The 112,676-nt window shown below is 59.1% G+C and carries 104 protein-coding genes, 10 tRNA genes and 9 pseudogenes (2 of these 123 running past the window's edge); 34 read left to right on the top strand and 89 right to left on the bottom strand.

The window, feature by feature from the left end:
- The 3 genes and pseudogenes from ACXX9E_RS15795 to ACXX9E_RS15785 all read right to left on the bottom strand — a co-directional run.
- A protein-coding gene (locus ACXX9E_RS15795) for a hypothetical protein (protein WP_422495897.1) crosses the window boundary here: on the bottom strand, positions 1-346 show its 5' portion. 47 nt of this gene lie to the left of the window's left edge; the window shows 346 of its 393 coding nt (coding positions 1-346); the start codon lies at positions 344-346; its stop codon lies beyond the left edge, outside the window.
- Positions 347-390: 44 nt separating this feature from the next.
- A pseudogene (locus ACXX9E_RS15790) lies at positions 391-465 on the bottom strand (DUF2280 domain-containing protein); the annotation flags it as partial.
- 32 nt (positions 466-497) lie between these two features.
- The gene (locus ACXX9E_RS15785) at positions 498-1,112 is read right to left on the bottom strand and encodes a putative metallopeptidase (protein WP_458555676.1); all 615 of its coding nucleotides are present in this window, start codon (positions 1,110-1,112) and stop codon (positions 498-500) included.
- A 76-nt stretch (positions 1,113-1,188) separates the two neighbouring features.
- Between ACXX9E_RS15785 and ACXX9E_RS15780 the strand changes: the two genes are divergently transcribed.
- Positions 1,189-1,623 (top strand): hypothetical protein, encoded by a 435-nt coding sequence (locus ACXX9E_RS15780; RefSeq protein WP_458555675.1) that lies wholly within the window; start codon positions 1,189-1,191, stop codon positions 1,621-1,623.
- Here the strand turns inward: ACXX9E_RS15780 and ACXX9E_RS15775 are convergent.
- Positions 1,613-1,873, bottom strand: a complete 261-nt coding sequence (locus ACXX9E_RS15775; RefSeq protein WP_259741303.1) for a hypothetical protein — start codon at positions 1,871-1,873, stop codon at positions 1,613-1,615. The genes ACXX9E_RS15780 and ACXX9E_RS15775 overlap by 11 nt on opposite strands.
- A 57-nt stretch (positions 1,874-1,930) precedes the next feature.
- Here ACXX9E_RS15775 and ACXX9E_RS15770 point away from each other — a divergent pair, with 57 nt between their 5' ends.
- Complete coding sequence (locus ACXX9E_RS15770; protein ID WP_123463317.1) at positions 1,931-2,332, top strand: hypothetical protein; 402 nt, start codon at positions 1,931-1,933, stop codon at positions 2,330-2,332.
- Between the two features lie 73 nt (positions 2,333-2,405).
- Here ACXX9E_RS15770 and ACXX9E_RS15765 read toward each other — a convergent pair whose 3' ends face one another.
- The 5 genes and pseudogenes from ACXX9E_RS15765 to ACXX9E_RS15745 form a co-directional block, all read right to left on the bottom strand.
- Positions 2,406-2,756, bottom strand: coding sequence for a hypothetical protein (locus tag ACXX9E_RS15765; protein ID WP_458555674.1), 351 nt, complete (start codon positions 2,754-2,756; stop codon positions 2,406-2,408).
- Entirely contained in the window at positions 2,753-3,091 is a 339-nt protein-coding gene (locus ACXX9E_RS15760; protein ID WP_458555673.1) for an MFS transporter, read from the bottom strand. Before ACXX9E_RS15760 ends, ACXX9E_RS15765 begins: the two co-directional genes overlap by 4 nt.
- A 763-nt stretch (positions 3,092-3,854) precedes the next feature.
- Complete coding sequence (locus ACXX9E_RS15755) at positions 3,855-4,259, bottom strand: hypothetical protein (protein ID WP_458555672.1); 405 nt, start codon at positions 4,257-4,259, stop codon at positions 3,855-3,857.
- Between the two features lie 171 nt (positions 4,260-4,430).
- A pseudogene (locus tag ACXX9E_RS15750) lies at positions 4,431-5,107 on the bottom strand (bacteriophage antitermination protein Q).
- A pseudogene (locus tag ACXX9E_RS15745) lies at positions 5,104-5,475 on the bottom strand (recombination protein NinG); the annotation flags it as partial. The pseudogenes ACXX9E_RS15745 and ACXX9E_RS15750, both read right to left, overlap by 4 nt.
- 225 nt (positions 5,476-5,700) lie before the next feature.
- Between ACXX9E_RS15745 and ACXX9E_RS15740 the strand changes: the two are divergent.
- Both ACXX9E_RS15740 and ACXX9E_RS15735 read left to right on the top strand, forming a co-directional pair.
- Positions 5,701-7,273 (top strand): annotated as a pseudogene (locus ACXX9E_RS15740) (Heme peroxidase).
- 247 nt (positions 7,274-7,520) lie between these two features.
- Positions 7,521-7,781 carry a hypothetical protein gene (locus ACXX9E_RS15735; protein WP_458555671.1) on the top strand — a complete coding sequence of 87 codons (261 nt, stop codon included), beginning with the start codon at positions 7,521-7,523 and terminating at the stop codon, positions 7,779-7,781.
- Here the strand turns inward: ACXX9E_RS15735 and ACXX9E_RS15730 are convergent.
- From ACXX9E_RS15730 to ACXX9E_RS15715, 4 genes are all read right to left on the bottom strand, one after another.
- On the bottom strand, positions 7,747-7,971 hold the full coding sequence (locus tag ACXX9E_RS15730) for a hypothetical protein (RefSeq protein WP_458555670.1): 225 nt from the start codon (positions 7,969-7,971) through the stop codon (positions 7,747-7,749). The genes ACXX9E_RS15735 and ACXX9E_RS15730 overlap by 35 nt on opposite strands.
- Before the next feature lie 108 nt (positions 7,972-8,079).
- On the bottom strand, positions 8,080-8,592 hold the full coding sequence (locus tag ACXX9E_RS15725) for a hypothetical protein (protein ID WP_458555669.1): 513 nt from the start codon (positions 8,590-8,592) through the stop codon (positions 8,080-8,082).
- A gap of 68 nt (positions 8,593-8,660) precedes the next feature.
- A complete protein-coding gene (locus tag ACXX9E_RS15720) occupies positions 8,661-8,849 on the bottom strand; it encodes a hypothetical protein (protein ID WP_458555668.1) in 189 nt (62 codons plus the stop codon).
- Between the two features lie 93 nt (positions 8,850-8,942).
- Positions 8,943-9,659, bottom strand: a complete 717-nt coding sequence (locus ACXX9E_RS15715; RefSeq protein WP_458555667.1) for a DUF4145 domain-containing protein — start codon at positions 9,657-9,659, stop codon at positions 8,943-8,945.
- 117 nt (positions 9,660-9,776) lie between these two features.
- Here ACXX9E_RS15715 and ACXX9E_RS15710 point away from each other — a divergent pair, with 117 nt between their 5' ends.
- The 10 genes and pseudogenes from ACXX9E_RS15710 (at position 9,777) to ACXX9E_RS15665 (ending at position 15,574) form a co-directional block, all read left to right on the top strand.
- A complete protein-coding gene (locus ACXX9E_RS15710; RefSeq protein ID WP_458555666.1) occupies positions 9,777-10,421 on the top strand; it encodes a DUF4406 domain-containing protein in 645 nt (214 codons plus the stop codon).
- A complete protein-coding gene (locus ACXX9E_RS15705) occupies positions 10,418-10,669 on the top strand; it encodes a hypothetical protein (RefSeq protein ID WP_458555665.1) in 252 nt (83 codons plus the stop codon). Before ACXX9E_RS15710 ends, ACXX9E_RS15705 begins: the two co-directional genes overlap by 4 nt.
- Complete coding sequence (locus ACXX9E_RS15700) at positions 10,669-10,809, top strand: hypothetical protein (protein WP_458555664.1); 141 nt, start codon at positions 10,669-10,671, stop codon at positions 10,807-10,809. The genes ACXX9E_RS15705 and ACXX9E_RS15700 overlap by 1 nt, the downstream gene beginning before the upstream one ends.
- A 76-nt stretch (positions 10,810-10,885) precedes the next feature.
- Positions 10,886-11,449, top strand: coding sequence for a hypothetical protein (locus tag ACXX9E_RS15695; RefSeq protein WP_458555663.1), 564 nt, complete (start codon positions 10,886-10,888; stop codon positions 11,447-11,449).
- Between the two features lie 4 nt (positions 11,450-11,453).
- The gene (locus ACXX9E_RS15690; RefSeq protein ID WP_458555662.1) at positions 11,454-11,828 is read left to right on the top strand and encodes a hypothetical protein; all 375 of its coding nucleotides are present in this window, start codon (positions 11,454-11,456) and stop codon (positions 11,826-11,828) included.
- 49 nt (positions 11,829-11,877) lie between these two features.
- The gene (locus ACXX9E_RS15685) at positions 11,878-12,993 is read left to right on the top strand and encodes a DNA-methyltransferase (protein WP_458555661.1); all 1,116 of its coding nucleotides are present in this window, start codon (positions 11,878-11,880) and stop codon (positions 12,991-12,993) included.
- Positions 12,994-13,043: 50 nt separating this feature from the next.
- Positions 13,044-13,424 carry a hypothetical protein gene (locus ACXX9E_RS15680; protein WP_458555660.1) on the top strand — a complete coding sequence of 127 codons (381 nt, stop codon included), beginning with the start codon at positions 13,044-13,046 and terminating at the stop codon, positions 13,422-13,424.
- A gap of 43 nt (positions 13,425-13,467) precedes the next feature.
- On the top strand, positions 13,468-14,058 hold the full coding sequence (locus ACXX9E_RS15675; RefSeq protein ID WP_458555659.1) for a hypothetical protein: 591 nt from the start codon (positions 13,468-13,470) through the stop codon (positions 14,056-14,058).
- Between the two features lie 78 nt (positions 14,059-14,136).
- Entirely contained in the window at positions 14,137-14,523 is a 387-nt protein-coding gene (locus tag ACXX9E_RS15670; RefSeq protein ID WP_224788391.1) for a hypothetical protein, read from the top strand.
- Positions 14,409-15,574 (top strand): annotated as a pseudogene (locus tag ACXX9E_RS15665) (tyrosine-type recombinase/integrase). The gene ACXX9E_RS15670 and the pseudogene ACXX9E_RS15665 overlap by 115 nt, the downstream one beginning before the upstream one ends.
- Before the next feature lie 79 nt (positions 15,575-15,653).
- On the opposite strand, the gene ACXX9E_RS15660 reads toward ACXX9E_RS15665, so the two are convergent.
- From ACXX9E_RS15660 to thrS, 9 genes are all read right to left on the bottom strand, one after another.
- Positions 15,654-15,730 (bottom strand) — tRNA-Pro (locus ACXX9E_RS15660).
- 88 nt (positions 15,731-15,818) lie between these two features.
- Positions 15,819-16,175 carry a MerR family transcriptional regulator gene (locus ACXX9E_RS15655; protein WP_003179985.1) on the bottom strand — a complete coding sequence of 119 codons (357 nt, stop codon included), beginning with the start codon at positions 16,173-16,175 and terminating at the stop codon, positions 15,819-15,821.
- The gene (gene ihfA / locus ACXX9E_RS15650) at positions 16,156-16,458 is read right to left on the bottom strand and encodes an integration host factor subunit alpha (protein WP_002553164.1); all 303 of its coding nucleotides are present in this window, start codon (positions 16,456-16,458) and stop codon (positions 16,156-16,158) included. The genes ACXX9E_RS15655 and ihfA overlap by 20 nt, the downstream gene beginning before the upstream one ends.
- A gap of 3 nt (positions 16,459-16,461) precedes the next feature.
- On the bottom strand, positions 16,462-18,840 hold the full coding sequence (gene pheT / locus ACXX9E_RS15645) for a phenylalanine--tRNA ligase subunit beta (RefSeq protein ID WP_123463344.1): 2,379 nt from the start codon (positions 18,838-18,840) through the stop codon (positions 16,462-16,464).
- Between the two features lie 26 nt (positions 18,841-18,866).
- Positions 18,867-19,883 (bottom strand): phenylalanine--tRNA ligase subunit alpha, encoded by a 1,017-nt coding sequence (gene pheS / locus ACXX9E_RS15640; RefSeq protein ID WP_003226365.1) that lies wholly within the window; start codon positions 19,881-19,883, stop codon positions 18,867-18,869.
- A gap of 109 nt (positions 19,884-19,992) precedes the next feature.
- Positions 19,993-20,349 carry a 50S ribosomal protein L20 gene (gene rplT, locus ACXX9E_RS15635; RefSeq protein WP_002553161.1) on the bottom strand — a complete coding sequence of 119 codons (357 nt, stop codon included), beginning with the start codon at positions 20,347-20,349 and terminating at the stop codon, positions 19,993-19,995.
- 28 nt (positions 20,350-20,377) lie between these two features.
- Positions 20,378-20,572, bottom strand: a complete 195-nt coding sequence (gene rpmI / locus ACXX9E_RS15630) for a 50S ribosomal protein L35 (RefSeq protein ID WP_002553160.1) — start codon at positions 20,570-20,572, stop codon at positions 20,378-20,380.
- A gap of 60 nt (positions 20,573-20,632) precedes the next feature.
- Positions 20,633-21,184: a translation initiation factor IF-3 gene (gene infC / locus ACXX9E_RS15625; protein ID WP_123463346.1), complete on the bottom strand. Its 552-nt coding sequence runs from the start codon at positions 21,182-21,184 to the stop codon at positions 20,633-20,635.
- Positions 21,184-23,106 carry a threonine--tRNA ligase gene (thrS, locus tag ACXX9E_RS15620; protein ID WP_128614034.1) on the bottom strand — a complete coding sequence of 641 codons (1,923 nt, stop codon included), beginning with the start codon at positions 23,104-23,106 and terminating at the stop codon, positions 21,184-21,186. The genes infC and thrS overlap by 1 nt, the downstream gene beginning before the upstream one ends.
- A 380-nt stretch (positions 23,107-23,486) precedes the next feature.
- Here thrS and ACXX9E_RS15615 point away from each other — a divergent pair, with 380 nt between their 5' ends.
- Positions 23,487-23,786: a hypothetical protein gene (locus ACXX9E_RS15615; protein WP_128614033.1), complete on the top strand. Its 300-nt coding sequence runs from the start codon at positions 23,487-23,489 to the stop codon at positions 23,784-23,786.
- Between the two features lie 292 nt (positions 23,787-24,078).
- A complete protein-coding gene (locus ACXX9E_RS15610) occupies positions 24,079-24,291 on the top strand; it encodes a cold-shock protein (RefSeq protein WP_003179963.1) in 213 nt (70 codons plus the stop codon).
- 72 nt (positions 24,292-24,363) lie between these two features.
- On the opposite strand, the gene ACXX9E_RS15605 is transcribed toward ACXX9E_RS15610, so the two are convergent.
- Together ACXX9E_RS15605 and ACXX9E_RS15600 are read right to left on the bottom strand one after the other, a co-directional pair.
- Positions 24,364-24,681, bottom strand: coding sequence for an I78 family peptidase inhibitor (locus ACXX9E_RS15605; RefSeq protein WP_123463352.1), 318 nt, complete (start codon positions 24,679-24,681; stop codon positions 24,364-24,366).
- A 166-nt stretch (positions 24,682-24,847) separates the two neighbouring features.
- Positions 24,848-25,153, bottom strand: coding sequence for a hypothetical protein (locus ACXX9E_RS15600; protein ID WP_128614032.1), 306 nt, complete (start codon positions 25,151-25,153; stop codon positions 24,848-24,850).
- A 131-nt stretch (positions 25,154-25,284) separates the two neighbouring features.
- On the opposite strand from ACXX9E_RS15600, the gene ACXX9E_RS15595 reads away from it, so the two are divergent.
- Positions 25,285-25,497 (top strand): hypothetical protein, encoded by a 213-nt coding sequence (locus ACXX9E_RS15595; RefSeq protein WP_123463356.1) that lies wholly within the window; start codon positions 25,285-25,287, stop codon positions 25,495-25,497.
- Positions 25,498-25,530: 33 nt separating this feature from the next.
- On the opposite strand, the gene ACXX9E_RS15590 is transcribed toward ACXX9E_RS15595, so the two are convergent.
- From ACXX9E_RS15590 to ACXX9E_RS15555, 8 genes are all read right to left on the bottom strand, one after another.
- Positions 25,531-26,559, bottom strand: coding sequence for a nucleoside hydrolase (locus ACXX9E_RS15590; RefSeq protein WP_123463358.1), 1,029 nt, complete (start codon positions 26,557-26,559; stop codon positions 25,531-25,533).
- 31 nt (positions 26,560-26,590) lie between these two features.
- A complete protein-coding gene (gene rbsD, locus ACXX9E_RS15585; protein WP_123463360.1) occupies positions 26,591-26,995 on the bottom strand; it encodes a D-ribose pyranase in 405 nt (134 codons plus the stop codon).
- Positions 26,992-27,909, bottom strand: a complete 918-nt coding sequence (gene rbsK, locus ACXX9E_RS15580) for a ribokinase (protein ID WP_422495819.1) — start codon at positions 27,907-27,909, stop codon at positions 26,992-26,994. Before rbsK ends, rbsD begins: the two co-directional genes overlap by 4 nt.
- Before the next feature lie 25 nt (positions 27,910-27,934).
- Positions 27,935-28,954, bottom strand: a complete 1,020-nt coding sequence (locus ACXX9E_RS15575; RefSeq protein WP_123463364.1) for a LacI family DNA-binding transcriptional regulator — start codon at positions 28,952-28,954, stop codon at positions 27,935-27,937.
- A 3-nt stretch (positions 28,955-28,957) separates the two neighbouring features.
- A complete protein-coding gene (locus ACXX9E_RS15570; protein WP_123463366.1) occupies positions 28,958-29,935 on the bottom strand; it encodes an ABC transporter permease in 978 nt (325 codons plus the stop codon).
- Positions 29,932-31,485 (bottom strand): sugar ABC transporter ATP-binding protein, encoded by a 1,554-nt coding sequence (locus tag ACXX9E_RS15565; RefSeq protein ID WP_123463368.1) that lies wholly within the window; start codon positions 31,483-31,485, stop codon positions 29,932-29,934. The genes ACXX9E_RS15570 and ACXX9E_RS15565 overlap by 4 nt, the downstream gene beginning before the upstream one ends.
- 56 nt (positions 31,486-31,541) lie before the next feature.
- Positions 31,542-32,498 (bottom strand): sugar ABC transporter substrate-binding protein, encoded by a 957-nt coding sequence (locus ACXX9E_RS15560; RefSeq protein WP_123463370.1) that lies wholly within the window; start codon positions 32,496-32,498, stop codon positions 31,542-31,544.
- Positions 32,499-32,695: 197 nt separating this feature from the next.
- A complete protein-coding gene (locus ACXX9E_RS15555; RefSeq protein ID WP_458555658.1) occupies positions 32,696-33,142 on the bottom strand; it encodes a hypothetical protein in 447 nt (148 codons plus the stop codon).
- 348 nt (positions 33,143-33,490) lie between these two features.
- On the opposite strand from ACXX9E_RS15555, the gene ACXX9E_RS15550 reads away from it, so the two are divergent.
- From ACXX9E_RS15550 to ACXX9E_RS15540, 3 genes are all read left to right on the top strand, one after another.
- The gene (locus tag ACXX9E_RS15550) at positions 33,491-34,579 is read left to right on the top strand and encodes an asparaginase (protein ID WP_123463374.1); all 1,089 of its coding nucleotides are present in this window, start codon (positions 33,491-33,493) and stop codon (positions 34,577-34,579) included.
- Between the two features lie 200 nt (positions 34,580-34,779).
- Complete coding sequence (locus tag ACXX9E_RS15545) at positions 34,780-35,049, top strand: DUF1654 domain-containing protein (protein ID WP_123463376.1); 270 nt, start codon at positions 34,780-34,782, stop codon at positions 35,047-35,049.
- 4 nt (positions 35,050-35,053) lie between these two features.
- Positions 35,054-35,746 (top strand): endonuclease, encoded by a 693-nt coding sequence (locus ACXX9E_RS15540; RefSeq protein WP_123463378.1) that lies wholly within the window; start codon positions 35,054-35,056, stop codon positions 35,744-35,746.
- A gap of 59 nt (positions 35,747-35,805) precedes the next feature.
- Here ACXX9E_RS15540 and ACXX9E_RS15535 read toward each other — a convergent pair whose 3' ends face one another.
- On the bottom strand, positions 35,806-36,174 hold the full coding sequence (locus ACXX9E_RS15535; protein WP_123463380.1) for an SPOR domain-containing protein: 369 nt from the start codon (positions 36,172-36,174) through the stop codon (positions 35,806-35,808).
- Positions 36,175-36,424: 250 nt separating this feature from the next.
- Here ACXX9E_RS15535 and csrA point away from each other — a divergent pair, with 250 nt between their 5' ends.
- The gene (csrA, locus tag ACXX9E_RS15530; protein WP_003179932.1) at positions 36,425-36,619 is read left to right on the top strand and encodes a carbon storage regulator CsrA; all 195 of its coding nucleotides are present in this window, start codon (positions 36,425-36,427) and stop codon (positions 36,617-36,619) included.
- A gap of 236 nt (positions 36,620-36,855) precedes the next feature.
- Here csrA and ACXX9E_RS15525 read toward each other — a convergent pair whose 3' ends face one another.
- The 3 genes and pseudogenes from ACXX9E_RS15525 to ACXX9E_RS15515 form a co-directional block, all read right to left on the bottom strand.
- On the bottom strand, positions 36,856-37,311 hold the full coding sequence (locus tag ACXX9E_RS15525) for a DUF2214 family protein (protein ID WP_422495815.1): 456 nt from the start codon (positions 37,309-37,311) through the stop codon (positions 36,856-36,858).
- Between the two features lie 701 nt (positions 37,312-38,012).
- Positions 38,013-38,459: pseudogene (locus ACXX9E_RS15520) on the bottom strand (lysis protein).
- Positions 38,456-38,979 (bottom strand): annotated as a pseudogene (locus ACXX9E_RS15515) (glycoside hydrolase family 19 protein). Before ACXX9E_RS15515 ends, ACXX9E_RS15520 begins: the two co-directional pseudogenes overlap by 4 nt.
- 79 nt (positions 38,980-39,058) lie before the next feature.
- Between ACXX9E_RS15515 and ACXX9E_RS15510 the strand changes: the two are divergent.
- Positions 39,059-40,207, top strand: a complete 1,149-nt coding sequence (locus ACXX9E_RS15510; RefSeq protein WP_458555657.1) for an acyltransferase family protein — start codon at positions 39,059-39,061, stop codon at positions 40,205-40,207.
- A gap of 245 nt (positions 40,208-40,452) precedes the next feature.
- On the opposite strand, the gene ACXX9E_RS15505 is transcribed toward ACXX9E_RS15510, so the two are convergent.
- Positions 40,453-40,665, bottom strand: a complete 213-nt coding sequence (locus tag ACXX9E_RS15505) for a hypothetical protein (RefSeq protein WP_422495811.1) — start codon at positions 40,663-40,665, stop codon at positions 40,453-40,455.
- A 653-nt stretch (positions 40,666-41,318) separates the two neighbouring features.
- On the opposite strand from ACXX9E_RS15505, the gene ACXX9E_RS15500 reads away from it, so the two are divergent.
- The gene (locus ACXX9E_RS15500) at positions 41,319-41,651 is read left to right on the top strand and encodes a tyrosine-type recombinase/integrase (protein WP_458555656.1); all 333 of its coding nucleotides are present in this window, start codon (positions 41,319-41,321) and stop codon (positions 41,649-41,651) included.
- Between the two features lie 100 nt (positions 41,652-41,751).
- On the opposite strand, the gene ACXX9E_RS15495 is transcribed toward ACXX9E_RS15500, so the two are convergent.
- A tRNA-Val gene (locus ACXX9E_RS15495) sits at positions 41,752-41,828 on the bottom strand.
- Positions 41,829-42,012: 184 nt separating this feature from the next.
- Here ACXX9E_RS15495 and ACXX9E_RS15490 point away from each other — a divergent pair.
- Positions 42,013-43,296, top strand: a complete 1,284-nt coding sequence (locus tag ACXX9E_RS15490; RefSeq protein WP_123463391.1) for an NAD(P)/FAD-dependent oxidoreductase — start codon at positions 42,013-42,015, stop codon at positions 43,294-43,296.
- 149 nt (positions 43,297-43,445) lie between these two features.
- Here ACXX9E_RS15490 and ACXX9E_RS15485 read toward each other — a convergent pair whose 3' ends face one another.
- The 23 genes and pseudogenes from ACXX9E_RS15485 to leuC form a co-directional block, all read right to left on the bottom strand.
- Positions 43,446-44,417 (bottom strand): XdhC family protein, encoded by a 972-nt coding sequence (locus ACXX9E_RS15485; RefSeq protein WP_322374167.1) that lies wholly within the window; start codon positions 44,415-44,417, stop codon positions 43,446-43,448.
- A gap of 1 nt (position 44,418) precedes the next feature.
- A complete protein-coding gene (locus ACXX9E_RS15480; protein WP_458555655.1) occupies positions 44,419-45,654 on the bottom strand; it encodes a c-type cytochrome in 1,236 nt (411 codons plus the stop codon).
- A gap of 2 nt (positions 45,655-45,656) precedes the next feature.
- Positions 45,657-46,196 carry a (2Fe-2S)-binding protein gene (locus ACXX9E_RS15475; RefSeq protein ID WP_458555654.1) on the bottom strand — a complete coding sequence of 180 codons (540 nt, stop codon included), beginning with the start codon at positions 46,194-46,196 and terminating at the stop codon, positions 45,657-45,659.
- Positions 46,189-49,020, bottom strand: coding sequence for a xanthine dehydrogenase family protein molybdopterin-binding subunit (locus ACXX9E_RS15470; RefSeq protein WP_458555653.1), 2,832 nt, complete (start codon positions 49,018-49,020; stop codon positions 46,189-46,191). The genes ACXX9E_RS15475 and ACXX9E_RS15470 overlap by 8 nt, the downstream gene beginning before the upstream one ends.
- A 486-nt stretch (positions 49,021-49,506) precedes the next feature.
- A tRNA-Asp gene (locus tag ACXX9E_RS15465) sits at positions 49,507-49,583 on the bottom strand.
- 94 nt (positions 49,584-49,677) lie between these two features.
- Positions 49,678-49,754: transfer RNA gene (locus tag ACXX9E_RS15460), tRNA-Asp, on the bottom strand.
- 55 nt (positions 49,755-49,809) lie between these two features.
- A tRNA-Val gene (locus tag ACXX9E_RS15455) sits at positions 49,810-49,885 on the bottom strand.
- Between the two features lie 169 nt (positions 49,886-50,054).
- Entirely contained in the window at positions 50,055-50,831 is a 777-nt protein-coding gene (locus tag ACXX9E_RS15450) for an SDR family oxidoreductase (RefSeq protein ID WP_123463399.1), read from the bottom strand.
- Positions 50,828-52,039: an O-succinylhomoserine sulfhydrylase gene (locus tag ACXX9E_RS15445; RefSeq protein WP_128614838.1), complete on the bottom strand. Its 1,212-nt coding sequence runs from the start codon at positions 52,037-52,039 to the stop codon at positions 50,828-50,830. The genes ACXX9E_RS15450 and ACXX9E_RS15445 overlap by 4 nt, the downstream gene beginning before the upstream one ends.
- A 73-nt stretch (positions 52,040-52,112) precedes the next feature.
- Entirely contained in the window at positions 52,113-53,618 is a 1,506-nt protein-coding gene (gene purF, locus ACXX9E_RS15440) for an amidophosphoribosyltransferase (RefSeq protein WP_016773943.1), read from the bottom strand.
- Between the two features lie 41 nt (positions 53,619-53,659).
- Positions 53,660-54,220, bottom strand: a complete 561-nt coding sequence (locus ACXX9E_RS15435) for a CvpA family protein (protein WP_007913461.1) — start codon at positions 54,218-54,220, stop codon at positions 53,660-53,662.
- A 98-nt stretch (positions 54,221-54,318) separates the two neighbouring features.
- Positions 54,319-54,978, bottom strand: a complete 660-nt coding sequence (locus ACXX9E_RS15430) for an SPOR domain-containing protein (RefSeq protein WP_123463403.1) — start codon at positions 54,976-54,978, stop codon at positions 54,319-54,321.
- The gene (gene folC / locus ACXX9E_RS15425; RefSeq protein ID WP_458555652.1) at positions 54,962-56,269 is read right to left on the bottom strand and encodes a bifunctional tetrahydrofolate synthase/dihydrofolate synthase; all 1,308 of its coding nucleotides are present in this window, start codon (positions 56,267-56,269) and stop codon (positions 54,962-54,964) included. The genes ACXX9E_RS15430 and folC overlap by 17 nt, the downstream gene beginning before the upstream one ends.
- Entirely contained in the window at positions 56,266-57,186 is a 921-nt protein-coding gene (accD, locus tag ACXX9E_RS15420; protein ID WP_458555651.1) for an acetyl-CoA carboxylase, carboxyltransferase subunit beta, read from the bottom strand. The genes folC and accD overlap by 4 nt, the downstream gene beginning before the upstream one ends.
- A 204-nt stretch (positions 57,187-57,390) precedes the next feature.
- Positions 57,391-58,017: a phosphoribosylanthranilate isomerase gene (locus tag ACXX9E_RS15415; protein WP_128614842.1), complete on the bottom strand. Its 627-nt coding sequence runs from the start codon at positions 58,015-58,017 to the stop codon at positions 57,391-57,393.
- A 65-nt stretch (positions 58,018-58,082) separates the two neighbouring features.
- Positions 58,083-58,907 carry a tRNA pseudouridine(38-40) synthase TruA gene (gene truA / locus ACXX9E_RS15410; RefSeq protein ID WP_177490526.1) on the bottom strand — a complete coding sequence of 275 codons (825 nt, stop codon included), beginning with the start codon at positions 58,905-58,907 and terminating at the stop codon, positions 58,083-58,085.
- A 276-nt stretch (positions 58,908-59,183) separates the two neighbouring features.
- Positions 59,184-61,817 (bottom strand): motility hub landmark protein FimV, encoded by a 2,634-nt coding sequence (locus ACXX9E_RS15405; RefSeq protein WP_458555650.1) that lies wholly within the window; start codon positions 61,815-61,817, stop codon positions 59,184-59,186.
- A gap of 209 nt (positions 61,818-62,026) precedes the next feature.
- Positions 62,027-63,038 (bottom strand): annotated as a pseudogene (locus ACXX9E_RS15400) (aspartate-semialdehyde dehydrogenase).
- 246 nt (positions 63,039-63,284) lie between these two features.
- Entirely contained in the window at positions 63,285-64,397 is a 1,113-nt protein-coding gene (asd, locus tag ACXX9E_RS15395; RefSeq protein WP_064363920.1) for an aspartate-semialdehyde dehydrogenase, read from the bottom strand.
- 66 nt (positions 64,398-64,463) lie between these two features.
- Positions 64,464-65,546 (bottom strand): 3-isopropylmalate dehydrogenase, encoded by a 1,083-nt coding sequence (gene leuB, locus ACXX9E_RS15390; protein ID WP_429541223.1) that lies wholly within the window; start codon positions 65,544-65,546, stop codon positions 64,464-64,466.
- 55 nt (positions 65,547-65,601) lie between these two features.
- Entirely contained in the window at positions 65,602-66,369 is a 768-nt protein-coding gene (locus tag ACXX9E_RS15385; protein WP_458555649.1) for a class I SAM-dependent methyltransferase, read from the bottom strand.
- Positions 66,370-66,516: 147 nt separating this feature from the next.
- A complete protein-coding gene (leuD, locus tag ACXX9E_RS15380) occupies positions 66,517-67,161 on the bottom strand; it encodes a 3-isopropylmalate dehydratase small subunit (RefSeq protein ID WP_123463419.1) in 645 nt (214 codons plus the stop codon).
- A gap of 13 nt (positions 67,162-67,174) precedes the next feature.
- On the bottom strand, positions 67,175-68,593 hold the full coding sequence (leuC, locus tag ACXX9E_RS15375; RefSeq protein WP_123463421.1) for a 3-isopropylmalate dehydratase large subunit: 1,419 nt from the start codon (positions 68,591-68,593) through the stop codon (positions 67,175-67,177).
- 141 nt (positions 68,594-68,734) lie between these two features.
- Between leuC and ACXX9E_RS15370 the strand changes: the two genes are divergently transcribed.
- The 3 genes from ACXX9E_RS15370 (at position 68,735) to ACXX9E_RS15360 (ending at position 74,759) form a co-directional block, all read left to right on the top strand.
- Positions 68,735-69,619, top strand: coding sequence for a LysR family transcriptional regulator (locus ACXX9E_RS15370; RefSeq protein ID WP_123463423.1), 885 nt, complete (start codon positions 68,735-68,737; stop codon positions 69,617-69,619).
- Between the two features lie 74 nt (positions 69,620-69,693).
- Complete coding sequence (locus ACXX9E_RS15365; RefSeq protein ID WP_267803734.1) at positions 69,694-72,972, top strand: sensor domain-containing protein; 3,279 nt, start codon at positions 69,694-69,696, stop codon at positions 72,970-72,972.
- Positions 72,973-73,067: 95 nt separating this feature from the next.
- Positions 73,068-74,759 (top strand): Hsp70 family protein, encoded by a 1,692-nt coding sequence (locus ACXX9E_RS15360; RefSeq protein WP_340133572.1) that lies wholly within the window; start codon positions 73,068-73,070, stop codon positions 74,757-74,759.
- Here ACXX9E_RS15360 and ACXX9E_RS15355 read toward each other — a convergent pair.
- From ACXX9E_RS15355 to gltX, 12 genes and pseudogenes are all read right to left on the bottom strand, one after another.
- Entirely contained in the window at positions 74,756-77,449 is a 2,694-nt protein-coding gene (locus ACXX9E_RS15355) for a DUF805 domain-containing protein (RefSeq protein ID WP_458555648.1), read from the bottom strand. The two genes, ACXX9E_RS15360 and ACXX9E_RS15355, sit on opposite strands and share 4 nt — an antisense overlap.
- Positions 77,446-78,141 (bottom strand): DUF1266 domain-containing protein, encoded by a 696-nt coding sequence (locus ACXX9E_RS15350; protein WP_123463431.1) that lies wholly within the window; start codon positions 78,139-78,141, stop codon positions 77,446-77,448. Before ACXX9E_RS15350 ends, ACXX9E_RS15355 begins: the two co-directional genes overlap by 4 nt.
- A gap of 185 nt (positions 78,142-78,326) precedes the next feature.
- Positions 78,327-78,773, bottom strand: a complete 447-nt coding sequence (locus ACXX9E_RS15345; protein WP_123463433.1) for an Hsp20 family protein — start codon at positions 78,771-78,773, stop codon at positions 78,327-78,329.
- A gap of 121 nt (positions 78,774-78,894) precedes the next feature.
- Positions 78,895-79,855, bottom strand: a pseudogene (locus ACXX9E_RS15340) (tRNA dihydrouridine synthase).
- A gap of 87 nt (positions 79,856-79,942) precedes the next feature.
- A complete protein-coding gene (locus ACXX9E_RS15335) occupies positions 79,943-80,392 on the bottom strand; it encodes an acyl-CoA thioesterase (RefSeq protein WP_016985250.1) in 450 nt (149 codons plus the stop codon).
- 46 nt (positions 80,393-80,438) lie between these two features.
- Positions 80,439-81,272 (bottom strand): alpha/beta fold hydrolase, encoded by an 834-nt coding sequence (locus tag ACXX9E_RS15330; RefSeq protein ID WP_123463437.1) that lies wholly within the window; start codon positions 81,270-81,272, stop codon positions 80,439-80,441.
- Positions 81,273-81,302: 30 nt separating this feature from the next.
- Positions 81,303-81,842 carry a TetR/AcrR family transcriptional regulator gene (locus ACXX9E_RS15325; protein WP_123463439.1) on the bottom strand — a complete coding sequence of 180 codons (540 nt, stop codon included), beginning with the start codon at positions 81,840-81,842 and terminating at the stop codon, positions 81,303-81,305.
- A gap of 181 nt (positions 81,843-82,023) precedes the next feature.
- Positions 82,024-82,099, bottom strand: a tRNA-Glu gene (locus tag ACXX9E_RS15320).
- Positions 82,100-82,177: 78 nt separating this feature from the next.
- Positions 82,178-82,253: transfer RNA gene (locus ACXX9E_RS15315), tRNA-Ala, on the bottom strand.
- A 53-nt stretch (positions 82,254-82,306) separates the two neighbouring features.
- Positions 82,307-82,382 (bottom strand) — tRNA-Glu (locus tag ACXX9E_RS15310).
- 79 nt (positions 82,383-82,461) lie between these two features.
- Positions 82,462-82,537, bottom strand: a tRNA-Ala gene (locus ACXX9E_RS15305).
- Positions 82,538-82,740: 203 nt separating this feature from the next.
- Entirely contained in the window at positions 82,741-84,222 is a 1,482-nt protein-coding gene (gene gltX, locus ACXX9E_RS15300; protein ID WP_123463440.1) for a glutamate--tRNA ligase, read from the bottom strand.
- Between the two features lie 228 nt (positions 84,223-84,450).
- On the opposite strand from gltX, the gene ACXX9E_RS15295 reads away from it, so the two are divergent.
- Positions 84,451-85,500 (top strand): HlyD family secretion protein, encoded by a 1,050-nt coding sequence (locus tag ACXX9E_RS15295; protein WP_458555647.1) that lies wholly within the window; start codon positions 84,451-84,453, stop codon positions 85,498-85,500.
- Positions 85,490-87,040, top strand: coding sequence for an MDR family MFS transporter (locus ACXX9E_RS15290; RefSeq protein WP_505357992.1), 1,551 nt, complete (start codon positions 85,490-85,492; stop codon positions 87,038-87,040). Before ACXX9E_RS15295 ends, ACXX9E_RS15290 begins: the two co-directional genes overlap by 11 nt.
- Positions 87,041-87,600: 560 nt before the next feature.
- Here ACXX9E_RS15290 and uvrB read toward each other — a convergent pair.
- Positions 87,601-89,616, bottom strand: a complete 2,016-nt coding sequence (gene uvrB / locus ACXX9E_RS15285) for an excinuclease ABC subunit UvrB (protein ID WP_123463446.1) — start codon at positions 89,614-89,616, stop codon at positions 87,601-87,603.
- A 337-nt stretch (positions 89,617-89,953) separates the two neighbouring features.
- On the opposite strand from uvrB, the gene ACXX9E_RS15280 reads away from it, so the two are divergent.
- Together ACXX9E_RS15280 and ACXX9E_RS15275 are read left to right on the top strand one after the other, a co-directional pair.
- Positions 89,954-91,150, top strand: coding sequence for an amino acid aminotransferase (locus ACXX9E_RS15280; RefSeq protein WP_458555646.1), 1,197 nt, complete (start codon positions 89,954-89,956; stop codon positions 91,148-91,150).
- Positions 91,151-91,374: 224 nt separating this feature from the next.
- Entirely contained in the window at positions 91,375-91,575 is a 201-nt protein-coding gene (locus ACXX9E_RS15275; RefSeq protein WP_340133569.1) for a hypothetical protein, read from the top strand.
- Here ACXX9E_RS15275 and ACXX9E_RS15270 read toward each other — a convergent pair.
- The gene (locus ACXX9E_RS15270) at positions 91,572-91,802 is read right to left on the bottom strand and encodes a hypothetical protein (protein WP_123463450.1); all 231 of its coding nucleotides are present in this window, start codon (positions 91,800-91,802) and stop codon (positions 91,572-91,574) included. The two genes, ACXX9E_RS15275 and ACXX9E_RS15270, sit on opposite strands and share 4 nt — an antisense overlap.
- Positions 91,803-92,022: 220 nt before the next feature.
- On the opposite strand from ACXX9E_RS15270, the gene ACXX9E_RS15265 reads away from it, so the two are divergent.
- Positions 92,023-92,098, top strand: a tRNA-Asn gene (locus tag ACXX9E_RS15265).
- A gap of 119 nt (positions 92,099-92,217) precedes the next feature.
- Here the strand turns inward: ACXX9E_RS15265 and ACXX9E_RS15260 are convergent.
- From ACXX9E_RS15260 to xth, 3 genes are all read right to left on the bottom strand, one after another.
- On the bottom strand, positions 92,218-93,741 hold the full coding sequence (locus tag ACXX9E_RS15260) for a nucleobase:cation symporter-2 family protein (protein ID WP_458555645.1): 1,524 nt from the start codon (positions 93,739-93,741) through the stop codon (positions 92,218-92,220).
- Positions 93,742-93,951: 210 nt separating this feature from the next.
- The gene (locus ACXX9E_RS15255; protein WP_458555644.1) at positions 93,952-94,779 is read right to left on the bottom strand and encodes an arylamine N-acetyltransferase family protein; all 828 of its coding nucleotides are present in this window, start codon (positions 94,777-94,779) and stop codon (positions 93,952-93,954) included.
- A gap of 100 nt (positions 94,780-94,879) precedes the next feature.
- The gene (gene xth, locus ACXX9E_RS15250) at positions 94,880-95,674 is read right to left on the bottom strand and encodes an exodeoxyribonuclease III (RefSeq protein ID WP_458555643.1); all 795 of its coding nucleotides are present in this window, start codon (positions 95,672-95,674) and stop codon (positions 94,880-94,882) included.
- Positions 95,675-95,802: 128 nt separating this feature from the next.
- On the opposite strand from xth, the gene ACXX9E_RS15245 reads away from it, so the two are divergent.
- Positions 95,803-96,384 (top strand): GNAT family N-acetyltransferase, encoded by a 582-nt coding sequence (locus ACXX9E_RS15245; protein WP_123463457.1) that lies wholly within the window; start codon positions 95,803-95,805, stop codon positions 96,382-96,384.
- A gap of 10 nt (positions 96,385-96,394) precedes the next feature.
- Here the strand turns inward: ACXX9E_RS15245 and ACXX9E_RS15240 are convergent, their stop codons facing one another.
- Together ACXX9E_RS15240 and ACXX9E_RS15235 are read right to left on the bottom strand one after the other, a co-directional pair.
- A complete protein-coding gene (locus ACXX9E_RS15240; RefSeq protein WP_186744702.1) occupies positions 96,395-97,837 on the bottom strand; it encodes a mechanosensitive ion channel domain-containing protein in 1,443 nt (480 codons plus the stop codon).
- Between the two features lie 134 nt (positions 97,838-97,971).
- On the bottom strand, positions 97,972-98,838 hold the full coding sequence (locus ACXX9E_RS15235) for a pirin family protein (protein ID WP_458555642.1): 867 nt from the start codon (positions 98,836-98,838) through the stop codon (positions 97,972-97,974).
- Positions 98,839-99,101: 263 nt separating this feature from the next.
- Here ACXX9E_RS15235 and dkgB point away from each other — a divergent pair, with 263 nt between their 5' ends.
- Complete coding sequence (dkgB, locus tag ACXX9E_RS15230) at positions 99,102-99,905, top strand: 2,5-didehydrogluconate reductase DkgB (RefSeq protein WP_458555641.1); 804 nt, start codon at positions 99,102-99,104, stop codon at positions 99,903-99,905.
- A gap of 4 nt (positions 99,906-99,909) precedes the next feature.
- On the opposite strand, the gene ACXX9E_RS15225 is transcribed toward dkgB, so the two are convergent.
- The 9 genes from ACXX9E_RS15225 to ACXX9E_RS15185 all read right to left on the bottom strand — a co-directional run.
- Positions 99,910-103,128 carry an ATP-binding protein gene (locus ACXX9E_RS15225; RefSeq protein WP_458555640.1) on the bottom strand — a complete coding sequence of 1,073 codons (3,219 nt, stop codon included), beginning with the start codon at positions 103,126-103,128 and terminating at the stop codon, positions 99,910-99,912.
- Positions 103,129-103,137: 9 nt separating this feature from the next.
- The gene (locus ACXX9E_RS15220; protein ID WP_128614571.1) at positions 103,138-103,764 is read right to left on the bottom strand and encodes a response regulator transcription factor; all 627 of its coding nucleotides are present in this window, start codon (positions 103,762-103,764) and stop codon (positions 103,138-103,140) included.
- A 135-nt stretch (positions 103,765-103,899) separates the two neighbouring features.
- A complete protein-coding gene (locus ACXX9E_RS15215; RefSeq protein WP_458555639.1) occupies positions 103,900-104,343 on the bottom strand; it encodes a chemotaxis protein CheY in 444 nt (147 codons plus the stop codon).
- Positions 104,344-104,433: 90 nt separating this feature from the next.
- On the bottom strand, positions 104,434-105,654 hold the full coding sequence (locus ACXX9E_RS15210; RefSeq protein WP_186744709.1) for an EAL domain-containing response regulator: 1,221 nt from the start codon (positions 105,652-105,654) through the stop codon (positions 104,434-104,436).
- Positions 105,647-106,036: a hypothetical protein gene (locus tag ACXX9E_RS15205; protein ID WP_123463473.1), complete on the bottom strand. Its 390-nt coding sequence runs from the start codon at positions 106,034-106,036 to the stop codon at positions 105,647-105,649. The genes ACXX9E_RS15210 and ACXX9E_RS15205 overlap by 8 nt, the downstream gene beginning before the upstream one ends.
- A gap of 171 nt (positions 106,037-106,207) precedes the next feature.
- Positions 106,208-108,385, bottom strand: coding sequence for an autotransporter outer membrane beta-barrel domain-containing protein (locus ACXX9E_RS15200; protein ID WP_458555638.1), 2,178 nt, complete (start codon positions 108,383-108,385; stop codon positions 106,208-106,210).
- 230 nt (positions 108,386-108,615) lie between these two features.
- Complete coding sequence (locus ACXX9E_RS15195; RefSeq protein ID WP_123463477.1) at positions 108,616-109,389, bottom strand: OmpA family protein; 774 nt, start codon at positions 109,387-109,389, stop codon at positions 108,616-108,618.
- A 10-nt stretch (positions 109,390-109,399) separates the two neighbouring features.
- Positions 109,400-109,813, bottom strand: coding sequence for a DUF4398 domain-containing protein (locus ACXX9E_RS15190; protein ID WP_186744713.1), 414 nt, complete (start codon positions 109,811-109,813; stop codon positions 109,400-109,402).
- A gap of 129 nt (positions 109,814-109,942) precedes the next feature.
- On the bottom strand, positions 109,943-112,676 hold the 3' portion of the coding sequence (locus ACXX9E_RS15185; RefSeq protein ID WP_458555637.1) for a transporter substrate-binding domain-containing protein. Its footprint extends 902 nt past the window's final position; 2,734 of the gene's 3,636 nt are visible here — the last part of the coding sequence; its start codon lies off the right edge, out of view; it ends in the stop codon at positions 109,943-109,945.

Here is a 112,676-nt window from a genome sequence, read left to right as displayed (position 1 = left end):
TCCAGTCAGAGGCTCTTTTTTCGTAGATTGATGGTTCTGGCTTTGGAGTTTCGTAACAGAAGGCTAAAAAATAGATAGCCAGTGACAACGCCGCAACGCCTGCACGCCCAAGGGGATCCGCGTCTTTGGAGAGACGTCCGCCAGGTGCAACGTGGATCGTCGTCCCCCGAATGTATGCAAACACTGCCTGACCGAAAAACACCTGCAAAATAAGCACTGTCCAAAAACTCTTCCAGTCTCCTGCGAATCGAGCAAATGCGTTTATAAGCGAGGCCGTCGACATCAACAGCAGTAACAAAAGCTGATAGCGCCTCAAAAACTTCATAGTTCCGTTTTGCGAATTCAAAACGCTTTCTCCAATCAATGAACTTTTAACTTGGAGTAGACAGGTACCTGAGTCGGCGTATCAAAGCAGGCCAACGCCTGCACAATGAAGCGCTTCACCTCATCTTTCAGGGCTGCCATATGGGTTCATTCCGTCAAGGTCCTGTCAAGGATCAGGCCGACTTGAGCAGACAGGTTCCGCAGGCCCTCGATATGTTCAATTTCCCCACCTCAGCAGGATTGTTTGCAGCGTCCACCAGCTCGTGAACCGCCGGGCTTGGACCGTAGCGACGCACCACACCGACGAACTCTTCAACGTCGTGTCCGCGCATCTCAAGCTTGGGCAAACCGTCTTGGGTGAAAGCTGGCTGACCGTACTTATCCGTCGCCTGGGTGATGTGATACAGCTCGTGTTCAACCAAGGCGCAGAAGTCAGCGTCGGAACAGTCGGCGCAGTAGTCGGCAGCCAGAGTGATGATGAAGGCCAGCATGTCGCCGAACCAATCCATCATCTGCTGCTCCATTCGGGCCTTCTGCCAGCCGCCGGCGCGGAAGGCTACCTGCTCGGCCTGTCCGACGACTGTGCGCCCCTTTTTCGTGAAGGCAGCAGATGCCCACATCACCCGAATGTCCGCATCGTTCAGATGGGCGTGCTCTTCGTTGTGGATGCTGCCGGTGTCGGCGAGGATTTCGGCTTGGAGCCAGTCCCACACTTCCGGAGCAGGAATCAGCCGCATCCTGAAATCGGCCTGTTCAACTATTGAAGGTGGAGGATATGGCCTATCCATCATTCACCCTTACGCTTGAAATAGTGGCCCATAGCCGGTATTTGTGTGCGCCTCGAAAAGTAAGGACGCCCAACTAATGCGAATTCAACAAATCTCCCTCGCCGCCGCCGCTCTCGCCGCAGTCACCCTTTCTGGCTGCGTAACCGCTCCAACATGGACTAACAGAGGGCCGTCGACGATTGTCACAGCCAAAGGGATGATCTCTTGCTACGAAGACGCAAACATCATCGACGGAGAGCGGATGCAAGGCACCATCTGCGCCACTCCTGAATCCGGCTTCTTCGGCGGCGGCGAACCAGAGATCTACTTTGGGCCATGGAATCGGAAATTCATGAAGGAACCAGCAAGCACAACAACGGCAGGTGTGACACGAGACTATCAAGGGAAGAAGGTGTTTCTGCAGTGTGACCCGGTTCTTGCGCCTGGCACTAAGACTGAAACCGGGCGGGCGTGCAAAGTCACCGTCAACGGCCAGCTCCTAGTCACCGCCAATGTTGAATTCAAAAAATAGAACGTTCTGTGCCGCACTCACATGCGGCACACCTGCCTTCCCCGCCATCGAGCAGCACATCAATCAGCTTCTGCTCACCCAGGCGCATTGCACCCAAGCATTGAAGGTCGTCGCACTTGGTGCCGAGCCCGAACACCGTAACTTCGCCTTTCAGCCCCATGAGGGTCAGCGCGCCTACAGTGCATTCCGGATGCACACCGGCATAGAAATCATCATGGCCTGCCCATAGTCCCCTTTGGGCTTGAAACAATGGCTTGTTGCCGGTATTAAGTCCGCGCAAATAACGGTGCAGAACTAAAGGTACGAAATGGAAAACCTGACAAAATTGCGAGTCGCGCTGACAATCGGAGCGCTTGTCGGGCTTCTGCCAATCACCCTCCTCTTCGCAGCTGGCATCGTGGCTTTGTTCATTCCACTCTTTTTCGTCATCCCAGAGCCCCCTCTAGTCCTACTGGGAGGTTTAGGCGCATTTATCATCTCGCTGCTTGGGATATGGTCAGCCTGGAAAATTTATGCCCTTGCGATGGCAGCCTCACCAAACGTGCGCAACCCTCGATCACTTGCATTGGCTGCTGTGGTAGCCATGATCTGGGGCATGTTTCTCGCCTACTACCTGCGCGGGCTTCCCGAACTCACGTGCATATTCCTAATGCCTGGAATAGTCTCAACAGCCATGCTCGCCGTTACGCTGAAAAGGCAAAGAGCCTGACGCAGGTGGCACACCGGCTAACGTCTTTCATTTGACGCGACACAATTTGCACTCTCGCGAAACGTGTCGCGACTTACTTGGATCGTCGCTCGATCCCACCCGGCGCCTTGTCACAGCGCAGGCAGTGCTCACAATTCAGCGTCCGGCAGAGCCAGGCCTTCACCCGCTGCCACCAGATGACCATGAAGATGTGGCGCATGCCGGCAAGTGCCAATGAGACGTGCAGCGTGATCCCGGCGATGGTCGTCGGGCCCATCATGAAAATGTTCTGCTCCCGGCTCATCACGACGAACCCACTGATGGCGACCGCCGAATAGATCAGCTTGCCGATGACACCGTCCCGCACTCGACCGCTCAGAACACACCAGGTCGCCCACAAGGCAATCAAGCCGCAGGCGATGGAGTTGATCAGCTCAAGACTCATCGTGGATTGCCTCCCCCGAACCGCTGACGAATGAGCGCCCAGAGGTCAGCGGATTTGATGACTCGGTTAATGGCTGCGAGCAGCGATCCGCCGAATGTGCCCTTTAGCAAACCGATAACCGCGACGATCTTCGGCTCGGTCACGCCTAAGTAGGTGCTGACCATGCTCGTCAGATACAGCGAGTAGGCAATGCCGGTGACCAGGAAGATCATCCAAGCACGCCAGTCGGCCAGATCGTCTTTGTGCCACCAGCTCGCGACGACAGCGCCGACCAGTCCTGCGATCAGCAATTCAAACCTGTCGATCTTGTCGAGCAGGCGCTGCAATAACTCCATGCGCTCGACTCCGTGGATGCATGATTGAAGAAAATGGCCAGCTTAAGCTTGGGCAGAAACCAATAAGAACAGCTCTGCTAAACACCGAAGCTGCAGACCATGAGAAAAATAATAAAGCTGCGCACATTTGCAGCACTATGAACCCACTTCTAAAGTAGGTTTGGCAGCCGTTGGCAAGCTGCGCCCAAATCCAGAAGGCAGGGAATGCTATGAAAGCGACTGAACTGATCAAGGCACTTAACGAATCAATCCAAAAGCAGGGCGACCACGATGTATGCACTTGGTCACCCACAGAGTCATGCGACTTGCGGCCAATCTCTCATCTCAGCCGCATGCTGATAAGAGGCACGGATGTAACGGTGATTGATTGCCATCGCAATTGGCCAAGCAAAACTGGCGAACCGTCAGGCGACCTTCGAGATAACAACCGCTGACCCAGTACTGCCCAGAAACACTCTTGACTTGAGTCTGCCTCTGCGAAAAGCGGAAGCTGCCCTGAATAGATGCGCTCGTCTTTCCGAGCTGTATGCCAAAGGCCTTCTCAACGTCGACGTCCCCATGCACCGATCTCGCTGATCCAGTCGCGCGCCACCCCAAAGCAAGTTTGAGGTCAGGGTGCGCGGGCTGCCGGTGTTGATTCCGTACGTCGCGCTACCGGCTATCGACGTTCAGGCCTTTCCGAAGGCTGTCCTGGCTACAGGTAAATTCCGGGTACAAAAAACCCCGATCGAGGTCGGGGCTTTTATTAAATAGAGCTGGTGTTTCAGCTCGTTTGTGAAACTTCGGTCTCTGTGATCATAGGGCTTTCTAGCGCCAATCGCTGCTGTCGCTTTACCTCAATCAGTTCAACAATTGAAGCTCTGTGCTTTTCTGTATGGGCAAGGAACGCGGATCGAGGAAGTAACAACCGAATAGGCGCGGGTAGAAGCTCAAAGGCCTTTTCCGCCACAAGGAGAAACACCTCATCATCCTTAATCCGGTCGTGCGTCACGGTAAGGAGGCCGTCGACTAGCACGCGCTCAATCTGAGGCCAGTTTTTGTCGAGATAGTCATTAGCGGCATTAGCACCCTCCCCGATAGAGTCGAGAACCGCATCCTTTGCCGATATAACGGTCTCGCTAACGGATTCTGATAACGCCTTAGCCTTGTCAGCAAGATAACCAAACATACTCATCCACTCCTTGAATGCACCAAAAAGCTATGTCGGCATTCTGCGAGTGATCTTTAGGACCAGCTAACAAAAACCCGGCTTGATGGCCGGGTTCTGAATTCGTGTGCGTTTCGCGCTACTTGTGCACTATGGGCAAACTACGCTCAAAACGCCGTCAAGTTAACATGATTATGCCGCTTCTTGATCTTTTTCCCCGTGAATCACCTGCCATATTGGTTGCTGCGCCTGAATGTCCACTTCCTTAATGACTTCTTTCAGGGATTCCCACAATCCCAACCAGTCACGCGTCCAATTTTTCGGGTCGATTGTCACACCGAAGAAGGCATCCATCTCAGCCGCCACCCGCACCGCCCCCCACTCCCCGCGCCCTGCACCTCCCCCTTGTACGACTGCAGGGCCAGAGTGGCCAAGTACTGCGCCTTGATGCGCTTGGCCGAAGTCAGGTCGGGCAATGCCGCCTTGGCGGTGATCAGCAACACCGCATTCAGCAAATGCCGCATGTTCATCGCCGGGTGATACAGGTAGTGCCCAAATTGCTGAACCTGGAACGGCAGCGTGTCGATCGCGCGCAGCACTTTGCCCATCATCGCCAGGTGCGCGGCGCGGGCGGTAGAGCGGCCAACTGGCGTGCGACGCGTCTCGCTGATACTGATCCTCTCGCGCACGACCTGGATGCGCTCTTCCCTGTCATCGCCCAGTGCGGCGAACACGGCTTCATGCCGGCGCATACGGGCGCCCTTCTTCACCGGCGCCGACTCTGCCCGGTCAATGGCCGCAGCGCTGATCGAAGCGTTCGACTCATGCTGAGCCTCAGTCCATACCGTCTCTGCGTTGATCAGTTTCATGCGGCTTCCTTTTTCAGTTCTCTGGTCTTTACCCGATATTCGGCCTTGATGGTTTTGATCTCTACTATGGTGTACTTGCGGGGCTCATGAGGCCCTTCGAGCCATTCGACTTTTTCGGCGCCGATTCCCTCTAGGAGTGAGATTCGGTAATTCACCAAATTGCCTGACAGGTGCGTGTTGCATGGGGCGCGCTGCTTCCAGACATTGAGCGGCTCGAATCGCAACTCAAGGTTCGCTCCTACCGATCGGTAGTGCCCTGCGTGGTATTGGCCTTCGTGGTGCCGACCGCAACTGATACAAGGGCGCTCGGCGTCACGCAGGTGAACCCACTCGTTGAATGCCGCCTGGGCTTCGCGCAGGTGAACCGCACCAACCATTCGCGACGTATCACCGGCGCGTGGCGCAGCACCAGCTGAACTTCCGCCCTATCCCGACGAGAAGCTCGCGGAAAACCTGCCTAAATGGCAAATCGCTGTCGACGCGGGCCGCTCCGCCCCTGATCACCTGATCGCAACTGTCAGCAGCAAATTCACCTTGAGCGAAGAGCAGATCGCCAAGATCAAAGCGCTCGCGCCAATTGAAGGAGACCACGAATGAAAATCCACAATGCCGCTCAGGGTTCAGAAGCCTGGCATGCGCGCGTCGAAACAGATGAAGCGCACTGAACTGCTGCACGCAAAAAAGACAGGCCTCGATCGAGACGTGTCGTGGTGGGTGCAGAAAAACCTCTTCGACAAAGGGCACGAAGCGGAGGCACTTGCTCGGCCGATTCTCGAAGGAAGAATTGGAGAGGATCTGTTTCCCGTCGTCGGCACCGAGGGTGATCTGCTCGCATCCCTCGATGGCTGCACGATCCTCGGCGACGTGCTGTTCGAACACAAAATGTGGAACGAGCAACTGGCCGCCGACGTTCGCGCCGGCACGCTGGATCCGCACTATTACTGGCAGCTCGAACAGCAGCTACTGGTGAGCGGCGCCGAGAAGGTGATTTTCGTCTGCTCAGACGGCACTGAAGAAAATTTCGTTTCGATGGAATACACGCCCGCGCCGCAACGCTCGTCGCAGGTTGGAAACAGTTCCAAGCTGACCTGCTGGACTTCACTCCGGCCGAGGTGGTGCCGGAAGCCGTCGGCAAAACGCCGGAGTCATTGCCAGCGCTGCGCATCGAAGTGACCGGCATGGTCACCGCCAGCAACCTGGAGCAGTTCAAAGCCCACTCGCTGACTGTCTTCAGCTCGATCAACACCGAGCTGGAAACCGATCAGGATTTCGCCGACGCTGAGAAAGCGGTCAAATGGTGCGGTGATGTCGAGGAGCGGCTGGAAGCTGCCAAGCAGCACGCCCTGAGCCAAACCGAAAGCATCGACGTACTTTTCCGCACCATCGACGAGATCAGCGCCGAGGCGCGCGCCAAACGCCTGATGCTCGACAAGTTGGTGAAAGCCCGCAAGCTCAGCATCCGTGAAGACATCGTCATGGATGCAGCCAAGGCGCTGCAGGTCCACATCGACCAGATCAATGCTTCACTGGGCGGAAAAGCGCGCATGCCGGCGGTGCCTGCAGATTTCGCCGGAGCCATCAAAGGCAAAAAGACGATCAGCAGCCTGCGCGACTCTGCCGATTCCGAGCTGGCCCGGGCAAAGATTGCTGCCAGCCAGGTCGGCGACAGCATTCGGAGCAACTTGGCCACCCTGGACGAGTTCGCAACCGACTACATGTTCCTGTTCAACGACGTTCAGCAGTTGGTGATGAAAGCGAACGATCGACCTGGTCGCACTGATCAAGGTGCGGATCTCGGAACATCAGAAGGCGGAGGAGCAGAAAGCCGAAGCGCAGCGTGAACAGATCCGTCAGGAGGAGCTGAAGCGAATCGCGGACGAGGCGAAAGCCAACGCACCGGTTGAGCCTGCACCAGTCACCAGCCCGGCACCGGTGAAAACCGCTGCGCCGGTTCAGTCTGCGTCGAAGCCAGCGACCACAACCGCGGTGCCGGTGAGCCTTCAAGCTGAGGTATTCGATCTGGAAGCGCTGATCCATGCCGTCGCAGGCGGTCATGCTCCAATCTCGGTTCTGGCCGTGGACTGGGAGAAGCTCGACGCAATGGTCGCGGCCCAAGGCGACAAGTTCAGAATGGCCGGCGTGAGGCTGGTGAAGGTAGCAGCGTGAAACGAACCACCAACCGGGCGGCCACGCGCCGCCGACAGACTTGGCTGGACTTGCCGGCCAGCGGAATTGAAGAGATAGGCCATGGCCGAAGAACAGGAACTTGCGCCGGAAGAGCCGAAGCTGACAGCGGAAGCCATCAAACAGCGCAAGAAGCGCGAGAAGGCAGCAGCGAAGGACGCTGCATTGGGCGTCGGGAAGTTTACGGTTGAGGTAGCTGGGGTGTTCAAGCCGGATACTGAAGAAGGTGATGAAGGATCATGGCTTCAACAACCAGCAGGAGGTGTATCAGAACCTGCTGCGCAACCTGATCGCCGCCGACTTCGAAACGCAGGCACAGATGCTCAAGTGTGTCACGACACCTTTTGTTGTTACTGAAAAGGTGTCGCGCATCATTCAGGCGGCCGGCATGAAGTCGCTGGCCGACGATCCGCCAGAGCCTGGCGACGAAATCGTTAACCCGTCTCAGAGCTCAATTAGCCATGCTCAAGGTCAATTGGCCCCGTCTTGATTACCCAGTCATTTCCTAATCGAAGCGGCTTCGGCAGAGCATTTGCCCAAAAATTTTGATGCGGGAACAAAAGATATCCTTGTCCTTCCGCCATTGGATCAATTTGAACAATGAACTGGGCGACGTCCTCTGCTTTCCAGCCGATCTCGGCAGCAATCTTGGCGTGATTTTCAGCGTTACGAATGACCATCTCGAAATCCTTTCGTGAAGTTTGATCCTGAAGAATAGCCCTTCCCAATGAAACCATTATCGCTGCGCATCCGGTCACGGAGGGCGGCTGAACGCTTCATTTATTTGCCTAAATCATGCCCAGCAAAGCTTTTTTTATGGCTTGTACGCGAGAAACACTGTTTTCGCACACGTTATAATATTCTAGATTTTCCATTCGAATAACTTGGGCGGCGGATTTTGTTTCATGTAAATAAGTGTCAATTTCAGCAGCACACTCGTGTGCGAGCCTTAGATCTGTCAGCAGCGTGACCTCAAAAGCAACAACCATGCTTGCTGGCAGCTCCATTAGAGCATTACCGATAATTCTTAGTTCTTTTGGGCCGTCGCTGGCTATCCATCTTTTTTGATAATCCGTTTCCAGAAGAGACTTGCTCAGTTTCTGCAAGTGACTTTCAAGTGGCTCAGCCAAATAAATCAAAGTTTTTAGAACGTTACGACGATCACGTCGCTCGCGCGCTTTTTCATGCGCAATCGGAAAATATCCAGCAGCAATAATTGCACCAATAGATCCGAACGCCTGCACCCACGAAGCAAGTCCAGGGTGATGCTCAATCCAGTAAGAAACGCACTCCCAGCTCATTGCTACTCCTAATTCCGGCCCCATGCCGGGCCGAACACAAATACCGCAACGATCGGGAATACGCCAGCTCAGACGAAGCTGGGCGCCTCAACCAGCCGATGCTTAGACTCCATGTAGCTGGCCAGGTCGATCACCTCCCTAAGGAACACGATCACCTCCAGCTTCACTGCGTCGTCAGGCAGACCTATCCGTTCCAGCATTGCTTTAGCGTCCTCTTCTATAGCCGCTAGCGCAGCTACATCGCTCTGTAACCTCATGTCGGCCTCCTGCCAGTGTGAGATTGCAGATAAATACCCCACCTCTACGAATCACGCCAGCCGGAAAGGATGGCGCGTTTCGTCTTGAAAATTTTACTTGAAGGCCGCTTTAGCCTCGTCGGGATGAATGTAAACGCTCTGCAATAAGTTCTCAACTACATCCATTGCTAATGTCAACTGTTTCCCGGTGCTAGGTTTTGCCTCGTGCGCAGAATCATTCCCCATCGACCTAAGTTTATGAAGGATATCAGCACCTGCATTGGTCAGGACGCCCTTCGATTTCAAGTCATCGATCTTCGCTAGAAGATTTTTTCCAGTGGCCGATTGATCTTTACAAATCATTTCAATAAGAATGCGAACTGCGAGCCCCGCGAGAATTGGCTGTTCTCCATTCATCGCCAATATCAGCTCATCATATGTCGCTTTTACTTCTGGCGGAAGATGCCAATAACCTTCTATTTTGAACCGGCCAGCCGTTCTATTGGGATACAGAGCCACATCAACGTGACTAGTATATTCCTCAGTCTCATGGTCATAATAATAGTCTTCACTATTAGAAACTTCTTTCCTAAAGGAAAGTGCGTCGCAGTTTAGGCAACGGATAACTTCAAACTCCGTTATTCCCGTATATTCATCGCTATCCCATCTGCTACGCGCAGACGCCTCCACCTTGTGCCGCTGCTGAATTTTGCAAACTTCACACAATGCTTTGTGCTCAGCTCCGTTCGTGTTGCCAGTTGAGTAAGAATGCCCTGCCACTTTTGTCTCTCCATAACATAAAAAAGGCATTGGTAAAATACTCGCAAGCATGGCACCACGCCATCATTTGTTACGTTTACTTCCTCACCGACTAGACAATTAATTACGGTCGATCCCGCTCCACGCCCCCCCCCCAGCCGCCCGGCATGCCCCGACATAGGACGCCCCATGCCCACAGAAAACATCGTCGACTGCCCAGCGCTGCACGAGCGCAGCAACAGCTACCCGTATGGCGATCGAGTTCCGCGCACTGTCCGGATGCTCAAGGCCGTGACAGCTTACCCGATGCCTGACTACGTTTACGTCAATGGCGATCTACCCGTGGCAAATGCCGGTCAATCGTATATGGCATGGACGAATAGTTACGGTGCCGTCGCGGCGGTGATGCCCGACGGAAAACGTCTTGGCCTGCGCCCTGCTGATTTCGAGGTCGACACTTGGCACGAACTCGACCCGACGCCAGCAACGTCTGGAGTAACGCTCGTCGCCGACCGCGCCAACCGCCTTTATCTGGCCGGGCCGATGACCGGCTTCGAAGACTTCAACTTCCCGGCCTTTAACAAGATGGCCGCCGATCTGCGTGCCCGTGGCTACGTGGTCGAGAACCCAGCAGAGCAAGGCGTCGTCGACGGTGCTGAGTGGGCCGACTACATGGCCTACGACCTGACCCGCCTCGGCCTGTGCGGCCAGGTCGCGGTGCTACCCGGGTGGGAGAACTCGAAAGGCGCCAGGCTCGAAGTGCACATTGCCCGCGAGCTCGGCATGACGGTTGTGAATGCCCATGATCTGGTATCGATGGAGATTGCAGGATGAGCGAAGTAAACCGGTATTGGGTGAATGGCGACGGTTATCTGTTCGGATGCTCCTCGGCGTGGGAGCCGAAAGATGACGAGCTTGTGATGTGGCCGGACTTCAAGCGCGTGCAGGATGAGCGTGACGCCCTGCAGCAGCGCCTGAACGCAGTGGATCAGCGGATTGATGAGCTCACATCGCCGGTACTTACAGATGAGCTTCGGTGGATCCTTGGTCAAATGTGCTTCCAGCACATCCACACCGCTTGATGGGCCACCAGATCGCAAAGAAAGCCGAGGACGAGCAGGCGGTGACGATCTACTGGATGCTCGGCCACTACCTGAAAGACCCAGCTAACTGGCGCCAGAACGCGACAGCAGAGATGAAGGCGGCAGCGCCAGCCGCATAAGAGTACATCTGTACTCCTCGCACAAAACCACTTCCTCCCCCTTCAAAGTCAGCCGCTATAGCGGCAAGGACGACTCATGTCTCAAGTTCACCCAGATTTGGCCAGGATCTACAACGTGTTCGGCCTGAGCAGCAATCACTCCTTGTCGACTCTGCTCGCAAACGTCGAGGGCCTAAAGCGAAGTCATGACGAAGATCGCCCGCTTGCTGATCGGTACCGCTTTCTGCGCGAACCAAAAGCCAGCGCGCCCGTGACGCTCCCGGAAGAACAATGGATTGTCGTTGGCCTGGCCAGCCATGAAGACGTGCTGACCGGCGCCGCGCTGGACAAGGCCATCGACAACGCCATGAACTCCAAAAGCTACACCTTCGAGCCGGAGGATGGCCCGCTGCTCTGCTATCACGTCGGCGATCAGGATTGGGTTGCCGCGCAGAACCCGGAACAGGCCTTAGCGGTATTGGCTGAATACAACGGCGATTGGCTGCACGAGCACTCCGACGATTACGACGTGGTTCTGACTGGCGGTTCGGAGCTCGACCAGCAGTGGCAGGACGAAGATTCACCCGGTACTCCAGCGGGATCTCTCCGGCAGTGGCTGGCTGAAGCCACGGAACCTTGCTACCTGAACGGGGTGGAGTGACGCCATGAGCAAACGAGCGATTCACCTGTACCCATGGGACGGCGGCACCGAGGCCGACCAAGATCCGCCCGAAGACGTTTACTGCGGTACCGAAGGCGACATGACCGACGACCAGCTCACCAACAACTGGCGTCACGTCACCTGCAAGCGCTGCCTGAAGATTCGGGAAAAAGAACTGGCGGCGCGGGCGGCGGACGACCGAGACCAGAAGGTCAAGCTGTTCGACGAGGCTCAAGCCATCACGATCACGCTCGGTCACCGGAATATCTCAACAGCCCTCAAGGCTTTGATCAGAGAACGCGACCAGCTCAAGGCTGAGCGCGACAACCTGCGCGAAGACCGCGACGGCCTACTCGAAGCAGGAGCCCACCTACTATGATCTTCGCCCCGCTCTACATGGCCTACCTGATCTACAGGGGGCCGTGGCGATGACAGAACAACACCGCATTCTGGTCGGCGACTGCATCGACGTTATGCGGACGCTGCCGGATAAGTCAGTCCACACCTGCGTTACCAGCCCGCCCTACTTCGGCCTGCGCGATTACGGCGTAGACGGACAAATCGGCCTTGAGCAAACACCGGCCGAGTTCATCGCCCGCTTGGTCGACGTGTTCCGCGAAGTGCGTCGAGTACTCCGCGACGACGGTACGGCCTGGGTGAACATGGGCGACAGTTATGCCGGCAGCTGGGGCGCGCAAGGCAGGCCTCAAGGTGACGGCCAGATGTCTGGGCGCAGCGTCACCTCGGCCCGCCAAATCAACGAGCATCCGCGTTTCAAATCCGGTACCGGTGTGCGCGGCCGCGAGATGGGTATGAAGTCGAAGGATTTGATGGGTATGCCTTGGCGCTTGGCATTCGCCCTGCAGGATGACGGCTGGTACCTGCGACAGGACATCATCTGGAACAAGCCGAACCCAATGCCGGAGAGCGTGCGCGACCGCTGCACAAAATCGCACGAATATGTGTTCTTGCTCAGCAAGTCGAAGAAGTACTACTTCGACCAAGCCGCGATCCTTGAGCCGTGTTCGCCAAATACTCACGCTAGGCTGTCGCAGGATGTACAGGCGCAGATCGGCAGCGACCGGGCAAATGGCGGCGCCAAGAGCAACGGCAACATGAAGGCGACAGCGCGGAAGACCAACGGCGTTGGCTGGGGTCATGGAAGCGATGCTGATGAGCGCCAGCGTGGCAGGGTCAAGGATAACGATTCGATGAATTCGGCACTCGCGATCATGCCGACGGAGCGAAACAAGCGGAGCGTTTGGACTGTGGCCACACACAGCTTCAAGGGCGCCCACTTCGCCACCTTCCCGCCCGACCTCATACGCCCCTTTGTTCTCGCCGGTGCTCCGCGCGGCGGCGTAGTTCTCGACCCATTCGGCGGCGCCGGTACCACTTCGCTGGTGTCGATGCAGGAAGGTCGCCGTTCGATCATCTGCGAGCTGAATCCCGAGTACGCCGCAATGGCCCGGCGCCGGATTGACGCGGCCTGGCTCGACGGTGCCGCACAGATGGACGTTTTCCGCGACGCCGCAACAGCCTAACCCCTCTCCCAACTCAACAGCCTGCCGGCGTTGGCAGGCAAGGATTTCGTATGCCTTCAGCAAACTGCGATACCGCGACCCAACAGATCAGCATCCCGGACTTTGTGTCCACTCTATCGCTCGATCAGCTCCGCTCTGCCCGCAACATCATCGAAGAGAAGATCAAGGCGGCCGAGGCCCAGCCGAAGCGCATCGTCTGGCAAGTGTGCCGCGGCGGTGTGATCGACAGGTACTTTCGCGAAGATCAATTCGAAGCAGCCGCCGACCACTTGATCAGCATCTTCAAGGAAAGGTTCGAGGAGGTCGCGACGGACTTTATCGCCAATCCTTACGGAGCTCGCCAGCTTCAGCAGGAAATCCCCCACATAGCCGCCGAACTGGTTCCTCAGTTCGAATATGAAACCCAGTGGTTCCCCGCCAAGACCCAATAACCAACTAAACAGCCTGCCGGTGCACGGCGGGCGAGGAATTCGCATGCCTACTGGATATACAGCCGACATCAAAGACGGCATCAGCTTTTCGACTTTTGCGCTGAACTGCGCTCGCGCATTTGGCGCAACCATCACTCTCCGCGACGAGTCTGGCGGCGGAGAAAAGATCCCTGAAAAATTCGAACCAAGCGACTACCACGCGAAAGCACTGGACGCAGATCGGGAAACGCTTGCGGCCCTGGAGTCGATGACACAGCGCGAGTGCGAATTGAAAGCTGCTGCGGATCACGCCGAAGCGGAAGCGCAGCGCCTTTCTCGGATCAAAGAGTGTGACGACCTGCGCCAACGATACGAAGAGATGTTGGAGTGCGCTCGCCTTTGGATCCCCCCGAGCGAAGAGCACGCAGGCCTGAAGGAATTCATGATCCAGCAGATCACCGATTCGCTCAAATGGGACTGCGACACCAGCTATTACGCAACACCTACCCCAGTGCTGTCTGGCTTGGAATGGTTGGAATCCGCGAAGGAAAAGACCATCTGCAGCATCGCATACCACAAAAAATCCTATGCGGGTGAAGTTGCTCGGACTGAGCAGCGAAACACTTGGATCAGTGCTCTCCGCGCCAGCCTGTAACCCATCACCACCTTCTGCCGCCACGCGCGGCATGGAGCATCACCAATTAACTGCCCCAGTAGGGGAAAAGGATGCTGTATGGGCGCACAAAAATTGCAGCCACGCTTTATCCGGGCCGGCGAGGCGCCTGCCTACTTGAGCATGAATTTGCCGTTATTTAACGAAATCGTCAGGCCGTTCGTGAACGAGTTCCCGATCGGGGAGCGCGGGGTCGGCTTTGATCGTCAGGAGCTTGATGCGTGGGCATCGTCTTACGTGGCAGCCAAGGCAATTGATAAAAAGGGCGCTAGGGAGCAACAATTGCCCCGCAGCGAGCGCCAGAAAGGAGAAACACAATGGCGCGAAAAACGATCACAGGCCTCTCCCAAAGGAAAGGTCTCTGGCATATCGACAAGAAAATCAACGGCGAAAGACTTTACGAATCTACTGGAACAAGTGACCGGCAAGAAGCAGAGCGCTACCTGATACATCGACTGGAGCAGATCCGGCAGGAGAAGATCTACGGCGTTCGGCAGGTCAGAACGTGGCGGGATGCCGCGATGCGTTTCTTGGTCGAATTCAAGGATCAGCCTTCCATCAAGCTTTCGGCTCACCACCTTTCACAGCTGGACGAATTCATCGGCGACATGCCGCTAACCCATATTGATGACCAGGCCCTCGGGCCTTTCATCAAGGACAGGTTGGCGACCAAAACGCTGCCGGATGGCAAGGTGAAGAAAGGCGTGAGCAACAGAACGGTGAATATCTCGATCGAGCGTGTGGTTCGGGTTTTGTCGTTGTGTGCCAGGAAGTGGCGAGATGATGAGCGGAGGCCGTGGCTGGATAGCGTGCCAATGCTCACGAAGCTGGAAGAGAAGAAATCGAGTCGCAAGCCCTATCCGATGTCGTGGGAGGAGCAGTCGATTCTTTTCGGGGAGTTGCCGGCCCACCTGCAGACGATGGCGCTGTTTAAGGTGAACACCGGCTGTCGCGAGCAGGAAGTTTGCAAGCTGAGGTGGGACTGGGAGATATCGGTGCCGGAACTCGGTACCAGTGTGTTCCTAATCCCGGCTGACTTTGGCGGCAGACACGAACGTTCTGGCGTGAAGAATGGCGACGAGCGCCTGGTAGTGCTGAACAGCGTTGCCAAGTCGATCATTGATAAGCAGCGCGGCCTGAGCAAGGAATGGGTTTTCCCTTACAACGGCAACGCAATGCACCGGATGAACGACTCGGCTTGGAAGAAGGCGCGAGTGAGAGCGGCGAAACTCTGGCAGGAGGAAAACCTTCGCCCCGCTCACCCTGGCTATCTGTCGATCAGGATTCACGATTTGAAACACACGTTTGGCCGTCGCCTTCGAGCGGCGGGCGTAACCGAAGAAGACCGAAAGGCACTTCTGGGCCACAAGAACGGCAGCATCACCAGTCACTATTCGGGCGCTGAGCTCGGGCATCTGATTGAAGCTGCAAAAACATGGTATCAGCAACCGATTCGCGTGGGCCGGTGCTGACAATCTTGAAGAGGAAGCAGGCGTGAGAAATGGAGAAGTCACGCAAATGTCACGCGCATGAAAAAGGCCAATGCTGTGAACATTGGCCCAAGTCATTGAATTATATGGTCGGGACGGAGTGATTCGAACACTCGACCCCTAGCACCCCATGCTAGTGCGCTACCGGACTGCGCTACGCCCCGACTGGTTTTGCAATCGTTCCTCTTCTCGAAGAACGCTCAAGAATATATCGCAAGCGTTTGAAAACTGGAAGTATTCAAACGCTGCTTTTTATTTCTTGAGGACCACCAACACGTCTTCCAACTCAGCAATCATCTGCCGAATCATCTGCTTGTATTGGGTGGTGTCGTCTTTGGCTTCATCACCGGACAAACGCAAGCGTGCGCCGCCAATGGTGAATCCCTGATCGTAAAGGAGCGCGCGGATCTGCCGGATCATCAGCACGTCCTGGCGCTGATAATACCGGCGGTTTCCGCGGCGTTTGACGGGGTTGAGTTGAGGAAACTCCTGCTCCCAATAGCGCAGCACGTGTGGCTTTACGGCACACAGCTCGCTGACTTCACCAATGGTGAAGTAGCGTTTGCCCGGGATGACGGGTAGTTCGTCGTTATGACTTGGTTCCAGCATAAGCCTCAACTCGGGCCTTCAACTTCTGCCCTGGACGAAAGGTGACCACACGGCGAGCCGTGATCGGGATTTCTTCCCCCGTTTTCGGGTTGCGGCCAGGCCGCTGGCGTTTGTCCCGAAGGTCGAAATTGCCGAAACCGGACAATTTGACCTGCTCGTTGTCTTCAAGAGCGTGCCTGATTTCCTCGAAAAACAGTTCGACCAATTCCTTGGCTTCCCGCTTGTTCAGGCCCAGCTCTTCATACAGACGTTCCGCCATCTCAGCTTTCGTCAAAGCCCCCATACGTCACTTCCTTAACGTGGCGTTCAACCTTTGTTCGAGCGAGGTGAGGATATTTTGCGTCGTCGAATTCACCTCATCGTCATTAAGAGTGCGCGATGGATGCTGCCAGGTCAAGCCAACTGCAAGGCTTTTTCTATCAGGATCAATGCCTTTACCCTGATACACGTCAAACAGCCTGAGATCTGTGAGCCATTCGCCTGCATTTTCACGGATTACGTCCAGTACGGCCGCGGATGCGACGTCTTTGTGCGCAATCAGTGCAAGGTCACGCCGCACTTCAGGAAAGCGCGACAACTCGTGGAATTTCGGCATTTTACCGAGCGCCACTTCAGCCAGAACCAGCTCGAAAACGAAGACCGGACGATCCAGGCCCAAGGCTTTCGACAATTCAGGGTGAATCGCGCCGATGAAGCCCACTTCACGCCCTTCGCGCTCGATACGTGCGGTTTGACCCGGGTGCAGCGCCGGGTGTTTGCCCGGTGCGAACGTGAACGAATCCAGCGCACCGGCAAAGCCCAGCACCGCTTCCACGTCGGCTTTGACGTCGAAGAAATCGACGGTATCGCGGCCTTGCGCCCAGCCTTCCGGCAGACGGCTGCCGCAGACCACACCGGACAGCATTGGCTCTTGCTTCAGGCCTTCCAGTTGACCGACAAAACGCAGACCGCTTTCGAACAGACGTACGCGATCCTGCTGACGGTTCAGGTTGTGCTGCAACGCTTTGACCAGACCCGGCCACAGCGACGAACGCATCGCCGCCATGTCGTTGGAGATCGGATTGGCCAGCAACAGCGGCTCGACGCCCGGATTGAACAGTTCGAACTGTTTCGGATCGATGAAGCTGTATGTGATCGCTTCCTGATAACCACGCGCAACCAGCAGGCGGCGCAGTTCTGGCAGATCGCTACGCGCCTCAGCCTTGGCTTGTGGCGCCAGGCGTGCTTGCGGGTAACGAACCGGCAGACGGTTATAGCCATACAGACGGGCCAGTTCTTCGATCAGATCGACTTCCAGGCTGATATCGAAGCGATGGCTCGGCACTTCTACGCGCCACTGGCCTTCACCATCGGCTGCAATGCCAAGACCCAGGCCGCCGAGCAGACGCTCGACCTGAGCCGAGTCCATCTCCATGCCAAGCATCTGAGTGATGCGCTGGGCACGCAGAGTGATCGGAGCGATTGACGGCAGGTGCTGTTCGCTGACGGTCTCGATGATCGGACCGGCTTCGCCGCCAGTGATCTCCAGCAGCAGGCCGGTAGCGCGCTCCATGGCTTCACGGGCCAGTTGCCAGTCCACGCCACGCTCGTAGCGGTGCGAAGCATCGGTGTGCAGACCGTAGGAACGGGCCTTGCCTGCCACCGCGATCTGGTCGAAGAACGCTGATTCAAGGAATACGTCGCGAGTGGTCGCGGAGACACCGCTGTGCTCACCGCCCATCACGCCGGCAATCGCCAACGCGCGAGTGTGGTCGGCAATTACCAGCGTATCGCTGCGCAGGCTGACTTCCTGACCGTCGAGCAGCACCAGCTTCTCACCCTCTTCCGCCATGCGCACGCGGATGCCGCCATTGATTTCGGCGAGATCGAAAGCGTGCAGGGGCTGACCCAGCTCCAGCATCACGTAGTTGGTGATGTCGACAGCCGCGTCGATGCTGCGCACGTCGGCGCGGCGCAGGCGTTCAACCATCCACAGCGGCGTCGGCCTGGACAGATCGACGTTACGGATAACGCGCCCCAGGTAACGCGGGCATGCGGCTGGGGCCAGTACTTCTACCGAACGCACTTCATCGTGCACGGCCGCAACGGCGGCCACGACCGGACGGGTAACCGGAGTCGCGTACAGCGCGCCGACTTCACGGGCCAGACCGGCCAGGGACAGACAGTCGCCACGGTTCGGGGTCAGGTCGACCTCGATGCTGGCATCTTCCAGATCCAGATACACACGGAAGTCTTCGCCCACCGGCGCATCGGCCGGCAGCTCCATCAGACCGTCGTTGCCTTCACCAACCTGCAGCTCGGCTTGCGAGCAGAGCATGCCGTTGGACTCAACGCCGCGCAGCTTGGCTTTCTTGATCTTGAAGTCGCCCGGCAGCTCGGCGCCGATCATGGCAAACGGAATCTTCAGGCCCGGGCGCACGTTTGGCGCTCCGCACACGACCTGGAAGGTTTCCGCGCCATTGCTGACCTGGCACACCCGCAACTTGTCGGCATCAGGGTGCTGCTCGGTGCTCAGCACCTCGCCCACTACCACGCCGCTGAATACACCGGCGGCCGGAGTCACGCTATCGACCTCAAGACCGGCCATCGACAGACGGGCAACCAGCTCGTCGCGATTTACCTGCGGGCTAACCCAGCCACGCAGCCATTGTTCACTGAATTTCATCCTGCTCTCCTAAGAATTCGTTACGACTAGCGAAATTGCGCGAGGAACCGCAAGTCGTTGTCGAAGAACAGACGCAAGTCGTTCACGCCGTAACGGAGCATGGCCAGACGCTCGACGCCCATGCCAAAGGCAAAGCCGGAGAACTCTTCCGGGTCAATGCCGGACATACGCAACACGTTCGGGTGAACCATGCCGCAACCCATCACTTCCAGCCAGCCGGTCTGCTTGCAGACGCGGCAGCCTTTGCCGCTGCACATCACGCATTCCATATCGACTTCAGCGGATGGTTCGGTGAACGGGAAGTACGAAGGACGGAAACGTACGGCCAGTTCTTTCTCGAAGAACACCCGCAGGAATTCTTCGATGGTGCCTTTGAGATCGGCAAAATTGATGTCGCGATCGACCAGCAGGCCTTCGACCTGGTGGAACATCGGCGAGTGGGTGATATCGGAGTCGCTACGGTACACACGGCCCGGGCAGACGATGCGGATCGGCGGTTGCTTGGACTCCATGGTGCGGACCTGTACCGGCGAGGTATGGGTGCGCAGCAACATGTTTGCATTGAAATAGAAGGTGTCATGCATCGACCGGGCCGGGTGATGGCCTGGGATGTTGAGCGCTTCGAAGTTGTGGTAGTCGTCTTCCACCTCAGGGCCTTCGGCAATGCCGTAGCCGATGCGGGTGAAGAACTGTTCGACACGCTCCAGAGTCCGGGTCACCGGATGCAGGCCACCGGAGGTCTGGCCACGGCCCGGCAACGTCACGTCAATGGATTCGGCAGACAGTTTGGCAGCCAGTTCGGCTTCCTCAAACAGAGCCATGCGCGCATTGAGAACGCCTGTGACACGTTCCTTGGCAACGTTGATCAGCGCGCCGACTTGCGGACGCTCTTCTGCCGGCAAATTCCCCAGGGTCTTCATCACCTGAGTCAATTCGCCCTTTTTGCCAAGGTATTGAACCCGGATTTGCTCCAGGGCATTGATATCTTCAGCGCTTTGCACAGCCTCTAGTGCTTGAGAGACCAGCGCATCCAGGTTTTCCATGTACAGACTCCAGATACAAAATAGGGGAAGAGCTTGAAGGCTCTTCCCCTATTTATGACGTTTAACACCTGGCCTCACAGAGATGAGGCCGGGTGACTGTCGGGGGTACTTAAGCCAAGGTGGCTTTAGCTTTCTCGACAATCGCAGCAAACGCCGCTTTTTCGTTCACTGCCAGATCAGCCAGAACCTTACGGTCGATCTCGATGGACGCTTTTTTCAGGCCAGCGATGAAACGGCTGTAGGACAGACCGTTAACACGAGCACCAGCGTTGATACGAGCGATCCACAGAGCGCGGAACTGACGTTTTTTCTGACGACGGTCACGGTAGGCGTATTGGCCTGCCTTGATTACCGCTTGCTTGGCAACACGGAATACGCGGGAGCGTGCGCCGTAGTAGCCTTTAGCAAGTTTCAGAATTTTTTTGTGACGTTTACGGGCAATGACGCCACGCTTTACACGAGCCATGAGTTACTTCCTCTATTCTTGACTAAAATTAACGAAGGCGCAGCATGCGCTCGACTTTTGCCACGTCAGACGGATGCAGCAAGCTGCTACCGCGCAGTTGACGCTTACGCTTGGTCGACATTTTAGTCAGGATGTGGCTCTTGAAAGCGTGCTTGTGCTTGATACCGTTAGCAGTTTTCAGAAACCGCTTAGCAGCACCACTTTTGGTTTTCATTTTTGGCATGTTCGGATACTCCGCATTCAGTTGATAAACATAATCAGAAGGCCTGCCGTGCCCTGTTGATTACTTCTTCTTTTTCGGGGCGATGACCATGATCAGCTGGCGTCCTTCCATCTTAGGATGCTGTTCGACCGAACCGTACTCGAGCAGGTCAGCTTCAACCCGCTTGAGGAGTTCCATCCCCAGCTCCTGGTGGGCCATCTCACGGCCGCGGAATCGCAAGGATACCTTGGCCCTGTCCCCATCACTCAGGAAACGTACCAGGTTGCGCAGTTTTACCTGGTAATCCCCTTCCTCCGTCCCTGGACGAAACTTGATTTCTTTTACCTGAATCTGCTTCTGGTTCTTCTTCGCCGCTGCAATCTGCTTCTTCTTTTCGAAGATCGACTTGCCGTAGTCCATCACCCGGCAAACCGGTGGGACTGCGTCTGCGGAGATTTCTACCAGATCAAGCTTTGCTTCTTCAGCAATACGAAGCGCTTCATCAATAGAGACGATGCCAACCTGCTCGCCGTCAGCGCCAATTAACCGAACCTCGCGTGCCGAGATATTCTCATTGATCGGCGCTTTCGGTGCAGCTCGTTTATCTTGTCTCGGTTCACGCTTAATAATAATTACTCCGAATCTGGGCGACCACGCCGGGAAACCGCTTGCGCGAGAAACTCAGCGAACTGGGCGACGGGCATCGAGCCCAGGTCAGCACCTTCACGAGTACGCACAGCGACAGTCTGCATCTCGACTTCCTTATCTCCGATAACCAAAAGATAGGGAACCTTGAGCAAAGTATGCTCGCGGATTTTAAAGCCGATCTTTTCATTTCTCAAGTCGGACTTGGCACGAAATCCGCTTTCGTTGAGAGTTTTTTCGACTTCAGCGACAAAATCTGCCTGTTTATCAGTGATATTCATGATCACTGCCTGGGTTGGCGCCAGCCACGCAGGGAATGCACCTTCGTAATGCTCGATCAGAATCCCGACGAAACGCTCGAAGGATCCGAGGATCGCACGGTGCAACATGACCGGGTGCTTGCGGCTGTTGTCTTCGGAGACGTATTCGGCACCGAGACGGACAGGCAGGTTGAAATCGAGCTGCAAGGTACCACACTGCCACACGCGACCGAGGCAATCTTTCAGCGAGAACTCGATCTTCGGACCGTAGAACGCACCTTCACCCGGCTGCAGATCGTACGGCAGGCCAGCGGAATCAAGGGCTGCGGCCAGTGCGGCTTCGGCGCGATCCCACAGTTCGTCGGAACCTACACGTTTTTCCGGACGAGTGGACAGCTTCATCTCGACGTCGGTAAAGCCGAAGTCGCGATAAACATCCATGGTCAGCTTGATGAAGGCAGCGGATTCGGCCTGCATCTGCTCTTCGGTGCAGAAAATGTGGGCGTCGTCCTGAGTGAACGCACGCACGCGCATGATGCCGTGCAGCGCGCCCGACGGCTCGTTGCGGTGGCAGGCACCGAATTCGGCCAGGCGCATCGGCAGCTCACGGTAGCTCTTCAGGCCCTGATTGAACACCTGCACGTGGCAAGGGCAGTTCATCGGCTTGATGGCGTAGTCGCGGCTCTCCGACTCGGTGGTGAACATGTTGTCGGCGTAGTTGGCCCAGTGCCCGGATTTCTCCCACAGGCTGCGATCGACCACTTGCGGGGTCTTGATCTCGAGGTAGCCGTTGTCACGCTGCACCTTGCGCATGTATTGCTCGAGCACCTGGTACAAGGTCCAGCCATTCGGGTGCCAGAACACCATGCCCGGCGCTTCTTCCTGGGTGTGGAACAGGCCCAGGCGCTTGCCGATCTTGCGGTGATCGCGCTTTTCCGCTTCTTCGATGCGCTGGATGTATGCCGCCAGCTGCTTCTTGTCAGCCCAAGCGGTACCGTAAACGCGCTGCAGCTGCTCGTTTTTGGCATCACCGCGCCAGTAGGCACCGGACAACTTGGTCAGCTTGAAGGATTTCAGGAAGCGGGTGTTCGGCACGTGCGGACCGCGGCACATGTCGACGTATTCTTCGTGGTAGTACAGGCCCATGGCCTGCTCGTTCGGCATGTCCTCGACCAGGCGCAGCTTGTAGTCTTCGCCGCGGGCCTTGAACACTTCGATCACTTCGGCGCGCGGAGTGACCTTTTTGATGACGTCGTAATCCTTGTCGATCAGCTGATGCATGCGCTGTTCGATGGCGGCCATGTCGTCCGGGGTGAAAGGACGTTCGAAGGCGATGTCGTAATAGAAGCCTTCGTCGATGACCGGACCGATGACCATCTTCGCAGTCGGGTACAGCTGCTTGACCGCATGGCCAACCAGGTGAGCGCAAGAGTGGCGAATGATCTCCAGCCCCTCTTCATCCTTAGGTGTGATGATTTGCAGGGTCGCGTCGCTGTCGATGAGGTCGCAGGCGTCGACCAGCTTGCCGTTGACCTTGCCGGCCACGGTGGCCTTGGCCAGGCCTGCACCAATGGATGCAGCGACCTCGGCTACGGAAACCGGGTGATCGAATGAACGTTGACTGCCGTCGGGAAGAGTAATAGTTGGCATGGCGCCTCCTCTCCTAGTGGTGACCCCTACCAAAGGTCACGTGGGTTGGGATGAGCCAGTACAAGATCCGATCCAGGCCATTCAATGACGAACGCCTGCCTTACAGCGGCAGGAGCCTTGCGGCCAACCGGAAAACCGAACCAGAGTGACTGGGATTCAAATCAGAATGTTCGCACGCTGACCGCTGCCGGGGCTGAAGGCCGTCCGGAGCCTGAGAACGCTTGAGCCCGGCATGCTAGCACAGATGAACGGTCATCGACTCGAACGATTTGCAACGCTGAAGATTTGCGCATTTTTGCGGAGCGAAGTGAACTTGGGATATACGCTTTGCCTCAAATAGGCTGAGAATCGTCGCCGATATCAAACCAGGAGTTTCAGACATGCGCCTTATCCGACTTTTTGCTTTCGCGGCCCCGCTGGCCCTGCTGCTGCCGCTGAGCGCCAACGCCGCGTGGCCTGCCGGCGTAAAGAAGCAATACATGGATGATTGCACCAAAGCCGCAGCCCAAAGCGTCAATCCAACCGTAGCCAAACAGCACTGCACTTGCGGTGCCGATGTTCTGGAGAAGAAATTCACCACGCAAGAGATCGCACAACTGATGGACAAGAACACCCCGCCGAGCGGTGAACTGGGTCAGCGCGCATTGAAAGAAATCTCGGTTTGCCGAGTGCAGAAATAAGCGCTGACGATTGCTTTTTCGGGTCTGCGACAGCCTTAAAACCGTCAAAAAGGCCCTGATTTCGATAATTTACGCAGGTTTTATAGCTTTTTTTACGCCCTGTTTTTTCGGCCAAAAGCCTCTGAAACCGGGGCCTGCAGACATTTCAGAGGTTGAAATGAATGCAATATGAAAGCAAACAGCACGTCCGGGGGGCTACCAAAGCGAACATTTCGACTATGATACTCCGGTGTGCCCAGTTGGCCTGAGCAGCACAGTACTACTGAAAATATATGTTTCTTGGAGATACACCATGTCTAATCGCCAAACCGGCACCGTTAAATGGTTCAACGATGAAAAAGGCTTCGGCTTCATCACTCCTCAAGGTGGCGGTGACGACCTGTTCGTACACTTCAAAGCTATCGAATCCGACGGTTTCAAAAGCCTGAAAGAAGGCCAGACCGTCTCTTTCGTGGCTGAGAAAGGCCAAAAGGGTATGCAAGCTGCACAAGTTCGCCCAGAGTAATTTCCCGGCGCACTAAAAAAACCCCGTCCATGTGACGGGGTTTTTTATGCCTGCAACAAAAGTCGTCAGCGATCAGCCGCAGTTGACGCGGGTGACGACCAGATTGGCGTCGGTGTTCAGGTTCAGGCGATCGGAGCGGTACTCCAGAGTGATCATGTCGGTTGGTTTGAGGAAGCGGGCATTTTGCGCGCCGGCCTTGGCGCGAGCCTGATCCAGCAGCGCTGGCGACGCTTTCTTGCCAATGGCGAACTCCGCTGCCGTTGCTTCACAGCGACTATGACCGGACTCGGTGGCCACTGGATCCTTTGCCGACTCGCTGGAACTCGTACTGCAACCGGCCAACAGGGCGGTGGCCATCAGTGCACCCAGTGTCGCGAACTTCAAAGGCATGAAGCCTCCTTGTTTTCAAAAAGTTGAGCTGAGATCGTGCGACCGCCATTACGGCGTTTGGTTTCACCACAGTGAGCATCACCGCCCCACGACCGGAAAAACGCCGAGTGTGCCTGAGCCTCGCCCTGCTCCTCATCAATCAATCGTGACTGAATATTAACGACGCTCAATACACGTCAATGTAGTCGTACGGTGGATTCGGCCAGTTGTCCTTCAACGCATTGAAAATCTGCATCACCCACACCTCGTCGCTGGCGGCGACATTTCCGACGTAGCCTGAGCCCTTGGCCCAGGTTTCCAGGCGAAACAGCAAGCCGTCGATATCCTGGCCGCCGGTCACGCCCGAAGAAATGTAGGCGATACCGCCCTTGGTCACACGCAGTTGAGTGTGTTCGTCATCACTGGCCGAGGCGAGCAACTGGCGCACAGCCTCCAGCGTGAGGCCGTCAGGGGAATTCAAATCGATCTGCACAGCGCGATCCTTGGAAAGCCTTAAAAGACCAAGTGTCGCATAGCGCCCCGGTCATGCCTAAGTCGCAGTGTCAAACGCCCGACAAAATGGTTAACTCGACACATCGTTCTCCCGACTTCCCGAGCCTTATCATGACGACCGTAAGCATCGACGCCGACATCAAAGCCAAATGGGCCGACGGGCACAGCTCCTATAGCCCCGACACCACAGAAGAGCTGGCATTGATAGGAATCGATCTATTGGTCAAGGAGCTTGGAACCGAGGCAGCCCAGCAATTCATCAAGCAGATTTTCGAGCGCTACCCGACCGAACAGATCGAGCATGAGCACGCAGAGAGGAAGTAGCACCCGCAGGCTGGCACCTGCGGGTCGGTTTTTTTACTTCAGGCGCTTGAGCCGCTCGGTGAGCAGATCGAAGAAACCCTGGGCATCGCCGTTTTCGACCCAGAAGGCATTTTTCGGCGCCTTGAGTCCGTCATACCAATCGACAATGGTCTGACCGAATGTCGGCCCTTCACGGCTATCGACCACCACATTCACTGAACGACCGGTAAACAGTTCCGGCTTGAGCAAGTAAGCCACGACGGTGGCGTCATGCACCGGGCCACCCGGAATACCGTAGTGCTCCATGTCCCCTTTGATGTACTCGTTGAGGATGTCGCCAACGATTTTGCTCGCATTGTTGTTCAGCGCCGCAATCTGCTTAAGGCGGGCGTCACTGGTGAGGATCTTGTGGGTCACGTCCAGCGGCAGGTAGGTCAGCTTGACGCCGCTTTTGAGCACCACTTCAGCCGCTTGCGGGTCGGCAAACAGGTTGAATTCCGCCACCGGGGTGATGTTGCCGCCGTTGAAGTGTGCCCCACCCATGATCACCACTTCCTTGATGCCCTGAACGATCTCGGGCTCCTGGATCAGCGCCAGCGCCAGGTTGGTCTGCGGACCGAGCATGGCAATCGTGATGCTGTGCGGCTTGGCCTTTTTCAAGGTGTCGATCAGATAATTGACCGCATTGCCTTCTGCCAGGCCTTTTTTCGGTTCGTGCACGGTGACACCCGACAGGCCTTCCTTGCCGTGAATGTTTTCGGCGTAGATCGGCGTACGCATCAGCGGTTTCGGTGCGCCAGCATAAACCGGGACATCCTCGCGCCCCGCCCACTCGCGAGCCAGACGCGCGTTGCGCGAGGTCTTGTCGAGGCGGACATTGCCGGCCACGGTGGTCAACGCACGAATATTCAACTCGTCCGGCGAGGCCAGTGCGAACAGCAAGGCGACCACGTCGTCAGCGCCCGGATCAGTATCAATGATCAGGTCGATTTTTTCCGCCGCTTGGGCGCCGGTCGCAGTAATGACGGACAAAAGCAGCAGACTCCGAAGCAATTGATGCAGTGTGTGAGCATAGCGTTGCATGGCGCATTCCTTGTGCATTTGAAATTGAAAGTTAGAACGTAACACCGGCCACCAGCACGATGTTGCAGTACGGCTGACATTCGCCTGTACGAACAATCGCCCGAGCCTGTCGGCTAAGAACCTTGAATTGTTCGTGACTGAGCAGATCGCGACGACCCAGCGCCCCCTCTTCATTCAACACATCCAGCGTTGTCAGCGCTGTCGGCTGCTTGTCGAAGATCTCTTTGGCCAGCACATGGCTTTCCACCTGCATCTCGCTGAGCACGATTTTCAGGGTGCTGACGAAATCCGGAACGCCGTGGGTCAGCGCCAGGTCAATCAGCTCGACGCCCGGCGGCACCGGCAGTCCAGCGTCACCGATCACGACCATGTCGCCATGACCCAAAGAGGCAATCAGTCGCGATAACGCGACGTTAAGCAAAGGAGTCTTTTTCATGCGGGTTTGAATGCCTGTACGTCGGACATGCTGGGAATGGAGGGTTGTGCGCCGGCGCGGGTGACCGACAGGGCAGCGGCGATCTGACCGTAACGGATCGCCTCGGCTTCGGACTTGCCGTCGGCCAGGGCAGCGGCAAAACCACCGACAAAGGTGTCGCCTGCCGCTGTGGTATCGACGGCTTTCACCTTCGGTGCCGGGAAGTGTTCGAACCCCTTGCCGTTGGCAAACAGCGAACCTTCGGCGCCGAGGGTAATGATGACTTTACCCGCCCCCATCGCGATCAGGTGGCTGGCAGCCTTTTCTGCCGACTCCCGCGACTCGACCGGCAGACCGCTCAGGGCCGCGGCTTCGCTCTCGTTGGGTATCAGGTAGTCGATGGCCGCGAACCAGTCGGCCGGCAAAGGACGACTGGCCGGCGCAGGGTTGAGGATCACGGTCTTGCCCAGCGTGCGGGCGCGCTTGAGCGCATACCCCACGGTGGCATCCGGGATCTCGAGCTGACAGATAATCACGTCAGCATTCTGCAGAACGGCATCGAAACGATCGATCACCGCAGGCGTCATGGCGCCATTGGCGCCGGCGACGATGACAATCGCGTTCTGACTGTGGTCATCGACCACAATCAATGCCACGCCACTGGAGCCCTCGACCACGCTCACTGCCTGACAATCAATCTGCTCGGCCAGCAAGGCGTCACGCAATTGCACGCCATAGTCGTCATTGCCCACACAGCCGATCATCGCGACCTGCGCGCCCAACCGTGCAGCGGCCACGGCCTGATTGGCCCCCTTGCCACCGGATACGGTGGCAAACGAATGGCCAATCAGCGTTTCACCGCCTCGGGGCAGCCGTGGTGCACGGGTGACCAGATCCATGTTCAGGCTGCCTATTACCACTACATTTGCTGGCATACATCACTACTCGTCAATTCGGTTTTCAGCGGTATTCAGTGAACACGCCAGACAGCGGCGCAGTTGATTCGCGCAGGACAATACTCGGTGTCACGATCCGTTGATCGGTGACCATCTGCGGCGTGGCAATCCTTCGCAGCAAGACCTCGGCGGCCATTTCACCCAGTTGCAGGATCGACTGGCCAACCGTGGTCAATGCCGGATACACATAGCGACTCATCTGGATATCGTCGAAACCGATCACTGACAGTTCACCCGGCACCCGCACGTTGCGCTCGGCGGCCGCGCGCAAGACACCGATGCCGATCATGTCGTTACCGGCAAAAATAGCGCTCGGCGGATCGTTCTCAAGCAGGATGGCCGCCGCGTTATAACCACCGGTACTGGTGAAATCACTCTCCAGCATGCGTGCAGGGCGCACTTCGATGCCCGCCTCTTTCAGCGCCCGGCAATATCCCGCCTGGCGCATCTGCGCCACACTGGTGCTCGCCGGACCTCCGATCGTGGCGATATCGCGATGCCCCAACTCGAGCAAATGGCGGGTTGCAAGATAGGCACCGTATTCATGGTCGATACGCACCAGATCCGCATCCACGCCGTCGAGGCTGCGGTCGACGATCACCATCGGCGTCTTCACGCCGGCCAGCCCCTGCGCGAGACCACTGTCACCGCCCGCCGAGGCAACGATCAAGCCATCAATGCGTTTTTCCAGCAGCACGCGCAAATAACTGCGCTGTTTCTCCGGGTTGTCATCGGAGTTGCACAGGATCACGCAATAGCCGTTACGCTCACAATAATCCTCGATGCCCCGCGCCAGCTCCGCAAAGTAGGGGTTGAGACTGTTCGGCACCAGCAGCCCGATTGTGGCGGTGGTCTTGGCCTTCAGCGAGCGCGCCACGGCACTCGGCACGTAGTCGAGGCTTTTGATCGCCGCTTCGACCTTGAGCCGCACCTCCTGACTGACTGGCCGGGTGTTGTTCACCACATGCGACACGGTGGTGTAGGAAATCCCCGCGAGCGCCGCCACATCCTTGATCGTTGCCATGATTCAGCCCCGGCGAGTTGCACGTTGACTGCGATAAGTATCGAGCACCACCGCGATAACGATCACCGCACCGGTGATGATGCGCTTGGTCGGTTCGGTGGCACCAATCTGCGCCAGACCGGCCGCCAGCACGGAAATGATCAATACACCAAAGAACGTGCTGATCACTGAGCCACGCCCGCCCATCAGACTGGTGCCGCCGATGACCACGGCTGCGATCACCTGCAGCTCAAGCCCCGAACCGGCATTGGGATCCGCGGCTTCCAAACGGGAAATCTGGAAAAGCGCAGCGATACCGGCGAGCAGACCCATCAGGCTGAACACCAGAATCTTGTAAGGCTTTGGATTGATCCCGGCCAGACGCACAGCTTCTTCGTTGGTACCGATGCCGATCAGGTAGCGGCCGAACACTGTGCGCGTCAAAACCGCCTGCGCGATGAAAATCACCAGCAAGGCAATGATGAATGAAGGCGAAATACCGAACGCAATCGGGTTCGACAACCAGGCAAAGGCGTCGCCGATGTAGGCGGTGCGCGACCCCGTCATCTGATACGCCAGGCCCCGGGCCATTTCGAGCACGCCAAGGGAGACGATGAACGAGGGAATCCGCCAAGCCACAGTGATCGAGCCGGTGATGGTGCCGGCCAGTGCCGCCACCGCCATGCCGAGCAACGCCGCCGGCAACACGCTCCAGCCCCAGCCGAGAATGGCCACACTGACGGTCGATGCCGCCAATGCCAGCACCGAGCCGACCGACAGATCGATACCGCCGATGATCAGCACGAACGTCATGCCGACCGCCAGCACCATCAGATCGGGAATCTGGTTGGCCAGGGTACTGAAGGTGTTGTAGGAGAGGAAATGGCTGCTCAGCACCGAGAACAGCGCAATCATCGCCAGCAAGGCACCGGCCAGGCCCAGATAAGTGCCCAGACCGTAAAAATTGCCACTACGTTTGCCGGCAGGAGATGCAGTTTTCATGGAAGATCCCTAGGCGCCGCTTCGTTGAGCAACGCATCACGTTTTTGGTAGCCGGCGAACGCGGCGGCAAGCAAATCATCCTGAGTCCAGCTGTCGCGCTCGAATGTGTCGATCAGGCGGCCCGCCGACAGCACGCCGATCCGGTCGCAGATCAGCATCAATTCACGAAGGTCGCTGGACACCACCACCAACGCTTTGCCCTGACGAGTCAACTCGCCGAGCAAGGCATAGATGTCGAACTTGGCACCGACGTCGATGCCTCGGGTCGGCTCATCGAACAGCAACACCGAACAGTCTCTCTCCAGCCAGCGCCCGATCACGACTTTCTGCTGGTTGCCGCCAGACAGCTCTGACACCAACTGCGCCGGACTCGAACTGCGGATGCGCATGGCATCAATCTGCCGCTGCGCCAGCGAGATTTCGTCGCCGTTGTTGACGAAACCGCCGCTGGAAATCTCCGGCATGTTGCCCAATGCGATGTTGGCGCTGATCGACTGACTGAGCAGCAAGCCTTCGCCCTTGCGATCTTCGGTGATCAACGCTATGCCATGACGCACAGCATCGACAGGCGAACGCACACTCACCGCCCTGGCTGGCGAGCCAAGTGCAATGGTGCCGCTGTCGGCGACGTCGGCACCGAAAATCAACCGCAGCAGCTCGGTGCGCCCTGCCCCGATCAGCCCGGAAATGCCGAAAATCTCGCCGGCACGCACTTCAAACGAAACGTCGCGCACCTTGTCCGAACGAGTCAGACCCTTGACCGTCAATGCCGGCGCGCCGATGTTGCGCTGCCCCATGTCGATGTGCTCACCCAGCTCACGACCGACCATCAACGTGACCAGTTGCTCGCTGTTGTAATTGGCCATCGGCTCGACGCAGACCAGGTTGCCGTCACGCAGCACGGCAATCCGTTGCGCGACCCGCGCCAGCTCTTCGAGGCGGTGGGAAATGTAGATGATCGAGACGCCACGCGCCTGCAACCGGGTGATCTGTTCAAAGAGCATTTCGACTTCGCGCGCGGTCAGCATCGCGGTCGGCTCGTCGAGGATCAATACATGGCAATCGCCAATCAGGTTGCGGGCGATTTCGACCATCTGCTGATGGCCGATGCCCAACTCGCCCACCAGCGTGTCCGGATCAATCGCGTCCAGACCGACCTGCGCCATGGCCTCGATCGCCGCCTTGCGCAATTGCTTGCGGCTGATCCAGCCACCGTTGCTCGGCAGATTATCGAGGAACAGGTTCTCGGCCACCGACAGGGTCGGCAACAGATTGAGTTCTTGCATGACCATGCGCACGCCAAGGTCTTCGGCCTGGGTCCGACTGCCCGGACGATACTCCTTGCCGTGGAACTGCATCTGGCCGGTGGTCGGCGTGACCAGTCCGCCAATGATCTTCGACAGGGTACTTTTTCCGGCACCGTTCTCGCCGGTCAGCGCCAGTACTTCACCGCGCATCAGCGTCAAGTCGATGCCGGTCAGCACCGGTTGCGCATAGGTCTTACCGATACCGCTGACCGAGAGGACAGCGTTCGGGGCGGAAACTGACATAAAAACTCTCCATGCGCTCGCCCGAACGGACGAGCGCCGTTGTGTCGCCGGAAGACTTACTTGGTGACCAGCTCGACCGGCGTTTCAATCACGCCGTTGGCACCGCTGTCGACCTTCTCGCCCTTGATGATTTTCAGCGCAGTCTCGATGCCAAAGACAGCTTGCTTGGCGGCGAACTGATCGGCTGTCGCGAGGACTCGACCGTCCTTCAACATTGGCTTGATCGCATTGATGTTGTCGTAACCCACGACCTGCACCTGACCGGCCTTGCCCGCAGCTCGTACAGCGGAAACCGCACCGACGGCCATGCTGTCGTTGCCGGCCAGCAGCGCTTTGACTTCCGGGTATTCACTGAGGATCGAAGCCGCGACCTTGTTACCCTTGTCGATTTCCCAATCACCGGATTGCAGGGAAACGATCTTGATCTGTGCTGCGTCCATCGCATCCTTGAAGCCAGCAGTCCGCTGCTGGGCGTTGGTGGTCGTGGACACACCTTCGATGATGCCGACTTCGTCGCCCGCCTTCAGTTGCTTGGCCAGGTATTCGCCGACCAGACGTGCACCTTTACGGTTGTCCGGACCTACGAAGGGCACGCTGATGTTTTTGCTTTTAACGATCGCCGGATCGAGCTGATTGTCGATGTTGATCACGGTGATGCCGGCATCGACGGCTTTTTTGATCACCGGAACCATGGCCTTGGAATCGGAAGGCGCAATCACCAGTGCATTGACCTTCGCCAGAATCATTTGCTCGACGATGCGCGTCTGGCCGGCGGTATCGGTTTCGTCCTTGATGCCGTTGGAGATCAGGTCGAAATCGGCGGAATGTTCTTTCTGATAAGCCTTGGCGCCATCTTCCATGGTCAGGAAGAATTCGTTGGCCAGGGACTTCATGACCAGTGCAACTTTAGGTTTTTCCGGGGATTCGGCGAACGCCGAGGAGACAGGTAGTGCGGCGGCTGTGGCAGCCAGCATAGCGACAGCAAGAAGACGTCCAGCGAATGGCAGCTTCATGGGTTCACTCCGATCTTATGATTATTGTGAGCAACGCTTGCGCTGGCGTAAGCTACGTCGCTTCCCTCAGAGGGATTGCCCGCCGGGAAAGCTGCGCAAACGTTTGCGTAGACCGAACTATGCGAACCCTGCCGACATTTGTCAACAATCACACATCAGCATTTGTTGTAGGGCAAATCGCGTGATTCGCCCGCATCTCAGGCAGTAGTACTGATCAGACCGCCGCCGCCGGAATCCTTGGCCAGCTCCTTGATCAGGTTGCCCGAAACTTCCGAAAGAGCGCCGTTGGTATCGGCTATCTGCCCCTGAATCGCCATGACGGCGGTCTGCTTGGCTTCCGGAGTGGGATAACTGGCGGCTTGCGCTGCCGCCAATTGCTGTTGCTGTTCCTGCAACTGCTTTTGCAGCTCCTGCAGGCGCTTGAGCAGCATTTTCACGGCGATACTTTGATTGCTGCCGCTTTCGGCCTTACTGTCTTCCTGTGCGGCGCCACCGGTTCTGACCTGGGTGGCGTCGCCCTCTTTGTCGCCCAGCGACTGGGCGGAGGCTTCGGCAGTCGCGTCGCTCAGAGCATTGATCGTGGCTGCGGATTTGCCGCCGATGGTGACAGCGCTGGCATTTGGAAAACCAACCGAAAGTGACATGCGAACTCCTCAAAAAATAAAGATTCCTTGAAGACGCATCGGCGCGGAGCGCCGTTTCTTTAGCAAAGCCATCGAATCTGCGTCTTGCCCACTGCAGAACAAACGCGATCCTTTCGGCCAGCCGAACGCGCAAGCCGCCAATGTTCGGAAACCCGGATGCAGCGTTGAGCACCACGACACAGCAACGTATAAATTCCTGATTTAAATCATAAGGTTAAACATTTCTCTCAAGCAAAGTACGGATGGTACAAATCCTGCTCCCTCCCCTGTACCCGGGTATCCAGATCGGCCCGGGCGCATCTAGATGAACCTGCATCAAGCACCGTCTCACTACTAGAGAGAAAAATAATGAAATCTGCTTTCAACACTTTGGTTCCGGGCGCATTGGCCCTCCTCCTGCTCCTGCCCACCGCCCTTCAGGCAAAAGAAGTCGAAACCCAGGCCAAGCTTGCCAATGTCGTGGTACTCGCGACCGGCGGCACCATCGCCGGGGCTGGCGCCAGCGCAGCCAACAGCGCCACTTATCAGGCAGCCAAGGTTGGCGTCGAGCAACTGATTGCCGGCATTCCCGAGCTGAGCAAACTGGCCAATGTGCGCGGCGAGCAAGTCATGCAGATTGCTTCGGAAAGCATCACCAACGAAAACCTGTTGCAACTGGGTCGTCGCGTCTCCGAACTGGCTGACAGCAAAGACGTCGACGGCATCGTTATCACCCACGGCACCGACACCCTGGAAGAAACCGCCTACTTCCTGAACCTGGTCGAAAAAACCGACAAGCCGATCATTGTGGTCGGCTCGATGCGTCCGGGCACCGCCATGTCGGCGGACGGCATGCTTAACCTGTATAACGCCGTGGCCGTGGCCAGCAGCAAGGAAGCGCGCGGCAAAGGCGTACTGGTGACCATGAACGATGAAATCCAGTCCGGTCGTGACGTCAGCAAAATGATCAACATCAAGACCGAGGCGTTCAAAAGTGCCTGGGGCCCACTGGGCATGGTGGTCGAAGGCAAATCCTACTGGTTCCGCCTGCCTGCCAAGCGTCACACCATGGATTCGGAATTCGACATCAAAAACATCAAGAGCCTGCCTGACGTAGAAATCGCCTACTCCTACGGCAACGTGTCCGATACCGCCTACAAAGCCCTGGCCCAGTCCGGCGCCAAGGCCATCATCCATGCCGGCACCGGCAACGGCTCGGTGTCCTCTCGCGTCGTGCCAACCCTGCAAGCCCTGCGCAAGGACGGCGTGCAGATCATTCGTTCGTCCCACGTCAATGCCGGCGGTTTCGTCCTGCGTAACGCTGAACAACCTGACGACAAGTACGACTGGGTGGTTGCGCATGACTTGAACCCACAGAAAGCGCGCATCCTGGCAATGGTCGCCTTGACCAAAACCAACGACAGCAAAGAGCTGCAACGGATGTTCTGGGAATATTGATTGACCTTCGCCCGATCCGTTCGTGATCGGGCTCTTTGCTCACCCTTCACCGACCAGGTGGAGGGGGGGCATGCGCGGCAGCCCTCCTGCATTTTCCACACAAATATTTCGGCACACCTCACACCAAAATCGGAAAACGGCTGTCAGAGGATTTTCTTGAATTTTAAGCAGTTGCGAAATTGCCTACAGTTAAATACTGTATGCACGTACAGCTTAATAAGGATAACCTCGTGGCCACCTCTCCTGATGCTCCTGACGCCTACGAACGCATGGGTATGCGCGTTCAGAAAATCATCAATTCTCCGACTGCACAAAAAGCCAAAGCCGCACTGATCTTCCGCCTGCCGGATGAGCCAACGGATGAGTGGGAGCGCCTGCTCGAGGAAATCGACGAGAACGATAACGTCACCCTTGCCTATCGCGATGATGGCGGCGTGCAGATTTTTTGGGTTGTACCGAAGGAAGATTGATTCAATGAGTGTCCGCTGTTTTGCTTTGCTGTTGTTGTTGTTCATCACCATGGGCGCGCAGGCTGGCGCCCCTCGCACATTTACCGAAGCCAAGAAGGTCGCCTGGAAGCTCTATGCGCCGCAATCCACCGAGTTTTATTGCGGGTGTAAATACACCGGCAACAAAGTCGATCTGAAGGCTTGCGGCTACGTACCGCGCAAAAACGCCAAGCGCGCTTCACGTATCGAGTGGGAACACATTGTCCCGGCCTGGGAGTTCGGCCATCAACGCCAATGCTGGCAGGAAGGCGGACGCAAGAACTGTACGCGTTACGACCCTGGCTATCAGAAGGCTGAAGCGGACCTGCACAACCTGGTGCCGAGCATCGGCGAAGTCAATGGCGATCGCAGCAATTTCAGCTACGGCTGGCTGCCAGTGCAGTCCGGCCAGTACGGCTCCTGCCTGACCCAGGTCGACTTCAAGGCGAAGAAGGTCATGCCCCGCCCTTCGATTCGCGGCATGATCGCCCGGACCTACTTCTACATGAGCAAGCAGTACGGCTTGCGCCTGTCGAAACAGGACCGGCAATTGTATGAAGCATGGGACAAGACATATCCGGTGCAAGACTGGGAGCGTCAACGCAACCAGAGCGTGGCCTGCGTAATGGGACGCGGCAACGAATTCGTCGGCCCGGTGAATCTGAAAGCCTGTGGCTGACGGGATGCGCAAATTAAAAAAGGCCGTGAGCATAACGCTCACGGCCTTTTTATTTACGCCTACGGCGCGATCGGGTGCTCGATCACCACCGATTCAATGTTCTGTTTTTTCGCCTTCACCAATGCCGCATCCACTTGCACCTTACGAGCTTCAGCATCGGCCTGGGAGTTGAACGGACCGATCAGAATTCGCGTTTTACCACTGCTGTCCTTGATCACCGTCGGAACGAATGCGTGCTCGATCAACCAGCCACTCAGATCACTGACAGCCTGAGGCGTTTCGCCGCGCACCTCCAGATCCCACTGCGGTGCAGAAGCCGCCGCAGGTGCCGCCGCCACTGCCGCTTTCGGCTTCTGTACGTCTACACTCTTGCCTTCACCACATCCTGCCAATGCCAGTGCCGCGATGACCCAGACCAATTTGCGCACAACACTTTCCTCGGAATTCTCAAAGCGGCGATCTTATCATTCAAAAATACTTCGCGAGCCCCGCAAAATGGGCACAAAACAACGAGATTGATGATTGCAGCCTCTGTATAGTTACGCCCTGGGAATTAATGCCGCATCTGCGCGTCAGAAAGAGGCACCCAAACCGTGAGACTTCGCACTAATCTATACGTACCACCGACCTCTGCACTGTCTGAATCAGGTGCCCTACAAAGCAATCAAGGAGAAGACCATGCTGATACTCACCCGCAAAGTCGGTGAAAGCATAAATATTGGTGATGACATTACGATCACCATCCTCGGTGTTAGCGGCCAACAGGTTCGCATTGGCATCAACGCCCCGAAAAACGTTGCCGTACACCGCGAAGAGATTTATCAGCGCATTCAGGCAGGCCTGACCGCCCCGGACAAGCCACAAACGCCCTGAGCCGCATCGCAAACCCTAGCCAGTTCGTTTACCCGCGCGTAATGACTGGCTAAAGATTCACGCGCCGTATTGCCACCCGCTTCCCACTCCGCTGGGCACGGCGCCTGAAACACAGCACAGCTTCGCCCCGCATCGCCTCGATCTCCCCGCCCTTCTTTCTTTCCGGTCGATACTACCTGTCATTACCAGAACTGACTGTCGGACATTTCCGATAGAGAGCAGGGAATTGCGCCGCCCTAAGCAAATGTCACACCGCGAGCCATGCCAGTGGCCGCAATCATCATCAGCACCATCAGCAGTGCTTCGACGTGACTGATTCGCGCAAACAACTTCGCCCGGCCGGTATCGAGCTCTGCGCCTCGCCCCAAGGCAATACGCCATTTGATCAGGGTGATCATTGGTGCGAGCTCTATCAGCAGAATCAGCACAAACAGCGTCATCTTCAAATGAAACAGCGGCTGATGAAGATAATAGTCAGCGCCCTTTTCGAACCCGCCGAATGCACGCATCCCGCCCGTGATCAGCAAAACCAGCGCAGAAATCCCCCAGAGGCTGTCAGCCAGCAAAACCCGCTTGACCTCCCCCGCGCCCGAGCCCAGGCGCATGAACGCCGTGCCGCGCGCCAGCACCGCCCAGAAGCCCAGAGCAAACGCCAATAGATGAACAGCGGCAAGCAACCAGTGAACCAGCATCGAAACACTCCCGTGACAAGAGTAGGAAATCGGCCAGTCAGTAGTAGTCGAAAAAGCTGCGATCTGCTTGTCGAAGATCGCCACGGGTTGAATAGAGAGGAACAGGAGGAGCGGACGCCAAATCGCAGGCAAAAAAAATCCCAAGCAGCTGATGGAAGCTTGGGATTTAAAAATGCATAAACCGTGGTGGTGAACGCGGGGCGAATATTACTGAATTCCAAGAGGGGCAACAACGTTTTTTTGATAACCGGTTGGTTAAATAAAATCGTAACCCCTTCAATATCCACACAATTTTCAAGGATGACGGCGACCGACGGCGAGCTCGTGACAAGACACTTCAGTAGATCCCGCCTATATAGTAGAGGAAACCTACGACTGGCTCGGCTGCCCTACGCCGCTCGAGACCTGCCGGCATCAACTCGCACTGTACGAAAATGAGTTCGAGGAACTGAACCCCAACCGCGCCAGGAGCGTGAGCGGATATCCAAACTGGTCGAAATACAGGCTGAAGCATGTCCATCAGTGTGATGAAGCAATGCGCAGTCTCCGCAAGAAGGCGGCGAAAACAGCGCGCATCCGCTGCGAACTCTCCCTTCTTGAAATATCCGAGAGAGAGTCGAAACAGGATACCGAGCGTCTGCGCGGGATCCTTGACGGCCTGCCCCCGCAAACGAAGACGATCCATTGATGGTTCTTCAACGTCATTCGAGATGCACGGGCGCCAGATCCCTAACGTAGGCTTGGCACGCTCGCAGCGCAATCAATCACCCTGTCACTGGTGTCGGTGATGACGATAATCCGTTGAGCATGTGCCAGGGCAAGTCTGACTCGTACGGCTGCATGTTCCACGCCGCCGGCGCTGACAGCCGCAGATTAGAAGTGGCAAGGCGATCGCGCAGATAATCCTGGTCACGTTGTGCATCCGTCATTTTCCGGAATTGGTTTTGCTCACTGACCGCCAGCCACTTGCCCTGCTCGGCCTGTTGCGCGGTTGCCGCAGCTTGGGTCAGTTGATTTAGCGTTTCGGCTTGCAGTCGGACCTGCTCGGCCAACTGATGAGCGTAGCGCCACTCCTGAAACTGCCAAGCACTGCCGAAGCCGGCGAGCATCAGCGCCAGCATGCCGATCAACCGCCACGGAACAGTCACGCCAGCACCGCCCGGTATTTTTCCCAAAGCGCCAACCGGTCAACCAAGCCGTTCAGACCGTCTTTGATCCGTCGAGTCATAGTGTTGAACTGGTCTCGATCGGCTAAATCGTTCAACCCATGCTGTTTCCAGAACCACGCCGCCGATATCGCGGCATGCTGCCGCAGCTCGAGCAACTCAGGATGGCTGATCAGGTCGAGGCCCAGCACCTCGTCGCATTTGCCGTAGTTCGCCCGGCCGGTGATTTGAATCAGGCCACCCTCCCCCCCAATACTCCCGAGCGGCCCGTATTGCCTAGGTCTGTGCGCTCCTCATACCTGAGCTGAGCGGCGGTCGGCCTCAGATTTCACGGACGTAGCGCAACTGGCCGGACTCATGCCCGACTTGCACAATGAACACGGCGAGACGCTTCAGGCTGAGGATCCGGTAATGCTGCATGGAAGAGTTCAAGGCGGAAACAAAAACGCCCACATGGCTGCGGGGGGTTCGGAACGATCTGCAGCAACTGCTGCTCGGCGATGGCATTTTGGACTACAAAAAAATCTTGTACTCAATGAACTGCTGGTAGAATCCCGTTCAAAATTTCGCTGGTGGGCACGATGCAACTGTCACAAAAAAAATCTGGGAATATACCGGCACTAACTGGGCTGAGATTCTTCGCAGCTCTAATGGTTTTTTTCTCGCACTTTCCAATTCAAACTGAAAATAAAAAGCTTTTTCTCCTGCAAACATCTGGATTTAATGGCGTAACTTTTTTCTTTGTACTTTCAGGCTTTATAATCGCCTACAATTACCTTGACAGGTTCGAATTAAATCCACTGCAGTCCACGCCACGCTTTTTGCTTTCAAGATTTGCTAGAATATACCCTCTTTACATCGCATTAATAATATTTTCCTGGATGAATTCAGGGGGCTACACACCAATACTCCCATATATCATGGCTACACAAGCATGGAGCGGAGATTTGTTTGTTGCGATGGGCCTTAACAGCCCCTCATGGAGCATTAGCGTTGAGATTTTTCTTTATATTATCTTTCCGATTCTAATCCCAGTCTTTCGAACACTGGGCATTTTGACATCACAAAATAAGCTTATAGCGCTAGCACTTATAATAATCAGCTCTCAAATTGCAATCGCAATCTACTTCTCTATGCCTGAGCGCGCCAGCCTGTTAGCTACTGATCCGGCATCGTCACATCGCTGGCTTTATCGAGGGCCTGCATACAGATCTTTAGATTTTGCGCTAGGGATATTAGCGGCAATTTATTACAAGCGTTTTTTCAAACATAAAACTTCAAGCAGCGGCATATGGAGTTTCGTAACCTACTCTTGTATTGCCTACATATTCACTCTCGCGACATCTTCCACTATTGCTGGCAGTTCATTTAAATGGGATGCAGCATACGCACTCCCATATACCTTGCTAATATTAAGCATTGTTATTTCCAGCAAGACGCAAATAGCAAAATTTCTTTCCGGCAAGAAAATTGTTATGCTTGGCGAGGCCTCTTTCGCGTTTTATCTGATCCACGTACTTCTTGGATCAATGTATATTCGTCACCCTACCGAATCAATGTTCTTCCTAATAGCGCACCAAGCGTTATTTTTAGGTTTTGTGATAAGTGTTTCTGTAGGATTGCACATATGCATTGAAAAGCCTTGCCAAAAAATAATACTGGAACTGTTTCGAAAAAAAGAAGCTCCGTCGAAGATCTCAATCGAAAACCAATCAGCGGCAATTAAGTAAAGGGGGTCAGGCCAAAGATCATCGGTAACTGCAAGGTCTACACGATTGATCGCAATCATGTACATCTACCAAGCTACCAGGCGCCCTCATTCCTCATCGAGAGCCATTTCGAAATCTACAGCGTATTGAAGTGGCGCCAGTGCCAACTTGGCCTGACTAAGGTAAAGATCGCGAAGGCTAGCGTTCGCGATCTTTACCTCTCCCGGGGATGGCTGGAATAGGGTTGGCGGATGCAGTTCGCCACCCTAGGTGATCCATCCATAACTAGGCTGTGGCTCGATACCTGAGACATCAATCATATTCTCGACAATCGCCAGGTGAAGCCGGACCTCAATTGGTTTTTCCTGACCGATCCTGCTTGGCTGCCCCTCAATCCACGCTGAGCCTTCTGCATCGAAGATTTCGGGCTCAATGATCTCTATGACTTTTCCAACGTCAATTCGAGCGTATGTTTTCATGCTAATGAGTACTCCTCGACAATCGCCAAACCACTACCTTTACCGCCAAGAATATTTGTAGCTATTCCCGACCGCAGATCCACCAGCCCAGGGTTCTGAGCGCCACGCCCTACAGTGCCGCCAGGGCCTACTGAATAAGCCACTTCACCAAAGATAGAAGGACCTCCATTGCCACTGATAGACGATGCGCCATACCACGAGGATCCACCTTGAGCACCTTGAGCGTTTACGTCATCTCCAACCCCGACAGATCCGGCACTAACACCTACAAAGTTGGGAGTAGTGGCCGCAGCCGACCCAACGCTACCTGGTGTAACACCCGGAGCTGATTGGCTCGGCCCGAATGAGGTAGTGCCGTCCGGTCTCGGCTGACGACGGCGCGCGACTGGCAATGCTCACCGGCGCGGCCGCGCCGAAGCTCAGCGGTTGCCTCGATCGATTCGAGGAGGAATCCCGGCTGGGCTTGCTGAGTCTTCAGCGGCGGGAGGACATCGTGATGTGGCCGAAGTCGGCCGTTGACCTCGAGCAGAACACCATCAAGGTGTCGCCGGGAAGACGCAGAATTACGGGAAGCCCGTGCATTTGGAGATTGCCATGGGGCCGGCGTTGCGCGAGGTCGATGCCGAGCGCCTGCGATCGCCGGTTGTGTGCCGGTGCTTGATCCACTACTCGCCGAAGGCCCGCAGCGCTCGCAACTGGATGCCAAACTGCACTGGAACGCCGTGACACCCGATTACCTGACGAAGTCATTCACCCAGGCACGGGATGACTCCGAGGCATACAAGGACATGCCAGCCGGCGAGCGCCCCACCTTTCACGAGATCCGCGCACTGGGTGCGTGGCTGTACGAGCAGCAGGGTTTCCCGCAGGAATACATCCAAGGGCTGATGGGTCACGCGGACGTCAAGATGACTGAACACTACCAGGCGGGTCATAGCGATGACGCCCTGCTGTGCATGCGGGTGAGCGCAGACCTGAAGGTGTGATCGGCGGGGGTTTTGCAAAAGTTTTGCAAAGCGCAGACAACAAAAAAGGGCCCACCTTTCGGTGAGCCCTTCTAGACCGCCCAGCAGAGCGGATTTTGTTTGGTAGGCGCGATTGGACTCGAACCAACGACCCCCACCATGTCAAGGTGGTGCTCTAACCAACTGAGCTACGTGCCTGCTGTGAGGCGGCATTCTACGGAATTCCGGAGGGGTGTCAACACCTTTTTTTCACCTAACCCTATGAATATGCAAAATATTTAATTTCAGGCCGGTGAAGAAGATTATTCCGGTGGCTGGCGGAGGTTTTTCAACTCGGGTAGGATCGGCACACTCGTAAAATATATTAAACAGAGGCTGCAGGATGGCGAACACCCCTTACCCAGAGTCTTATTACGCTGCGTCGGCCAATGCCGTACCGCCCCGCCCGTCTCTGCAAGCTGATGTGGAGACGGACGTCTGTGTGATCGGCGCCGGGTACACCGGATTGTCTTCAGCCCTGTTCCTGCTGGAAAACGGTTTTCGCGTGACCGTGCTGGAAGCCGCCAAGGTCGGTTTCGGTGCGTCGGGTCGTAATGGCGGGCAGATCGTCAACAGCTATAGCCGCGACATCGACGTGATCGAACGCAGTGTCGGCCCCAAACAAGCACAACTGCTCGGGCAGATGGCCTTCGAAGGCGGCCGGATCATTCGCGAACGGGTCGCCAGGTACAACATCCAGTGCGACTTGAAGGACGGCGGCGTGTTTGCGGCCCTCTCCGCCAAGCAGATGGGCCACCTGGAATCGCAGAAGCGCCTGTGGGAGCGCTTCGGCCATACCCAGCTTGAGCTGCTCGATGAACGTCGCATTCGCGAAGTGGTGGCGTGCGATCAGTACGTCGGCGGCATGCTCGACATGAGCGGTGGGCACATCCATCCGCTGAACCTGGCGCTGGGTGAGGCCGCAGCAGTGGAATCCCTCGGCGGGACCATTTACGAACAATCCCCCGCCGTACGCATCGAGCGCGGTGCCAACCCGGTGGTGCACACGCCACAGGGCAAGGTCAGGGCCAAGTTCATCATCGTTGCCGGCAACGCCTACCTCGGTAATCTGGTACCGGAACTGGCAGCCAAGTCCATGCCCTGCGGCACACAGGTGATCACCACCGAACCGCTGGGCGAAGAACTGGCGAAATCCCTGCTGCCCCAGGATTACTGTGTCGAAGACTGCAATTACCTGCTCGACTATTACCGCCTGACCGGCGACAAGCGCCTGATCTTCGGCGGTGGCGTGGTGTATGGCGCGCGGGACCCCGCAAACATCGAAGCGATCATTCGCCCGAAAATGCTCAAGGCGTTTCCTCAGCTCAAAGATGTGAAGATCGACTACGCCTGGACGGGCAACTTCCTGCTGACCCTGTCGCGTTTGCCACAGGTCGGGCGCCTTGGCGACAACATCTATTACTCGCAGGGCTGCAGCGGCCACGGAGTGACCTACACACACCTGGCCGGCAAGGTGCTGGCCGAAGCATTGCGCGGGCAAGCTGAACGGTTCGATGCGTTTGCGGACTTGCCGCACTATCCGTTCCCGGGCGGGCAGTTGTTGCGTACGCCGTTTGCGGCATTGGGCGCCTGGTATTACGGCTTGCGCGACAAACTGGGTTTCTGATCAGTTTTCTTGACTGGCAAAAAACTGTGGCGAGGGAGCTTGCTCCCGCCGGGTCGCGAAGCGGCCCCTCTTTTATCCAAAAAGAGGGGCTGTTGCGCAGGCCAGGCGGGAGCAAGCTCCCTCGCCACAATTCGATGGACAAGCCCGTATCAGAGTTGGTCTCGGGCAATCCCGCTACGAATTCGCAAAATATCCGCCAGCACCGCCAAGGCAATCTCCGCCGGGGTCTTGCTGCCCAGGTTCAAGCCGATCGGCGCATGAATCCGCGCCAATTCAACCTCCCCCAATCCGCCAATCCTGCGCAGGCGCTCGAAGCGCTTCTGTGAGGTCTGCTGCGAGCCCATGACGCCGATGTAAAACGCCTCGGTACGCACCGCCTCCATCATCGCCAGATCGTCGATACGCGGATCGTGAGTCAACGCCACCACTGCGGTATCGCGATGACAGCCGCCGTCGGCAATGAACACCGACGGCAACTGCCGACGAATCTCCACGCCGTCCAGTATCACGCCGTCGAGCACTTCATCACGCGGATCACAGAGAATCACTTCGAAACCGAGACCGACCGCAAACTCGGCGCATGCCTGCGCAACACTGGAATAGCCGGCGAGCAACAAACGTTGCGCGGCGCCGACTCGAATGCGCACCCGATCAATCTCACGTTCGATGCGCGCCCCCTGTTCGCGATCTGCAAACAACGCGCGCGCACCGCTGGCCAGATCGACCTCACGAATCAAGCGGCGCTGACCGAGCAGCGCCGATTCGAGCTCACGCAGATGCGCCTGCACCTCGCAGTCGGCGTCAAATTTCTCTACCAGTACGTCGAGAATGCCGCCACAGGGCAGGCTGACCCGCGAGCGCGGATCATCACCTTCGCCGTAGCGCACCACGTTGACCGCATCGAGAAACGCACCTTCCGCCACGCGCTCGAGAAAGTCTTCCTCGACGCAGCCACCGGACAGCGAGCCGATCCACTGCCCGTCGTCGTTCACTGCCAGCAACGACCCCGGAGCACGCGGTGCCGAACCATAGGTGGTCAACACGGTGCACAGCCAGATGCGCTGCCCCGCCACCGACCACGCCAGCGCCCGGCGTACCACTTGTAGATCGAGATGCTGCATGTCAGTGCGCCTTGTGTTCGACGGCCGGGACTTGCGCTTGCAGCTTCTGCACGTCGCTGACCGCCAGTTCAGCCGATTGACCGCCCCAGCCTTGACGCAGGTAGTTCAGCAGATCGGTCAGTTGCGCAGCACTGAGCTTGTCGGCAAATCCAGGCATGGGCTGCATATGCTCGAACCCGGCAAATTTCTGCTCGCCGATGCCGTCTTCGATCACCCGCACCAGGTTGCGCGGATCTTCCAGGCGCAGCGTGGTATTGCCGCGCATGGCCACGGCGATGTGCGGCTTGCCCTCACCCCCGGCAGCGTGACAACCGGCGCAGACGTTCAAATATTCCTGACGGCCGCGCTGCGCGCTCAGGCCGAGCTTGTCCACGGGCACTTCAACGAGCGCTGCGGCTGCAGGCGGCTTGTCGCCGAGCAGGAACGTCGCCATCGCTGTCAGATCCTGATCGCTCAGGCCCTGGGTGCTGTTGTGGAACACCGGGAACATCTCGTTGAACATCGTGCCCTGGGCGCTCATGCCGTGCTTGAGGAACGTGCTCAGGTCTTGCTGATTCCAGCCGCGCGCCGCCAGATCGGTGGCCAGCAGGCCAGGCGCCAGATAACCGTTGAGGACGCCGCCAGTCAGACGCTTGTCCATCTGCATCGCACCCGGCAAGCCGCGCGGGGTATGGCACTCGCCGCAGTGACCAAGCACCTCGACCATGTACTGGCCGCGCCTCCAGGCCTCGCTCTTGCCTTCGGCCGGCTCCAGCTTCAAGGCCTTGCCGTACAACATGTTCCAGCCCATCAGGCCCAGGCGCACGTTGAACGGAAAGCTCAGGCTGGTGACCGGCGCGGCGCGCTCGATCGGCTCGATGGTTTTCAGGTATGCGTGGATCGCGTCGGAATCTTCCCGCGGCATCAGGTGGTACGAGGTGTACGGCATCGCCGGGTACAGATTCGCCCCGTCGCGGCGCTTGCCTTCGGTCAGCGCAGCGAAGAACTCGTCATCGCTGTACAGGCCGATGCCGTGCGCTTTGCTCGGGGTAATGTTGGTGCCGTAGATCGTGCCGAACGGCGACACGATCGGTAGCCCGCCAGCAAACGGCGCGCCGCCCGGTGCGGTGTGGCACGCCATGCAGTCGGCCGCGCGGGCGAGGTATTCGCCGCGCTTGACCTGGTCGTCGGCGTGGGCAAACAGCACCGGCGCAGCCAGTCCTACCGCCAGGGTCAGACGGGTCAATAGATGCTTCATGCTCAACCCTCCTTGACCAGGCCGAGATCGGTCAGCACGTTGCGGGTCTCGTTGTAGTAACGCACGTACCCGGTGCAACGGCAGACGTGATGGCCGAGGCTGTCCTCGATGACCTGTTCCAGCTTGCTCTTGGCGATCGGCTGGCGCTGCAGCTTCTCCACCAGCACGGTCGCGGCGTTGACGAAGCCCGGCGCGCAGTAGCTGCACTGGAAGGCAAACTCGTCGACGAAGCGTTGCTGAATCGGGTTCAGCTCAGTGACCTGACCCTGCTCGTCACGCTTGGCGTGAGCTTCGATGGTGCGCACTTTCTTGCCTTCGAAGTAATGCGCACCGGTGATGCAGGTGCGTACTTCTTCGCTGGTGCCGTCCGGGTTATCGACAATCACCACGCAGGCGTGGCAGATGCCCTGGCCGCAGCCCAGGCGCGAACCGGTGAGGTTTTTGTATTCGTGCAGGTAGTCGATCATCGGCAGGTCATCAGGGATGTCCACCGGGCCGACGGATTGACCGTTGAGGGTCAGTTGAAGCGGACGGTTAGCCATTGAGGGCCTCCTTGATGCGCGCAGCAGTGATTGGCAGATCGCGAACACGTTTACCAATGGCGTGCGCCACGGCGTTACCGATGGCACCCACCACCGGGATCATCACCACCTCGGCGATGCCTTTGGACGGATCGCTTGGCGACAGCGGCGGCAGAATCTCCGCGGTCTGCTTCCACACCGCCACGTGGCGGGCCATCGGCAGGCGATAACGGTTGAAGTTCCAGTCACCCTCCCCCGGCCCGCCTTCATACAGCGGCATCTCTTCCATCAGCGCGTGACCGATGCCCATGGCGATGCCGCCTTCGAGCTGGCCCTTGACCAGCTCTTCGACCAGCACCCGACCGCACTCGACCCACGAATGATGGTTGAGCACTTCGACTTCCGCCGAACCTTTGTTGACCTTCAGCTCCACCAGCGTGGCCACCGGGCTGTAGTAAGTCACCGCAGCGTTGTTCAACTGAACCACCGGGTAGTTGATGTTCTGGCGATCCAGCAGGTGGAAACCGGCGCTGTTCATCTGCGCTTTCTTCGCTTGCGGCGCACCGTCGCCGTACTTCACCGCCAGACCATCGAGCGGCAGACGCTCGCGCACGCCGTCGATGCTGTACTCGGCCTCGGCCCAGCTCCAGCGATTGAATCCGTGGACGGTGGCAGCGGTGACCAGACCCCGCTCGTGAGCGCGCTTGGCCAGCTCTTCAAAGCTCAGCGGCTGCATGCCGTTAGCTGTGAGTTTGCCATCGACCCAATGCGCATCCTCGCGACGCACCACATAGGGGTTGGCCTGCCCGCCATACGGGCCCTGACGCCAGATCTCCAGCGCCGCCGGCCACAAACCGTGGTTGAACAGCACGCGCGCCGCTTCACGGGTGGCGTGGCTGAAGTAGTAAGCCGAGTTGGTCGCCGATGACGCCGAGGCCAGCTTGCCGACCCAGCGCGGGTTGCGCAGCAGGTTGTCCTGCTCGGCCTGGCTCATGATGTAAGGATTGCCGCTGGTAATCAGCTGCATTTCCTTCCATTCGGTCTCACCGGTCTTCACCTCATGCGCCGGGCTGCCGAGGAAATCGGCCACCACCAGCGCTTGCGAAGTGGACATGCCGGTGCCGATTTCGATTCCGATGTGACGCAGGCTGATGCGACCTTCAGCGGTGAATTCGATGCTGGCCATCGGCGCTTCCGAGCCGGTGCCGAAGTCTTTCTGGCAAATGGCAAAACCCACGCCATACCAGTTGTCCGGGTCGGCGGCTTCACGCTGCTGCTTGATCGCGTCGCGGTTTTTCCAGACTTCGTGCACCGACGCCTTGTCGAGAATCTCGTGCAGGCGCAAGGCACCGGCCGGGATCGCGCCCTGAGTGTTTTTCATGCCGGACCGCAGGGCGTTCTTGCGACGCAGGTCGATCGCGTCGACACCGAGGCGATTGGCGATTTCGTCGACCATCATTTCGGTCGAGGCCATGCTTTGCAGGGTGCCGTAGCCGCGCATCGAACCGGCTTCAACACCACGCGAGTGGTAAGCGGTGACCTGCAGATCGTTCTGCGGCATGTAGTAGATCGACTGTGCCGCCGTGGCGCCCACTGCTGCTACCGACGGGCTGTAGTTGATCCGACCGCCGCCGTCGACGCTCATTTCGGCGCGGAAAATCTTGAAGCTGTAGTCGTTCTTGTCCACCGCCAGTTGGTAGCGGATGTCGAACGGGTGACGCTTGATCCCGCTCTGGAACTGCTCGTAGCGGTCGTTGGCCAGACGAATCGGCACACCGGCGCCGTATAGCGCAGCGAGGGCGGCGTAGTAGACGAAGATATTGTGGTCTTTGGAACCGTAACCCACGGTGTAACCCGGATGCATGTTCAGGTTGGCCAGGCCGAAACGAGACGGCGCGATCATTTTCGCAGTCTCGGTTGCAGCTTCCAGCGGGCACTGGGTGGCCACCACGAAGTGCAGGGTCTTGGTTTTCGGGTCGTACCAGCCGTTGCCGTTGTCCGGCTCCATCGCGGCCGGCTCGATCGACGGGGTCTTGTAGCGCTCGTCGAACACCAGCCAGTTGTCCGGCGGCGTGTCGATCTGCTGCTTCATGCGGTCGGCGTAGAACAGCCCACGCTCGGTCAGGTTACCGTGCAGGTTCGGCTGGGAATTCCACACCGGGCGACGGTTTTTCAGCATCGGGAACAGGATCGAGTCCTTGAGGCTGGCGAACTCGTCTTCATCGGCCGAGGTCGGACCGCCCACGCGCACGTAGCGGAAGCTGCCATAGGGGTCGCCTTCGTAGTACGGCACTTGCGCACCGTAACGAATCGCCTTGTCATTGAATTTGAGTTTGTTCTTGGCCTGGCGGAAACGTTCGAAATCGTTCCAGATCAGGATCGCTACCGGATGACCGATGAACATCGGTACCTTGCCTTGAGGCAGCAAGGGATCCGGCGCGTGCTCTTCGGGGAACACGATGCCGTCCTTGTCCAGGTCGGCAGCGGTGACGATACGGTCAGGTTGCAAGTCGGCGCCGAGCCACGACAGGTCATAGCCGTCGTAGATACGGTCGGCCTTGATGGTTTTCAGCAGCATGGCGTGGCCTTGTTGCTCAGGCCAGCCCGGCATGTCCCTGGAGCGAATGTCGCGGGCAAATACCTTGCTGCCGCAGACCTTGGACAGGGCATCGTTACGCTGGCGCGCCTTGCCGTTGTTGCCGAGCCACTTCTCGGACGGCACGGTCACGCTGTTTTCCATCAAGGCAGCCAGCGCCTGACTGCTGAGCGGCGTGAGCGTGACGCTCACACCCGCCACCAGCCCGCCCTGGAGGAACGAGCGCCGGGATATATCACGGTTGGACATGGATCATCCTCTGGGCGGTTATGTGTCCGCCCTTCTGGTTATCTACTGGGAATCTCGAGTCTTGCAGAAGCCCTTCTTGGCTAAACAAAGGGCGTGTTGACAGTGCAAAGCTGACCGAAAGGTTAACTTTAAAGGTTTCCGGGCTCGCAGCAAACAACCAGTTACAAAAATTTGACTAAAGAATCAGAAAATCAATGCGACGTGGTACCGCAGCAGGCGGGCAGGCACTTGCAGGAGTGAGCCTGCTCGCGATAGCGGAGTATCAGTCACCAGATGCGTGGCTGAACTGACGCTATCGCCAGCAGGCTCGCTCCTACAGGGATTTGTATTGGCTTCAGGAGTTGGAGCAGGAGGAAAAGAGGGGAATAGCCAAATTTCAGACACAAAAAACCCCGGTCTTTCGACCAGGGTCTTTGCTATCGAATCCGAATCAACCCAAGGTTGCTTTCGGCGCTTCAAGGCGTTCAGTGGTCCTTGAAACAGATATGGCGCAGCGGACGGGACTCGAACCCGCGACCCCCGGCGTGACAGGCCGGTATTCTAACCGACTGAACTACCGCTGCGTATCGCTTTGAGCTTGCGCTCAAGTAACTCGTTTTGATTGAAAGCTTCGGTGCTTTGCAATCGCGAACCAGACATTGCCTGACTCGTAAAATATGGCGCAGCGGACGGGACTCGAACCCGCGACCCCCGGCGTGACAGGCCGGTATTCTAACCGACTGAACTACCGCTGCGCGTCGGTGCAGGCACTTTCAGCCTACCTTCTTGCTTTCGCAAGTCACTCGGAAGTGGTGGGTGATGACGGGATCGAACCGCCGACATTCTGCTTGTAAGGCAGACGCTCTCCCAGCTGAGCTAATCACCCGTTTGCATCTCCGAGGCCGCGAAATTTACGCAGGTAGCGAACCTAAGTCAATAGCAGGATTGAAGTTTTTCTGAAAAAGACAAAATTGAGTCAATCCCGGAAAAAAAGTATCAACCTTGAAACCGCTATCGCAAGCAGGCTCACTCCTACAGGATCGCGGCTTCGCCTCTTAGTCCGTGTAAATCATCTTTTTCGTCATGCCGCCATCGACGACGAATTCCTGCCCGGTGACAAACCCGGCATTTCTCGACAGCAGCCACGCCACCATCGCCGCGACATCCTCGACCGTCCCCACCCTGCCCGCCGGATGCTGGGCATGATCGGTATCAGCCAGAGGCTCGGCCCGCCGCGCCGACGGATCACGCGCATCAATCCAGCCCGGACTGACCGCGTTCACACGAATTTCCGGCCCGAGGCTGATCGCCAGCGCATGCGTCAGCGCCAATAGCCCGCCCTTGCTCGCCGCATAGGCCTCGGTATCCGGCTCGGACTGCCCCGCCCGGGTCGAGGCCAGATTGACGATCGAGCCGTTATGCGCACGCAGATAGGGCGCGCAATGCTTGGCCAGCAGCATCGGCCCACTGAGGTTCACCGCCAGCACCCGATTCCAGTAAGCCAGATCGAGGCTTTCCAGGGTGATGTTGTGCGGATCAGCCACCGCCGCGTTGCACACCAGCGCGTCGAGACGACCAAACTGCCCCAGCACCTCAGCCACGCCGAGTGCGACCTGACTCTCCTCCGCGACATCCATGGCGATAAACCAGGCGTTCTCGCCAAGCACCTTCGCCACTTTCGAACCGCGCACCCGATCCAGGTCGGTCAGCACCACTTGCCAGCCTTCGCTGATCAGCCAGGCCGCAATGCCCAGGCCAATCCCGCGCGCAGCACCGGTGACCAGCGCCACGCGACCATGAGTACCCGCTGTCGGCGTGGACAACTCGATCACAGCGCCGCCAGACCGCGCGCCAGGTCGGCCTGCAGGTCGGCGACATCTTCCAGACCGACCGCAATGCGGATCAGGCTGTCACGAATCCCCGCGGCTTCACGCTCCTGCGGCGCCAGACGGCCGTGAGAGGTCGTGCTCGGATGAGTAATGGTGGTTTTGCTGTCGCCGAGGTTGGCCGTGATCGAAATCAATCGGGTCGCGTCGATAAAGCGCCAGGCACCCTCTTTGCCACCCTTGACCTCGAAACTCACCACCGCACCAAAGCCCTTCTGCTGACGCTGGGCCAGTTCGTGCTGCGGATGGCTCTTGAGCCCGGCGTAATGGACTTTCTCGACACCCTCCTGTTGCTCCAGCCATTCGGCCAGTTGCTGGGCGTTGGCGCAGTGCGCCTTCATCCGCAGATTCAGGGTTTCCAGGCCTTTGAGGAAGATCCACGCGTTGAACGGGCTCAGGGTCGGCCCGGCGGTGCGCAGGAAGCCAACCACCTCTTTCATTTGCTCGCTGCGACCGGCCACCACCCCGCCCATGCAACGGCCCTGGCCGTCGATGAACTTGGTCGCCGAGTGCACGACAATGTCCGCCCCCATTTTCAGCGGCTGCTGCAGCGCAGGCGTGCAGAAGCAGTTGTCGACCACCAGCATTGCGCCTTTGGCGTGCGCGATTTCCGCCAGCGCGGTGATATCCACCAGCTCGGCCAACGGGTTGGAGGGCGACTCGACAAAGAGCAGTCTGGTGTTGGACTTGATCGCCGCATCCCAGGCCGACAAGTCAGCCAAAGGCACGTAATCGACTTCCACACCGAAACGCTTGAAGTACTTCTCGAACAGGCTGATGGTCGAACCGAACACACTGCGCGAAACCAGCACATGATCACCGGCACTGCACAGGCTCATCACCACCGCCATGATCGCGGCCATGCCGGTTGCGGTCGCAACGGCCTGCTCGGCGCTTTCCAGCGCGGCAATGCGCTCTTCGAACGCGCGCACGGTCGGGTTGGTGTAACGCGAGTAAACGTTGCCCGGCACTTCCCCGGCAAACCGCGCGGCCGCGTCGGCGGCGGTGCGGAACACGTAGCTGGACGTGAAGAACATCGGATCACCGTGTTCGCCTTCCGGCGTGCGGTGCTGACCGGCACGTACGGCCAGGGTGTCGAACGCTACGCCTTCGAGGTCGCTGTCCAGCCGACCGGCATCCCATTCCTGACTCATGCTGTCACTCCTTGCCCTGTTCTTGAAAATTGAAAGTCAGATACAAAACCGGCCCCTCAGGGCCGGTAGAAACTCAGTTGTTGTACAGATCAATGATCGCACTGACTGCCTGGGTCTTGACCTTGGAGGCATCGTTGCGCGCCTGCTCGATCTTGTTCAGGTAAGCCTCGTCGACGTCGCCGGTGACGTACTTGCCGTCGAACACCGCGCAATCGAAGTGCTCGATCTTGATCTTGCCGCCGCCGACCGCTTCGATCAAGTCAGGCAGGTCCTGATAGATCAGCCAGTCAGCGCCGATCAGATCCGCCACGTCCTGGGTCGAACGGTTGTGGGCGATCAGCTCGTGAGCGCTTGGCATGTCGATGCCATACACGTTCGGGAAGCGTACTGCCGGCGCCGCCGAGCAGAAGTAGACGTTTTTCGCGCCGGCTTCACGGGCCATCTGGATGATCTGCTTGCAGGTGGTGCCGCGCACGATCGAGTCGTCGACCAGCATCACATTCTTGCCGCGGAATTCCAGCTCGATGGCGTTGAGCTTCTGGCGAACCGACTTCTTGCGAGCCGCCTGGCCCGGCATGATGAAGGTGCGACCGATGTAACGGTTCTTGACGAAACCTTCGCGGAATTTCACGCCCAGGTGGTTGGCCAGCTCCAGCGCAGCAGTACGGCTGGTGTCCGGAATCGGGATGACCACGTCGATGTCGTGCTCTGGACGCTCGCGCAGGATCTTCTCGGCAAGCTTCTCGCCCATGCGCAGACGGGCCTTGTACACAGACACGCCGTCGATGATCGAGTCCGGGCGCGCCAGGTAGACGTGTTCGAAGATGCACGGGGTCAGGGACGGGTTGGTCGCACATTGACGGGTGTGCAGCTTGCCGTCTTCAGTGATGTAGACCGCTTCGCCCGGGGCGAGGTCGCGAATCAGGGTGAAACCGAGCACGTCCAGCGAAACGCTTTCGGACGCGATCATGTACTCGACGCCTTCGTCGGTGTGACGCTGGCCGAACACGATCGGGCGAATGCCGTGCGGATCGCGGAAACCGACGATGCCGTAACCGGTCACCATCGCCACGACGGCGTAACCACCCACGCAACGGTTATGCACGTCGGTCACGGCGGCAAACACGTCTTCTTCGGTCGGCTGCAGCTTGCCGCGCTGGGCCAGCTCGTGGGCGAACACGTTCAGCAGCACTTCCGAGTCGGAACTGGTGTTGACGTGACGCAGGTCGGATTCGTAGATCTCTTTGGCCAACTGCTCAACGTTGGTCAGGTTACCGTTATGCGCCAGGGTAATGCCGTAAGGCGAGTTGACGTAAAACGGTTGGGCTTCGGCCGAAGTCGAGCTGCCCGCAGTCGGGTAGCGGACGTGGCCGATACCCATATGGCCGACCAGACGCTGCATGTGACGTTGTTGAAACACGTCACGCACCAGGCCATTGTCCTTGCGCAGGAACAACCGGCCATCATGGCTGGTCACGATACCGGCAGCGTCCTGGCCGCGGTGCTGGAGCACGGTTAGCGCGTCATACAGCGCCTGATTGACGTTCGACTTACCGACGATACCGACGATGCCACACATGCGACGCAACCCCTACTTAATGGATCTGAACTGAACAACACTCACTGTGGCGTTTTGGCCGACGGCAAGAGTTGCTCCTTGAACGGAATATCAGCGGGTACGCTGATTCCGCTGGCAAGCCACTGACTGCTCCACCCGAGAATCAGGTTTTTGGACCAGTCGGCGACCAATAGAAACTTTGGCACGAGCTGTGATTCTTTCCACCACCCGTCCTGCTGTACCGGCCCCAGGCTCAACAGCCCGACTGCCACGACCACCAGCAACACGCCACGCGCTGCACCGAAGGCCATGCCGAGGAATCGATCGGTCCCGGACAACCCGGTGACGCGAACCAACTCGCCGATAAGATAATTGATCATTGCGCCCACGATCAGTGTGGCGACAAACATGATGGCACAGCCCGCGATCACGCGAGCCGATGGGGTTTCGATGTATCCGGCGAGGTACTCGGACAGTGAGCCACCGAACATCCAGGCAACGACTCCTGCGATGATCCAGGTCACCAGCGATAATGCTTCCTTGACGAAGCCGCGGCTCAAACTGATCAAAGCGGAGATGGCGATGATTGCAACGATCGCCCAGTCAACCCAGGTAAATGGCACAGTGCAGCCTACAGACGGATAAGGCGGCGCATTTTAGCAGAGCGCATGCCTCTCGGTAAGCTGCGATTATCAGTGCATTTCAATCGAGGCGATAGTTTTTAACCGCGCTCGGGCTGGAAGCGTACGACAAAACCCTTGAGGTTCTGCTGACGACTCAACAGATCGCGCAGACGATCGGCTTCGGCACGTTCGATCAGCGGCCCGACGAACACCCGATTCTTGCCATCGGCAGAGCGGATGTAGGCGTTATAGCCTTGGCTGCGCAGGGTTTTCTGCAGGCTCTCGGCACTGGCGCGGCTCGACAGACTGGCCAGTTGCACCGACCAGCTCACCGACAGACCATTGGCATCGACGCGGCTTTGCGTGGTGTCAGGCTTGGTTGCTGGCGCAGCGATAGGCTGGGCAGGCGCCGGAATCGGCTTGGCCACCGCTGGCGGCGCAGCCGGTTTGGCGATGGCTATGGGAGCCGCCGGTACCGGTGCAGCCGGGGCAATCGGAGCAGCAGGCGCAGTCTCTTCTGCAACTTCTTCATCGGTTGGCACCGGTTCTTGCGGCAAGGCCTGCGGCTCCGGCACCGCCACCTGCTCCATTTGCACCTGCGGCATGGCAGATGCTTGCGGAGCGGCCGGCGCCTCGACGACCACCTGGCGTTGCTCATCCTGACGGGAAAACAGCATCGGCAGGAAAATCACCGCCAGCGCCACCAGCACCAGGGCGCCGACCATGCGCTGCTTGTACGCTTTATCCAGCAAAGCCATTTGCCGCTTCCTCCGTGGAGCGCCGGGCCAGCCATTCAAGGGCCTCGGCGACACAATAAAATGATCCGAACAACAGAATCTCGTCGTCGCCGGTTGCCACTGCACATTGCCCTTCCAGGGCGGCGGCGACACTGTCGTAAGACGTGACGGATGCGCCAAGGTTCTGCAAGGCAGCGTGTAATTCAGCCACCGGGCGAGCGCGTGGCGAATCCAGCGGCGCAACCGCCCAGTGCTCGACACTAGCACTCAATTCGCCGACAACACCATCCAGATCCTTGTCCGCCAGCAGCCCGAACACCGCCAGACGCTTGCCGACCGGCGGCCGGGAGGCCAGACGACGAGCCAGATACTCGGCGGCATGGGGATTGTGCCCCACATCCAGCAATACATTCAGGCGCTTGCCATTCCATTCGAACGAGCGGCGATCCAGACGGCCAACCACACGAGTCGCCTGCAAGGCAGCCACGATCTGCCCGGCATCCCACGGCAGTCCGAGCAGCAGATACGCCTGCAACGCCAACGCTGCGTTTTCCATCGGCAGATCGAGCAAGGGCAAATCGCGCAACTCAACGACCCGGCCTTGCGCGTCGGTACCGCGCCACTGCCAGTGCTGATCGGTAACACCAAGATCGAAGTCTCGCCCGCGCAGGAAGAACGGGCACGCCAGTTCGCGTGCCTTGTCGAGCAGCGGTTGCGGAGGATTGAGGTCGCCACACAGGGCAGGTTTGCCCTGACGGAAAATTCCGGCCTTTTCGAAGGCCACGGACTCGCGGGTATCACCCAGATAATCGGCGTGGTCGACGCCGATACTGGTCACCAGCGCCATGTCGGCGTCCACCACGTTGACCGTGTCCAGACGCCCGCCCAGACCTACTTCCAGGACCACCGCATCCAGCCCGGCCTGCTGAAACAGCCAGAACGCCGCCAGGGTGCCCATTTCGAAATAAGTCAGGGAAGTGTCGCCACGCCCCACTTCAACGGCCGCGAAGGCTTCGCAGAGCTGGGCGTCAGTGGCTTCGACGCCATTGAACTGCACCCGCTCGTTGTAACGCAGCAGGTGCGGGGAATTGTAGACACCAACGCTCAGACCCTGCGCCCGCAGCAATGAAGCTACGAACGCGCAGGTCGAACCCTTGCCGTTGGTGCCGGTGACCGTAATCACCCGAGGCGCCGGCTGGCCCAGCCCCATGCGGGACGCTACCTGTTGCGAACGTTCCAGCCCCATGTCGATGGCTGACGGATGCAACTGCTCAAGGTAGGCGAGCCACTCGCCAAGGGTGCGCTCGGTCATACGTTGGCAGGCACCGGCGGAACCACGATTGGCTCGACTGGAGCGGCGACGTAGGTCGGTGTCGGCTGGCCGGTCAGTTGCGCCAGCAGATTGCCCAGACGCGGACGCAGTTCACGACGATCAATGATCAGGTCGATGGCGCCGTGCTCCAGCAGGAACTCGCTGCGCTGGAAGCCTTCCGGCAGTTTTTCACGCACGGTCTGTTCGATCACACGCGGACCGGCGAAGCCGATCAGGGCTTTCGGCTCACCGACGATAACGTCGCCAAGCATTGCCAGACTGGCGGAAACCCCACCGTAGACCGGGTCGGTCAGTACCGAGATGAACGGAATGCCTTCTTCGCGCAGACGTGCCAGCACGGCCGAGGTCTTCGCCATCTGCATCAGCGAGATCAGCGCTTCCTGCATGCGCGCACCACCGGAAGCGGCGAAGCAGATCATCGGGCAACGGTGTTCCAGGGCGTAGTTGGCAGCGCGCACGAAGCGCTCACCGACGATGGCACCCATCGAGCCGCCCATGAAGCTGAATTCAAACGCCGAAACCACCACCGGCATACCCAGCAGGGTGCCGCTGACGGAGATCAACGCGTCTTTCTCGCCGGTCTGCTTCTGTGCAGCGACCAGACGGTCCTTGTACTTTTTGCCGTCGCGGAATTTGAGACGGTCAACCGGCTCCAGATCGGCGCCCAGTTCGTTGCGACCTTCGGCATCGAGGAAGATGTCGACGCGCGCACGTGCGCCGATGCGCATGTGATGGTTGCATTTCGGGCAAACGTCCAGGGTCTTTTCCAGCTCCGGACGATACAGCACAGCCTCGCAAGACGGGCATTTGTGCCACAGACCTTCCGGCACCGAGCTCTTCTTGACCTCGGAACGCATGATCGAAGGGATCAGTTTGTCTACTAACCAGTTGCTCATGCTTTCTTTCTCCAGTACCGGCGGCCCGAACGCTCTGGTTCGCAGCCCCGCGTATGCCCTTCAGCTAAATTCATGTGTGTGGCGATGGTTGGTGGACCGCCACGGTCAGCGCGAAACATGACCTGCGTGCAACCCATAAACCCTCAGCCTCGCCTGCTTTGTGCAAGTGCATTGATGGACGGCGGCAGACTGCCAGCCGTCACATCAATATGGCGCTTTGCGTGCAGCGGCGATGAAAGCCCGGATCTTCGCATGATCCTTGATACCCTTGCTCGCCTCTACCCCACCGCTGACGTCGACCGCGTAGGGCCTCACCCGGGCCACGGCGTCGGCGACGTTTTCCGGCGTCAGGCCACCCGCCAGAATCAGTGGTTTGCTCAAATCCGGCGGAATCAGAGACCAGTCGAAGGCCTCACCGGTTCCGCCGGGCACACCCTCGACATAAGTGTCGAGCAGTACGCCACTGGCACCCGGGTAAGCAGCAACGGCTGCAGCAATGTCATCGCCGGCCTTGACCCGCAACGCCTTGATATAAGGCCGACGCCATTCTTCGCAGGCCTCAGCGCTTTCATCGCCATGGAACTGCAACAGGTCCAGCGGTACGGCGTCGAGGATTTCCCCCAGCTCGCAGCGACTGGCGTTGACGAACAGGCCGACGGTGGTCACGAATGGCGGCAGGGCGCGGATGATCGCCCTCGCCTGCTGCACGTTCACCGCTCGCGGACTCTTGGCATAAAACACGAAACCAATGGCGTCAGCCCCGGCTTCGACCGCTGCCAACGCATCCTCTATGCGGGTAATCCCGCAGATCTTGCTGCGAACGGCTGACATATCGAGAAAAACTCCGAGGCAAAATCCGGGAAAGTCCCGGATGGTAACAAAAGCGTTCGAGGGCGTCAGCCGTCAAGTTCGGAGAAACCCGTAAGGAAATGTGGCCCGACAAAACGCTCGGGCAACGGGAATTCGTCGTGGTACTCAACCTGCACCAGATAGAGGCCATACGGATGCGCGGTGACGCCGCCGGAACGGCGCTCGCGACTTTCCAGCACTTCCTTCATCCACTCCACCGGCCGCTCGCCGGCACCAATGGTCATCAAGACCCCGGCAATGTTGCGCACCATGTGATGGAGAAACGCATTGGCTCGGATGTCGAGCACGATCATCTTGCCGTGACGGGTGACGCGCAGGTGATGCATCTTCTTGATAGGCGACTTGGCCTGACACTGGCCGGCGCGGAACGCACTGAAATCATGAGTACCGATCAGGTACTGCGCCGCCTCGGCCATGCGCTCGACGTCGAGCGGACGGTGGTTCCAGGTGATTTCTTCGTTCAGATGCGCCGGGCGGATCTGATCGTTGTAGATCACATAGCGGTAACGCCGGGCGATGGCCTTGAAGCGCGCATGGAAATGCGCCGGCATGACTTTGGCCCAACTGACACTGATGTCATGGGGCAAATTGATGTTGGCCCCCATGACCCAGGCCTTCAGTGAACGCTCGACCGGCGTGTCGAAATGCACCACTTGCCCGCAGGCATGCACGCCGGCATCGGTGCGCCCGGCGCATTGCAGCGAAATCGGTGAATTGGCGACTTTCGACAGCGCTTTTTCGAGTTCTTCCTGAACCGTTGCCACACCCGTCAACTGACGCTGCCAGCCGCTGTAGCGCGAGCCTTTGTACTCAACGCCCAGCGCGACGCGGTAAAAGCCGTCGGGGGCCATTTCGGCGACCGGGTTATCTATGTTTGCCAAGGTGGGACAGCCTGCTGTTTGTGCAAAGGCGGGCATTATAAGGCTGTGGTTCAGGGATGCCAGAAGGTTCTCTGTCGCCTCATCGGCCTCCATCGCTGGCAAGCCGGCTCCCACAGTTTCTCTGGCGTACGCAGAACCTGTGGGAGCCGGCTTGCCAGCGATGACAATAGCCAGGAGAACACAGATTCCGGCCCAAACAAAAACGGCAGCCTCACTGGGCTGCCGTTTTTTTGTTTACCGCTGAACTTACGCCAGGTTCGAGAGCATTTCCTTGGCCTCGCCACGCTGCTTCTCGTCACCCTCGGTCAACACTTCATTGAGGATGTCGCGCGCGCCGTCGTTGTCGCCCATGTCGATGTAGGCCTGAGCCAGATCGAGCTTGGTGGCCGCTTCGTCAGTGCCGGCGAGGAAGTCGAAGTCATCTTCGCCCAGATCGTCACCGATCGCCGCATCGGCTTCGGTGAAGGTCGGTTCGGCGATGCTTTGCGACAGGCGATCCAGCTCGGCGTTGACGTCGTCCAGCTCGGTTGCGAACGCATCGGGTTCGGCGGGCGGGTTGGTGTCCATTTCGTCGGCCAGCGACAGGTCGAAATCGGCAGGCAACTCCAGATCATCCTGCGGCACGTCGGCAACGACCGGCGGCTCGACCGGCGCAAGATCCTTCACGCCTTCGTCCAGATCCAGCAAGAAATCGTCATCAGCCAGAGCCGCCGGTGCCGGCTCGGCACCAAGGTCCAGATCCAGGTCGAAGTCCGACAGATCGTCCAGATTGTCTTTGATCTCGGTCTGCTGTTGCAGCACCGACTCAAAGCTCAGATCGTCGTCCGCCGGGAATTCGTCCAGCTCCACCGGCGCTTGCGGCTCAACCACTGGGGCTGGTGCTACCGGAGTGATGTTGTCGAGATCGTCCAGGCTCAGGTCGAACGCGCTGTCCAGATCGTCTTCCTGCGGTGCCGCGGCCGGCGCCTCAGGCTCATCCAGCAACAGGTCTTTGACGTATTGCGCGTCCAGCTCGGCGGCAACTGCCGCTGCCGCCAGACCGCTCGCCGCCACCACGGCCATTGCCGGGAAGCGGCTTTTCAGCTCTTCGACTTTGGCAAAGTTGTCGCCATTGGCCACCAGCTGTCGTTCTTGACCGACGAACGCATCGCGATCGCCCTGCTGACCGTAGACTTCCATCAGCTTCAGGCGCAAGTCACTGCGTTGCGGTTCGAGGCTGACACCCTCTTCCAGCAGTGCGGCTGCCTGATTCAGGCGACCGGCATTGATGTGCGACTGCGCCTTGTCCAGCACGTCATCCGAGCGTTCGGCGGCAGGGGCCACCAGCGGCGCGGCAATCGGCTCAGCCATCACCACTGGCGCCACCACCGGCGCCGGAGCTGGAGCCGGAGTGTTGAGCTTGACGCTTGCCGCCGGCACTTCCAGGCCTTCGAAGCTGCTCTCCGGCAGATCCTGCTCGGCGGAGAATTCCTGCTCTTCAGACAGCGCACGCGCCATGCGCATATGCTTTTCGGCTTCCTGCTGCGCTTTGCGACGACGCGCCAGCAGCAACAGCAAGAGCAACAGAACAACCGCACCACCGCCGACCAGACCCAACAGAATCGGATTAGTCAGCAGCTCGTTGAAGGTTTTCTCATCATCGACAACCGCAGACTTGGGTTCGACAACCGGCTCAATCGGGGTCTCGACCGGTGGCGCAATGGCCGATTCCGGTGTAGGAGAAGCCGCCTCTGCCGGCGTCGCTGGCGGCGTCGCGGCCAGTTCGGCGGTGATCGCCGGGACGGCAGGTGCTGCAGGATTCGCGGCGGGCGCAGCGCCTGGCCCTTCGGCCTGCATCTTCGCCAGTTGATTGTTCTTCAGCTCGATCAGCTTTTGCAGCTTGTCCAGCTGACTTTGCAGATCGGTCATGCGGCTTTTCAGTTCTTCGTTGTCACGACGGGTCGTGTCGAGGCTTTCCTGAGTCACCGCCAGTTTGTTGCTCAGCGCCTTGGCATCGCCTGCCGGGCCTTTGCCGCGCCCCTTGGCGTTTTCGGCGGAGACCAGGCTCAGGTTGTCCTGAGCATTCTGAGCGGTGCCGGCATTGCCGCGACCACGCCTGGTGGCATCGAGCTGCTGCTGACCGGTGCCTGGCTTGGCCACATAACGACGGCCCTGACGCCAGGCTTCGTTCTGCGCGGCAACTTCAGCAATCGCCTTCGACTGTGGCAGCGCGGTGCTTTGCACCGAGTCCGGCAAACGCAGCACCTGACCGGTTTTCAGCCGGTTGATGTTGCCGTCGATAAACGCGTTCGGGTTGAGCGCCTGAATCGCCAGCATGGTCTGCTGCACTGAACCGCCAGTGCGCGCCTTTGCAGCAATTTCCCACAGGGTGTCGCGCGGCGTGGTGGTGTACTGAGTCGGATGGGTGGCACCGGTGGTCGGCGCAGTGATGGTCTGCGTCGGCGCCGGTTGCGCGGCGGCGTCAGCGGTCTGCGGCGAGAACTTCGATGGATCCAGCAGCACGCTGTAATCGCGCAGCAGACGGCCGTTCGGCCACATCACCTGCACGAGGAATTTCACCATCGGTTCCGACAACGGCTTGCTCGAGGTCACGCGCAGCACGCTTTTGCCGCTGGCGTTGAGCACCGGGGTGAACGTCAGGTCATTGAGGAAGGCCTGACGGTCAACGCCGGCCTTGGCGAAGTCTTCAGGAGACGCCAGGCTCGGCACCACTTCGGCAGCGGTGAGATCCTTGACGTCGAGCAACTCGATCTCGGCCACCAGCGGCTGGTTCAGGGTCGACTTCAGGGTCAGCTCCCCGAGCCCGAGGGCATGCGCCATACCGGAGGACAGCGCCGAGGCGGCCGCTATTGCTAACACCAGTTTGCGAACTTGAACCATAGCCTCATCCTTTGTTTGAACGTTCCTCGGCCAGCGAGAAGATGTTGATTGCCGCTGCCGTAAGGCATTGCGCGCGACGACGACAGACTGCCGCGCGCGATCATTTCTTTGATGCCCCGGAAAGTCCCGGAGGGTGACACGTTATCAAGTGCTCCGGGCAAGCATAGCGCTCACCTAGAATCAGTCGACAAATTGTTGCCAAGTATCTTTTACAGCAGGTCTTTTATCAACAATTCAGCGACCTGCACAGCATTCAGGGCGGCGCCTTTGCGTACGTTATCTGACGTCAGCCACAGATTAAGTTCCGCCGGGTCATCGACGCCAGTACGCACGCGACCGACATAGACAACATCCTGCCCCACCGCGTCACCCACTGCGGTCGGATAATCGCCGGCTTCGACAAGCTCAATACCCGGTGCGTCTTCCAGTGCCGCGTTGACCTTTTCCAGGTCGACCGCGCTCGCTGACTGCAAGGTCACGCTATAGCTATCGCCAAAAAACACCGGGGCTTGAACGCAGAGTTGCGGAAATCTTTAATAAAGGCTGCGCCAGCACCTGACGCAATTCGCGCACCAGACGTTTTTCCAGCAGCGTATGGCCTTGAGCATCGGGGGTGCCGACCTGGGCCAGCAGGTTGAAGGCCATTTGCCGGTCGAAGAAAGTCGGCTCCAGCGGACGCATGTTCAATAGCTCAGCGGTCTGCCGGGCCAGCTCGGTGACAGCTTCGCGACCTTGCGCGGAAACGGCCAGATTGGCGGTGACGTTGACGTATTGCAGGTCGAGCAGGTCGAGCAGCGGCGCCAGCACCACGGCCAGCGTCGTCGCCGACGGGCTTGGGCTGCTGACCTGGAACGGCGCTTTCAGACCGGCGATCACCTCGGCGTTGGCTTCCGGCACCACTTGCGGCGCCTGCTCGGCCGGCAATGCGCCGGACAGGTCGATCAGCGAGCAACCAGCCGCGTGGGCACGTGCCACGTAGCTCAGGGAGATGGCCGGGCCGGCGGCGAAGAACACCAGTTTGACCTTGCTGAAATCGAACTCGTCGACTTCACGCACGCGCACGTTCTTGTTGCGGAACAGCACCGAGCTGCCAGCGGATTCGCTGCTGGCCAGCAAGTGCAGGTTGCCGACCGGGAAGTCGCGCTCTTCGAGAATCTGTACGAGGGTTTCGCCGACAGTACCGGTGGCGCCGACGACGGCAATATCAAGGGTCTGGGTCATGGTTCTACCTCTGGCGAAACGGGGGGAGCGGCACTTTACCGGGTGACTGGCGCACAGGCAATTTCTGCAGGATTTGTGGCGACTGCGCCTGCCCCTTCGCGAGCAAGCTCGCTCCCACAGGGGAATGCATTTCAAGGTGGGAGCGAGCTTGCTCGCGAAGGCGACAGAACATACACCCGAGAAACCTCAGGCATAAAAAAACCCGCACCTCTCACAAGGCACGGGTTCTTTCATTGCTTCAAGCGATCAACGCTCCAGCAGGATCCGCAGCATGCGACGCAGCGGTTCGGCCGCGCCCCACAGCAGTTGGTCGCCGACGGTGAAGGCACCGACGAATTGCGAACCCATGTTCAGCTTGCGCAGACGCCCCACCGGCACATTCAGGGTGCCGGTGACCTTGGTCGGGCTCAGCTCCTGCATGCTGATCTCGCGCTGGTTCGGCACCAGTTTGACCCAAGGGTTGTGCTGGCTGATCAGCCCTTCGATGTCGGCGATCGGTACGTCTTTGTTCAGCTTGATGGTCAGCGCCTGGCTGTGGCAACGCATGGCGCCGATGCGCACGCAGATGCCATCGACCGGGATCGGGCTCTTGAAACGGCCGAGAATCTTGTTGGTCTCGGCCTGGGCCTTCCACTCTTCGCGGCTCTGGCCGTTCGGCAGTTCCTTGTCGATCCACGGGATCAGGCTGCCGGCCAGCGGTACGCCGAAGTTTTCGGTCGGGTACGCGTCGCTGCGCATGGCTTCGGCCACACGACGGTCGATGTCGAGGATCGCGCTGGCCGGATCGGCCAGTTGATCGGCCACCGCCGCGTGGGTTGCGCCCATCTGCTTGATCAGTTCACGCATGTTCTGCGCGCCGGCCCCGGAGGCCGCCTGATAAGTCATGGCGCTCATCCACTCGACCAGACCGGCTTCGAACAGACCGCCCAGCCCCATCAGCATCAGACTGACGGTGCAGTTGCCGCCAATGTAGTTCTTGGTGCCCGCGTCCAGTTGCTGGTCGATGACCTTGCGGTTGACCGGATCGAGAATGATCACGGCGTCATCGTTCATGCGCAGGCTCGAGGCCGCGTCGATCCAGTAACCCTGCCAGCCGGCTTCGCGCAGCTTCGGGAACACTTCGCTGGTGTAGTCGCCGCCCTGGCAGGTCAGGATCACGTCGAGGGTCTTCAGCTCGTCAATGCTGTAAGCGTCCTTGAGCGGAGCAATGTCCTTGCCCACGGACGGGCCTTGGCCACCGACGTTGGAAGTGGTGAAAAACACCGGCTCGATTAGATCGAAATCCTGCTCTTCCAGCATCCGCTGCATGAGCACGGAACCGACCATCCCGCGCCAACCGATCAGACCTACACGTTTCATCGCAACTACACCTTCTTGAAAAGTGGGCCGCTGCTTTGTATTGAATTTCGCAGCGGGCCCGAGAGATTACAGATTCCGCAGCGCGGCGACTACTGCGTCGCCCATTTCCTGCGTACCGACTTTGGTGCAACCGGCCGAATAGATGTCGCCAGTGCGCAGGCCTTGATCCAGCACCACGCTGACGGCTTTCTCGATGGCATCGGCCGCGTCATGCAGATTGAAGCTGTAACGCAGCATCATCGACACCGACAGAATGGTCGCCAGCGGGTTGGCGATACCTTTGCCGGCGATGTCCGGGGCCGAACCGTGGCAAGGCTCGTACATGCCCTTGTTGTTCGAATCCAGCGAGGCCGACGGCAGCATGCCGATCGAACCGGTGAGCATCGACGCTTCGTCGGACAGGATGTCGCCGAACATGTTGTCGGTGACGATCACGTCGAACTGCTTCGGTGCGCGCACCAGTTGCATGGCGGCGTTGTCGACGTACATGTGGCTCAGTTCGACTTCCGGGTAATCCTTGGCGACTTGCTCGACCACTTCGCGCCACAGTTGGCTGGACGCCAGTACGTTGGCCTTGTCCACCGAGCACAGTTTTTTGCCGCGCACCATGGCCATGTCGAAACCGACACGGGCGATGCGGCGGATTTCGCTTTCGCTGTACGGCAGGGTGTCGTAGGACTGACGCTCGCCGTTTTCCAGGGTACGAGTGCCACGCGGCGCGCCGAAGTAGATACCGCCGGTCAGTTCACGGACGATCAGGATGTCCAGACCGGCAACGATTTCCGGCTTCAGGCTCGAAGCGTCGGCCAGTTGCGGGTACAGAATCGCCGGACGCAGGTTGCCGAACAAACCCAGTTGCGCACGGATTTTCAGCAGGCCGCGCTCCGGGCGGATGTCACGCTCGATGGTGTCCCATTTCGGGCCACCTACCGCGCCCAGCAGCACGGCGTCGGCAGCACGGGCACGGTCGAGGGTTTCGTCGGCCAGCGGCACGCCGTGCTGGTCGATGGCGGCGCCACCGATCACGTCATGGCTCAGCTCGAAGCCCAGGCTGTACTTGTGGTTGGCCAATTCCAGAACCTTGACCGCTTCGGCCATGATTTCCGGACCAATACCGTCACCTGGGAGAATCAGAATCTGCTTGCTCATGCTTTCCTCGTGTCTTCAGTCGGTGCGCCTCTAACTGACGCGCCCGGAAAAATTCTTAACGCTCGGCGATCAGCACAATCACATCTGTACTGAACGAGCCGTCGGCATCAATCTCAAAATATTCGCGTACTTCACTGCCCATCGACTGCTGCAACTGGCGGATCGCCGCGCGCATCACGTCGGGTGTGCGCATGCGCTCGACCCAACTGCTGTACTCCAGACGCAGGCGCTGACGGGTGATGCTGCGGGTATGCAGCCGCGCCTCGCTGACCTGCCGCAACCACTCGCCGGCGGAATAATCGCGCACATGGCTGGTGTCGCGCAGCACTTCGACGCTTTGCAGGTAAGTGTCGAACAACGGGCTGCCCGGTGACAACACGTCAACGAATGCCGCCACACCGCCCGGTTTCAGTACCCGACGCACTTCACGCAGGGCCACGCCGAGGTCGCTCCAATGGTGCGCCGAATAACGGCTGAACACGAAGTCGAACTCGCCATCGGCAAACGGCAGACGCTCGGCGGCGCCGTTGACCGTGGCAATGTTGGCGAAACCGCGATCCACAGCCGCAGCGGCGACCACATCGAGCATCTGCTGCGACAGGTCGTAGGCCACCACTTCTTTCACCAGTGCCGCCACATGAAAACTCACATGACCGGCGCCGCACCCCAGATCCAGCACCCGCGCCTCGCCCTGCTCCGCCAGCTCAGCCTGTAGCAGCGCGAATTCGGTGCCTTGCGCGTGAACGGCGCTGCTCAGGTAGGCGGCGGCCTGTTCACCGAATTGCTTCTGTACGACCTGAGAGTGTTGGGCGGTGCTGGTCATGGTCACATCCTTCTGGGTTTTAGCCTTGTATTGCCTGGACTAACGCCTTCGCGAGCAAGCTCGCTCCCACACTTGAAATGCATTCCCCTGTGGGAGCGAGCTTGCTCGCGAAGAGGCCAGCCTGAACTGCATCAATTCAAAACTTGCTTATGCGTCGCGGAACAACCACGGCTGACTAACCCGATGCTTGGCTTCGAATGCCGCAATCGCATCGCCGTCCTGCAAGGTCAAACCGATATCGTCCAGACCGTTCAACAAGCAATGCTTGCGAAACGCGTCGATCTCAAAGTTGTAAACCTTGCCGTCCGGACGGGTCACGGTCTGCGCCTGCAGGTCGATCTGCAATTGATAGCCCGGCTCGGCCTCCACCTGCTTGAACAATTCATCGACTTCAGCGTCGCTCAAGATGATCGGCAGCAAGCCGTTCTTGAAACTGTTGTTGAAGAAGATGTCGGCGTAGCTCGGCGCAATGATGCTGCGGAAACCGTATTCTTCCAGCGCCCACGGCGCGTGTTCACGGCTGGAGCCGCAACCGAAGTTCTCGCGGGCCAGCAACACACTGGCGCCTTGATAACGCTCGGCGTTGAGCACGAACTCCTTGTTCAACGGGCGCTTGGAGTTGTCCTGATACGGCTGGCCGACATCCAGGTAACGCCACTCGTCGAACAGGTTCGGACCGAAACCGGTGCGCTTGATCGACTTCAGAAACTGCTTGGGGATGATCTGGTCGGTGTCGACGTTGGCACGATCCAGAGGCGCGACAAGACCAGTGTGCTGGGTAAAAGCTTTCATGCTGCGCTCTCCTTCAGATCAATTCACGAACGTCGATGAAACGACCGTTCACCGCCGCCGCAGCGGCCATGGCCGGGCTCACGAGATGGGTACGACCACCGGCGCCCTGACGGCCTTCGAAGTTGCGGTTGGAGGTCGAGGCGCAATGCTCGCCGGATTCCAGACGGTCCGGGTTCATTGCCAGGCACATCGAGCAACCCGGCTCGCGCCATTCGAAACCGGCCTCGAGGAAAATCTTGTCCAGACCTTCGGCCTCAGCCTGGGCCTTCACCAGACCCGAGCCCGGCACCACGATCGCCTGCTTGATGGTCGATGCCACTTTGCGGCCCTTGGCAATCACGGCGGCAGCGCGCAAATCTTCGATCCGCGAGTTGGTGCAGGAGCCGATGAATACGCGATCCAGTTGAATGTCGGTGATCGCCTGATTGGCGCTCAACCCCATGTACTTCAAGGCGCGGACGATCGAGTCACGCTTGACCAGATCCATTTCCTTGGCAGGATCCGGCACGTTCTGGTCAACCGCCAAAACCATCTCAGGCGAAGTGCCCCAGCTGACTTGCGGCTTGATTTGCGCGGCGTCCAGCTCGACCACGGTGTCGAATTTGGCGTCAGCATCGGACACCAGATCTTTCCAGGCTTCGACCGCCATGTCCCATTCGGCGCCTTTCGGGGCGAAGGGACGACCTTTCACGTAATCGACGGTCTTTTGATCCGCCGCCACCAGGCCCACACGGGCGCCGGCTTCGATGGACATGTTGCAGATGGTCATGCGGCCTTCGACAGACAGGTCGCGGATCGCGCTGCCGGCGAATTCGATGGCATGGCCGTTACCGCCGGCGGTGCCGATCTTGCCGATCACCGCGAGGACGATGTCCTTGGCGGTCACGCCGAACGGCAATTGCCCTTCAACGCGTACCAGCATGTTCTTCATTTTCTTGGCGACCAGGCACTGGGTGGCGAGCACGTGCTCAACCTCGGAGGTGCCGATGCCGTGGGCCAGCGCGCCGAACGCACCGTGGGTCGAGGTGTGCGAATCGCCGCAGACCACGGTCATGCCCGGCAAGGTCGCGCCCTGCTCCGGGCTGATCACGTGGACGATGCCTTGGCGCACGTCGTTCATCTTGAACTCGACGATGCCGTATTCATCACAGTTGTCATCGAGGGTCTGCACCTGCAAACGCGAGACCTGGTCGGCAATCGCTTCAATCCCGCCCTTGCGTTCCGGGGTCGTCGGTACGTTGTGGTCCGGGGTCGCGATGTTGGCATCAATGCGCCAAGGCTTGCGCCCGGCCAGACGCAGGCCTTCGAAAGCTTGCGGCGAAGTCACTTCGTGGATGATGTGACGATCTATATAGATCAACGCCGAGCCATCGTCGCGCTGCTTGACCAAATGCGAATCCCAGAGCTTGTCGTAGAGCGTTTTGCCGGCCATCAGACGGTTCCTCATCAGCTTGTTTCTATGCCCTGGGCTTATCAATAACCCTTTGGCTTGTGAGGCCGATCCTATGGGGTTACATTAAATAACTCAAATTCATATTTTTTATGCTTTGGATAACCAACTGGAATACGAACCATGGATCTGGCCAACCTCAATGCTTTTATCGCGATCGCCGAGACGGGCAGCTTCTCTGGCGCCGGCGAACGCCTGCATCTGACGCAGCCGGCGATCAGTAAACGCATCGCCGGCCTGGAGCAGCAATTGAAGGTGCGCCTGTTCGACCGCCTGGGCCGCGAAGTAGGCCTGACTGAGGCCGGCCGCGCCCTGCTGCCACGGGCTTATCAGATTCTCAACGTGCTGGACGACACTCGCCGCGCCCTGACCAACCTCACCGGCGAAGTCAGCGGGCGCCTGACCCTGGCCACCAGTCACCACATCGGTTTGCACCGTTTGCCGCCGCTTTTGCGGGAATTTACTCGTCGCTACCCACAGGTGGCGCTGGATATTCAGTTCCTCGATTCGGAAGTGGCCTACGAAGAAATTCTCCATGGCCGTGCAGAACTGGCGGTCATCACCCTGGCGCCGGAACCGCACGCGCTGGTCAAAGCCACGCCGGTGTGGGACGACCCGCTGGATTTCGTGGTCGCCCCGGAGCATTCATTGATCGGCAACGGCCCGGTCAGCCTGGCCGACATTGCCGGTCATCCGGCGGTTTTCCCCGGCGGCAACACCTTTACTCACCATATTGTCCAACGCTTGTTCGAAGCCCAGGGACTGACGCCGAATATCGCCATGAGCACCAACTATCTGGAAACCATCAAAATGATGGTCTCGATCGGCCTGGCGTGGAGTGTTTTGCCGCGCACCATGCTCGATGAGCAGGTGGCGAGCATCGCTTTGCCGGGCATACAGCTCAGTCGCCAGCTAGGCTATATCCTGCACACCGAACGGACGCTATCGAATGCAGCAAGAGCCTTTATGGCCTTGCTGGATGCTCAAGTCGATCTGCCAGGGACTTAAGGCCAACTTGTGTTACTCCGAGAGAGCCGCTGCCCCTGTGCCTAACGCCAACATCAGCTCAAGGCCCGTTAACAATGCCGAAATCTGTTGACCGAATTCCGCCGATGCCGCGCATTCAAGCGATTGACCCGCGTCATTCCGAGCAGAGCTGGGAGAGTGCGCCGCAATTGCTCGCTGCCCTCAACGGCGCGCGGCTCGGTGCCTGGTACTGGGACATCGAGCGCGGGCAGATCAGTTGGTCGCGGGGCACTCAGGCATTGTTCGGCTTCGATCCGCGGCAACCGCTGCCGGAAGATCTGGAATACCTCGATCTACTGCCTCCGGAAGACCGCGCGAAAACCGTGCGCGCCTTCCACGCGGTAATTGCCGGCGCACCACTGGAACAGGCGATGCACCACCGCATTCGCTGGCCGGACGGCAGCCTGCACTGGCTGGAGATCAGTGGCAGCCTGCTGCCGGACAAAAACGGCCGCCCCCGAATGATCGGGGTGATTCGCGAAATCACCCACCAGCGTCAACGCGAACAGGCTTTGAGCAGCTCGGAGAAACGTTTCGCCACACTCTTTCACCTGTGCCCGAACATGGTGTTGCTGACGCGCCAGGAAGACGGCCTGATCAGTGAAGCCAACCAGTATTTCGAAAGCCTGTTCGGCTGGCCGGTGCAGACCGCCATCGGCCGCACCACCCTGGAACTGGGCCTGTGGGTGCACCCTGAACAACGCGGCGAACTGGTGAAGAAAACCAAGGCCAAGGGCGAACTGATCAGCATGGAAGTGCAGTTTCGCGCCAGCAACGGTCAGGTGCATGACGGCATTCTCAGTGCGCAAAAGGTCGAACTCGAAGGCCAGCCCTATCTGCTCAGCACGTTCCTCGACACCACCGAGCGCAAAGCCGCCGAACTGGCACTGAAGGACAGTCAGGAACGCCTCGATCTGGCGCTGGATTCCGCGCAGCTCGGTACCTGGGACTGGCACATCCCCAGCGGCATGCTTTACGGCTCGGCGCGTGCCGCGCAACTGCACGGGCTGGAGCCAAAACCGTTCCATGAATCATTCGACGAGTTTTTCGAAGGCGTGCCCGGCCAAGAGCGCGACAGCATGCGCAATGCGTATCGCAGCCTGCGCGAAGGTCCGGCGGGCAACTATCAACTGACTTATCGCGTGCAACTGCCGGACGGCAGCTCGCGATATCTGGAAAGCCGCGCCCGCCTCTACCGCGACGACAACGGCGCGCCGTTGCGCATGGCCGGGACGTTGCTGGACATCACCGATCAGGTCGAACGCGAACAGCGACTGGTGGCCTCGGAAGAGAAATTCGCCACGCTGTTCCAGGTCAGTCCCGACCCGATCTGTGTCACCCGCCAGGACAGTGGCGAATTCATCGAAATCAATAACAGTTTTACCCAGACTTTCGGCTGGAGCGCCGCCGACGTGATCGGCCATACCGCCGAAGAAATCGGCCTGTGGGACGCATCGGCGAAAAGCCTGCAGCGCATCGAGCGCGTGATTCGCGAGCAGGGGCTGAGCAATGTCGCGATCATCGTCCAGCACAAGGACGGCCAGTCGCTGACCTGCGTGATTTCCAGCCGGCAGATCAGCGTTGGCGATCAGCCGTGCATCGTCACCACGTTGCGCGACATCACCCAGCAACAGCGTTCGGAAGCCGCACTCAAGGCCAGCGAAGAGAAATTCGCCAAAGCGTTCCACTCCAGCCCCGACGCGATCACCATCACCGAGCGCGACACCGGGCGTTATCTGGAGGTCAACGACGGTTTCTGCCGCCTGACCGGCTATCGCGCGGACGAAGTGGTGGGCAAGACCGTGTATCAGGTCGGCATCTGGGCCGAGGAGAAACAGCGCTCGGCGTTGCTCGCCGAGCTGCAGATCAAGGGCCGCGTGCATCATCAGGAAATGCTCGGGCGCAACAAGCGCGGTGAGTTGCTCACCGTCGAGGTTTCAGTCGAGCCGATCACCCTGAATGAAACCGCGTGCCTGCTGCTGACAGCCCGCGACGTCAGCTTGCTGAAAAACGCCGAGGCCCAGATTCGTCATCTGGCGTATCACGATCCGCTGACCAACCTGCCCAACCGCGCTCTGTTGATGGATCGCCTGAGCCAGCAGATTGCCCTGCTCAAACGCCACAACCTGCGCGGCGCACTGCTCTTTCTCGACCTCGATCACTTCAAGCACATCAACGATTCCCTCGGCCACCCGGTCGGCGACACGGTGCTGAAGATCATCACCGCGCGACTCGAAGCCAGCGTGCGCATGGAAGATACCGTCGCGCGTCTGGGCGGTGATGAGTTCGTGGTGCTGCTCAGTGGTCTGGAGGGCACACGCAACGAGGTCAGCACCCAGGTGCGGGAACTGGCCGACACCATCCGCGAGCTGCTGTCGGAACCGATGTTCCTCGACGGCCAGCGCCTGCAAGTGACGCCGAGTATCGGCGTGGCGTTGATTCCCGACCACGGTTCGACCCCGACCGACTTGCTCAAACGCGCCGACATCGCGCTGTACCGGGCCAAGGATTCCGGGCGTAACACCACGCAGATGTATCACAACACCATGCAGAAAGCCGCCAGCGAACGGTTGCGCATGGAGACCGACTTGCGCCTGGCGCTGTCGCGCGGCGAATTCAACGTGCACTTCCAGCCGCAGGTCGACGCCCGGGACAACCGCATCATCGGCGCTGAAGCGCTGGTGCGCTGGCACCACCCGGAGCTGGGTACACAATCGCCGACCGAGTTCATCAAAGTGCTGGAGGACAGCGGCCTGATTCTCGAAGTCGGCACCTGGATCCTCGACGAAGCCTGTGACGCGTTCAAAGAGCTGATCGCGCTGAAACTGGTCGACCCGCTGAATTTCAGCCTGTGCGTGAACATCAGCCCGCGACAGTTCCGCCAGAACGATTTCGTCGAACGCATCGAACACAGCATGTCCAGTCATGGCCTGCCGTGCTCGCTGTTGAAACTGGAGATCACCGAAGGCATCGTCATCCAGAATCTGGAAGACACCATCAGCAAGATGCGCCGCCTGAAAAAACTCGGGGTGAGCTTCGCCATGGACGATTTCGGCACCGGCTATTCGTCACTGACCTACCTCAAGCGCTTGCCGGTGGACACGCTGAAAATCGATCAGTCGTTTATTCGCGATGCGACCACCGACCCGAACGACGCCGAGATCATTCGCGCGATCGTCGCCATGGCGCGCAGCCTGGAGCTGGAGGTGATCGCCGAAGGCGTGGAAACTCCGGAGCAACTGGCGTTCCTGCAGGGTCTGGGTTGCCATTTGTATCAAGGCTATCTGCACAGTCGGCCGATGGCGCTGGAGGCGCTGAAAGGGCTGCTGCCCTGAAGCAGGCAACGGCGCAGGCTGCAACAGAACCCTGATTGCCACGGTTTGCGGCAACCTGTAGGGTCGCGTTTTTTTGCGCCGTTTCGAGAACGATCATGCAGGATGCAACCCTCCCCCGCCCGGCCCTGCTGGGCATTGACCTTGGCACCACCAACAGTCTGATCGCCGTCTGGCAGGACGGTCAGGCCCGGTTGATTCCCAACGCCCTCGGTGACGTGCTGACCCCGTCGGTGGTCAGCCTCGATGAAGATGACACCATTCTGGTCGGCAAAGCCGCCCGCGCCCGCCTGACCACCCATCCTGACCGCACGGCCGCTGCCTTCAAACGCTTCATGGGCAGCGACAGGCAGATCGAGCTCGGCAGCCGCCATTTCAGTCCGGAAGAGTTGTCGGCGCTGGTGCTCGGCTCACTCAAACAGGACGCCGAGGCCTTCCTCGGCCACCCGGTCTCTGAAGCGGTGATTTCCGTGCCGGCGTACTTCAGCGACGAGCAACGCAAGCGCACCCTGTTCGCCGCCGAGCTGGCCGGTCTTGCCGTCACGCGCCTGATCAACGAACCGACCGCCGCCGCCATGGCCTACGGGCTGCACGAGCAAAAGTTCGAACGCACACTGATTTTCGATCTGGGTGGCGGTACGTTCGACGTCACAGTGCTGGAATACGCGCTCCCGCTGATTGAAGTGCATGCGTCCACCGGCGACAACTTCCTCGGTGGCGAAGACTTCACCGCCGCGCTGTTGCAGGCGTGCCTGAAAAACTGGCAACTGAACCCGTCAATGGTTGATGCGCAAGGCATGGCCAGCCTTGGCGATGCACTGGAACAACTCAAGTGCAAACTCGGCGAAGGGACACAGCAGCTGAACTGGCGTCACGGCGACACGACGTTCGAATGGTCACTGGACGAAGCCGCTGCCGTGAAGATCTGGGAGCCGCTACTCGCCCGACTGCGCGCACCGATCGAACAGGCCCTGCGCGATGCACGGCTCAAACCCCGCGATCTCGACAGCCTGGTATTGGTCGGTGGCGCCACGCGGATGCCGGCGGTGCAGCAAATGGTCGCCACGCTGTTCGGGCGCCTGCCGTACCGGCATCTCGACCCGGACACCATCGTTGCGCTCGGGGCGGCCACGCAAGCCGCGTGCAAGGCGCGCGATGGCGCGGTGGAAGAGCTGATTCTGACCGATGTCTGCCCTTACACGCTGGGCATCGCGACCATGCGCGGCAACGGCATCGACGGTGCTTTTTCGCCGATTATCGAACGCAACACCATCATCCCGACGTCACGGGTGGAGCGTTATCACACCACCCACCCCCGTCAGGAACAGATCCGTATTGCTGTCTATCAGGGTGAACGACCGTGGGTACGCGACAACATCCTGATTGAGGCTTTCGATGTCGACTTGACGCCCTGCGATCACATTCAGGAACTGGATGTACGCTTCAGCTATGACATCAATGGTTTGCTCGAAGTCGACGTCACGTTGCTCGAGACCGGTGATCGCCACAGCCACAGTATCGACCGCAGTCCTACAGGGCTGGATGAGCAGGCGCGCCGGGACAGCCATAACCGGCTGTCCACATTGAAGGTCCATCCACGCGACGCATTGCCCAACCGCACCTTGCTGGCCCGTCTGGAACGGGCATGGATGCAGAGCCTCGGAACGCAACGCGAACGCATTGCCGAATGGCTGCACAGCTTCACCGCAGTCCTCGGTGGCCAGCAATCATCCGAGATCGCGAGCCACCGCTCAGAGCTCAACAAGGCACTGGACCAACTGCGCCTCTAGCCATTGAGTCGGCGCAATGCGGCCTGCAGGCCGCCGGACAGTGTTTCGCCACCCCCGCTGTCCGGCGGCACGCCATAGCGGTTGGGCAACTTGTCCCCTGGAAAGCCGAACAGCACCAACGGCAAAAATGGCAGCACCGGTGACAGCGCCATGAATATCAGCAACGTGGGAATGCCCCGCCCCATGTCATGCAAGCGGCGCAGAATGGCGCCGAGCAACACCAGAACAGCGAGTAACAGGATAAGAATGCCAGCGGCCGTGGTGCCACTGATCAGACCCGCCACCGGTGCGATCACCAAACACCCCAAGACCTGAGCGATAAAAGCCTTGCGCCCCAGTCGCGACCCGAGGCGCCAGATCGCACCTGCCGGTACCGGTTGAATATCACTGTTGGCCAGTAGTAAACGCTCCGACCAGGACAGCAACGCACACAGCGCCAGCCGCAAGCCGACGCTGTTCTGCACGTCATCCTTGCCCTGCTGCAATTGGCGCAGTACTCGCGTTTTCGGCACACCGGCAGCGCCATAACGAATCAGGCCCTTGAGGGCATCGAGCGCCTCATACGCCAGTAGTTTGTCGACGCCAAAATCCGTCAACACCTTGCGCGGTGGCCACACCGGCTCGCCTTTGATCAATCCATCGCGAAAACCTTCGAACCAGTCGTCTTCGCAACTGACCGCCGCGATGGATTGCAACAAGGCCCGGTGCTGCTCGGCGCTCAGGCTCGGGTCGTGATAGAGCACGCCCCAGAACATCAACAACCCCAGCAGATCGTCGCCGCAGGCATCCCGGTCGCTTTCGACGCAAGTGTAAAGCAAGGTATTGGCAGGCAACCTGGCGCTGTCGAGGGCCTGTTGTACGCTGAACAATTGTTGCACCAGCAAACCGTGAACCGGGTCATCGCCTTGCAGCCATCCCAGTAAGCCATCGCAGTTGCCTTGCTCACGCTGCAAACGCTGCAACAATGGCTGCAGCCGAGCCAGAGGATGAGCGGGGTTGAACGACAGACGCTCCAGGCACCGCGCATCAATCAATTGCAACCAGCGTTCCGGCTGCTCCAGCAAAGCCAGCAAAAACAGGCTCTGGGCATGCCACTCCCATGCAGCTGCGCCCAGGCCGACCGGCGGCAACTCAATTGCGCGACGACTCAACTGCAAAAGCAAATCGAGTTCGGACAAGTCACAGTCATCTTTGACAGCACTCAGTCTGAACGCTTCGGCCATTCGCTCCAGCGCTGCGTGGCTGTAAGGCCGCAAGCGGCGCAGCCACAAACGACAGACCTTGTGCGGCTCGCCTTGTGTCAGCACCTCCGGCAACTGCCACGAGTTCGAATCCGCCTCGCAGAAAGCGTCCATCGCCTGCGCAATCGGCGCCCTGCTCAACCAGCGCAAATGCTGCCCGGCCTGATATTTGAAGCCGCTCAAGACCAGGCTTTCGAGGGCATCGACCGGCAGCGGTGCATCCAGAATCTGCTGCAGCAACAGCGAGTCGCCCCTATGCAACGCCCAGGCGTGCCGGTAAAGCTGCAGCAATCGGCTGTCGGCATTCTCACCCAACAGTTGTGCGAGCAATGGAAGCTCATCACCCGTCATGCGCCAGTCGACAAAACTCTGGGCCAGACTCTCCAGCTGCAGCCGCCCGACACCCAACCAACGATTCAGCGTCTCAGGGCGTTGCGAAGGACTGCCAGACACCTGGCATTCCTCCCCGAGATCCTCTGACCAGTCAGCGCAGTCCTGCAGACGATCGAACGCCTGAATCAGCAGCGGCAGAAAGGTCGGCTGGCGCTTGGCACACAATTCCAGCAGACGACTTTCCGCCATCGGATGACGATGTTCGTTCCAGAGCCGGATCCAGCAAGGCAGTGCTTGATCGTCCCGCCCCAACAAGCTGCTCTGACACGCCAACAGGTACAACCAGTCCAGATCATCCGGGGCTGCACGTTGCTGTTCGACGCAGCACTGCAAAAATGTCGACACTCCGATGCCCGCCTGCGTGAACTGCACCAGCAGACGCTTGATGAACGCAGCATCATCCGGCAACGGCAGGCACGTGTGCTGACTGGCGAAGTCGGCGAACTCATGGAGCGGGCGCTGGGTGAAAATGAAGTCCAGGCTCCGCGCGTACCACAGCGATTCAGTCTGCGCGGCCTCCGACCAGGCGCTCATCAGATCCGTGTCGAACGGGTCGGGGGCCTCGATTCGCCGCAGAAAGGCTTCAACCCGCTGGGCGTCGTTGAACTCCAGATCCAGCAACTGTTGATCCCAGGCCATACGCTTGGCCAACAGGTTTGCGCAACGGTAGGACAACGGACCGGCGTCGGCCATCCGGTGGTACAGCCCCCAGCCGAGTTCATCCAGTGCATCCAGCGACAGTTCATCCAGTGCCTGGACAAAGGCCTGCCACGCCGCGAAATTGAAGCGTCGCGCAGGATCGTCAAGCAGTTCGCAGAAATCCACGAACGTCTGCGGGACCTCCTTGACCGTCGGCTCTGCCGCTTCGGGCTCTGGCTCGGATTCCTCCTCGTCTGCACGGGCCAGACGCAGGGCGTTTTCGTAGGCCATGCGCAGTGCCTGAAAGCCTTCCGGGTCAGTCTCCGGATGATGCGCTGGCAGGCGTGCGCGGTAGGCATTGCGAATCAGGGTTTCGTCAGTCGTAGGCTCGATGCCCAGTCGGATCCAGCAACTCATGACCAGTCGAACTCCTTGAGCGATATCGGACGTGGCGGCGGATCAATGTCCATGTGCCAAGGCAAATCGGCCAGAAAGTGCGGAATGTTCTGCGCAAGACCGCGACTGATCCGCAGGTTATGAGCGCTGTTGCCTTGCCGGTCCAGCGCGCCAGCGAGCTCGTCATCGCTGGCGCTCAAGCAGCACCAAAAAGTCCGCCCCACCACAAAGCCATTGAAATATGCCATCCAGCTGCCGTAGTGAAATTGCGCCCTGATGGCCAGGCGACTGTGCAGCCAGTTGCTCTCGACCAGATCGATCCACTGATTGCGCACCGCGCAACGCAAGAGGAAGCCCATGCGCCCATAATCCCAAGACAAAATCCCCCCGGGACCGCAGCTGCCGAATGTACGGCTGGCGAATTCATGCAGGACACGTTGGCGGGGGCTCAGGTCTGCAAGCAAGGCCTGCCATTCGCTCGGCAGACAACGCTGCCAGGCCATATAGGCCGCGCTGAGGTGCCTGGCATGGCCGTCATCGGTCATCCCTTCGAGCATCTCGAACAATTGCCGCCGATCATCGATCCCCCAGCTGTCTCGCAGATCAATGTAGCGGTCGTCGCAGAAAGCGGGGTCGGCATACCCGGCGCCGGTATTGAGCGCTGCCATCGGCGCAGAAAGGGCGCACAGCCAACGCTGCTGAATATCGTCCATGAAAAAGGCTCCAGGCCGACCGCCAGGGAGTGGGGTCGGCAAAACTGCGGCGGATTGTAGAGAAACCGTTGTCGGCGGCAAAGTCGCACAACGCTTTTCTTACGCCCATAAAAAAGGCCCCGACGTATCGGGGCCTTCATTCAGCGGCTCAGCGCCTGCTCAGACATTTTGTGTCTGCAAGTGAATCAATGTTGCAGAGCCGGCTTCTGCGCCCCGTTGATCGGGATGCGCTTGGCCTTCGCTTCTTCCGGGATCACCCGCAACAGGTCGATGCTCAACAGACCGTTGCTCAGATCGGCGGCCTTGATCTCGATGTGATCGGCCAGCCGGAAGGACAGCTTGAAGGCTCGCTGGGCAATGCCCTGATGCAGGAAGGTCACGCCTTCGTTGGCATCACGCTTGCCGCCACTGATGGTCAGCACACCTTTCTCGACTTGCAGCTCCAGGTCTTCTTCCTGGAAACCGGCTGCGGCCACGACGATGCGGTATTGGTCATCACCGTGCTTTTCGACGTTGTAAGGTGGGTAGCTGCTGCCTGGCTCGTTGCGCAGGGCGGTTTCGAACAGGTCGTTGAAGCGGTCGAAACCTACCGAGGAACGGAACAGTGGTGCGAGGGAAAATGCAGTACTCATGGTTCAAATCTCCTGAAAACAATCAGCAAGTTTTTGTGTCTCCGCGACCCGAATTCGGCATCGCGTACCCCTTAGATAGGGACCGCTGAAATGATTTCAAGAGAGTATTTGCAGATTTTTTTCAGGCCGCTTCGGCGACCGGCAGGCCGAGCAAACGCGAGAACCTGGTCTGGCTCGGTTTCACGACGGAGCACGGTAAACAGCTCGGTGGCTTCAGGATAATTGCGTGTCAGCATTGCCAGCCATTGCTTCAAACGGCCCGGCGACTGACGCGCGGTCATCTGCGCCTTGGCTTGCAGCCAGAAGTCCTGGATCAGCGGCATCAGCTCGGCCCAGGTCATCTCGACCACGTCCTCGCCAGCACGGGCAGCCGCGATTTGCCTGGCCAGATCCGGGCGCGACACCAGGCCTCGACCGAGCATGATGTCTTCGACCCCACTGATCTCGCGGCAACGCCGCCAGTCCTCGACGCTCCAGATATCACCGTTGGCAAACACCGGCACCTTGACGACATCCTGCACCCGTGGAATCCACTCCCAGTGTGCCGGCGGCTTGTAGCCATCGACTTTGGTCCGGGCGTGAACCACGATATGCTCGGCACCGCCTTCGGCCAGCGCAGTGGCACAGACCAGCGAGCCGTCCGGGCTGTCGAAGCCGAGACGCATCTTGGCGGTGACCGGGATGTGCGCCGGCACGGCGCGGCGCACGTGCTCGACAATGGTATTGAGCAGTTCCGGCTCCTTGAGCAGCACCGCCCCGCCCCGGGATTTGTTGACGGTCTTGGCCGGGCAGCCGAAGTTGAGGTCAATCACTTCGGAACCGAGTTCGCAGGCCAGCGCCGCGTTTTCCGCGAGGCATACCGGGTCGGAGCCGAGTAACTGCACGCGCAGCGGGACACCAGATCGGGTACGGGCACCATTGAGCAACTCCGGACCGAACTTGTGGAAATAGGCCGGTGTGAGCAACTGATCGTTGATCCGAATGAATTCGGTGACGCACCAGTCGATGCCGCCAACACGGGTCAGCACGTCGCGCAGGATGTCGTCGACCAACCCCTCCATGGGCGCCAGAGCAATTTGCATGGGGAAAACACTACTTGAAGAAAACGTGCGGCAGTTTACTGGATTACGAGAAAAACCGCAGATCCCCTGCAGACTCAGTCCTACAGATTAGATTTGCGCAGATTCTGAGGCCTGAATTGCGGGACCGTAGCCCTCGATAAACTCCGCCGGCATGCGCTTGGGCTTGCCGGTGGACAGCTCGATGCAGACGAACGTGGTTTGCGCGCGCAGCAGAGTGGTGTTATCGCTCGGGCGTTTCAGCTGGAAATGCCGGGTCATTTTCAGGCGTTGGTCCCAATCGACGATCCAGGTCGCCAATTGCAACTCATCGCCTTCGTAAGCGGCGGCCAGATAATCGATCTCGTGACGCACCACGGCCATCGCCCGATCCAGCCGGCGGTACTCGACCAGATCCAGCCCCAGACGCTGCGAGTGGCGCCAGGCACAGCGTTCCAGCCAGGTCACGTACACCGCGTTATTCGCGTGGCCCAGCCCGTCGATGTCCTCGGCGCCGACTTGCAGATCAATGGTAAACGGCGTTGCCCGATCCCAACCCATGCCCCACTCCCGGTCAATTGATTCAACCGGGGCAGTGTAACGGAGCTCAGGCCGATTGGCGCGCCTGAAGGCTGCGCCCGGCCAACAGTGATAACACGCCATCCACCACCCGAGGGTCAGCCAGCACGCGCTGGTGACCACCGCTTTCCAGGCGCAGCAGACGGCTGTCGAACCATGATTCGTGAATCAGCTGCGATTCCTTGACCGAAACGAAGGTGTCGTCCTCGGCATGCACGATCAGCCCCGGCATATCCAGTTGATAGTGCGCGACATCCAGAGTGGCGGCGCGCATGCCGACGTCCTGCTCGACCTGCCGGATAAAGGCGGAACGCGCTCTGGGCGGCAAGCCGACATAGCGTGCGAAACCGCGTAACACGCCGAGAATGCGGGCCGGCGCGGCAATGCTGACGAGGGTTTCGGTGCGCAACCCCAATTGCACCGCGAGCATCGCGCTGGCGCCGCCCATGGAGTGGCCGATGACCGCTTGCAACGGTGGCAGCTCGGCAGCGGCTTCGAGCATGGCACGAGCGAACAGCACGACATTGGCCTCTCGCCCCGGCGAACGACCGTGGGCCGGACCATCGAGGGCCACAACCGTGTAACCGGCCTCGACCAATGCCGTGATCAGCGCGGCAAACTGGGTTGGCCGCCCTTCCCAGCCATGCATCAGCAGCACGGTCGGGCCTTGGCCCCAGCGCAAGGCTGAGAGACCAAAGCGCAAAGTGATTCGTTCGGAATTGGCCAGCAGCGGCAATTCCCAATCGCGCAAAGGCAGCGTGCGTGGCGTCATGAACGCCAGGCGCATTTTGCTCGCTACCCGTTTCGGTGCAATCCAGCCCAAGGTGCCATTAACGCCACGAATCCACTTCAACGTGTTCATCGTTCTCTCCTCAGGCGAATTGCCTTCAGGTCAACGCACCGCCGACTTGGCCGCGCGCAGCAATCGATCGGATAAATCTCCCGGACCCAGGGCCCTTGCGAGCGCCAGCCCGCCCACCATCAAGGCCACGTCGGCCAGGGCTTTGTCGGTGTCCTCGGGGCTGGACGCCAACTGCGCAATCATCAACTCCAGATGCTCGTTCAGTGCCACGCGGAACGACTCCGGCAAACGGCCCAGTTCGCCGATGGAGGCTGGAATCGGGCACGCCGCGTCGCTGGAATCACGGTGCTTGCGTGACAGATAGAAAGCCGCGACCAAGGCGCGACGCTCTTCCCCGGTCAGGTCGGCGTCCATGTCGGCAATCAGGTCGCGTCGGCGACCCAGGAGTTGCTTGAACGCTTCGAGCATCATCGCGTCCTTGCTTTCGAAGTGCGCATAGAAGCCGCCGACGGTCAGGCCGGCCGCGCCCATCACTTCGCCCACGCTTGGGTCTGCCGGGCCACGCTGAATCAATGCGGCGCTGGCAGCCTTGAGGATGCGTTCGCGGGTTTGAGCTTTTTTATCGTTCATCGTTGCCTCCGAATATTACGACTAGAATATTATTCGCATAATAATATTCTGCAAGTCAAGGATATGACCGCTGGTCTGAAGCACAGTGTAAGGAAAAAGGAGAATTGGCCAAACGCCAGACAAACAAAAGGGCCATTCAATAATTGAATGACCCTTATAAATCCCGCAGAGCGGGTAATCGTGGCGTCCCCTAGGGGACTCGAACCCCTGTTACCGCCGTGAAAGGGCGGTGTCCTAGGCCACTAGACGAAGGGGACACAAACCTTCTATACAACTGATCAGCGCTGAGAACTGATCGTTTCAAGGCCGGTGTGGCCAGACCTTGAACTGTAAATTGGTGGAGCTAAGCGGGATCGAACCGCTGACCTCCTGCATGCCATGCAGGCGCTCTCCCAGCTGAGCTATAGCCCCGGATTTTTCGCCTCGCGGCGGAGCAACGTTTTGCAACATCACTTCTGTAAAACTGGCGTCCCCTAGGGGACTCGAACCCCTGTTACCGCCGTGAAAGGGCGGTGTCCTAGGCCACTAGACGAAGGGGACGCAAACCCTTCTATACAACTGATCAACGCTGAGTGTTGATCGCTTCGAAGCCGGTGTGGCCAGGCTTCGAAGTGTAAATTGGTGGAGCTAGACGGGATCGAACCGTCGACCTCTTGCATGCCATGCAAGCGCTCTCCCAGCTGAGCTATAGCCCCTCATCGTTGATGTCATCGCTGAGGACGGGGCGAATCTTAAGGGCGTATCGAAAGCCTGTCAAACTTATTTTTGAAAAATTTCAAAGTTTTTTGTCGGCATAACAATCACTTACCGCCCTCCCCCCGAAAATCCGGGGGGAAAACGCCGAAGGCCGGAATCAAAAGATCCCGGCCTTCGGCGGTTCCTGCAGAGTCAGACGTGCTTAAGCAATCGCGCCCAGCAGCTTTTCCCACTCTTTGTTTTCTTTCTTCGACACACCGCCCAGCAGGTCGATCGCCTGGCGCAGACGGAAACGGGTCAGGTCCGGGCCGAGGATTTCCATCGCATCGAGCACCGACACCGAACTCGCCTGCCCGGTGATCGCGGCAAACATCAGCGGCATCGCGTCACGAAGTTTCAGCTCAAGGGATTCGACCACCGCCTGAATCGTCGCGGTGATGTTGTCCTTCTCCCACTGACGCAGGCTTTCGAGTTTCCACAGGATCAACTGCATCAACTGGCGAACCTGATCACCGGAAAGCTTTTTCGATTCGAACAACTTGGCATCAGGGTTCACGCCACCGGCGAAGAAGAACCCGCCCAGCGGTGCAACCTGACTGAAGGTTTCCACACGCCCCTGAACCAGCGGCGCGATCTTCATCATGTACTCAGAGTTGAACGCCCATTTCTGTACGCGTGCGGCGAATTCTTCCACCGGCAGATCGCGCAGCCACTGGCCGTTGAGCCATGACAGCTTCTCGATGTCGAAGATCGGCCCGCCGAGGGACACGCGCTTGAGGTCGAAGTTGTCGACCATTTCCTGCAGCGAGAACTTCTCACGCTCGTCCGGCATCGACCAACCCATGCGGCCCAGATAGTTGAGCATCGCTTCCGGCATGAAGCCCATGCGCTCGTAGAACGTCACCGAGGTCGGGTTCTTGCGCTTGGACAGCTTGCTCTTGTCTGGGTTACGCAGCAGCGGCATGTAGCACAGCTCCGGCTGTTCCCAGCCGAAGTACTCGTACAGCAGAATCAGTTTCGGCGCCGACGGCAGCCACTCTTCGCCACGCAGCACGTGGGTGATGCCCATCAGGTGGTCGTCGACCACGTTGGCGAGGAAGTACGTCGGCAGGCCGTCGGTCTTCATCAGCACTTGCATGTCCATGCGATCCCACGGGATCTCGACATCACCACGGAGCATGTCCGGCACTACGCAAACGCCTTCGCTCGGCACCTTCATGCGGATCACGTGGGGTTCGCCAGCGGCCAGGCGGGCGGCGACTTCTTCCTTGGACAGCAGCAGCGCGCGGCCGTCGTAACGCGGGGTTTCGCCGCGCGCCATTTGCTCGGCGCGCATCTGATCCAGTTCTTCAGCGGTGCAGAAGCACGGGAACGCGTGGCCCATGTCGACCAGTTGCTGGCAATACTTCTGATAGATATCGCCGCGCTCGCTCTGCCGGTACGGACCGTGTGGGCCGCCAACGTCCGGGCCTTCGCTCCAGTCGATACCCAGCCAGCGCAGGGCGTCGAAGATCTGCTGTTCGGACTCGCGGGTCGAACGCAACTGGTCGGTGTCTTCGATGCGCAGGATGAACTCACCGCCATGCTGCTTGGCAAAGCAGTAGTTGAACAATGCGATGTAAGCGGTACCTACGTGGGGGTCCCCGGTAGGCGATGGCGCGATGCGAGTGCGGACGGTGGTCATGGCATGTCTCGAAAAGAATGAAAAGCAAAACAATCAAGCGGCGAATGGTAACAGGCGACACCCGCCCCGCTCCAGCGGGCAGGGCATTTAAGCCAAGTTTGCGGCTGGAACGCCCATACAGCGCGGTGAATGGCCGAATATCGGCGGATGGCATTTACCGTTTATCGGCTTCGTGCCAGATTCGCGTACTGATACCTTTCCTTACAATTCCTCGACTACAGTTTGCCCATGCCTGCCCAACTCAAGCGTCGCCTGTTTATTTTCCTGCTGCTGGTTCTGTTGATTGCCGGGGGTTTCTTCGCCCATTGGTTTTTCAAGGGGCGCTTTTATGAAAGCACCGATAACGCCTATGTCCAGGGCGAAATCACTCGCGTCTCCAGCCAATTGAGCGCGCGCATCGACGAAGTGCTGGTGCAGGACAATCAACACGTGGAAAAAGGCCAGTTACTGGTGCGCCTTGAGCCCAATGACTTTCGCCTCGCTGTCGATCGCGCCAATGCGGCTCTCGCTACCCGCGAGGCCGAGCGCTTGCAGGCGCAGAGCAAACTGACCCAGCAATCGAGCCTGATCGCCGCCAGCGACGCGCAAGTGGCGACCACCCAAGCCACCCTCGGCCGTTCGCAGATGGATCTGTCGCGTGCGGAAACCTTGCGCAAACCCGGCTACGTTTCCGAAGAACGGGTAACCACCCTTTCCGCCGATGCCCACATCGCCCGCTCGCAGGTGACCAAAGCCCAGGCCGATGCGCAGAGTCAACGCCAGCAAGTCAACGCACTGACCGCCGAGATCAAGCGCCTCGACGCACAGATCGCCAACGCCCGCGCCGATCTCGCCCAGGCCGAACTCAATCTGACCCGCAGCGAAATCCATGCGCCGATCAGTGGCCTGGTCGGCCAGCGCGCCGCACGCAACGGCCAGGTCGTACAGGCCGGCGCCTATCTGTTGTCGATCGTCCCCGATGAAGACATCTGGGTTCAGGCCAACTTCAAGGAAACCCAGATCGGCCACATGCAGCCCGGACAGAAAGCCGAGCTGACCTTCGACGCCTACAGCGACACCCCCATCGAAGCGCGGGTCGACAGCCTGTTCGCCGCCTCCGGTGCGCAGTTCAGCCTGTTGCCACCGGACAACGCCACCGGCAACTTCACCAAGGTCGTACAGCGGATTCCGGTGAAACTGACCTTCAAGGCCGACAACCCGCTGCACGGCAAGATCCGCCCGGGCATGTCGGTCACCGCCACCGTGAACATCAAAGACGCCCCGGACAATGGCCGGTGATTCGCTGATCCGCCCGGTCGGTGAACCGACCCGGCGCGACTGGATCGCGGTGATGAGCGTGATGCTCGGCGCCTTTATGGCGGTGCTCGACATCCAGATCACCAACTCCTCGCTGAAAGATATTCAGGGCGCACTCTCGGCGACGCTGGAAGAAGGCTCGTGGATTTCCACCTCGTACCTGGTCGCGGAAATCATCATGATCCCGCTGACCGCGTGGCTGGTGCAGTTGCTCTCGGCGCGGCGGCTGGCAGTGTGGGTGTCGCTGGGTTTTCTGGTTTCGTCGCTGCTGTGCTCGATGGCCTGGAGCCTGGAAAGCATGATCGTGTTTCGTGCCATGCAGGGGTTCACCGGCGGTGCGCTGATCCCGCTGGCGTTTACCCTGACCCTGATCAAACTCCCCGAGCACCACCGCGCCAAAGGCATGGCGATGTTCGCCATGACCGCGACGTTCGCCCCGTCCATCGGCCCGACACTGGGCGGCTGGCTCACGGAAAGCTGGGGCTGGGAGTACATCTTCTACATCAACATTCCGCCGGGGCTGATCATGATCGCCGGGCTGATGTACGGGTTGGAGAAGAAGGAAGCGCACTGGGAACTGCTGAAAAGCACCGACTACACCGGCATCCTCACCCTTGGTGTCGGCCTCGGTTGTCTGCAGGTATTTCTCGAAGAAGGCCACCGCAAGGACTGGCTCGAATCGAACCTGATCGTGACTCTGGGCAGCATCGCCCTCATCAGCCTGATCACCTTTGTGATCGTGCAGATTTCCAGGCCCAATCCGCTGATCAACCTCGGCATCCTGCGCAATCGCAACTTCGGCCTTTCGAGTATTTCCAGCCTCGGCATGGGCGTCGGGCTATACGGTTCGATTTATCTGCTGCCGCTGTATCTGGCGCAGATCCAGAACTACAACGCCCTGCAGATCGGCGAAGTGATCATGTGGATGGGCGTGCCGCAGCTGTTTCTGATTCCACTGGTGCCGAAGCTGATGAAGTTCGTGTCGCCGAAATGGCTGTGCACGCTGGGCTTCGGACTGTTCGGGCTGGCGAGTTTTTCGTCGGGGGTGCTCAACCCGGACTTTGCCGGGCCGCAGTTCAATCAGATCCAGATCATCCGCGCCCTCGGCCAGCCGCTGATCATGGTGACCATTTCCCTGATCGCCACGGCGTACATACTGCCGCAGGACGCGGGGTCGGCGTCGAGCCTGTTCAATATCCTGCGTAACCTTGGCGGTGCGATTGGCATTGCTCTGCTCGCGACGCTGCTGGATGCGCGGACCAAGACCTACTTCGATTATTTGCGCGAGGCGGTGGTGCCGACCAATCCGCAGGTGGCTGAGCGCCTGGCGTCAATGACCGACAGGTTTGGCAGCGACACGGCGGCGTTGGGCAAGTTGAGTGAGATCGTCCATCAGCAGGCGGCGATCATGGCCTACAACGATGCGTTTCACTTTGTCGGGATTGCGCTGGGGATCAGCATGCTGGCGATTTTGCTGACCAAAAAATTGCCGCAAGGGCTGAAGGCTGGGGAAGCCCACTGATTTTTGTGCCGCCTGAAGCGGCCTTATCGCTGGCAAGCCAGCTCCCACAGGGATTGATGGTGTACACGAAATGTGTGAACACCAAAGGAAACCAAGGAGCTGGCTTGCCAGCTCCTATAGGGATTGATGGTGTACACGAAATGTGTGAGCACCAAAAGAAACCAAGGAGCTGGCTTGCCAGCTCCTATAGGGATTGATGGTGTACACGAAATGTGTGAGCACCAAAAGAAACCAAGGAGCTGGCTTGCCAGCTCCTATAGGGATTGATGGTGTACACGAAATGTGTGAGCACCAAAAGAAACCAAGGAGCTGGCTTGCCAGCTCCTATAGGGATTGATGGTGTACACGAAATGTGTGAACACCAAAGGAAACCAAGGAGCTGGCTTGCCAGCTCCTATAGGGATTGATGGTGTACACGAAATGTGTGAGCACCAAAAGAAACCAAGGAGCTGGCTTGCCAGCTCCTATAGGGATTGATGGTGTACACGAAATGTGTGAGCACCAAAGGAAACCTGTGGGAGCTGGCTTGCCAGCGATGAGGCCCTATCAGGCAACATCAATCAAACAGCCAAAAGCCGCTCGCGCAATTTGGCAATCTCATCACGCATCTGCGCCGCTGCCTCAAACTCCAGATCCCGCGCCAGCTGATACATCTTCTCTTCCAGTGCGCGAATACGTTTGGCGATCTCGCTCGGCGAGCGCAATTCGGCCTCGTACTTGGCGCTTTCTTCGGCCGCCTTGGCCATGCCCTTGCGCTTCTTGCTGCGCGAACCCGGCACGGTGGCGCCTTCCATGATGTCGGCAACGTCCTTGAACACGCCTTTGGGCGTGATGCCGTTCGCAAGGTTGAAAGCGATCTGCTTGTCGCGACGACGTTCGGTTTCACCGATCGCCCGCTCCATCGAACCGGTCATGCGATCGGCGTAGAGAATCGCCCTGCCGTTGAGGTTACGTGCCGCACGGCCAATGGTCTGGATCAGCGAACGTTCGGAACGCAGGAAGCCTTCCTTGTCCGCATCGAGGATCGCCACCAGCGATACTTCCGGCATGTCCAGGCCTTCGCGCAGCAAGTTGATCCCCACCAGCACATCAAACGTGCCGAGGCGCAGATCGCGGATGATCTCGACCCGCTCGACGGTGTCGATGTCCGAGTGCAGATAACGCACGCGCACACCGTGGTCGGCGAGGTAATCGGTCAAGTCTTCGGCCATGCGCTTGGTCAGCGTGGTGACCAGCACCCGCTCCTCGACCGCCACGCGCTTGGTGATTTCCGAGAGCAGGTCATCGACCTGGGTCAGTGCCGGACGCACCTCGACTTGCGGGTCGACCAGACCGGTCGGCCGCACCACTTGCTCAACCACCCGCCCGGCGTGCTCGGCTTCATAGTTGCCCGGTGTCGCCGAGACGAAAATGGTCTGCGGGCTGACCCCTTCCCACTCATCAAAGCGCATTGGCCGGTTGTCCAGCGCCGACGGCAGGCGGAAGCCGTATTCCACCAGCGTCTCTTTACGTGAGCGGTCGCCCTTATACATTGCGCCGACCTGCGGCACGCTGACGTGGGATTCGTCGATCACCAGCAAGGCGTCGGCCGGCAGGTAATCGTAGAGCGTTGGTGGTGCAGCACCGGCCGGACGTCCGGACAGATAGCGCGAGTAGTTTTCGATGCCGTTGCAGTAGCCCAGCTCGAGGATCATTTCCAGGTCAAAACGGGTGCGTTGCTCCAGACGCTGAGCCTCGACCAGTTTGTTGTTGCTGCGCAGGTATTCAAGGCGTTCCTGCAATTCGACTTTGATGTGTTCAATCGCGTCGAGCAGGGTTTCCCGTGGCGTCACGTAGTGACTCTTCGGGTAGAAGGTGAAGCGCGGCATCTTGCGGATGACTTCGCCCGTCAGCGGGTCGAATGCGGAAATGCTTTCGACCTCGTCATCGAACAGCTCGATGCGGATCGCTTCCAGATCGGATTCCGCCGGGTAGATGTCGATCACATCGCCGCGCACCCGGAAGGTTGCCCGGGCGAAATCCATGTCATTGCGGGTGTATTGCAGGTCCGCCAGACGCCGCAGCAGTGCGCGCTGGTCGAGTTTGTCGCCGCGATCGACGTGCAGCACCATCTTCAAATAGGTTTCCGGACTGCCCAGACCGTAAATGCACGATACCGTGGTGACGATGATCGCGTCCTTGCGTTCCAGCAATGCTTTGGTCGCAGACAGGCGCATCTGCTCGATGTGGTCGTTGATCGACGCGTCCTTCTCGATAAAGGTGTCGGACGACGGCACATAGGCTTCGGGCTGGTAATAGTCGTAGTACGAAACGAAGTATTCGACGGCATTGTTCGGAAAGAACGCCTTGAACTCGCCGTACAGTTGCGCAGCGAGGGTCTTGTTCGGCGCCAGCACCAGCGTCGGACGCTGTACCTGAGAGATGACATTGGCGATGCTGAACGTCTTGCCCGAGCCGGTCACACCGAGCAGCGTCTGGTGCGCCAGCCCGGCTTCGATGCCCTCCACCAATTGGCGGATGGCTTGCGGCTGATCGCCGGCGGGCTCGAAGCGGGTGACTAGCTGGAATTCGGACATACACACCTCTGGGATCGCAGCGTTCCGAGCAAAGCGGAACACCACGGGGACGACCGCAAACGACCGATGTCGCGCAAGAAAAAACCTGGATTGTGCTCAATGTGGAGTCGATTGCCTCGGCTTTCAAGGTAAACGTCCTACATCCAGCAAAGTCTCTGACAGGGTCAATCGACTAACGGTCAAGAAATAATCGGAAAAACTTACCCGAAATGCCGATTCCGCTGTCGCCATTGCTCAGTGATGGCCTCTATACTAGCTCCCCGTTTGTGCACCGCTCTAGTGCATTCGGCTGGAGCGCTACACGTCCCTCCACTCTCCATTCAGAGCCGCCGTAATAATGAGCCTGTTCTCCGCTGTCGAAATGGCACCCCGCGATCCAATCCTGGGCCTTAACGAAGCTTTCAACGCCGATACCCGGACCACCAAGGTCAACCTGGGCGTTGGCGTTTACTGCAACGAAGAGGGGCGAATTCCACTTCTGCGCGCCGTGATCGAAGCCGAAACCGTTCGAGCTGCTCAACACGCTTCGCGCGGTTACCTGCCGATCGATGGCATCGCTGCCTACGACCAGGCCGTACAGAAGCTGCTGTTCGGTAACGACTCGCCGCTGATCAGCGCCGGTCGCGTCATCACCACTCAGGCCGTCGGCGGAACCGGCGCACTGAAAATCGGTGCTGACTTCCTCAAGCAACTGCTGCCGGACGCTGTTGTGGCAATCAGTGACCCGAGCTGGGAAAACCACCGCGCGCTGTTCGAAACCGCCGGCTTCCCGGTGCAGAACTACCGTTACTACGACGCCGCCACCCACGACGTGAACCGTGCCGGCATGCTCGACGACCTCAACGCCCTGCCGAATGGCTCGATCATTGTCCTGCACGCCTGCTGCCACAACCCGACCGGCGTCGACCTGACCCCGACCGACTGGAACAACGTGCTGGACGTGGTCAAGGCCAAAGGTCACGTGCCGTTCCTCGACATGGCTTACCAGGGCTTTGGTGACGGCATCGACGAAGACGCCGCCGCTGTGCGCCTGTTCGCCGAGTCCGGTCTGACCTTCTTCGTCTCGAGCTCGTTCTCCAAGTCGTTCTCGCTGTACGGCGAACGCGTTGGCGCCCTGTCGATCATCAGCGAATCGAAAGAAGAAAGCGCGCGCGTGCTGTCGCAGGTCAAGCGCGTGATCCGCACCAACTATTCCAACCCGCCGACCCACGGTGCAAGCATCGTCGCCGCTGTGCTGAATAGCCCGGAACTGCGCGCCCAGTGGGAAGCCGAACTGGCGGAAATGCGTCTGCGCATTCGTGGCATGCGCGAGCAGATGGTTGCCCTGCTGGCGGAAAAAGCCCCGGGCCGCGACTTCAGCTTCGTCGGTCGTCAGCGCGGCATGTTCTCCTACTCCGGCCTGACCACTGAACAAGTGCATCGCCTGCGTAACGAGTTCGGCATCTACGCCCTGGACACCGGCCGCATCTGCGTGGCGGCGCTGAACCAGAGCAACATCAAGGCCGTGACGGATGCGATCGTTCAGGTCATCTGATTACGCTTTGCGATGAAAAACGGGAAGCCTTGCGGCTTCCCGTTTTTTATTGTCACGAAACAATCCCTATCCCCTCTAAACTGCACACATGTCCAAATGTGGGAGCGAGCTTGCTCGCGAAAGCGATCTGTCATTCAACATCGTTGTCGACTGACATGACGCCTTCGCGAGCAAGCTCGCTCCCACAGGTGATGAGTACATTCCAGAATTTTGTGAGATCAGATATGAAAAACGACAACCTGCGCGCCGACCGTGACGATCTGGATGACTTCATCCCGCGCACCACGGCCAAGCGCGAAAAAAGCCTGGTGCTGCAAGTGGCCACCGGCGTCTTCCTCGGCGGCCTGGTGCTGTGGCTGGTGCAACTCGCAGCCACAGCGGCTTACGCCAAACTGATGATGGGCACCATCACCTTCGGCAGTTAAGCCAGTTCGGTCGCACGCTGACTCGCGGCGTCGTCATAAACGACGTACAGCGATTCGGCGATCTGGCTTTTGATCGCCTTGGTGCTTTCCAGGCCCAGAACAAAACCTTCGGCCTTGCCACCGGCGCGGTTCAATTCCTCAGCGGTGCTGGCCTGGGTGATTGCATCGAAGAGTTTTTCGGCGTGGGGACCGACGCCCTTGGGCAGGCTGATTTGCGCGATGCTCATGCGAACACCTCGCTGTTGCGGGACAAATGGTTCATGGCGCGGACCTTTTTCGGCGAATGGCCGGCAGCGCGTGTGACCACTTCCGGGCGGCCATGGTAGACCTCTGCTGCAGTTCTGGTAACCGCCAATCGCTGACAAGTCACCGCCCATCCAGAAGATTCAGTGTTTTTTATAACCGATGCTTGACTTCTCTTTTTGAATCAGTAACATACGCACCAATTCCGCAATAGCTCAGTTGGTAGAGCAAATGACTGTTAATCATTGGGTCCCTGGTTCGAGTCCAGGTTGTGGAGCCAAATAGCAAAGCCCCTGAATCGAAAGATTCAGGGGCTTTTTTGTGGGCGCTCGAAAAGATCAAACAAAAAGGGCAGATCTGCGCTTAACAGATCGGCCCTTTTCTATTCACAGGCAGCCGTCAGACATGCTCACCGCTTTTGGCATGCACCTTCGGCGCACCTTGCCCATGATCGTGATCATCAGGCTCGATCACCGGCACTTCCTTGCCATCGCAGTCATGCAGCTTGCCGTCGCTGAAGTAATCGCCTTCACGCAGCGCTGCCAGATCGCGATAGCGCAGGGTCCGCTCTTCCGCCGCGGCAAACACCGACTGCTGGTCCGAGTTGCCGGCGGTGAAGTGGTTGAACGCCAGGTTGAGCAGGATCGCCATGATCGCCGACGAGCTGATGCCCGAATGAAAAATGGTCGCGAACCAGCTCGGGAAGTGATCGTAGAAGTTCGGCGCGGCAATCGGGATCATGCCGAAGCCGATCGAGGTGGCAACGATGATCAGGTTGACGTTGTTGCGGTAATCCACCTTCGACAGCGTGCGAATACCGCTTGCCGCCACCGTACCGAACAGCACGATACCGGCGCCACCCAATACTGACGTCGGTACGGCGGCAATCACCCGCCCCATGAACGGCAGCAGACCGAGAATCACCAGGAAGATACCGCCAGTGGCGACCACGTAACGGCTCTTGATCCCGGTCACCGCCACCAGCCCGACGTTCTGGGCGAAGGCACTTTGAGTGAAGGAACCGAAGATCGGCGCGAACATGCTCGACAGCATGTCCGCCCGCAGACCATTGCCCAGACGCTTGGAATCGACCTTGGTGCCGATGATTTCACCGACCGCGAGGATGTCCGCCGAAGTCTCTACCAGAGTCACCATCACCACGATGCACATCGACAGGATCGCGGCGAAGTGGAAAGTCGGCATACCGAAGTGGAACGGCGTCGGGAAGCCGAACATCGGCCCCGTGGTGACGCTGGAGAAATCCGCCATGCCAAGGAACACCGCCAGCACCGTGCCGATCACCATGGCCAACAGGATCGACAGACGCGAAATGGTCGAACTGCCGACCTTGCTCAGCAGCAACACCAGCACCAGTGTGACCGCCGCCAGACCGATGTTCTGCATGCTGCCGAAGTCCGGGGCATGGCTGTTACCGCCCATGGCCCAGCGTGCGGCCACTGGCATCAGCGTCAGGCCGATGGTGGTGATCACGATGCCGGTGACCAACGGCGGGAAGAACTTGGTGATGCGCGAGAACACCGGCGTGATCAGCAAACCGATCAAGGACGCCGCAATCACCGCGCCGAGCACCGACTGGAAGCCGCCCTCGCCGCCACTGCTGACGATCGTGACCATGGTCGCCACGCCGGAGAACGACACGCCCTGCACCAGCGGCAACTGACAACCAAAAAACGGCAGACCCAGGGTTTGCAGCAGTGTCGCCAGCCCCCCCGCAAACAATGAAGCAGCAATCAACAAACCAATGTCCGCCGGCGACAGCCCGGCAGCCTGACCGATGATCAGTGGCACCGCGACGATACCGCCATACATGGTCAGAACATGTTGCAGGCCGTAAGCCATATTCGCGCCGACCCCGAGATTTTCGTCCTCGGGCCGTTGGTGTGAAACATGGGGCGTTTTCATGGTGGGGGGTTCCCTGGTTTTTGTTATGCGCACACTGTATTCAATACTCGTGACAAATGTCCATAGAGTTGTATACAACTTATTGGTCACATAATGGCCAGGTAGCCACCCATCCTGCTAGCCCGCTGCTGCCGGCGCCCACAAATCCGCCAACACATTCCCTCCTGTCACTGTGGATGTGAGCACTCGTGTGAAGTGTTCACGGCGACCTCAGGCCGGGACGATCATCCGTTCAAGGGCATGCCGCACGTGCGGAAGATCAGGCAGGCGCAGATCAAATTCGCAAGCCAGCAACGCGATCAACTCATCGACATCCGCCACTTCCCGGCGCTCACTCTCGGCGCCCACGCGATGAAGCGCGAAGCTGCCGTTGTTCAACGTCTTGCGCCAGCCGTCACCGGTGCGCGCAACCATCAGGCGCTGGGTGAACGGTGATTGCGGATGGGTCGAGACGTACCAGTTGCCGATGGTGTAGTCGATGTCTTCCTGGCGTTGCAGATCGAACAGGTACATCGACCGCCACTCACCCGCCACCCTGGCGCGCAGCATGTAGCCATCGGTCTGTTTTTCGATGCGGTAGGGTTCGTGCGGCGTGGACTGCTCGTGTTCGCTGTCGAGGACCAGCGGTGCGGTTGGTACCATGCCGCCGAAGCCGACGTCGGTGATGTAACGCACGCCGTCGAGGGTCACCAGGCTCAAACGGTGAGTACGGGCGGTCCAGCTGCCTTCGGGTTGATTCATCACCACCCGGCCGCTGATGGCGCGAGCATCGAAGCCCAGTTCAAGCAACAGGGCGAAAAACAGGTGATTGAGTTCGTAACAGTACCCGCCACGGCCATGGTCGAATACCTTCTGTTCAATAGAGGCGAGATCAATCAGCACCGGCGCGCCAGTGATCGTGGCCAGGTTCTCGAAGGGAAAGGCGCCGGTGTGACGTAATTGCAGCTGACGCAGGGTGTCCAGGGTCGGTGCAGGCGGCGTATCGAAACCCAGGCGTTGCAGGTACAGCTTCAGATTCGTCAGGCGTGGTTCGCTCATTGCTCAGTCCTTTTGCATGGGCCGCAGATCACTGCGTTAATGGTCGCCATGTATACGGGATCAGGCACTGTTTTCGACAATTGATTTCGCCAATCACCTGCTAGCGTTTCTTGCGCGAACCGATGCGAATCCACGTCGGCGCATGGTCACTGGCGTGCGGTTCGTTGCGCACCCAGGCGTCTACGCCAGCCTCGTGCAGATACGGACTCAGCGCCGGGTTGAGCAAGAGATGATCAATGCGCAACCCGGAGTTGGTTTGCCAGTGTTGGCGGAAGTAATCCCAGAACGTGTACAGCCGATCTTCGGGGTACAGATGTCGCAGCGAATCGGTCCAGCCCTGATCGAGCAAGCGCTGATAGCACTCACGGCTTTGCGGTTGCAGCAACGCGTCCTTGAGCCATGAACGGGTGTTGTAGATGTCCATGTCGGTGGGCACCACGTTGTAGTCGCCGGCCAGCACCACCGGGTGGTCGCTGCTTTGCAGATCCTTGGCGTAACGGATCAGGCGCTCGAACCAGGCCAGTTTGTAGTCGAACTTCGGCCCCGGCTGCGGGTTGCCGTTTGGCAAGTACAGGCACCCGACGAGCACTCCATGCACTGCGGCTTCCAGATAGCGGCTGTGCTTGTCATCGGGGTCGCCGGGCAACCCACGGCGGCTCTCCAGCGGCTGCGCATCGCGGGCAAGAATCGCCACGCCGTTCCACGACGCCTGACCCTGCCAGATTGCGCCATACCCGGCGGCTTCCAGCTCGGCGACAGGAAACGCGCTATCGACGGATTTGAGTTCCTCCAGGCACGCGATGTCCGGCTGTTCGCGCTTGAGCCAGTCCAGCAGGTTCGGCAGCCGTGCGCGCAGGCCGTTGACGTTGTAGGTGGCGATCCGCAGGTTTTTCATCGGCTGAGGCTCCTGCCCAAGGCATGTAAAAATTGTGACCGTGTGCCCCTCGCGCAGGTTGCATCGGATCACTGCGCTGCGGCGTAATAGGCGCTCGCCCTTCGCCCGCACTGCCGAGACCTGAATCCATGCAAACCACGCTGCGAGGTCAGCGCATTCTTCTGCGCCCGCTGCAATATTCCGACGCCGCCGCCCTGCTCGATGCCGCCGCTGACGGCGAACTGTGGAACCTCACCGTCACCGTGGTGCCTTCGGCGTCGACCATCGACAGTTATCTGAAAAAGGCCCTCGATGGCCGCGAAGCCGGTACGGTCATGCCATTTGTCATCGTATTGAAAGACACCGGCGAGGTGATCGGCTCGACCCGCTTCTGGAAGATCGACCGACTCAATCGCAAGCTGGAAATCGGCAGCAGCTGGATCGCGGCGCGCTGGCAGAAGTCGTTCGTCAACACCGAAGCCAAATACCTGATGCTGTGCCACGCCTTCGACCTGCTCGATTGCGTGCGCGTGCAATTCACCACCGACGAAAACAACCAGAAGTCACGCAACGCGATCCTGCGTCTGGGTGCGCAGCAGGAAGGCATCGTCCGCCATGAACGGATCATGCCCGACGGGCGCAAGCGCAACTCGGTGCGTTTCAGCATCATTGATGACGAGTGGCCACAGGTGCGCCTGCACCTGGAACAGAAACTCGCCGCTTACGCCTGAGGCCCGTCGTTCACACGCGATGGCGCAGCCACTGCAGAAAGCCTTTTTTCGCCACGACCACGGGCTCGTCCTGCGTCAGGGTCTGCGCTTTGTGCAGGCGATAATCGAGCAGGGTTTTCATCGCTTCACTGATGTCGTGACGAGCGTCCAGGCACGGTTTCAAATAGGATTTTTCGATACGGTACATGGCGCAGAACGTTTTCGCGGCGAAGGTGGCCGGCACCGATGAATCGGAAAGAATACCGGCCTCGCCAATCACTTCCCCGGGCCCCATGCGTCCGGATTCGAACGGTTTGCCATGACGGATCAAGGTCACCGTGACCACACCGGATTCGATGATGAACAGGTGATCGCTGACCTCGCCCGCCCCCAGAATCTGCTCGCCGGCGCGGAAGGTTTGCAGGGTCATGTTCTGGCTGAAGGTGTCTTTTTCTTCCTGACGCAAGGTCGAGAAAATCGGTGAACTGTCGAGCAACGCCCGTGGCCGCGAAAGGTTCGTCGGCGCGTTGCTTTCATCGCTGGACAGCAGGTTCACCCCGGACGCCTGCAAATGCCGATAGGCCAGATCGAACAGTTGATTGCGCACTACACGTTTCTCGCCCATCGAGGCGACGAACCCGCTGATCTCGTATTCCGCGCCGCTGCTGCCGGAGCTTTTCAACGCGACGCTCGGCGCCGGCGTGTCGAGCAACTGGCGACAGCCCTGCATCGCCCGCTCCAGTGCGTCGATCACCGAGTTGGGCCGGGCATGAGGGCTGACCTGCACACTGACTGCCACACCGAACATGTTGCTCGGTCGACTGAAGTTGATGATCTTGGCCTTGGCCGCCAGTGAGTTGGGGATTACCGCCATGCTGCCCTGACTGGTTTGCAGACGCGTTGCGCGCCAGTCGATGTCGGTGACCCGGCCTTCGGTGCCGTCGATGGAGATCCAGTCATCCAGCTGATAGGGCTTGGTGGTGTTGAGGACGATCCCGGAGAACACGTCGCTGAGCGTGCTCTGCAAGGCCAGACCGACGATGATCGCCAGCGCGCCGGACGTCGCCAGCACGCCTTTGACCGGCAGATCCAGCACATAAGCCAGCGCTGCGATAATCGCGATCAGGAAAATCACCGCGCCGAGCAAGTCCTGCAACAAGCGCCCCGTGTGCCCGACCCGCTGCATCATTACCGCGCCGATCAACACCGTCAGGGTGCGAGCGCCGAACAACCACCAGCCGATCTGCAAACCGGTCGCCGCCAGGTGCAGCGGCACGTTGTCGGCCCACGGCGCCGGCTCCATCGGGTTGAGGCCTTCGTTGAACAGTACGGCGCTGAACAGGCTGAAAATCAGCACCCGCACCAGCAGCTTCCACTCGCTGCCACGGGAGCTGATCAGGCGCCACAGCCCCAGATCGAGGAGGATCAGGATCAACGCGCAAAACAACGGATGTTCGCTCAGCAGAGACAGCATCAAACAACTCCGACGGGGGCCAATCGCGAGAAGATCGCACAGATTGGGCAAGTGTAGGAGCAATTGATTTAAGAGGACGAACACGATCTCACTGGGAACAAAAAAACCTGCCACAGCCCCTACACAGCTTTAGGCTAGGAATGCATCTGGCCGAAACGTCCGGACTGGAAGTCGGCGAAGGCCTGGTGGATTTCCTGCTCGGTGTTCATCACGAACGGGCCGTGACCGACGATCGGTTCGTCGATCGGCTCGCCGCTGAGCAGCAACACCACGGCGTCTTCGCTGGCTTCGAGGGTCAACTGATGGCCGTTACGCTCGAACAGCGCCAACTGCCCTTCGCGCACCGACTCCAGGCCGTTGACCTGCAGCGAACCTTTCAACACCACCAGCGCGGTGTTACGGCCTTCATGCAGATCCAGCGTCAGCAACTTGCCGGCATTCAGGCGCAGGTCCCAGACGTCGATAGGGGTGAAGGTGCGCGACGGCCCTTTGCGGCCATCGAATTCGCCAGCGATCAGGCGCAGATGGCCGGCGTCGTCCTTGAGGGCGATGCTCGGGATGGCGCCATCGAGAATCGTCTGGTAACCCGGCGCGGCCATTTTTTCCTTGGCCGGCAGGTTGACCCACAACTGGACCATCTCCAGGTTGCCGCCGGTCCTGGCGAAGCGATCCGAGTGGAACTCCTCGTGCAGGATCCCGGAAGCGGCGGTCATCCATTGCACATCGCCCGGGCCGATGGTGCCGCCACTGCCGGTGGAGTCGCGGTGCTGCACCTCGCCCTCGTACACGATCGTCACGGTTTCAAAACCACGGTGCGGATGCTGACCCACGCCACGTCGGTCGGTGGTCGGGGTGAAATGCGCGGGACCGGCATGGTCGAGCAGCAGGAACGGGCTGATGTGTTTGCCCAGGTTGTCGTAGGAAAACAGCGTGCGAACCGGGAAACCATCGCCGACCCAGTGGCCACGCGGGCTGGTGTAGATGCCGATGATGTTTTTCATGGTTATCTCCAATTTGATGAATGACGCATTGAATTGAGCTTATATTCATGAACATTCATGCACTAGACGGCAAAAAACAGTTTTTGCGTTCCATAAACAGGACAATTCGCGAGCCTGCTCGCGAAGGGGTCAGCCCGGAGGACACAACTCCCGAAAAAGATTCGTGCCTCGCGGTCAACAGTGCTTTGCCTCACCGGCGGTTTTTCTCAAGGAAGTCGACGCGGATACTCCGGCCCATTCCCACTGCAACCCTGGAGTCATCAATGTCTGTTCCCGCTTTTGGTCTGGGTACGTTTCGCCTGCAAGGTCAGGTGGTCATCGATTCGGTGAGCACCGCGCTTGAGCTCGGCTATCGGGCCATCGACACCGCACAGATTTACGAGAATGAGGCCGAGGTCGGCCAGGCCATCGCCGCCAGCGGCATTGCGCGTGATGAGTTATTCATCACCAGCAAGATCTGGATCGCCAATTTCGCCGGGGATTGCCTGATCGAAAGCCTCAAGGAAAGCCTGCAAAAACTGCAGACCGACTACCTCGATCTGACACTGATCCACTGGCCATCGCCTGACGATCAGGTGCCGGTCGCCGAATTCATGGGGGCATTGCTGGAAGCCAAGCGTCTGGGCCTGACCCGGCAGATCGGTGTCTCCAACTTCACCATCGAACTGATGCAACAGGCGATTGAAGCCGTGGGCGCCGACAACATTGCCACCCTCCAGATCGAACTGCACCCGTACCTGCAAAACCGCAAAGTCGTCGGGTTTGCCAAAAGCCAGGGCATCCACATCACCTCGTACATGACCCTCGCGTATGGTGAAGTCCTGAAAGACCCGCTGATCCAGCAAATCGCCGAACGCCTGCACGCCACACCGGCACAAGTCACCCTGGCCTGGGCCATGCAATCGGGGTATGCGGTGATTCCATCGTCAACCCGACGCGCCAACCTGCAGAGCAATATGGGGGCCGTTGCGCTGACCCTGAGTGACGCGGACATGGCGCAGATCGCCACGCTGGAACGCGGTCATCGCCTGACCAGCCCGAAAGGCATTGCGCCGGTCTGGGATTGATCGCTCAGGCCTGAAGACGCTGCGCGAGAGCGTTCATGGCCTCGCGCAACACATGGACCGCCCTGACTACAGGTTCGGTATCGGCGCCGCGACTGACCTGCTCAAGTTCGTCGCACGCCGCCACCAACCGCGCCGCGCCGACCATGCGGGCGGCGCCCTTGATGTGATGCGCCAGCTCGCGCAGCCCTTCCGGATCCCGCCCGGGCCTCAGCCGCTCAAGGCGTTGCAGGTCGTGATGCAGGCTGTTCAACACTTCTTCGCGCAGACGCGCAATCAGCGCGTGATCCTCGCCGGCCATCTGCTCCAGCGTACTCAGATCAATGTCTACCGGAACAATGTCCTCGGTGGGTTCAAGCTGTCCGCCGTCATGACTGGCGCCCTCGAGCGCCTGTGCCAGATCGTGCAAGCGAATCGGTTTGAACAGGCATTCGTCCATACCCGCCGCAAGGCAGCGACGCTTCTCCTCGACCTGGGCATTGGCGGTAAACCCGAGGATCAGGCAGGGCCGGCGCCCCGTCGTAGTCTCTTCGGCACGGATGGCCCGGGCGAGTTCATAGCCATTGCGCCGCGGCATGTTGCAATCGGTGATCACCACATCGAATGACTGCGCCCGCCAGCGTTCCAGACCTTCATGACCATCCTCGGTGTCGACCGTGCGGTGCCCCAGTTCACTCAGTTGCCAACACAACAACAGCCGATTCACCGGATGATCGTCGACTACCAGCACCTGCAGCGAGCACGATGCCTCGCGCAGTATTTCAGGCGTCGCGGGGCGCTGCTCCAGTGCCGTCAATACTGGCAGCTCAAGGCTGACCTCCACCTGCGTCCCCTGGCCCGGCTCGCTGTCGAGGCGCAACGTACCGCCCATCATTTCGCACAGCGTGCGACTGATCACCAGGCCCAGTCCGGAGCCGCTGCGCGCCGACTGGGGACTATTGCGCGCCTGGACGAACGGGTTGAACAGCCGCTGCCGATCCTGCGCTGCGATGCCGATGCCGCTGTCTTGAATGACCACGTTCACCGCCAGTCGCTCGGCCGTCGAGGGCCTTACCGCCAGCCACAAGCTCACCTCGCCGGTGTCGGTGAACTTGATCGCGTTACTCAGCAGATTCGACAGCACTTGCTTGAAACGCGTCGGGTCGATCAACACCTCAACGTCGCTGTGTGCATCGAGTTCGATGTGCCACAGCAAGCGTTTCTGCCGGGCGAGGCCTTCGAATACCCGACAGACCGACACCACCAGTTCACGCAGATTGGCCCGTTCCGGGGCGATGGACAAATGCCCGCTCTCAATGCGGGCAATGTCGAGAATGTCGCCGATCAGCGCCAGCAATTGCTGCCCGGCATTGGAGGCCACCTGAATCGCCAGGCGATCGGTCACACCCTCTTCGGCCCGCTTCAGGGCCAGTTCGAGCATGCCGATCAAGGCGTTCATCGGTGTACGGATTTCATGGCTCATGGTTGCCAGAAACGTGGTCTTGGCCCGATTGGCGTCGTCGGCGATGTCCTTGGCATCCTGCAATTGCTGCAACCATTGCTGGCGCTGGCGAATCTGCCAGCGCTGAAAACCAATCCAGCCCAGCGCCAGCACCAACAGACCCGCCGCACCGGCAAAACCCAGCACAATGGTGCGACGATGACGCAGCCAGTAACTGTCCTCCACCACCACATCATTGCCCCAGCGTTCGACCAGTTCGTCCATCTGTTGCGGGGCGATGCTCAGCAGGGCCTTGTTCAGGATCGAATGCAGCAGCGGCGCCTGCGGAGCTGTGGCCAGGGCAATGCGGGCCGGCTGGTCGCCGACCGTGCCAATGATGCGCAGGCGCTCGCGGTACTGGTGGGCAATCAGAAACCGCGCAACCAGCAATGAACTCACCGTCGCATCGACCTGGCCCCTGGCAATCCACTCCATGCCTTCGGCAGGGCTTCTGACGTCGACCAGACGAATGCGCGGTACCCGTTCCAGCAGATAGTTGCGTAACGGGTGACCGCGATAAATCGCCACGCGTTTGCCCACCAGATCGTCGAGGGTGCGCGGACTCTGCGCCGCTACCGCACTGACCAGCACAAACGGATTGTTCAGGTAGGCGCGGGTGAATTGCAGCTCGTTTTCGCGCTCGCTGCTGGGCGTCACCACAGGCAACACATCGAGGTCGCCGGCCTTCAGTTGCTCGATCTGGCGATCCAGCGAAGCACCGCGCACGATCGCGAATTGCAACCCGCTGCGCTGGCTGATCAGGTTCAGCAGTTGCGCGCCCAACCCGCTGAAACGGCCGTCGGCATCAAAAAAAGTCAGCGGCGCGAAATCTTCGATGGCGCCGACCCGCACCAGCGGATGCTGATCCAGCCATTGCTGCTCGGTCGCACTGAGCTGAACCCGGGACTGCCCCGCCATCTCGGCAGGACCGGCGCTCCAGCGCAGCTCAATGCGTTGCCGCTGCTCGCCGGGAATCGCCGCCAGTGCCTTGTCGACGATGCGTTTGAGGCGCACATCGCTGCGCAACAAGGCAAAACCGAAGGGGTTGGCGTCAAGCCCCGCAGGTCCGGCCAGGTGCAGGTCGTTGCGGTAATTGGTGTTGATCAAGTAGTTGGCGCTGATCAGATCGCCCAGATAAACGTTTTCTGCGCCAAACGCCACGGCCCCCAGCGCATCCATCGCCGAGGCATAACGCTGTATTCGTGCGCGTGGGTATAACGCCTGTACATTCGCCAGCGGCAAATAGTCTTCGACCATGGCGACGCGTTTGTCTTCGAGGCCCATCGTTAACAGTTCGTCGAACCGGGTGACCAGCATGGGCTGATCTTCGGCATAGGCGCGGGACAGAACGATGTCCGGGTCGGCAGTTTCAAACGAATTGGAGGTGCCCAACAGATCGAGATCCGCGCGTTTGAGCGCGCTCATCAGCGCCTCCCGGTCGGCGTACCGGCGCACTTCGATCCGCACACCGAGCAGTTGCGCCAACAGGTCAGCGTAGTCAGCCGTGAGCCCCTCCAGCTCATGTTGATTGCGGCTGATCTCGAACGGCGGGTAGTCGGGCCCGGAAATCCCCATGCGCAAAACGGGATGCTCGCGCAGCCATTGCCGGTCCTGTTCGTCCAGGGGCAGCTGGACATGCTCCAGACCGCTGCGGGTGAGGATGTCCAGTACCGGTGGCGCCTCGCTCGCCCAGCAGGCCCCCGCCACCATCAGCCACAGCCAGACAACACCACCTGCGAGCTTCATGTGTCTGGCTCAGATCAAATGATTGCGCTTGGCGAAGTCACGCAAGTGCACCGCCGAGCTGATCCCGAGCTTTTTCATCAGCCGGGTTTTATAGGTGCTGACGGTTTTATGGCTCAGGTGCATGTCCTCGGCAATCGTCTTGTTCGGCTTGCCCTGCCCCAATTGCTCGAAAATGTTCAGCTCACGGTCGGAGAGCTGATCGATCATCTGCTTTTCGGTGATTTGCACGGCATTCAATGTGCTGGCGCTGTCCGGCAGTGCGGAAAAATAGGTGTAGCCGGACATGACGGCCTGGATGGCCTTGTGCAGCTGTTGCAATTGATTGGTCTTGGTGACATAGGCCATCGCCCCGGCCCGCAGGCAACGCTCCTGATAAAACAACGGATCGTGGGTACTGAACACCAATACCCGGCAATCAAGATCGTTGGCCCTGATCCGCGTCATCACCTCCAGCCCGTCGAGTGCCGGCAAACGCAGGTCCAGCACGACCAGTTTCGGCTGATGCTCGCGGATCAGCGCCACCACCTCGTTGCCATTGGACGCTTCGTGAATCTCCTTGAAACCTTCGGCTTGCAGCACGATCCGGATGGCGGCCCGTACGACCGGATGATCGTCGACGATCAGCGCTGACTTCATGTCCACTCCCGATGACAAACCTGGCGAAAAGACCAACGGCGTCAGTGGATCCGGACGCAGTGGCTGCGCAAGGACTGTTACACGAATCAGTGGGTGAATCACCTGTCAGGTCTGACAGTTGCCGCCAGCGACATTCTATGCATAAGCCCGACGCCGAGCGCCCGACTCCAGCTGCCAGACCGGCGCATCCCGCGACCTGTTGGGGGCATCGACCAGCGCCATCAACTGTTTGATCGCCGAGGCGCCGGGCGACGCCGCATGACTGATCTGTACGTTGTCCTGGGCAAAACCCAGGGCCGTCTGCAACGGCGCCGAAGCCTCGTTGTAGATCAACGCATGACGAACCTGCGGGTTATTCAGGAAAAACCCCGGCAGGTCCAGCGCTCCGGTCGCCAGGTCGGCGTTGATCACTACGGCGTCGAAGGGTTCGCAGCCGTAATCGACCAGGGTCAGCAACTCCGCGAGGGTCTGCACCGGCGCAACCCGGTAGTAACCGAGGTTATTGAAAAGTCGCTCGGTGTTCATCCGGTAAAAATGCTGCGGGTCGGCGATGAGGATGCGCAGGGCTTTGTTGATCATGGTCAATCTCCCGGTGAAGTCGGTTTCTGGGTCGGGCAAGGCTACGTAGGCCTTCCGCCCGGATCTGTAGGAACTTTCCTAAAAACCCGGTCATTCATCCTTGGCCTGATGCTCGTTGCGCTGCTGCAGCCAGCCCAGCAAGTCGACCCCGGACATCGGGCGCGCATACCAGTAGCCCTGCCCCTGCGTGCAACCCAGCGCCAACAGTTCCCGGCGCTGCGCATCGGTCTCGATACCTTCGATCACGACGCTCATGCCGAGGGTTTCGCCCAGTGCCAGGGTGCTGCTGATCGCCGCCCGGCAACGGGGCTCATGCTCAAGGTTGCGAATGAAATCAGCGTCCAGCTTGATTTCGTTGAACGGCAACTGACACAGACGCTGCAACGAGGAAAACCCTGCGCCGAAGTCATCAATCGACAGGCGACATCCCATCATGCGCAGGCGTACCAGGGTTTCTAGGCTGGTGGCCGGCGCTTCGAGCAAGCCGCTTTCGGTCAGCTCGAAGGTCAGGCTTGCACCCGTACTGGCGTGGCGCGCCAGCAGGCTGAGCAGGGTGGACGTCAGCTCACCACTGGCCAACTGCGTCGCTTGCAGATTGAACGCGATGTTCAAGGCAAAACCTTGCTCGCGGGCACTGCTCTGCACCAGCAGCGCTTGCTCCAACTGAGTAAACAACAGCGCGTCGAGCAACCCACAACGCTCCAGCACCGGCATGAACAGCGCCGGCGAAATAATTCCACGGGTCGGGTGCAGCCAGCGGCACAGCACCTCGACGCCACAGACCTCACCCGTGTGCAAATTGAATTTGGGCTGATACCAGGCATGCAATTGCTGCTCGGCCAGCGCCTGGCGCACCGCCGCTTCACTGGCCAGCGTGACGGCTGTGGCAGCTGGCAATGGCGTGACAGGACGGTTGACCGCCTTGTCGAGCAAATCCGCCAGCACTTGCGCATGCAAGGGTTTGCCGACATCGCCGAGCAAATCCATGCCCAGCAGCGCCACCATTTGATGCACCGCCCGACGCAAGTCTGCCGACAGCGAACTACTGATGATCACTGACTTGACCTGCCCTGACGCGCCCACACGCTGCAGAAACTCAAGCCCGTCCATGCCGTCCATTTGCAGATCGCACAGGGCCACGTCGACCGTGCCAACAGACTCCAGCAGCGCCAGCGCCTCGGCACCGTCACTGGCTTCAAGCACCTCGCGGCAACCGAGCGCACGCAGCATGTTGACCGCCACCGAGCGTTGGAAAGCATGGTCTTCCAGTACCAGCACACGCAGTGGCCGTTCGCAAAAACGCTCAAACATCGAATTGCTCCAGCAGAGGACCCAGGGTTTGTCGATCCGGCGTACGGATCAGGCTCAGTTGCCGCCGTTGACTGGCGTAGATCATCGCTGCCCGGGCCTGGCCGCGTTGTCCGTCGTAGATCACACCGTGGCGAATCTGCGCGTTGCTCTGAAAAAATCGCAGCGCATCAATCCCGGTAGCGGCCAGCACGTTCGCGTTGATCAGCATCAGGTCAAAGCGCTCGAAAGGCTCGTGGGAGTATTGGGTCACGCTCAGCAGTTCGCGGAATGAACGTACCGGCGTGAGCGCCCGACAGCCCAGTTCATTGAGCGTTCTGCTGATTCGCGAATGCAGTGAGCACTGCTCTTCGACAATAAGGATGCGCCAGCACTTGTAGGACATTGATTTCGACAGGGTTAGGAAAAGGAATTGTTGCTGGTAGTACCAATGCCGACACGCTAATCAAAAAGAACTGCGCGGCATGTAGGACAAGTCTGAAAAAAACACCGGAATGTTCTGGCCGTCGCAAGAGAAAAAGCCACGGCGGAATAACCCGACGTGGCGTCTGTTTGCTTACCAGAGGTAGCGATAACCCAGGCTCACACCGAAGGGTTGCTCGATGCCATTGCCTTTGGCGTATTCGGCATCCAGCGAGATCTTGCTCTTCTCACTGACCTGCAACACGCCGCCAAACCCGAGTTCGACCCGGTTACCCGGCAGCTCGGCGTCGAACTTGTGGCCATTGACGTTGACCTTGCTGCTGCCGGCATGCTCGGTGATGTACGACGCTTTGACATACGGTTGGGCCTTCATGCCGTTGCTCAGCTCCAGGCTGCGACCGAACAGTGAACCCACACGGCTCTGCAAGGAGTCGAGGTCATCGGACTTGACACGCAAGCCGTTGCTGGCGGTGTAACTGGCGCCCTGGGTACGCGTCGCGGTGATTTCCAGTTGTGGCTCCACGAACCAGCCATCCTTCAAATTGATGCGCTTGCCGACCTCGATGTCCGCACCGACGCCGTTGGTGCTGTAGGAACCTTTGACCGACTCGCCCAGATTGCTCGGGGTCTTGATCTCGTTATCGAAACGGCTGTACTTCAACACGCTGTCGACGTACACACCGTTGTCGTTGAGGTACGTGGCGTAGACGCCGAACATACGGCTGTCGATTTCACCGGAAGCGCCCTCGCCGAAATCCAGGTCCGATCGGGCGGTACCGACCATCGCACCGACATAGACTTTGCCGCTGTCCACCGCGAAGGCTTTGTCGGCACCGATTTCCAGCCCCGTGACGTCTTGGGTGTAGGCGCGACTGGAGTGTTCGCTGACGTCGAATCGCTTACCGATCGCGCGGGTCCAGAGACCACCGTCATCCTCGCCCATGCGTAATTCGCCAAGGCGTTTGACCAAGGCGTTCATCTGCGCATTCCACAGGCCCGCTCCGGCGGTGCGGGCAGCGATGGCGGCGTTGGCACCTTTGGACAGGTTTTGCGGCGCCGGGTCGACCGGGCGCGGCGGTGGTGTTACAGGGGACACCGGCTTGACAGGATCAACCGGCGCCACGGGGTCTACTGGATTGACGGGGACTACTGGCTTTCCCGGGTCGACTGGATTGACCGGGTCCACTGGCTTCACCGGGTCGACCGGAATCGCTCCCCCGCTTGCCAGTCCCCAGTCATCGCCCTGTTGCTGCAAGGTGTAACGAAATGCACCGGCATCGACATGGCCTCCATACAAGGCGAATTTCGCATCGCCCCCGTGGGTGTCCACCAACAACAGACGGCCATCAGAAGCGCTCGGTTCATGCCCGGAATCGCCGACGATCAACGTGTGATCTCCGCTCGCCAGTCCGGCGCCCTGCACCACCAGCAAATCATGCTGCTGGCTGGCGATGTCGGTGTTCATCAGGATGTTGCCGCTGCCGGACAGGGCGTTGACCGTGAAGGTTTTGAAGCTGCCATCGGTGCTCGGGACGAACGCCAGGCGGCCACCGTTGAGTGTCAGCGAATCGACGGTTTTCACGCCATTCTCCATGACATTGACGGTACCGCCCGCCTCTGCGACCACCCCATTGGCCTGAGCGCCGCGGTACAGATTGACCTGACCACCGTTGCTCACCGTGCTGTTATTGGCGGTGCCGGTGTTGTACACACTTTGCGTGCCGCCTTGAATGTTCGTGTCATTGGCCACTGCGCCACCCAGTATGCCTTGGCGAATCGTCTGCTCGCCTCCGGCCTCAATGACGCTGCCATTGGCCACCGCCCGATTGATCAGGTTTTGCGTACCGCCATTACCGACCCGGGTATCGTTGGCGATGGCCAGGATATCCAGGGTCTGTACGCTGCCTGCGTTGATCAGGGTGCGATTGACCGTGGAGCGCGTGACGGTCTGCTGACTGGCGTTGAGCACGGTGTCATTGGCAATGCCGCTGGTGCCGACCAATTGCGTGCCGCCGTTGTTGACCACCGTGCCATGGCTGATGCCACTGGCCACGTTCTGCATCGCGCCGTCTACCACCGTGTCGTAGGTCACGCCATTACTGAACACGCTTTGCGAACCACTGCCACTGACAGTGGTGCGATGCGCCGTGCCTTGGGTGCCAATCGACTGCACGCCACTGGTCACGCTCTCGTCATAGACCACCGCACCGCTGTCGACCGAAGCGGTATAGGCGTTGGCGTACATCGGCAGCAGCAATGCAACGGCGATGGCAACGGGCGTGCGCTGGAACAAAGGGAAACGGTTTTTCATCAACTGATCCTCACGTGCACCCCTTCGGGCGACGGCGTAAATCGGGTTGAGTTCGAACCTTTGATGGAGCCGGCTCGCACTCGGGAAGCCGGTAATTTAGAGAAGCAGCGGGATTTTCTGAGTAGGACTTTTCTTTTAGCGTGTAGGAAATTTCCTAAGCACACCCCACCGGTCTCGTCCGGGTCCTTGACGAAAAAAGCGAGCCCGTTGCAGGCTCGCTTCGTCGATCGTCAGTTTCGAGCGCCGACCATGGTCGATCCGTAGGAGATGATCACCTCCACCCGGCGATTGAGCTGACGGGAGCGCGCATCAGCGTTACCGGCCACCGGAAATTGCTTGCCGTAGCCCTTGGTGATCAGACGATCAGCGCTGATGCCCATTTGCTGGAGGGCGAAGGCCACCGCATCCGCACGACGCTCGGACAGACGCTGGTTGAAATCCTCGCTGCCCACATCGTCGGTAAAACCCTCGATGCGCACTTTGCGTTCCGGATTGGCTGTCAGGTACTGCGCCAGTTGTTCGAAGTTGCGCTGGCTGCCGTGCTTGAGATCGGCCTTGCCGGTGTCGAACAGCACGTCACCGAAGGTGACGACTTCCCCGCGCTGGGTTTTCTGCGCCTTCATCGCTTGCAGCGCCTTGAGCTGCTGGGTGCGCACGTCTAGCTGCACCTGAGTGCGCTCGGCGTCGATTTTCTTCAGCCCGGCTTCGGCCTGACGCCCGACGATGGTCTGCTCGGCAAGCGCGATTTTCTGCCTGGCAAGGTACGCCAACTGATCGACGTCCGCCGCCTGGCGATCCTTGATCGAAGCCTGATCAGCCTTGTACAGCGCACTGAACGCATCCTTGGTTTCGATCGCCGCCAGGGTGTTGGACTCGGGCTTTTGCTGCAACGCGGCAAACTGTGCGCGAGCCTGTAGCAATTGCGGGTTTTCCGGGGGGGTGGCGCAACCGGCGAGTATCAAAGCAGATAGCGATACAGCTGGCAGTAATTTGAAAGTCGGCATGTATCGCTCCTTATTGGGCACTGGCGGGCGGATTGAAACCGGTAACCGGGTCTTGCAACATTTCCTGCTTGAGCACCTGAATGCCACTGCGGGCGTCGGTCAGCTGTTTTTGCCATTTCACCGCACGCGATTTGCGTTCGGCGAGGTTGGCATCGGCTTCGATCTGTTCAGCCAGCAGCCTGGCTTGCGGATAGTCTTTTTCGCCCAAGGCGCGTTCCATCAGGAACATTTTGTCCTGCGCGGCCTTCATTTCCAGCGGCGCATATTGCGTCGCTTCTGCCGAGACCGCTCGATTGACCGCGTCACGTGACAGCGAGACCTGCTGCTCGGGAATGGGCGTACTGGCGCAGCCACTCAACACCGCAGCGACGGCCAGTCCACAGGCGACCAGTCGTGCCCGGGAAGACATAGAGGAAAGGGTCATCAACAACTCCAAACGTTAGCCAGTGAAGTGAGCTCGGCGGTACGCCGAGCACACCGCACGTTAGCGACGTAAGGTCAGTGACGAATGTAGGAAAATTCTCAAGGACAGCAGGGAAAATGGAATATTTTGTCAGGCCAGACGCTCGTCCAACTGCGCAGCCAACTGCTCCATCGACTGCTGCAAGGCATCCACCGCGGCGGTCAGGACTTGCGTGTCGAGCCCTTCACTGGCGACCTCCAGCGCCTCACACGCCTGAATCAGCGAGTGCGCCTTGATAATGCGCGCACCGCCCTTGACCCGGTGAGCCAGATTAGCGAGCCCGACCATGTCGTGCTGGGTAAACAGGCGCATCAGTTTGGCCATGTCCTGCGCGTTGCTCGTGGCCAGATCGCTCAACAGACTGTTGATCGACGCGCGATCGCCACGAGTCAGTTGTTCAAGGCTGGCCAGGTCGATGTCACCTGGCCTGCAATCACCGGGCAATTCGTCAGTCGCTGAACGCGGCCGTGGGACGACAGCGGCCAGGCGCAGATTGAGGTCCTTGAGGCTGATCGGCTTGAACAGACAATCGTCCATGCCGGCCTCGGCGCAACGATCCTTCTCTTCGGCCAGCGCATTGGCGGTGAACCCCAATACCAGACTGCGCGGCAACTCTCGTGCAGTTTCCTCATCACGGATCGCCCGGGCCAGTTCGTAGCCATTCATGATCGGCATGTTGCAATCGGTAATGACCACGTCGAAGGTCTGGTTGCGCCAGGCACGCAGGCCATGGGCGCCGTCCTCTGCATCCGTCACCCGATGCCCCAGATAACTCAACTGTTGCGACAACAGCAGACGGTTGGCCGGGTAATCGTCGATCACCAGAATATTCAGGCTGTGGCTGGCCCGCAGTGTGTCGACGTCCTCGACGGGCGCCGTGTCCAGCGGTTCAAGTATCGACAGATTCAACAGCACCTCGATCTGCGTGCCCCGCCCCAGCTCACTGGTCAGCGTGAGGCTGCCGCCCATCATTTCGCACAGCGTACGACTGATCACCAGCCCAAGCCCGGAGCCGCCTTGCGCCGACTGACCATGATTACCGGCCTGGGCAAACGGACTGAACAATTGGGTCTGATCCGCAGGCGAGATCCCGCGGCCAGTGTCCTTGACGCGCAGGCAAAGACTCAGCCGCTCATCGCTGCCGCTCTCGACTTGCACACTCAACACCACCTGCCCCGCCTCCGTGAACTTGATGGCATTGCTCAACAGATTCGACAGCACTTGTTTGAAACGTAGCGGATCGATCAACACATCGACATTACTCAGGGCGTCCAGATCCAGTTGCAGACGCAACTGTTTCTGCCGCGCCAGGCCCTCGAAAATGCGCGCGACCGACTCAACCAGCTCTCGCAGATTGGCGCGTTCCGGCGCCAGCGACAGGCGGCCGGATTCGATCCGTGCAATGTCGAGAATGTCGCCAATCAGATCCAGCAACCCACGCGCCGCGCCCGAAGCCACCTCGACCGCGAAACGGTCCAGTACACCCTGATCGGCCTTTTTCAGCGCCAGTTCGAGCATGCCGATGATTGCGTTCATCGGCGTGCGGATTTCGTGGCTCATGGTCGCCAGGAACGTGGTCTTGGCGCGGTTGGCGTCATCGGCGACATCCTTGGCGATTTGCAGCTCCTGCAACAGATGCTGGCGCTCGCTGACATCGATCCAGCCCGCGATCATGCCGGTGACGGCACCGTCGCTGCCACGGTAAGGCAACATCCAGTGGTAGATCGTCAGCGCGCGGCCGTCCGCCAGATTCAGGCTACGGTCCTGAATGCTCGGCAAGCCCTCCTCCATCACCCGTAGATAGTCATCCTGAAAAACCTGTGCCTGCTGCACATCGCTGAGCACGCCGTCCGTCACCAACTTGCCGATCACCGCTTCACGCTCGGTGCCGAATACCTGCAGGTAACCGCTGTTGCAGATCACCAGGCGGCCTTCGCGATCGCGCACGTAGATCGGATGCGGCGTGCCATCAATGAGCACGCGCATGAACTCCATTTGATCGTTCAGAGCGATTTCCGCCTGGCGCCGCTTGCGCATCAACAGACGCAGATAAGCAATCCAGCCAAACGCCACGAGCAGCAACGCGCCGGCGATCACGAAGCCCTGGAGGATGATGTCGCGATTGCGCAGCCAATAACTGTCATCCACCACCACTTCGCTGCGCCAGCGGTTGGTCAGCTCGTCCATTTCTTCCGGGCTGATGCTCAACAGGGCCTTGTCGAGAATCGAGTACAGTTCCAGCGCACCGCGATTGGTCGCCAGTGCAATGCGTGCAGGCTGGGTGCCGACGGTACTGCTGACCTGCAATGTGTCGCGGTACTGACGCGAGATCATATAGCGGGCACTGACCAGCGAATTGATCGCGCCCTCGACCTTGCCCTGGGCGACCATCTCCATGGCTTCGGCGGCATTGTCTGCGGCGACCAGTTGCACAGAGGGATATTGCTCGACAAGGTATTCGCGCAAGACGTTGCCGCGGATCAGCGCCAGACGCTTGCCGGCCAACTGATCGAGGGTCTTCGGCTCACCGCCACGGCGCATGACCAGCACGAACGGATTGATCAGGTACGGACGGGTGAAACGCAATTCGCCTTCGCGCTCGGTGCTTGGCGTAAACGCCGCCAACATGTCGGCCCTGCCACTGGTCACTTCACCGATCAGGTCATCGACCGAATCCACGCGCTGCATATCGAATTGCAGCCCCGTGCGCAGACTGATCTTGGCCAGCACGTCAGCACTGATCCCGCGAAAGTTGCCGGCGTCGTCGACAAAGGTCAGCGGCAGGAAGTTCTCGTTGATCGCGACTTTGATGCGCGGATGACGA

This window comes from Pseudomonas sp. GNP014, assembly GCF_054344005.1.
Note: the sequence above shows the minus strand (reverse complement) of the source record. Positions and strands in the feature narration are given on the sequence as shown.

Excerpts from the sequence above, each read along its gene's own strand:
- ACXX9E_RS15785 (WP_458555676.1), bottom strand. The coding sequence starts at position 1,112 with ATGGATAGGCCATATCCTCCACCTTCAATAGTTGAACAGGCCGATTTC.
- ACXX9E_RS15780 (WP_458555675.1), top strand. The coding sequence starts at position 1,189 with ATGCGAATTCAACAAATCTCCCTCGCCGCCGCCGCTCTCGCCGCAGTC.
- ACXX9E_RS15770 (WP_123463317.1), top strand. The coding sequence starts at position 1,931 with ATGGAAAACCTGACAAAATTGCGAGTCGCGCTGACAATCGGAGCGCTT.
- ACXX9E_RS15765 (WP_458555674.1), bottom strand. The coding sequence starts at position 2,756 with ATGAGTCTTGAGCTGATCAACTCCATCGCCTGCGGCTTGATTGCCTTG.
- ACXX9E_RS15760 (WP_458555673.1), bottom strand. The coding sequence starts at position 3,091 with ATGGAGTTATTGCAGCGCCTGCTCGACAAGATCGACAGGTTTGAATTG.
- ACXX9E_RS15755 (WP_458555672.1), bottom strand. The coding sequence starts at position 4,259 with ATGTTTGGTTATCTTGCTGACAAGGCTAAGGCGTTATCAGAATCCGTT.
- ACXX9E_RS15735 (WP_458555671.1), top strand. The coding sequence starts at position 7,521 with ATGAAGGATCATGGCTTCAACAACCAGCAGGAGGTGTATCAGAACCTG.
- ACXX9E_RS15730 (WP_458555670.1), bottom strand. The coding sequence starts at position 7,971 with ATGGTCATTCGTAACGCTGAAAATCACGCCAAGATTGCTGCCGAGATC.
- ACXX9E_RS15725 (WP_458555669.1), bottom strand. The coding sequence starts at position 8,592 with ATGAGCTGGGAGTGCGTTTCTTACTGGATTGAGCATCACCCTGGACTT.
- ACXX9E_RS15720 (WP_458555668.1), bottom strand. The coding sequence starts at position 8,849 with ATGAGGTTACAGAGCGATGTAGCTGCGCTAGCGGCTATAGAAGAGGAC.
- ACXX9E_RS15715 (WP_458555667.1), bottom strand. The coding sequence starts at position 9,659 with ATGCTTGCGAGTATTTTACCAATGCCTTTTTTATGTTATGGAGAGACA.
- ACXX9E_RS15710 (WP_458555666.1), top strand. The coding sequence starts at position 9,777 with ATGCCCACAGAAAACATCGTCGACTGCCCAGCGCTGCACGAGCGCAGC.
- ACXX9E_RS15705 (WP_458555665.1), top strand. The coding sequence starts at position 10,418 with ATGAGCGAAGTAAACCGGTATTGGGTGAATGGCGACGGTTATCTGTTC.
- ACXX9E_RS15700 (WP_458555664.1), top strand. The coding sequence starts at position 10,669 with ATGGGCCACCAGATCGCAAAGAAAGCCGAGGACGAGCAGGCGGTGACG.
- ACXX9E_RS15695 (WP_458555663.1), top strand. The coding sequence starts at position 10,886 with ATGTCTCAAGTTCACCCAGATTTGGCCAGGATCTACAACGTGTTCGGC.
- ACXX9E_RS15690 (WP_458555662.1), top strand. The coding sequence starts at position 11,454 with ATGAGCAAACGAGCGATTCACCTGTACCCATGGGACGGCGGCACCGAG.
- ACXX9E_RS15685 (WP_458555661.1), top strand. The coding sequence starts at position 11,878 with ATGACAGAACAACACCGCATTCTGGTCGGCGACTGCATCGACGTTATG.
- ACXX9E_RS15680 (WP_458555660.1), top strand. The coding sequence starts at position 13,044 with ATGCCTTCAGCAAACTGCGATACCGCGACCCAACAGATCAGCATCCCG.
- ACXX9E_RS15675 (WP_458555659.1), top strand. The coding sequence starts at position 13,468 with ATGCCTACTGGATATACAGCCGACATCAAAGACGGCATCAGCTTTTCG.
- ACXX9E_RS15670 (WP_224788391.1), top strand. The coding sequence starts at position 14,137 with ATGGGCGCACAAAAATTGCAGCCACGCTTTATCCGGGCCGGCGAGGCG.
- ACXX9E_RS15655 (WP_003179985.1), bottom strand. The coding sequence starts at position 16,175 with ATGCTGGAACCAAGTCATAACGACGAACTACCCGTCATCCCGGGCAAA.
- ihfA (WP_002553164.1), bottom strand. The coding sequence starts at position 16,458 with ATGGGGGCTTTGACGAAAGCTGAGATGGCGGAACGTCTGTATGAAGAG.
- pheT (WP_123463344.1), bottom strand. The coding sequence starts at position 18,840 with ATGAAATTCAGTGAACAATGGCTGCGTGGCTGGGTTAGCCCGCAGGTA.
- pheS (WP_003226365.1), bottom strand. The coding sequence starts at position 19,883 with ATGGAAAACCTGGATGCGCTGGTCTCTCAAGCACTAGAGGCTGTGCAA.
- rplT (WP_002553161.1), bottom strand. The coding sequence starts at position 20,349 with ATGGCTCGTGTAAAGCGTGGCGTCATTGCCCGTAAACGTCACAAAAAA.
- rpmI (WP_002553160.1), bottom strand. The coding sequence starts at position 20,572 with ATGCCAAAAATGAAAACCAAAAGTGGTGCTGCTAAGCGGTTTCTGAAA.
- thrS (WP_128614034.1), bottom strand. The coding sequence starts at position 23,106 with ATGCCAACTATTACTCTTCCCGACGGCAGTCAACGTTCATTCGATCAC.
- ACXX9E_RS15615 (WP_128614033.1), top strand. The coding sequence starts at position 23,487 with ATGCGCCTTATCCGACTTTTTGCTTTCGCGGCCCCGCTGGCCCTGCTG.
- ACXX9E_RS15610 (WP_003179963.1), top strand. The coding sequence starts at position 24,079 with ATGTCTAATCGCCAAACCGGCACCGTTAAATGGTTCAACGATGAAAAA.
- ACXX9E_RS15605 (WP_123463352.1), bottom strand. The coding sequence starts at position 24,681 with ATGCCTTTGAAGTTCGCGACACTGGGTGCACTGATGGCCACCGCCCTG.
- ACXX9E_RS15595 (WP_123463356.1), top strand. The coding sequence starts at position 25,285 with ATGACGACCGTAAGCATCGACGCCGACATCAAAGCCAAATGGGCCGAC.
- ACXX9E_RS15590 (WP_123463358.1), bottom strand. The coding sequence starts at position 26,559 with ATGCAACGCTATGCTCACACACTGCATCAATTGCTTCGGAGTCTGCTG.
- rbsD (WP_123463360.1), bottom strand. The coding sequence starts at position 26,995 with ATGAAAAAGACTCCTTTGCTTAACGTCGCGTTATCGCGACTGATTGCC.
- rbsK (WP_422495819.1), bottom strand. The coding sequence starts at position 27,909 with ATGCCAGCAAATGTAGTGGTAATAGGCAGCCTGAACATGGATCTGGTC.
- ACXX9E_RS15575 (WP_123463364.1), bottom strand. The coding sequence starts at position 28,954 with ATGGCAACGATCAAGGATGTGGCGGCGCTCGCGGGGATTTCCTACACC.
- ACXX9E_RS15570 (WP_123463366.1), bottom strand. The coding sequence starts at position 29,935 with ATGAAAACTGCATCTCCTGCCGGCAAACGTAGTGGCAATTTTTACGGT.
- ACXX9E_RS15565 (WP_123463368.1), bottom strand. The coding sequence starts at position 31,485 with ATGTCAGTTTCCGCCCCGAACGCTGTCCTCTCGGTCAGCGGTATCGGT.
- ACXX9E_RS15560 (WP_123463370.1), bottom strand. The coding sequence starts at position 32,498 with ATGAAGCTGCCATTCGCTGGACGTCTTCTTGCTGTCGCTATGCTGGCT.
- ACXX9E_RS15555 (WP_458555658.1), bottom strand. The coding sequence starts at position 33,142 with ATGTCACTTTCGGTTGGTTTTCCAAATGCCAGCGCTGTCACCATCGGC.
- ACXX9E_RS15550 (WP_123463374.1), top strand. The coding sequence starts at position 33,491 with ATGAAATCTGCTTTCAACACTTTGGTTCCGGGCGCATTGGCCCTCCTC.
- ACXX9E_RS15545 (WP_123463376.1), top strand. The coding sequence starts at position 34,780 with ATGCACGTACAGCTTAATAAGGATAACCTCGTGGCCACCTCTCCTGAT.
- ACXX9E_RS15540 (WP_123463378.1), top strand. The coding sequence starts at position 35,054 with ATGAGTGTCCGCTGTTTTGCTTTGCTGTTGTTGTTGTTCATCACCATG.
- csrA (WP_003179932.1), top strand. The coding sequence starts at position 36,425 with ATGCTGATACTCACCCGCAAAGTCGGTGAAAGCATAAATATTGGTGAT.
- ACXX9E_RS15525 (WP_422495815.1), bottom strand. The coding sequence starts at position 37,311 with ATGCTGGTTCACTGGTTGCTTGCCGCTGTTCATCTATTGGCGTTTGCT.
- ACXX9E_RS15510 (WP_458555657.1), top strand. The coding sequence starts at position 39,059 with ATGCAACTGTCACAAAAAAAATCTGGGAATATACCGGCACTAACTGGG.
- ACXX9E_RS15505 (WP_422495811.1), bottom strand. The coding sequence starts at position 40,665 with ATGAAAACATACGCTCGAATTGACGTTGGAAAAGTCATAGAGATCATT.
- ACXX9E_RS15490 (WP_123463391.1), top strand. The coding sequence starts at position 42,013 with ATGGCGAACACCCCTTACCCAGAGTCTTATTACGCTGCGTCGGCCAAT.
- ACXX9E_RS15485 (WP_322374167.1), bottom strand. The coding sequence starts at position 44,417 with ATGCAGCATCTCGATCTACAAGTGGTACGCCGGGCGCTGGCGTGGTCG.
- ACXX9E_RS15480 (WP_458555655.1), bottom strand. The coding sequence starts at position 45,654 with ATGAAGCATCTATTGACCCGTCTGACCCTGGCGGTAGGACTGGCTGCG.
- ACXX9E_RS15475 (WP_458555654.1), bottom strand. The coding sequence starts at position 46,196 with ATGGCTAACCGTCCGCTTCAACTGACCCTCAACGGTCAATCCGTCGGC.
- ACXX9E_RS15470 (WP_458555653.1), bottom strand. The coding sequence starts at position 49,020 with ATGTCCAACCGTGATATATCCCGGCGCTCGTTCCTCCAGGGCGGGCTG.
- ACXX9E_RS15445 (WP_128614838.1), bottom strand. The coding sequence starts at position 52,039 with ATGAGTCAGGAATGGGATGCCGGTCGGCTGGACAGCGACCTCGAAGGC.
- purF (WP_016773943.1), bottom strand. The coding sequence starts at position 53,618 with ATGTGTGGCATCGTCGGTATCGTCGGTAAGTCGAACGTCAATCAGGCG.
- ACXX9E_RS15430 (WP_123463403.1), bottom strand. The coding sequence starts at position 54,978 with ATGGCTTTGCTGGATAAAGCGTACAAGCAGCGCATGGTCGGCGCCCTG.
- folC (WP_458555652.1), bottom strand. The coding sequence starts at position 56,269 with ATGACCGAGCGCACCCTTGGCGAGTGGCTCGCCTACCTTGAGCAGTTG.
- accD (WP_458555651.1), bottom strand. The coding sequence starts at position 57,186 with ATGAGCAACTGGTTAGTAGACAAACTGATCCCTTCGATCATGCGTTCC.
- ACXX9E_RS15415 (WP_128614842.1), bottom strand. The coding sequence starts at position 58,017 with ATGTCAGCCGTTCGCAGCAAGATCTGCGGGATTACCCGCATAGAGGAT.
- truA (WP_177490526.1), bottom strand. The coding sequence starts at position 58,907 with ATGGCCCCCGACGGCTTTTACCGCGTCGCGCTGGGCGTTGAGTACAAA.
- ACXX9E_RS15405 (WP_458555650.1), bottom strand. The coding sequence starts at position 61,817 with ATGGTTCAAGTTCGCAAACTGGTGTTAGCAATAGCGGCCGCCTCGGCG.
- asd (WP_064363920.1), bottom strand. The coding sequence starts at position 64,397 with ATGAAACGTGTAGGTCTGATCGGTTGGCGCGGGATGGTCGGTTCCGTG.
- leuB (WP_429541223.1), bottom strand. The coding sequence starts at position 65,546 with ATGAGCAAGCAGATTCTGATTCTCCCAGGTGACGGTATTGGTCCGGAA.
- ACXX9E_RS15385 (WP_458555649.1), bottom strand. The coding sequence starts at position 66,369 with ATGACCAGCACCGCCCAACACTCTCAGGTCGTACAGAAGCAATTCGGT.
- leuD (WP_123463419.1), bottom strand. The coding sequence starts at position 67,161 with ATGAAAGCTTTTACCCAGCACACTGGTCTTGTCGCGCCTCTGGATCGT.
- leuC (WP_123463421.1), bottom strand. The coding sequence starts at position 68,593 with ATGGCCGGCAAAACGCTCTACGACAAGCTCTGGGATTCGCATTTGGTC.
- ACXX9E_RS15370 (WP_123463423.1), top strand. The coding sequence starts at position 68,735 with ATGGATCTGGCCAACCTCAATGCTTTTATCGCGATCGCCGAGACGGGC.
- ACXX9E_RS15365 (WP_267803734.1), top strand. The coding sequence starts at position 69,694 with ATGCCGAAATCTGTTGACCGAATTCCGCCGATGCCGCGCATTCAAGCG.
- ACXX9E_RS15360 (WP_340133572.1), top strand. The coding sequence starts at position 73,068 with ATGCAGGATGCAACCCTCCCCCGCCCGGCCCTGCTGGGCATTGACCTT.
- ACXX9E_RS15355 (WP_458555648.1), bottom strand. The coding sequence starts at position 77,449 with ATGAGTTGCTGGATCCGACTGGGCATCGAGCCTACGACTGACGAAACC.
- ACXX9E_RS15350 (WP_123463431.1), bottom strand. The coding sequence starts at position 78,141 with ATGGACGATATTCAGCAGCGTTGGCTGTGCGCCCTTTCTGCGCCGATG.
- ACXX9E_RS15345 (WP_123463433.1), bottom strand. The coding sequence starts at position 78,773 with ATGAGTACTGCATTTTCCCTCGCACCACTGTTCCGTTCCTCGGTAGGT.
- ACXX9E_RS15335 (WP_016985250.1), bottom strand. The coding sequence starts at position 80,392 with ATGGGTTGGGATCGGGCAACGCCGTTTACCATTGATCTGCAAGTCGGC.
- ACXX9E_RS15330 (WP_123463437.1), bottom strand. The coding sequence starts at position 81,272 with ATGAACACGTTGAAGTGGATTCGTGGCGTTAATGGCACCTTGGGCTGG.
- ACXX9E_RS15325 (WP_123463439.1), bottom strand. The coding sequence starts at position 81,842 with ATGAACGATAAAAAAGCTCAAACCCGCGAACGCATCCTCAAGGCTGCC.
- gltX (WP_123463440.1), bottom strand. The coding sequence starts at position 84,222 with ATGACCACCGTCCGCACTCGCATCGCGCCATCGCCTACCGGGGACCCC.
- ACXX9E_RS15295 (WP_458555647.1), top strand. The coding sequence starts at position 84,451 with ATGCCTGCCCAACTCAAGCGTCGCCTGTTTATTTTCCTGCTGCTGGTT.
- ACXX9E_RS15290 (WP_505357992.1), top strand. The coding sequence starts at position 85,490 with ATGGCCGGTGATTCGCTGATCCGCCCGGTCGGTGAACCGACCCGGCGC.
- uvrB (WP_123463446.1), bottom strand. The coding sequence starts at position 89,616 with ATGTCCGAATTCCAGCTAGTCACCCGCTTCGAGCCCGCCGGCGATCAG.
- ACXX9E_RS15280 (WP_458555646.1), top strand. The coding sequence starts at position 89,954 with ATGAGCCTGTTCTCCGCTGTCGAAATGGCACCCCGCGATCCAATCCTG.
- ACXX9E_RS15275 (WP_340133569.1), top strand. The coding sequence starts at position 91,375 with ATGAAAAACGACAACCTGCGCGCCGACCGTGACGATCTGGATGACTTC.
- ACXX9E_RS15270 (WP_123463450.1), bottom strand. The coding sequence starts at position 91,802 with ATGAGCATCGCGCAAATCAGCCTGCCCAAGGGCGTCGGTCCCCACGCC.
- ACXX9E_RS15260 (WP_458555645.1), bottom strand. The coding sequence starts at position 93,741 with ATGAAAACGCCCCATGTTTCACACCAACGGCCCGAGGACGAAAATCTC.
- ACXX9E_RS15255 (WP_458555644.1), bottom strand. The coding sequence starts at position 94,779 with ATGAGCGAACCACGCCTGACGAATCTGAAGCTGTACCTGCAACGCCTG.
- xth (WP_458555643.1), bottom strand. The coding sequence starts at position 95,674 with ATGAAAAACCTGCGGATCGCCACCTACAACGTCAACGGCCTGCGCGCA.
- ACXX9E_RS15245 (WP_123463457.1), top strand. The coding sequence starts at position 95,803 with ATGCAAACCACGCTGCGAGGTCAGCGCATTCTTCTGCGCCCGCTGCAA.
- ACXX9E_RS15240 (WP_186744702.1), bottom strand. The coding sequence starts at position 97,837 with ATGCTGTCTCTGCTGAGCGAACATCCGTTGTTTTGCGCGTTGATCCTG.
- ACXX9E_RS15235 (WP_458555642.1), bottom strand. The coding sequence starts at position 98,838 with ATGAAAAACATCATCGGCATCTACACCAGCCCGCGTGGCCACTGGGTC.
- dkgB (WP_458555641.1), top strand. The coding sequence starts at position 99,102 with ATGTCTGTTCCCGCTTTTGGTCTGGGTACGTTTCGCCTGCAAGGTCAG.
- ACXX9E_RS15225 (WP_458555640.1), bottom strand. The coding sequence starts at position 103,128 with ATGAAGCTCGCAGGTGGTGTTGTCTGGCTGTGGCTGATGGTGGCGGGG.
- ACXX9E_RS15220 (WP_128614571.1), bottom strand. The coding sequence starts at position 103,764 with ATGAAGTCAGCGCTGATCGTCGACGATCATCCGGTCGTACGGGCCGCC.
- ACXX9E_RS15215 (WP_458555639.1), bottom strand. The coding sequence starts at position 104,343 with ATGATCAACAAAGCCCTGCGCATCCTCATCGCCGACCCGCAGCATTTT.
- ACXX9E_RS15210 (WP_186744709.1), bottom strand. The coding sequence starts at position 105,654 with ATGTTTGAGCGTTTTTGCGAACGGCCACTGCGTGTGCTGGTACTGGAA.
- ACXX9E_RS15205 (WP_123463473.1), bottom strand. The coding sequence starts at position 106,036 with ATGTCCTACAAGTGCTGGCGCATCCTTATTGTCGAAGAGCAGTGCTCA.
- ACXX9E_RS15200 (WP_458555638.1), bottom strand. The coding sequence starts at position 108,385 with ATGAAAAACCGTTTCCCTTTGTTCCAGCGCACGCCCGTTGCCATCGCC.
- ACXX9E_RS15195 (WP_123463477.1), bottom strand. The coding sequence starts at position 109,389 with ATGCCGACTTTCAAATTACTGCCAGCTGTATCGCTATCTGCTTTGATA.
- ACXX9E_RS15190 (WP_186744713.1), bottom strand. The coding sequence starts at position 109,813 with ATGACCCTTTCCTCTATGTCTTCCCGGGCACGACTGGTCGCCTGTGGA.